113 protein-coding genes, 4 tRNA genes and 2 pseudogenes (2 of these 119 only partly in view) are annotated in these 110,702 nt (G+C 56.1%); 48 read left to right on the plus strand and 71 right to left on the minus strand.

Annotated features, from left to right (window positions below):
* From yagF to ACMGGX_RS12290, 3 genes are all read left to right on the plus strand, one after another.
* A protein-coding gene (yagF, locus tag ACMGGX_RS12280) for a xylonate dehydratase YagF (protein ID WP_420298417.1) crosses the window boundary here: on the plus strand, window positions 1-870 show its final stretch. It extends 1,098 nt beyond the left edge of the window; only the last 870 of its 1,968 coding nucleotides appear in the window; its start codon lies off the left edge, out of view; the stop codon is at window positions 868-870.
* A gap of 226 nt (window positions 871-1,096) precedes the next feature.
* Window positions 1,097-2,479 carry an MFS transporter gene (locus ACMGGX_RS12285; RefSeq protein ID WP_252047068.1) on the plus strand — a complete coding sequence of 461 codons (1,383 nt, stop codon included), beginning with the start codon at window positions 1,097-1,099 and terminating at the stop codon, window positions 2,477-2,479.
* Window positions 2,480-2,490: 11 nt separating this feature from the next.
* Window positions 2,491-4,101, plus strand: coding sequence for a glycoside hydrolase family 43 protein (locus ACMGGX_RS12290; RefSeq protein WP_420298418.1), 1,611 nt, complete (start codon window positions 2,491-2,493; stop codon window positions 4,099-4,101).
* Window positions 4,102-4,105: 4 nt separating this feature from the next.
* On the opposite strand, the gene xynR is transcribed toward ACMGGX_RS12290, so the two are convergent.
* The 5 genes from xynR to argL all read right to left on the minus strand — a co-directional run bounded on the left by xynR (window position 4,106) and on the right by argL (window position 7,210).
* Window positions 4,106-4,864 carry a DNA-binding transcriptional repressor XynR gene (gene xynR, locus ACMGGX_RS12295; protein WP_420298419.1) on the minus strand — a complete coding sequence of 253 codons (759 nt, stop codon included), beginning with the start codon at window positions 4,862-4,864 and terminating at the stop codon, window positions 4,106-4,108.
* Window positions 4,865-5,058: 194 nt separating this feature from the next.
* Window positions 5,059-5,511, minus strand: coding sequence for a hypothetical protein (locus ACMGGX_RS12300; RefSeq protein ID WP_368743865.1), 453 nt, complete (start codon window positions 5,509-5,511; stop codon window positions 5,059-5,061).
* A gap of 1 nt (window position 5,512) precedes the next feature.
* Window positions 5,513-5,875, minus strand: coding sequence for a CHAP domain-containing protein (locus tag ACMGGX_RS12305; protein ID WP_193138808.1), 363 nt, complete (start codon window positions 5,873-5,875; stop codon window positions 5,513-5,515).
* 265 nt (window positions 5,876-6,140) lie between these two features.
* Entirely contained in the window at window positions 6,141-7,145 is a 1,005-nt protein-coding gene (argF, locus tag ACMGGX_RS12310) for an ornithine carbamoyltransferase (RefSeq protein WP_420298420.1), read from the minus strand.
* Window positions 7,115-7,210 (minus strand): putative translational regulatory protein ArgL, encoded by a 96-nt coding sequence (gene argL / locus ACMGGX_RS12315; protein ID WP_248238489.1) that lies wholly within the window; start codon window positions 7,208-7,210, stop codon window positions 7,115-7,117. The genes argF and argL overlap by 31 nt, the downstream gene beginning before the upstream one ends.
* Window positions 7,211-7,309: 99 nt before the next feature.
* Between argL and rraB the strand changes: the two genes are divergently transcribed.
* The 6 genes and pseudogenes from rraB (at window position 7,310) to ACMGGX_RS12345 (ending at window position 11,304) form a co-directional block, all read left to right on the plus strand.
* Window positions 7,310-7,735, plus strand: coding sequence for a ribonuclease E inhibitor RraB (gene rraB / locus ACMGGX_RS12320; RefSeq protein WP_029739283.1), 426 nt, complete (start codon window positions 7,310-7,312; stop codon window positions 7,733-7,735).
* A 46-nt stretch (window positions 7,736-7,781) separates the two neighbouring features.
* Window positions 7,782-8,540, plus strand: a complete 759-nt coding sequence (gene miaE / locus ACMGGX_RS12325; RefSeq protein ID WP_420298421.1) for a tRNA isopentenyl-2-thiomethyl-A-37 hydroxylase MiaE — start codon at window positions 7,782-7,784, stop codon at window positions 8,538-8,540.
* 30 nt (window positions 8,541-8,570) lie between these two features.
* Window positions 8,571-9,293 carry a topoisomerase II gene (locus ACMGGX_RS12330; RefSeq protein ID WP_420298422.1) on the plus strand — a complete coding sequence of 241 codons (723 nt, stop codon included), beginning with the start codon at window positions 8,571-8,573 and terminating at the stop codon, window positions 9,291-9,293.
* A gap of 106 nt (window positions 9,294-9,399) precedes the next feature.
* Window positions 9,400-9,484 (plus strand) — tRNA-Leu (locus ACMGGX_RS12335).
* Between the two features lie 222 nt (window positions 9,485-9,706).
* Window positions 9,707-9,895: pseudogene (locus ACMGGX_RS12340) on the plus strand (integrase); the annotation flags it as partial.
* 254 nt (window positions 9,896-10,149) lie between these two features.
* On the plus strand, window positions 10,150-11,304 hold the full coding sequence (locus ACMGGX_RS12345) for a DUF6035 family protein (RefSeq protein ID WP_420298423.1): 1,155 nt from the start codon (window positions 10,150-10,152) through the stop codon (window positions 11,302-11,304).
* A gap of 78 nt (window positions 11,305-11,382) precedes the next feature.
* Here ACMGGX_RS12345 and ACMGGX_RS12350 read toward each other — a convergent pair whose 3' ends face one another.
* The 6 genes from ACMGGX_RS12350 to ACMGGX_RS12375 form a co-directional block, all read right to left on the minus strand.
* Window positions 11,383-13,419 (minus strand): hypothetical protein, encoded by a 2,037-nt coding sequence (locus tag ACMGGX_RS12350; protein ID WP_420298424.1) that lies wholly within the window; start codon window positions 13,417-13,419, stop codon window positions 11,383-11,385.
* A gap of 4 nt (window positions 13,420-13,423) precedes the next feature.
* Window positions 13,424-13,855 (minus strand): hypothetical protein, encoded by a 432-nt coding sequence (locus ACMGGX_RS12355; RefSeq protein ID WP_420298425.1) that lies wholly within the window; start codon window positions 13,853-13,855, stop codon window positions 13,424-13,426.
* Window positions 13,852-14,991: a hypothetical protein gene (locus ACMGGX_RS12360; RefSeq protein WP_420298426.1), complete on the minus strand. Its 1,140-nt coding sequence runs from the start codon at window positions 14,989-14,991 to the stop codon at window positions 13,852-13,854. The genes ACMGGX_RS12355 and ACMGGX_RS12360 overlap by 4 nt, the downstream gene beginning before the upstream one ends.
* Complete coding sequence (locus ACMGGX_RS12365) at window positions 14,988-16,025, minus strand: ComEC/Rec2 family competence protein (protein WP_420298427.1); 1,038 nt, start codon at window positions 16,023-16,025, stop codon at window positions 14,988-14,990. The genes ACMGGX_RS12360 and ACMGGX_RS12365 overlap by 4 nt, the downstream gene beginning before the upstream one ends.
* 556 nt (window positions 16,026-16,581) lie before the next feature.
* On the minus strand, window positions 16,582-17,166 hold the full coding sequence (locus tag ACMGGX_RS12370) for a class I SAM-dependent methyltransferase (protein WP_420298428.1): 585 nt from the start codon (window positions 17,164-17,166) through the stop codon (window positions 16,582-16,584).
* Window positions 17,166-18,179 (minus strand): HNH endonuclease, encoded by a 1,014-nt coding sequence (locus ACMGGX_RS12375; protein ID WP_420298429.1) that lies wholly within the window; start codon window positions 18,177-18,179, stop codon window positions 17,166-17,168. Before ACMGGX_RS12375 ends, ACMGGX_RS12370 begins: the two co-directional genes overlap by 1 nt.
* Before the next feature lie 459 nt (window positions 18,180-18,638).
* Between ACMGGX_RS12375 and ACMGGX_RS12380 the strand changes: the two genes are divergently transcribed.
* Window positions 18,639-19,106, plus strand: a complete 468-nt coding sequence (locus tag ACMGGX_RS12380; protein WP_420298430.1) for a SymE family type I addiction module toxin — start codon at window positions 18,639-18,641, stop codon at window positions 19,104-19,106.
* A gap of 58 nt (window positions 19,107-19,164) precedes the next feature.
* On the opposite strand, the gene ACMGGX_RS12385 is transcribed toward ACMGGX_RS12380, so the two are convergent.
* Both ACMGGX_RS12385 and trpS read right to left on the minus strand, forming a co-directional pair.
* Window positions 19,165-19,536 carry a hypothetical protein gene (locus ACMGGX_RS12385; RefSeq protein WP_420298431.1) on the minus strand — a complete coding sequence of 124 codons (372 nt, stop codon included), beginning with the start codon at window positions 19,534-19,536 and terminating at the stop codon, window positions 19,165-19,167.
* Window positions 19,537-20,112: 576 nt separating this feature from the next.
* Entirely contained in the window at window positions 20,113-21,117 is a 1,005-nt protein-coding gene (gene trpS, locus ACMGGX_RS12390) for a tryptophan--tRNA ligase (protein ID WP_420298432.1), read from the minus strand.
* 199 nt (window positions 21,118-21,316) lie between these two features.
* On the opposite strand from trpS, the gene fosA reads away from it, so the two are divergent.
* A complete protein-coding gene (gene fosA, locus ACMGGX_RS12395) occupies window positions 21,317-21,742 on the plus strand; it encodes a FosA/FosA2 family fosfomycin resistance glutathione transferase (protein WP_420298433.1) in 426 nt (141 codons plus the stop codon).
* Here the strand turns inward: fosA and ACMGGX_RS12400 are convergent.
* Window positions 21,728-22,735, minus strand: a complete 1,008-nt coding sequence (locus ACMGGX_RS12400; RefSeq protein WP_181594306.1) for a LacI family DNA-binding transcriptional regulator — start codon at window positions 22,733-22,735, stop codon at window positions 21,728-21,730. The two genes, fosA and ACMGGX_RS12400, sit on opposite strands and share 15 nt — an antisense overlap.
* A 185-nt stretch (window positions 22,736-22,920) precedes the next feature.
* Between ACMGGX_RS12400 and ACMGGX_RS12405 the strand changes: the two genes are divergently transcribed.
* Both ACMGGX_RS12405 and ACMGGX_RS12410 read left to right on the plus strand, forming a co-directional pair.
* Window positions 22,921-24,009 carry a cellulase family glycosylhydrolase gene (locus ACMGGX_RS12405; protein WP_420298434.1) on the plus strand — a complete coding sequence of 363 codons (1,089 nt, stop codon included), beginning with the start codon at window positions 22,921-22,923 and terminating at the stop codon, window positions 24,007-24,009.
* A gap of 50 nt (window positions 24,010-24,059) precedes the next feature.
* The gene (locus ACMGGX_RS12410; RefSeq protein WP_420298435.1) at window positions 24,060-25,457 is read left to right on the plus strand and encodes an MFS transporter; all 1,398 of its coding nucleotides are present in this window, start codon (window positions 24,060-24,062) and stop codon (window positions 25,455-25,457) included.
* Window positions 25,458-25,551: 94 nt separating this feature from the next.
* Here ACMGGX_RS12410 and ACMGGX_RS12415 read toward each other — a convergent pair.
* The 6 genes and pseudogenes from ACMGGX_RS12415 to ACMGGX_RS12440 all read right to left on the minus strand — a co-directional run.
* Window positions 25,552-25,764: pseudogene (locus ACMGGX_RS12415) on the minus strand (alpha/beta fold hydrolase); the annotation flags it as partial.
* Window positions 25,765-25,839: 75 nt separating this feature from the next.
* Entirely contained in the window at window positions 25,840-27,081 is a 1,242-nt protein-coding gene (locus ACMGGX_RS12420) for a hypothetical protein (RefSeq protein WP_420298436.1), read from the minus strand.
* A 125-nt stretch (window positions 27,082-27,206) separates the two neighbouring features.
* Window positions 27,207-28,028: an alpha/beta fold hydrolase gene (locus ACMGGX_RS12425; protein WP_033144516.1), complete on the minus strand. Its 822-nt coding sequence runs from the start codon at window positions 28,026-28,028 to the stop codon at window positions 27,207-27,209.
* Between the two features lie 30 nt (window positions 28,029-28,058).
* Window positions 28,059-29,678: an MFS transporter gene (locus ACMGGX_RS12430; RefSeq protein WP_181594308.1), complete on the minus strand. Its 1,620-nt coding sequence runs from the start codon at window positions 29,676-29,678 to the stop codon at window positions 28,059-28,061.
* A complete protein-coding gene (locus tag ACMGGX_RS12435; protein ID WP_202770948.1) occupies window positions 29,675-30,082 on the minus strand; it encodes a DoxX family protein in 408 nt (135 codons plus the stop codon). The genes ACMGGX_RS12430 and ACMGGX_RS12435 overlap by 4 nt, the downstream gene beginning before the upstream one ends.
* Window positions 30,082-31,953, minus strand: coding sequence for an amidohydrolase (locus ACMGGX_RS12440; protein ID WP_059347234.1), 1,872 nt, complete (start codon window positions 31,951-31,953; stop codon window positions 30,082-30,084). Before ACMGGX_RS12440 ends, ACMGGX_RS12435 begins: the two co-directional genes overlap by 1 nt.
* A 218-nt stretch (window positions 31,954-32,171) precedes the next feature.
* On the opposite strand from ACMGGX_RS12440, the gene ACMGGX_RS12445 reads away from it, so the two are divergent.
* The 5 genes from ACMGGX_RS12445 (at window position 32,172) to ACMGGX_RS12465 (ending at window position 39,394) form a co-directional block, all read left to right on the plus strand.
* Window positions 32,172-32,858 (plus strand): hydrolase, encoded by a 687-nt coding sequence (locus ACMGGX_RS12445; protein WP_047742952.1) that lies wholly within the window; start codon window positions 32,172-32,174, stop codon window positions 32,856-32,858.
* A gap of 61 nt (window positions 32,859-32,919) precedes the next feature.
* Window positions 32,920-33,141, plus strand: a complete 222-nt coding sequence (locus ACMGGX_RS12450) for a DUF1427 family protein (RefSeq protein ID WP_126796773.1) — start codon at window positions 32,920-32,922, stop codon at window positions 33,139-33,141.
* Complete coding sequence (locus ACMGGX_RS12455) at window positions 33,138-33,398, plus strand: XapX domain-containing protein (RefSeq protein ID WP_420298437.1); 261 nt, start codon at window positions 33,138-33,140, stop codon at window positions 33,396-33,398. The genes ACMGGX_RS12450 and ACMGGX_RS12455 overlap by 4 nt, the downstream gene beginning before the upstream one ends.
* 23 nt (window positions 33,399-33,421) lie before the next feature.
* The gene (locus tag ACMGGX_RS12460) at window positions 33,422-33,802 is read left to right on the plus strand and encodes a response regulator transcription factor (RefSeq protein ID WP_248194184.1); all 381 of its coding nucleotides are present in this window, start codon (window positions 33,422-33,424) and stop codon (window positions 33,800-33,802) included.
* Window positions 33,803-33,811: 9 nt separating this feature from the next.
* Window positions 33,812-39,394, plus strand: coding sequence for a trifunctional serine/threonine-protein kinase/ATP-binding protein/sensor histidine kinase (locus ACMGGX_RS12465; RefSeq protein WP_420298438.1), 5,583 nt, complete (start codon window positions 33,812-33,814; stop codon window positions 39,392-39,394).
* A 3-nt stretch (window positions 39,395-39,397) separates the two neighbouring features.
* On the opposite strand, the gene ACMGGX_RS12470 is transcribed toward ACMGGX_RS12465, so the two are convergent.
* Window positions 39,398-40,015, minus strand: coding sequence for a response regulator transcription factor (locus tag ACMGGX_RS12470; RefSeq protein ID WP_223605137.1), 618 nt, complete (start codon window positions 40,013-40,015; stop codon window positions 39,398-39,400).
* A 185-nt stretch (window positions 40,016-40,200) separates the two neighbouring features.
* Window positions 40,201-40,587, minus strand: a complete 387-nt coding sequence (locus tag ACMGGX_RS12475; RefSeq protein WP_023310242.1) for a VOC family protein — start codon at window positions 40,585-40,587, stop codon at window positions 40,201-40,203.
* Window positions 40,588-40,675: 88 nt separating this feature from the next.
* On the opposite strand from ACMGGX_RS12475, the gene ACMGGX_RS12480 reads away from it, so the two are divergent.
* Both ACMGGX_RS12480 and ACMGGX_RS12485 read left to right on the plus strand, forming a co-directional pair.
* Entirely contained in the window at window positions 40,676-41,278 is a 603-nt protein-coding gene (locus ACMGGX_RS12480) for an ATP-dependent Clp protease proteolytic subunit (RefSeq protein WP_023310243.1), read from the plus strand.
* 135 nt (window positions 41,279-41,413) lie between these two features.
* Entirely contained in the window at window positions 41,414-42,535 is a 1,122-nt protein-coding gene (locus tag ACMGGX_RS12485; RefSeq protein WP_420298439.1) for a JmjC domain-containing protein, read from the plus strand.
* Between the two features lie 99 nt (window positions 42,536-42,634).
* Here ACMGGX_RS12485 and ACMGGX_RS12490 read toward each other — a convergent pair whose 3' ends face one another.
* Window positions 42,635-44,050 carry a PLP-dependent aminotransferase family protein gene (locus ACMGGX_RS12490; RefSeq protein ID WP_033144539.1) on the minus strand — a complete coding sequence of 472 codons (1,416 nt, stop codon included), beginning with the start codon at window positions 44,048-44,050 and terminating at the stop codon, window positions 42,635-42,637.
* A 176-nt stretch (window positions 44,051-44,226) separates the two neighbouring features.
* Between ACMGGX_RS12490 and ACMGGX_RS12495 the strand changes: the two genes are divergently transcribed.
* Window positions 44,227-44,388 carry a DUF1127 domain-containing protein gene (locus ACMGGX_RS12495; protein ID WP_045357378.1) on the plus strand — a complete coding sequence of 54 codons (162 nt, stop codon included), beginning with the start codon at window positions 44,227-44,229 and terminating at the stop codon, window positions 44,386-44,388.
* Window positions 44,389-44,427: 39 nt separating this feature from the next.
* Here ACMGGX_RS12495 and ACMGGX_RS12500 read toward each other — a convergent pair whose 3' ends face one another.
* A complete protein-coding gene (locus ACMGGX_RS12500) occupies window positions 44,428-45,816 on the minus strand; it encodes a PLP-dependent aminotransferase family protein (RefSeq protein WP_420298440.1) in 1,389 nt (462 codons plus the stop codon).
* Window positions 45,817-45,917: 101 nt separating this feature from the next.
* Here ACMGGX_RS12500 and ACMGGX_RS12505 point away from each other — a divergent pair, with 101 nt between their 5' ends.
* Window positions 45,918-46,397 (plus strand): carboxymuconolactone decarboxylase family protein, encoded by a 480-nt coding sequence (locus tag ACMGGX_RS12505; protein ID WP_014882392.1) that lies wholly within the window; start codon window positions 45,918-45,920, stop codon window positions 46,395-46,397.
* Here ACMGGX_RS12505 and ACMGGX_RS12510 read toward each other — a convergent pair.
* The gene (locus ACMGGX_RS12510; protein ID WP_045404537.1) at window positions 46,384-47,286 is read right to left on the minus strand and encodes a LysR family transcriptional regulator; all 903 of its coding nucleotides are present in this window, start codon (window positions 47,284-47,286) and stop codon (window positions 46,384-46,386) included. The genes ACMGGX_RS12505 and ACMGGX_RS12510 overlap by 14 nt on opposite strands.
* 100 nt (window positions 47,287-47,386) lie before the next feature.
* Between ACMGGX_RS12510 and ACMGGX_RS12515 the strand changes: the two genes are divergently transcribed.
* From ACMGGX_RS12515 to ACMGGX_RS12545, 7 genes are all read left to right on the plus strand, one after another.
* Entirely contained in the window at window positions 47,387-48,802 is a 1,416-nt protein-coding gene (locus ACMGGX_RS12515; RefSeq protein WP_420298441.1) for an aldehyde dehydrogenase family protein, read from the plus strand.
* 152 nt (window positions 48,803-48,954) lie between these two features.
* Window positions 48,955-49,278: an antibiotic biosynthesis monooxygenase gene (locus ACMGGX_RS12520; RefSeq protein ID WP_348561974.1), complete on the plus strand. Its 324-nt coding sequence runs from the start codon at window positions 48,955-48,957 to the stop codon at window positions 49,276-49,278.
* Window positions 49,271-49,666, plus strand: coding sequence for an amino acid-binding protein (locus tag ACMGGX_RS12525; RefSeq protein ID WP_181594316.1), 396 nt, complete (start codon window positions 49,271-49,273; stop codon window positions 49,664-49,666). Before ACMGGX_RS12520 ends, ACMGGX_RS12525 begins: the two co-directional genes overlap by 8 nt.
* Window positions 49,641-50,336 (plus strand): ArsR/SmtB family transcription factor, encoded by a 696-nt coding sequence (locus ACMGGX_RS12530; RefSeq protein WP_420298442.1) that lies wholly within the window; start codon window positions 49,641-49,643, stop codon window positions 50,334-50,336. Before ACMGGX_RS12525 ends, ACMGGX_RS12530 begins: the two co-directional genes overlap by 26 nt.
* A gap of 148 nt (window positions 50,337-50,484) precedes the next feature.
* Window positions 50,485-50,955, plus strand: a complete 471-nt coding sequence (locus ACMGGX_RS12535; RefSeq protein WP_033144545.1) for a MarR family winged helix-turn-helix transcriptional regulator — start codon at window positions 50,485-50,487, stop codon at window positions 50,953-50,955.
* Complete coding sequence (locus tag ACMGGX_RS12540; RefSeq protein ID WP_123244547.1) at window positions 50,952-52,019, plus strand: HlyD family secretion protein; 1,068 nt, start codon at window positions 50,952-50,954, stop codon at window positions 52,017-52,019. Before ACMGGX_RS12535 ends, ACMGGX_RS12540 begins: the two co-directional genes overlap by 4 nt.
* On the plus strand, window positions 52,009-53,085 hold the full coding sequence (locus tag ACMGGX_RS12545) for a DUF2955 domain-containing protein (protein WP_420298443.1): 1,077 nt from the start codon (window positions 52,009-52,011) through the stop codon (window positions 53,083-53,085). The genes ACMGGX_RS12540 and ACMGGX_RS12545 overlap by 11 nt, the downstream gene beginning before the upstream one ends.
* On the opposite strand, the gene ACMGGX_RS12550 is transcribed toward ACMGGX_RS12545, so the two are convergent.
* Window positions 53,082-54,353, minus strand: a complete 1,272-nt coding sequence (locus ACMGGX_RS12550) for a DUF445 domain-containing protein (RefSeq protein ID WP_420298444.1) — start codon at window positions 54,351-54,353, stop codon at window positions 53,082-53,084. The genes ACMGGX_RS12545 and ACMGGX_RS12550 overlap by 4 nt on opposite strands.
* Window positions 54,354-54,596: 243 nt before the next feature.
* Between ACMGGX_RS12550 and ACMGGX_RS12555 the strand changes: the two genes are divergently transcribed.
* From ACMGGX_RS12555 to tssD, 3 genes are read left to right on the plus strand one after another with little or no spacing between them, the layout of a single operon-like run.
* Window positions 54,597-54,959: a tlde1 domain-containing protein gene (locus tag ACMGGX_RS12555; RefSeq protein WP_023310258.1), complete on the plus strand. Its 363-nt coding sequence runs from the start codon at window positions 54,597-54,599 to the stop codon at window positions 54,957-54,959.
* Window positions 54,959-55,468 carry a hypothetical protein gene (locus tag ACMGGX_RS12560; RefSeq protein ID WP_023310259.1) on the plus strand — a complete coding sequence of 170 codons (510 nt, stop codon included), beginning with the start codon at window positions 54,959-54,961 and terminating at the stop codon, window positions 55,466-55,468. Before ACMGGX_RS12555 ends, ACMGGX_RS12560 begins: the two co-directional genes overlap by 1 nt.
* A complete protein-coding gene (gene tssD / locus ACMGGX_RS12565; protein ID WP_063439881.1) occupies window positions 55,469-55,960 on the plus strand; it encodes a type VI secretion system tube protein TssD in 492 nt (163 codons plus the stop codon).
* Window positions 55,961-55,981: 21 nt separating this feature from the next.
* Here the strand turns inward: tssD and ACMGGX_RS12570 are convergent, their stop codons facing one another.
* Together ACMGGX_RS12570 and ACMGGX_RS12575 are read right to left on the minus strand one after the other, a co-directional pair.
* A complete protein-coding gene (locus ACMGGX_RS12570) occupies window positions 55,982-56,608 on the minus strand; it encodes a LysE family translocator (protein ID WP_348561977.1) in 627 nt (208 codons plus the stop codon).
* A 47-nt stretch (window positions 56,609-56,655) separates the two neighbouring features.
* On the minus strand, window positions 56,656-57,399 hold the full coding sequence (locus ACMGGX_RS12575; protein ID WP_420298445.1) for an AraC family transcriptional regulator: 744 nt from the start codon (window positions 57,397-57,399) through the stop codon (window positions 56,656-56,658).
* 151 nt (window positions 57,400-57,550) lie between these two features.
* On the opposite strand from ACMGGX_RS12575, the gene ACMGGX_RS12580 reads away from it, so the two are divergent.
* A complete protein-coding gene (locus ACMGGX_RS12580) occupies window positions 57,551-58,921 on the plus strand; it encodes an NAD-dependent succinate-semialdehyde dehydrogenase (RefSeq protein ID WP_181594323.1) in 1,371 nt (456 codons plus the stop codon).
* 43 nt (window positions 58,922-58,964) lie between these two features.
* Here ACMGGX_RS12580 and ACMGGX_RS12585 read toward each other — a convergent pair whose 3' ends face one another.
* Complete coding sequence (locus ACMGGX_RS12585) at window positions 58,965-59,285, minus strand: hypothetical protein (RefSeq protein ID WP_028015390.1); 321 nt, start codon at window positions 59,283-59,285, stop codon at window positions 58,965-58,967.
* Complete coding sequence (locus tag ACMGGX_RS12590) at window positions 59,285-59,830, minus strand: YfaZ family outer membrane protein (protein WP_420298446.1); 546 nt, start codon at window positions 59,828-59,830, stop codon at window positions 59,285-59,287. The genes ACMGGX_RS12585 and ACMGGX_RS12590 overlap by 1 nt, the downstream gene beginning before the upstream one ends.
* Window positions 59,831-60,241: 411 nt before the next feature.
* On the opposite strand from ACMGGX_RS12590, the gene ACMGGX_RS12595 reads away from it, so the two are divergent.
* Window positions 60,242-61,600, plus strand: a complete 1,359-nt coding sequence (locus tag ACMGGX_RS12595; protein WP_420298447.1) for an esterase-like activity of phytase family protein — start codon at window positions 60,242-60,244, stop codon at window positions 61,598-61,600.
* A gap of 429 nt (window positions 61,601-62,029) precedes the next feature.
* On the opposite strand, the gene yjiA is transcribed toward ACMGGX_RS12595, so the two are convergent.
* From yjiA to hpaG, 14 genes are all read right to left on the minus strand, one after another.
* Window positions 62,030-62,983, minus strand: coding sequence for a GTPase (gene yjiA / locus ACMGGX_RS12600; RefSeq protein ID WP_348561982.1), 954 nt, complete (start codon window positions 62,981-62,983; stop codon window positions 62,030-62,032).
* 10 nt (window positions 62,984-62,993) lie between these two features.
* The gene (locus ACMGGX_RS12605) at window positions 62,994-63,197 is read right to left on the minus strand and encodes a YbdD/YjiX family protein (protein ID WP_003856610.1); all 204 of its coding nucleotides are present in this window, start codon (window positions 63,195-63,197) and stop codon (window positions 62,994-62,996) included.
* Window positions 63,198-63,297: 100 nt separating this feature from the next.
* A complete protein-coding gene (locus ACMGGX_RS12610) occupies window positions 63,298-65,451 on the minus strand; it encodes a carbon starvation CstA family protein (RefSeq protein ID WP_023334384.1) in 2,154 nt (717 codons plus the stop codon).
* A gap of 191 nt (window positions 65,452-65,642) precedes the next feature.
* On the minus strand, window positions 65,643-66,560 hold the full coding sequence (locus tag ACMGGX_RS12615) for a helix-turn-helix transcriptional regulator (RefSeq protein ID WP_420298448.1): 918 nt from the start codon (window positions 66,558-66,560) through the stop codon (window positions 65,643-65,645).
* 179 nt (window positions 66,561-66,739) lie between these two features.
* Window positions 66,740-67,252: a 4-hydroxyphenylacetate 3-monooxygenase reductase subunit gene (locus tag ACMGGX_RS12620; RefSeq protein WP_420298449.1), complete on the minus strand. Its 513-nt coding sequence runs from the start codon at window positions 67,250-67,252 to the stop codon at window positions 66,740-66,742.
* Window positions 67,253-67,269: 17 nt separating this feature from the next.
* Window positions 67,270-68,832 carry a 4-hydroxyphenylacetate 3-monooxygenase, oxygenase component gene (gene hpaB / locus ACMGGX_RS12625; RefSeq protein ID WP_063439872.1) on the minus strand — a complete coding sequence of 521 codons (1,563 nt, stop codon included), beginning with the start codon at window positions 68,830-68,832 and terminating at the stop codon, window positions 67,270-67,272.
* 177 nt (window positions 68,833-69,009) lie between these two features.
* A complete protein-coding gene (hpaA, locus tag ACMGGX_RS12630) occupies window positions 69,010-69,942 on the minus strand; it encodes a 4-hydroxyphenylacetate catabolism regulatory protein HpaA (protein ID WP_063439871.1) in 933 nt (310 codons plus the stop codon).
* A 9-nt stretch (window positions 69,943-69,951) separates the two neighbouring features.
* On the minus strand, window positions 69,952-71,304 hold the full coding sequence (gene hpaX / locus ACMGGX_RS12635) for a 4-hydroxyphenylacetate permease (protein ID WP_181594331.1): 1,353 nt from the start codon (window positions 71,302-71,304) through the stop codon (window positions 69,952-69,954).
* A gap of 21 nt (window positions 71,305-71,325) precedes the next feature.
* Entirely contained in the window at window positions 71,326-72,123 is a 798-nt protein-coding gene (gene hpaI / locus ACMGGX_RS12640) for a 4-hydroxy-2-oxoheptanedioate aldolase (RefSeq protein WP_420298450.1), read from the minus strand.
* Between the two features lie 9 nt (window positions 72,124-72,132).
* Window positions 72,133-72,936 (minus strand): 2-oxo-hept-4-ene-1,7-dioate hydratase, encoded by an 804-nt coding sequence (hpaH, locus tag ACMGGX_RS12645; protein ID WP_045355040.1) that lies wholly within the window; start codon window positions 72,934-72,936, stop codon window positions 72,133-72,135.
* Window positions 72,937-73,056: 120 nt separating this feature from the next.
* Window positions 73,057-73,437 carry a 5-carboxymethyl-2-hydroxymuconate Delta-isomerase gene (locus ACMGGX_RS12650; RefSeq protein WP_143347564.1) on the minus strand — a complete coding sequence of 127 codons (381 nt, stop codon included), beginning with the start codon at window positions 73,435-73,437 and terminating at the stop codon, window positions 73,057-73,059.
* Window positions 73,438-73,446: 9 nt separating this feature from the next.
* Window positions 73,447-74,298 (minus strand): 3,4-dihydroxyphenylacetate 2,3-dioxygenase, encoded by an 852-nt coding sequence (gene hpaD / locus ACMGGX_RS12655; protein ID WP_045355043.1) that lies wholly within the window; start codon window positions 74,296-74,298, stop codon window positions 73,447-73,449.
* A gap of 2 nt (window positions 74,299-74,300) precedes the next feature.
* Window positions 74,301-75,767 carry a 5-carboxymethyl-2-hydroxymuconate semialdehyde dehydrogenase gene (gene hpaE, locus ACMGGX_RS12660; protein ID WP_045400869.1) on the minus strand — a complete coding sequence of 489 codons (1,467 nt, stop codon included), beginning with the start codon at window positions 75,765-75,767 and terminating at the stop codon, window positions 74,301-74,303.
* Entirely contained in the window at window positions 75,764-77,041 is a 1,278-nt protein-coding gene (gene hpaG, locus ACMGGX_RS12665) for a 4-hydroxyphenylacetate degradation bifunctional isomerase/decarboxylase (RefSeq protein ID WP_420298451.1), read from the minus strand. The genes hpaE and hpaG overlap by 4 nt, the downstream gene beginning before the upstream one ends.
* Window positions 77,042-77,312: 271 nt before the next feature.
* Between hpaG and hpaR the strand changes: the two genes are divergently transcribed.
* A complete protein-coding gene (gene hpaR, locus ACMGGX_RS12670; RefSeq protein WP_023334396.1) occupies window positions 77,313-77,753 on the plus strand; it encodes a homoprotocatechuate degradation operon regulator HpaR in 441 nt (146 codons plus the stop codon).
* Between the two features lie 83 nt (window positions 77,754-77,836).
* A complete protein-coding gene (gene tsr, locus ACMGGX_RS12675) occupies window positions 77,837-79,501 on the plus strand; it encodes a methyl-accepting chemotaxis protein (protein WP_420298452.1) in 1,665 nt (554 codons plus the stop codon).
* A gap of 92 nt (window positions 79,502-79,593) precedes the next feature.
* On the opposite strand, the gene ACMGGX_RS12680 is transcribed toward tsr, so the two are convergent.
* The 18 genes from ACMGGX_RS12680 to ACMGGX_RS12765 form a co-directional block, all read right to left on the minus strand.
* Window positions 79,594-80,100: a GNAT family N-acetyltransferase gene (locus ACMGGX_RS12680; RefSeq protein WP_420298759.1), complete on the minus strand. Its 507-nt coding sequence runs from the start codon at window positions 80,098-80,100 to the stop codon at window positions 79,594-79,596.
* Window positions 80,101-80,129: 29 nt separating this feature from the next.
* Window positions 80,130-80,603 (minus strand): hypothetical protein, encoded by a 474-nt coding sequence (locus ACMGGX_RS12685; RefSeq protein ID WP_023334399.1) that lies wholly within the window; start codon window positions 80,601-80,603, stop codon window positions 80,130-80,132.
* A gap of 1 nt (window position 80,604) precedes the next feature.
* On the minus strand, window positions 80,605-81,345 hold the full coding sequence (locus ACMGGX_RS12690; protein ID WP_420298453.1) for a winged helix-turn-helix domain-containing protein: 741 nt from the start codon (window positions 81,343-81,345) through the stop codon (window positions 80,605-80,607).
* 126 nt (window positions 81,346-81,471) lie between these two features.
* Window positions 81,472-82,428 (minus strand): spore coat protein U domain-containing protein, encoded by a 957-nt coding sequence (locus tag ACMGGX_RS12695; protein WP_194400857.1) that lies wholly within the window; start codon window positions 82,426-82,428, stop codon window positions 81,472-81,474.
* Window positions 82,419-84,707 carry a fimbria/pilus outer membrane usher protein gene (locus ACMGGX_RS12700; RefSeq protein ID WP_420298454.1) on the minus strand — a complete coding sequence of 763 codons (2,289 nt, stop codon included), beginning with the start codon at window positions 84,705-84,707 and terminating at the stop codon, window positions 82,419-82,421. Before ACMGGX_RS12700 ends, ACMGGX_RS12695 begins: the two co-directional genes overlap by 10 nt.
* On the minus strand, window positions 84,628-85,404 hold the full coding sequence (locus ACMGGX_RS12705) for a molecular chaperone (RefSeq protein ID WP_063439859.1): 777 nt from the start codon (window positions 85,402-85,404) through the stop codon (window positions 84,628-84,630). The genes ACMGGX_RS12700 and ACMGGX_RS12705 overlap by 80 nt, the downstream gene beginning before the upstream one ends.
* 2 nt (window positions 85,405-85,406) lie before the next feature.
* A complete protein-coding gene (locus ACMGGX_RS12710) occupies window positions 85,407-85,901 on the minus strand; it encodes a spore coat U domain-containing protein (RefSeq protein WP_029741339.1) in 495 nt (164 codons plus the stop codon).
* 32 nt (window positions 85,902-85,933) lie between these two features.
* Window positions 85,934-86,476 (minus strand): helix-turn-helix transcriptional regulator, encoded by a 543-nt coding sequence (locus ACMGGX_RS12715; protein WP_047173292.1) that lies wholly within the window; start codon window positions 86,474-86,476, stop codon window positions 85,934-85,936.
* Window positions 86,473-87,111: an EAL domain-containing protein gene (locus tag ACMGGX_RS12720; protein WP_029741337.1), complete on the minus strand. Its 639-nt coding sequence runs from the start codon at window positions 87,109-87,111 to the stop codon at window positions 86,473-86,475. Before ACMGGX_RS12720 ends, ACMGGX_RS12715 begins: the two co-directional genes overlap by 4 nt.
* A 180-nt stretch (window positions 87,112-87,291) precedes the next feature.
* Window positions 87,292-89,583, minus strand: a complete 2,292-nt coding sequence (gene opgB / locus ACMGGX_RS12725; protein ID WP_420298455.1) for a phosphatidylglycerol--membrane-oligosaccharide glycerophosphotransferase — start codon at window positions 89,581-89,583, stop codon at window positions 87,292-87,294.
* Window positions 89,584-89,853: 270 nt separating this feature from the next.
* Window positions 89,854-90,336: a DUF2501 domain-containing protein gene (locus ACMGGX_RS12730; RefSeq protein ID WP_073001066.1), complete on the minus strand. Its 483-nt coding sequence runs from the start codon at window positions 90,334-90,336 to the stop codon at window positions 89,854-89,856.
* 83 nt (window positions 90,337-90,419) lie between these two features.
* Window positions 90,420-91,157 carry a DNA replication protein DnaC gene (dnaC, locus tag ACMGGX_RS12735; protein ID WP_023310297.1) on the minus strand — a complete coding sequence of 246 codons (738 nt, stop codon included), beginning with the start codon at window positions 91,155-91,157 and terminating at the stop codon, window positions 90,420-90,422.
* A complete protein-coding gene (dnaT, locus tag ACMGGX_RS12740; protein ID WP_029742210.1) occupies window positions 91,154-91,699 on the minus strand; it encodes a primosomal protein DnaT in 546 nt (181 codons plus the stop codon). The genes dnaC and dnaT overlap by 4 nt, the downstream gene beginning before the upstream one ends.
* 148 nt (window positions 91,700-91,847) lie before the next feature.
* Window positions 91,848-92,276: an organic hydroperoxide resistance protein gene (locus ACMGGX_RS12745; protein WP_023310299.1), complete on the minus strand. Its 429-nt coding sequence runs from the start codon at window positions 92,274-92,276 to the stop codon at window positions 91,848-91,850.
* Between the two features lie 83 nt (window positions 92,277-92,359).
* On the minus strand, window positions 92,360-92,812 hold the full coding sequence (locus ACMGGX_RS12750; RefSeq protein WP_033146484.1) for a MarR family winged helix-turn-helix transcriptional regulator: 453 nt from the start codon (window positions 92,810-92,812) through the stop codon (window positions 92,360-92,362).
* A 41-nt stretch (window positions 92,813-92,853) separates the two neighbouring features.
* Entirely contained in the window at window positions 92,854-93,495 is a 642-nt protein-coding gene (locus tag ACMGGX_RS12755) for a TetR family transcriptional regulator (protein WP_248227289.1), read from the minus strand.
* A gap of 67 nt (window positions 93,496-93,562) precedes the next feature.
* Window positions 93,563-94,036 (minus strand): threonine/serine exporter, encoded by a 474-nt coding sequence (locus tag ACMGGX_RS12760; RefSeq protein ID WP_023310302.1) that lies wholly within the window; start codon window positions 94,034-94,036, stop codon window positions 93,563-93,565.
* Complete coding sequence (locus ACMGGX_RS12765; RefSeq protein ID WP_023310303.1) at window positions 94,027-94,803, minus strand: threonine/serine ThrE exporter family protein; 777 nt, start codon at window positions 94,801-94,803, stop codon at window positions 94,027-94,029. The genes ACMGGX_RS12760 and ACMGGX_RS12765 overlap by 10 nt, the downstream gene beginning before the upstream one ends.
* 410 nt (window positions 94,804-95,213) lie before the next feature.
* Between ACMGGX_RS12765 and ACMGGX_RS12770 the strand changes: the two genes are divergently transcribed.
* Both ACMGGX_RS12770 and bglJ read left to right on the plus strand, forming a co-directional pair.
* Window positions 95,214-95,951, plus strand: a complete 738-nt coding sequence (locus ACMGGX_RS12770; protein ID WP_348561992.1) for a response regulator transcription factor — start codon at window positions 95,214-95,216, stop codon at window positions 95,949-95,951.
* Window positions 95,948-96,583: a DNA-binding transcriptional activator BglJ gene (gene bglJ / locus ACMGGX_RS12775; RefSeq protein WP_205916211.1), complete on the plus strand. Its 636-nt coding sequence runs from the start codon at window positions 95,948-95,950 to the stop codon at window positions 96,581-96,583. Before ACMGGX_RS12770 ends, bglJ begins: the two co-directional genes overlap by 4 nt.
* Window positions 96,584-96,621: 38 nt before the next feature.
* Here bglJ and ACMGGX_RS12780 read toward each other — a convergent pair whose 3' ends face one another.
* Window positions 96,622-97,080 (minus strand): YbaK/EbsC family protein, encoded by a 459-nt coding sequence (locus ACMGGX_RS12780; RefSeq protein WP_008502085.1) that lies wholly within the window; start codon window positions 97,078-97,080, stop codon window positions 96,622-96,624.
* A gap of 328 nt (window positions 97,081-97,408) precedes the next feature.
* On the opposite strand from ACMGGX_RS12780, the gene ACMGGX_RS12785 reads away from it, so the two are divergent.
* Window positions 97,409-98,755 (plus strand): PTS sugar transporter subunit IIC, encoded by a 1,347-nt coding sequence (locus ACMGGX_RS12785; protein ID WP_094935759.1) that lies wholly within the window; start codon window positions 97,409-97,411, stop codon window positions 98,753-98,755.
* Between the two features lie 83 nt (window positions 98,756-98,838).
* Here the strand turns inward: ACMGGX_RS12785 and fhuF are convergent, their stop codons facing one another.
* Both fhuF and ACMGGX_RS12795 read right to left on the minus strand, forming a co-directional pair.
* Window positions 98,839-99,627, minus strand: coding sequence for a siderophore-iron reductase FhuF (fhuF, locus tag ACMGGX_RS12790; RefSeq protein WP_420298456.1), 789 nt, complete (start codon window positions 99,625-99,627; stop codon window positions 98,839-98,841).
* Between the two features lie 95 nt (window positions 99,628-99,722).
* Window positions 99,723-100,787: a GGDEF domain-containing protein gene (locus ACMGGX_RS12795; protein WP_029740020.1), complete on the minus strand. Its 1,065-nt coding sequence runs from the start codon at window positions 100,785-100,787 to the stop codon at window positions 99,723-99,725.
* A gap of 215 nt (window positions 100,788-101,002) precedes the next feature.
* Here ACMGGX_RS12795 and ACMGGX_RS12800 point away from each other — a divergent pair, with 215 nt between their 5' ends.
* The gene (locus ACMGGX_RS12800) at window positions 101,003-101,272 is read left to right on the plus strand and encodes a DUF1435 domain-containing protein (RefSeq protein ID WP_032660829.1); all 270 of its coding nucleotides are present in this window, start codon (window positions 101,003-101,005) and stop codon (window positions 101,270-101,272) included.
* A gap of 41 nt (window positions 101,273-101,313) precedes the next feature.
* Here the strand turns inward: ACMGGX_RS12800 and ACMGGX_RS12805 are convergent.
* The 4 genes from ACMGGX_RS12805 to rsmC all read right to left on the minus strand — a co-directional run bounded on the left by ACMGGX_RS12805 (window position 101,314) and on the right by rsmC (window position 102,832).
* Window positions 101,314-101,398 (minus strand) — tRNA-Leu (locus ACMGGX_RS12805).
* Between the two features lie 33 nt (window positions 101,399-101,431).
* Window positions 101,432-101,517: transfer RNA gene (locus ACMGGX_RS12810), tRNA-Leu, on the minus strand.
* A gap of 28 nt (window positions 101,518-101,545) precedes the next feature.
* Window positions 101,546-101,631: transfer RNA gene (locus tag ACMGGX_RS12815), tRNA-Leu, on the minus strand.
* Between the two features lie 172 nt (window positions 101,632-101,803).
* Window positions 101,804-102,832: a 16S rRNA (guanine(1207)-N(2))-methyltransferase RsmC gene (rsmC, locus tag ACMGGX_RS12820; RefSeq protein ID WP_420298457.1), complete on the minus strand. Its 1,029-nt coding sequence runs from the start codon at window positions 102,830-102,832 to the stop codon at window positions 101,804-101,806.
* Between the two features lie 102 nt (window positions 102,833-102,934).
* On the opposite strand from rsmC, the gene ACMGGX_RS12825 reads away from it, so the two are divergent.
* The 8 genes from ACMGGX_RS12825 (at window position 102,935) to ACMGGX_RS12860 (ending at window position 109,296) form a co-directional block, all read left to right on the plus strand.
* Window positions 102,935-103,348, plus strand: a complete 414-nt coding sequence (locus ACMGGX_RS12825; RefSeq protein ID WP_420298458.1) for a DNA polymerase III subunit psi — start codon at window positions 102,935-102,937, stop codon at window positions 103,346-103,348.
* Window positions 103,317-103,760: a ribosomal protein S18-alanine N-acetyltransferase gene (gene rimI, locus ACMGGX_RS12830; RefSeq protein ID WP_047742882.1), complete on the plus strand. Its 444-nt coding sequence runs from the start codon at window positions 103,317-103,319 to the stop codon at window positions 103,758-103,760. The genes ACMGGX_RS12825 and rimI overlap by 32 nt, the downstream gene beginning before the upstream one ends.
* Before the next feature lie 19 nt (window positions 103,761-103,779).
* The gene (yjjG, locus tag ACMGGX_RS12835; protein ID WP_039260913.1) at window positions 103,780-104,457 is read left to right on the plus strand and encodes a pyrimidine 5'-nucleotidase; all 678 of its coding nucleotides are present in this window, start codon (window positions 103,780-103,782) and stop codon (window positions 104,455-104,457) included.
* A gap of 91 nt (window positions 104,458-104,548) precedes the next feature.
* A complete protein-coding gene (gene prfC / locus ACMGGX_RS12840; RefSeq protein ID WP_023310314.1) occupies window positions 104,549-106,138 on the plus strand; it encodes a peptide chain release factor 3 in 1,590 nt (529 codons plus the stop codon).
* Between the two features lie 299 nt (window positions 106,139-106,437).
* Window positions 106,438-107,055 carry a molecular chaperone OsmY gene (gene osmY, locus ACMGGX_RS12845; RefSeq protein ID WP_063441026.1) on the plus strand — a complete coding sequence of 206 codons (618 nt, stop codon included), beginning with the start codon at window positions 106,438-106,440 and terminating at the stop codon, window positions 107,053-107,055.
* 127 nt (window positions 107,056-107,182) lie between these two features.
* Entirely contained in the window at window positions 107,183-107,344 is a 162-nt protein-coding gene (locus ACMGGX_RS12850; RefSeq protein ID WP_003856556.1) for a DUF1328 domain-containing protein, read from the plus strand.
* A gap of 120 nt (window positions 107,345-107,464) precedes the next feature.
* Window positions 107,465-108,517 (plus strand): patatin-like phospholipase family protein, encoded by a 1,053-nt coding sequence (locus ACMGGX_RS12855; RefSeq protein ID WP_023310316.1) that lies wholly within the window; start codon window positions 107,465-107,467, stop codon window positions 108,515-108,517.
* A complete protein-coding gene (locus tag ACMGGX_RS12860; RefSeq protein ID WP_420298459.1) occupies window positions 108,514-109,296 on the plus strand; it encodes a TatD family hydrolase in 783 nt (260 codons plus the stop codon). The genes ACMGGX_RS12855 and ACMGGX_RS12860 overlap by 4 nt, the downstream gene beginning before the upstream one ends.
* Here the strand turns inward: ACMGGX_RS12860 and ACMGGX_RS12865 are convergent.
* Window positions 109,291-110,151: a YjjW family glycine radical enzyme activase gene (locus tag ACMGGX_RS12865; RefSeq protein ID WP_420298460.1), complete on the minus strand. Its 861-nt coding sequence runs from the start codon at window positions 110,149-110,151 to the stop codon at window positions 109,291-109,293. The two genes, ACMGGX_RS12860 and ACMGGX_RS12865, sit on opposite strands and share 6 nt — an antisense overlap.
* Window positions 110,126-110,702: the final stretch of a YjjI family glycine radical enzyme gene (locus tag ACMGGX_RS12870; protein WP_420298461.1), read on the minus strand. 971 nt of this gene lie beyond the right edge of the window; 577 of the gene's 1,548 nt are visible here — the last part of the coding sequence; its start codon lies beyond the right edge, outside the window — the gene reads right to left on this strand; it ends in the stop codon at window positions 110,126-110,128. The genes ACMGGX_RS12865 and ACMGGX_RS12870 overlap by 26 nt, the downstream gene beginning before the upstream one ends.

Consider the following 110,702-nt stretch of genomic DNA (forward strand, 5'->3'; position numbering starts at 1 on the left):
GAAGTCATGCTCCACCTGCGCGATCTCGGCCTGCTGCATCTGGACGCCATGACCGTGACCGGCCAGACGGTGGGCGAGAACCTCGACTGGTGGCAGGCATCCGAGCGCCGGGCGCGCTTCCGCCAGTGCCTGCGCGAGCAGGACGGCGTGGATCCGGATGATGTGATCCTGCCGCCGAAGAAGGCAAAAGCGAAGGGACTGACCTCGACGGTCTGCTTCCCGACGGGCAACATCGCGCCGGAAGGTTCGGTGATCAAGGCCACGGCGATCGACCCGTCGGTGGTGGACGAAGATGGCGTGTACCGCCACACTGGCCGGGTGCGGGTGTTTGTTTCGGAAGCGCAGGCGATCGGGGCCATCAAGCGGGAAGAGATTGCGCAGGGCGATATCATGGTGGTGATCGGCGGCGGGCCTTCCGGCACCGGCATGGAAGAGACCTATCAGCTCACCTCCGCGCTGAAGCATATTTCGTGGGGCAAGACGGTGTCGTTAATCACCGATGCGCGCTTCTCCGGCGTGTCGACGGGCGCCTGCTTCGGCCACGTGTCGCCGGAGGCGCTGGCGGGCGGGCCGATAGGCAAGCTGCGCGATAACGACATCATCGAGATTGCGGTGGACCGCCTGACCCTCACGGGCAGCGTGAACTTCATCGGCACGGCGGACAACCCGCTGACGCCGGAGGAGGGCGCGCGCGAGCTGGCACGGCGGCAGGTGCATCCGGACCTGCACGCCCACGACTTTTTGCCGGACGACACCCGGCTGTGGGCAGCCCTACAGTCGGTGAGCGGCGGCACCTGGAAAGGCTGTATTTATGACACCGATAAAATCATTGAGGTAATTAACGCCGGTAAAAAAGCGCTCGGCATCTAATTATTTTCAGAGATAAAACCGTCTGCGGGAAATATTCCGCGGATGGCTTTTCTGTTTCTGTTATTTAATAATATAAACAATAAGTTGAGATATATCGTAGGCGTCACAAAAGCAAAATAACGTAATTCGGAAATAAGATATGACCATTGCTGGTTAATTGAACAGCTCATTACACTCCATTAACACGATGTTGTAATTCAGCACACTACATAAGGGTGTAATTCTGATGACGCAATTAACCATGAAAGACAAAATTGGCTACGGGCTGGGTGACACCGCCTGCGGCTTCGTCTGGCAGGCCACGATGTTCCTGCTGGCCTACTTCTACACCGACGTCTTCGGCCTGTCGGCGGGGATTATGGGCACGCTGTTTTTGGTCTCCCGCGTGCTCGACGCCGTCACCGACCCGCTGATGGGGCTGCTGGTAGACCGCACCCGCACGCGGCACGGCCAGTTCCGCCCGTTCCTGCTGTGGGGCGCCATCCCGTTCGGCATCGTCTGCGTGCTGACCTTCTACACGCCGGACTTCTCCGCGCAGGGCAAGATCATCTACGCCTGCGTGACCTACATTCTCCTGACTCTGGTCTACACCTTCGTTAACGTGCCGTACTGCGCCATGCCGGGCGTCATCACCGCCGACCCGAAAGAGCGTCACGCCCTGCAGTCGTGGCGCTTCTTCCTGGCGGCGGCGGGCTCGCTCGCCATCAGCGGCATCGCGCTGCCGCTGGTCAGTATCATCGGCAAAGGAAACGAGCAGGTAGGCTATTTTGGCGCCATGTGCGTGCTCGGGCTGAGCGGCGTGGTGCTGCTCTACGTCTGCTTCTTCACCACCAAAGAGCGCTACACCTTTGAGGTGCAGCCGGGCTCGTCGGTGGCGAAAGATCTTAAGCTGCTGCTGGGCAACGGCCAGTGGCGCATCATGTGCGCGTTCAAGATGATGGCGACCTGTTCCAACGTGGTGCGCGGCGGGGCGACGCTCTACTTCGTGAAATACGTGATGGATCACCCGGAGATGGCGACCCAGTTCTTACTCTACGGCAGCCTCGCCACCATGTTCGGCTCGCTCTGCTCTTCCCGCCTGCTGGGCCGCTTCGACCGCGTCACCGCCTTCAAGTGGATCATCGTCGCCTACTCTCTGATTAGTCTGCTGATTTTCGTCACCCCGGCCGAGCACATCGCGCTGATTTTTGCCCTCAACATTCTGTTCCTGTTCGTCTTCAACACCACCACGCCGCTGCAGTGGCTGATGGCCTCTGACGTGGTGGACTACGAGGAGAGCCGCAGCGGTCGCCGCCTCGACGGGCTGGTGTTCTCTACCTACCTGTTCAGCCTGAAGATTGGCCTGGCGATTGGCGGGGCGGTGGTGGGCTGGATCCTGGCGTATGTGAACTACTCCGCCAGCAGCAGCGTGCAGCCGGTCGAGGTGCTCACCACCATCAAGATTCTGTTCTGCGTAGTGCCGGTGGTGCTCTACGCGGGCATGTTCATCATGCTGTCGTTCTACAAGCTCACCGACGCCCGCGTGGAGGCTATCAGCCAGCAGCTGATCAAGCACCGCGCGGCGCAGGGCGAGGGCGTTCCCGACGCCGCGACAGCCGCATCCCATTAACCGGAGGCAATATGGAAATCACTAACCCAATCCTGACCGGCTTCAACCCGGACCCGTCCCTGTGCCGCCAGGGCGAGGACTACTACATCGCCACCTCGACCTTCGAGTGGTTCCCGGGCGTGCGCATCTACCACTCCCGCGACCTGAAAAACTGGTCGCTGGTCAGCACGCCGCTGGACCGCGTGTCGATGCTGGACATGAAGGGCAACCCGGACTCCGGCGGCATCTGGGCGCCGTGCCTGAGCTACGCCGACGGCAAATTCTGGCTGCTTTACACCGACGTGAAGATTGTCGACTCACCGTGGAAAAATGGCCGCAACTTCCTCGTTACCGCGCCCTCCATCGAGGGGCCGTGGAGCGAGCCGATCCCGATGGGTAACGGCGGGTTCGACCCGTCCCTGTTTCACGACGACGATGGCCGCAAATACTATATCTACCGCCCGTGGGGGCCGCGCCACCACAGCAACCCGCACAACACCATCGTGATGCAGGAGTTTGACCCGCAGACCGGCACCCTCTCGCCCGAGCGCAAAACGCTGTTTACCGGCACGCCGCTCTGCTACACCGAAGGCGCGCACCTGTATCGCCACGCGGGATGGTATTACCTGATGGTCGCCGAGGGCGGCACCAGCTACGAGCACGCCGTCGTGGTGCTGCGTTCCAAAAATATCGATGGGCCGTACGAGCTGCACCCGGACGTAACGATGATGACCAGCTGGCACCTGCCTGAGAACCCGCTGCAGAAGAGCGGCCACGGCTCGCTGCTGAAGACCCACACCGGAGAGTGGTACATGGCCTACCTCACCAGCCGCCCGCTGCGCCTGCCCGGCGTGCCGCTGCTGGCCTCCGGCGGGCGCGGTTACTGTCCGCTGGGGCGCGAGACCGGTATCGCCCGCATTGAGTGGCGCGACGGCTGGCCGTACGTGGAAGGCGGCAAGCACGCGCAGCTGACCGTGCCCGGCCCGCAGATGGCCGAGCAGCCCGCTACCGTTCAGACGACCTGGCGGGACGATTTTGACGCCAGTTCGCTCGACCCGGAACTGCAGACCCTGCGCATTCCGTTTGACGACACCCTCGGCTCGCTCACCGCCCGCCCTGGCTACTTACGGCTCTACGGCAACGACTCGCTCAACTCGACCTTTACCCAGTCGACCGTGGCGCGCCGCTGGCAGCACTTCACCTTCCGGGCGGAGACGCGGATGCAGTTCTCGCCGGTTCACTTCCAGCAGAGCGCGGGGCTGACCTGCTACTACAACAGCAAAAACTGGAGCTACTGCTTTGTGGACTACGAGGAGGGGCAGGGCAGAACGATCAAGGTGATCCAGCTCGACCACAACGTGCCGTCATGGCCGCTGCATGAGCAGCCCATTCCGGTGCCGGAACATGCGGAGAGCGTCTGGCTGCGGGTGGACGTGGATACGCTGGTCTACCGCTACAGCTACTCGTTCGACGGCGAGACGTGGTACGCCGTGCCGGTCACCTATGAGGCGTGGAAGCTGTCGGACGACTACATCGGCGGGCGCGGCTTCTTCACCGGCGCGTTTGTGGGGCTGCACTGCGAAGACATCAGCGGCGACGGCTGCTACGCGGACTTCGACTACTTCACCTACGAGCCGGTCTAACTGCTCAGGCCGGGTAGCCCAGTGCGCGTGACAGCTCGAGCCCGGCCTGCTGAAGCTGCTCGCGGAAATTAGCCAGCTCCGCATCGTCCACGCGGGAGGTCAGCGTCGACAGGCTCAGGGCGGCGATGACGCGAGATTCATGGTTCCACACCGGCACCGCCACGCAGCGCACGCCCTGCTCGTTCTCTTCGCTATCCAGGGCGTAGCCCTGCTTGCGGGTCTGCGCCAGGGCGCTCATTAAGGCTTCGCGAGACGCGAGGGTGGCGGGCGTAAAGGTAGTGTACTGATAGCCCTCCAGCAGGGCGTTCAGCTCGGCCTCGCCCAGCCAGGCAATCAACACCTTGCCGATAGCGGTGGCGTGAACCGGCAGGCGGCGGCCGATGCGCGAATAGGCGATGGCGGCCAGCTTGCCTTCAATCTTCTCGATATAGACACCTTCACGCCCGTCCAGGATCCCCAGATGGGTGGTCTGCCCGGTCCGCTGGGACAGCTCCGTCAGCCAGCCTTTCGCCTTCTGCCGAATATCGATGGAGCCCACGACAAAATGACCGCGCTCGACCAGCTTCATGCCGAGGCGATACTTGCCGTTTTCCGGGTTCTGATCGATATAGCCATGAAGCTGCAGAGTTTTCAGCAGCGAGTGGAGGGTACTCTTGCTCAGCCCCATCAGTTTGCTGATGTCGGTGATCTTAAGCTCGGTGGCCTGCTCGTTGAACAGGTCGAGGATCTGCAACGCACGTTCAACAGACTGAATAATCGGCATAATGCTGGCATGTCCACGCTGGAATTAAGGCGAAAACGTACCTTTTTCGGGGTGAAAAATCAATGAAATGGAGCCGGTTTGCCCGGCGGCGCTTCGCTTGCACGGGCCTACGGGTTTTGTAGGCCGGGTAAGCGGAGCGACACCCGGCAAGAAGAGCGCACCGATTCATTATCATTGTCAGTACGTTGTTTGACTCAGTTCGGTATAGTCAGGTTTCTTGAAAATTCAACGGCAGAAACCGACTGTACCTTCCATAAGTTGTTTTCTTTAACCATGCAGTCTATGACTACGTGGTCCTGCTTTTTACCGAATGCAATGTATACGTTGACACAGACTGGATCGGTATCCCCGGCTATGGCAGTTACGTTCTGCGGCCAGTCATCGCCGATGTATTGCGCTTTTAAAAATATATCGGCCTCGTAAAACTCTTCGTCTGCATAGCGGGGATCCTGCGCGTGTCGGAGTTTTTTTATTGTTGATGCTGTGACATATTTATCTATTTCGTTTCCATCAGTAATGGGAAATGCATCTTTGTTAATTTGATTAACGTACCAGCTGTTAAATTTTACAGCACGCTCAATCGGGTCAGAGTGGCCCGCCATTGAAGAGGAAGAAAATATGAAGAGAAGCAGTAAGATATTTTTCATATCAGTAGTGCCTGTAAAGGATGATTTTTGGCTGTATCTTCCGATATGTCTGGCCGGGATAAAGGCTGTTCTGTTTAAAATCTGAATACCAGGTACCCGATCCGTCGTAGATACATGCATGCCCATTCTGATGCGCACCTGGTAATGCGTCAATAACTGCGACATCGCCCTCAATGGGTGTGCCATACACCTTGCTGAATCCTGCCTTCTCAAGAGAGCGCCAGAAGTTTTTTGCATCAGCACCATCAATTTTCAAACCTCCGGCACGAATAGCTGCAGCGACGGCGCGAGCGCAGTAACCCGTACTGTTATGATGTGCGTGGCTGCGGGCATATGACACAGCTTCATGCTTATTCCATGACATAAAATAATCCTTATTTTATTAACGAAACGTAGTAATAAGGAAACATTACACCGAATATTTACAATGGTTTGTAATTGATAATGATCTAATATTAACCATCATCAATCTAATAAATAATGGTTAATAAAATCATAACTACATATCATGGTTGATGCTTATCTGAGGATGCGTCAGTAAAATGATCTTTTCTGCGCGTAAACTGGAAATGATTATCTGCTGAAAAATAATTCAGCAGATAGTCACCATCTCAAGGTAAGAGAGAGGCTCACTCCCCAAGCGTCGCCACCATCACCGCCTTAATCGTATGCATCCGGTTTTCCGCCTGGTCGAACACGATGCTCGCCGCCGACTCAAACACCTCGTCCGTCACTTCCATCCCGCCGTGCAGGTCGAACTCCTTCGCCATCTGCTTGCCGAGCGTGGTCTGGTCGTCATGGAACGCCGGCAGACAGTGCAGGAACTTCACGTTCGGGTTGCCGGTCAGGGCCATCATCTGCGCGTTCACCTGATACCCGCGCAGCAGCGCAATCCGCTCCGCCCACTTCTCTTTGGCTTCGCCCATCGACACCCAGACGTCGGTATAGATAAAGTCCGCGCCCTTCACGCCCGCCGCCACGTCTTCCGTCAGGATGATTTTCCCGCCGTGCTTCTCCGCCAGCGCGCTGCACTCCGCCACCAGGCTCTCTTCCGGCCAGCAGGCTTTTGGAGCCACCAGACGCAGATCCAGGCCGGTCAGCGCCGCCGCTTCCAGCATCGAGTTGCCCATGTTGTTGCGCGCGTCGCCCGCGTAGACCAGCGTCATCTCGCTAAACGCCTTGCCCGGCAGGTGCTCCTGCATGGTCAGCAGGTCCGCCAGCAGCTGCGTTGGGTGGAACTCGTTGGTCAGCCCGTTCCACACCGGCACGCCCGCATACTGCGCCAGCGTTTCAACTACTTCCTGGCCGTGGCCGCGATACTGAATGCCGTCGTACATCCGCCCGAGAACCCGTGCGGTGTCCTTAATTGACTCTTTATGCCCAATCTGGCTGCCGCTCGGCCCTAAATAGGTAACGCGCGCGCCCTGGTCAAATGCGGCAACTTCGAAAGAGCAACGGGTACGGGTCGAGTCTTTTTCGAAGATGAGCGCGATGTTTTTACCGGTAAGCTTCTGTACTTCCTTGCCATTTTTTTTATCGGCTTTGAGCTGTGCGGCAAGGGTCAGCAGAGAGGTGAACTGAGCAGGGGTAAAGTCGAGCAATTTCAGAAAGTGTTTCTTGTATAAATCGGACATTTTATCCTCGCATGGCCAATGCCACTTATTGAATTAAAATTCACTTTATATGTGTAATTATTCATTTGCAACCCCGTTTCACAATTCTTTCTTACAAAGGTGGAGGCAAACCCGTCCGTGTGTGAAAATAGAAGTATCTGCCGCACTTTAAAGAGGATTGAGCCATGGCAAACCCGGAACACCTGGAAGAGCAACGCGAAGAGACGCGTCTGATTATTGAAGAACTGCTGGAAGACGGTAGCGATCCGGACGCGCTGTACACCATCGAGCACCATTTCTCTGCGGATGATTTCGACGCGCTGGAAAAACTGGCCGTGGAAGCCTTCAAGCTGGGTTACGAAGTGACCGAGCCGGAAGAGCTGGAAGTGGAAGAGGGCGACACTGTCATCTGCTGCGACATCCTGAGCGAAGGCGCGCTGAAGGCGGAGCTGATCGACGCGCAGGTAGAACAGCTGATGAACCTGGCCGAGAAGTTTGAAGTGGAATACGACGGCTGGGGAACCTACTTCGAAGATCCGAACGGTGAAGACGGCGAAGAAGGCGACGACGAAGATTACGTCGACGAAGACGACGACGGCGTGCGTCACTAAGCGTTTCAGGCGGTGGCGCACGCCACCGCTTTTTCAAGGCAGAACCATGGATTACCCGCAGATACTCGCCCCCGTACTCAACTTTCTCCAGTGCCCGACCCCGCAAGCATGGATTGATAAAGCCCGCGACCCGGCGAACCTGCCGCTGCTGCTCACCGACCACATGGTGTGCGAGCTCAAGGCCGCCCAGACCGCGCTGCTGCTGGTGCGTAAATACGTCGCCGACGAAAGCGGTGCCGACGCGCTGCTCGACTGGCTCAAACCCTACGAACAGTTCACCTTCCGCGACGGCCCGGAGCCGGACTTCATCGCCCTGCATAAGCAGATCGGCAAAAGCGTGATGCCCAAAACCGACGACCCGTGGGGCCAGGCGCTTATCGACAGCATGGTGCTGCTGATTAAAGAGGAGCTGCACCACTTCTGGCAGGTGCGCGAGGCGATGCAGACCCGCGATATTCCGTACGTCAAAATCACCGCCAGCCGCTACGCCAAAGGGATGCTGAAGGAAGTGCGCACCCACGAACCGCTGACGCTGATCGACAAGCTCATCTGCGGTGCCTACATCGAAGCCCGCTCCTGCGAACGCTTCGCCGCGCTGGCCCCGTTCCTCGACGACGACCTGCAGAAGTTCTATCTCTCGCTGCTGCGCTCGGAAGCGCGCCACTATCAGGACTACCTGACGCTGGCCCAGCAGGTGAGCGACGACGATATCTCACCGCGTATACAGCTTTTTGGCGAAATTGAAGCCACACTTATCTCGACACCGGACAACGAGTTTCGCTTCCACAGCGGCGTGCCGGTGTAAACCGGCATAACTCAAGGATAAGGATGCGAGATGAATAAAACGTGGATCCGTACCGTGATGGTTGTTGTGGTGGCCGCTGCCGTGGCGTTCTGGGTGTTCTTCGACAGGCAGCGCGCCCCGGAACGGCAGATGGATAACGCCCTCAACGCGATGCCCGCCTGGCAGGTGATTAAGGAGCAGGAGCCCGCGCTGCATCAGCGCATCCTCGACCAGATGGCCGCCCTGCAAAAAGCGGGCGAGCCGGAGCAGCAGATTATCGACACCATCCAGCCGCAGATCCTGCATCTGCAGATGTCGCGCCTGCAGAACGCCCCGGACGCCAACGTGGTGAACTACATGACCATCAACATGGAGCAGACCGCCGCCATCCAGAAGGTGAGCGACGACGCCTGCTTCCGCTTCCTCTACCCGACGGTGAAGGGCGGCGTGAACCCGATGCGCATTCTGGATAAAGACCTGATGGCGCGGCGCATGCAGGCCGACGCCGACATGATGCGCGCGGCCTACGGCAAAAACCGCCACACCGTGACCCCGGCCGAACGCGAGGCGGCTGTCGAAGACGTGCGGCCGATTATGAAGGAACTTGCCGATAAGTACGGCGAGGACATCCAGCTGCTGCAGATGCCGGAGAAGGCGGCGGGTAAAGAGAAGCTCTCCTGCGATATGGTGCAGGAGATGTGGGCGAAGGTGCTGGCGCTGCCGGAGCAGAAGGCGGCGGGGGTGATTCGGCTGGCGGTGTCTGAGCTGGAGTGACGAAGGACGCTGGTTTTTTGGGCACTTAGCGCGGGTTTAGCGCGTCGTCGCTTGCATGGCGGCGCGCGACAGGTATAATCCACAACGTTTCCGCATCCCCTTCAGTGCCGAAGTGGCGAAATCGGTAGACGCAGTTGATTCAAAATCAACCGTAGAAATACGTGCCGGTTCGAGTCCGGCCTTCGGCACCAAAAGATGCAAATCAAAGTCGCTTAAGGGCGGCTTTTTTTGTGTCTGAAATCTGCACCACACAAGACTTGCCGTAATTTTCTTTTCAACAGAAGTCAATCTACATCAAGTCGCTTGTGAGTGTAGAAACGAGTATATATGCTGGTTCAATAATAGTTTTATACTCACGGCGGCACATGGAAGGAGAGCTTTTATGGCTTTGACAGATATCAAAGTGCGTTCTGCATTTGATGGTATCTGGTGTTTATCCAGAAACATCATTAGCTGATGTTCTTCAAAAGATAGAAGAAGCTGGAAAGCATGTTGCTAATATCGATCCTCGCGAGTATAAGCGCGCTGTAAAAGAGGAGCGAGCGAAAGAGGACATTACCTTTGAGTCAGTTACAAAAGAGTAGCATACAACAAATAATAAATAGTCTGAGGAACACAGTTGACGGTTGCTAAAAAAACAGGAAGATAATTTGTCCCATGTTATCCTTGTTCGGAAATATATTAATATTGCAGTGGTAAGTGGAATTTCTGGATGCCAATAGGGAGAAGGAAATTAGTCCATTTGATTAAGGGAATAGATATTATAGATAGATAGATAAACTTTATATATGCTTTGGAAATAATCTGTGAAAAGTATTGAAAGCTAATAAAGCCAAACTATAGGATGAATTAAATAATGAAGTTAAGAAATATGTCATCTGTTTTCCTAACTATGCATGACTTGCATTTAGATGCAAACGAATTTTTGGACAACTGTAGTGATGAGGAGTTTTTCAAGCTTAGGAGGAAAATTGAAGAAGCTCGAAATACACACCCTATTGCACTATGTAGTGTATGTTATCAAACAGTAGTTTTAAGAGGTAATGCACATAGAACAAAGTTTTTTGTGCATACAAGAAATTCAGCCGATTGTCCTATAAAGACTACAACAAACTTAACTGAAGATGAGTTGCGTGCGCTAAAATACAATGGCCAAAAAGAGGGAGTGGCACATAAAACAAACAAAGAAAAGATAGCACAACTATTATTACTTGATGATTTATTTGAAGATGATGTTAAAGTAGAAGCAACGTTTCGCCAAGAGAATCATGTTGGGATTGCAACGGAATGGCGTAGGCCAGATATAAGTTGCGTATTAAAAAAATCGAATATCCAATTGGTTATTGAACTACAAGTATCTACTACTTTTTTAGATGTAATTATAAATCGCGAGTCATTTTACAGAAGAAATGGAGTATATATATTATGGGTTTTCATAGCATTTGAGCCAGATAAATTCTCAACTTTAGATATAGCATATGGAAATTTTGAAAATGTTTTTGTATTTGATTACGAGGCTAAAGTAGAGGCTGAAAAATTACAGAAACTCATATTGAAATGTTATTATAGAAAGCCGTTCGTTACTGAGTTCAATACAATTTCTTATATATGGGAATGTGAACTAATTGATTTTAATAGTTTGAAATTCAAGGAAGATGCTAAAAAAGTTTATTATAAAGATACAGAATATTTGAAGGAAAAAGCAATGAACGAAATATATAATAGAGAGCAAAAAGTCAAAATAATGCGAGAGCAAGCGGAGTTAGTGCGACAAAATATGAATTGCTTAAATAGAGAGCAGACTATTGAGAAAAATAATGAAATTACAAATAAAAGGGTTGTGAATCCTCAGTATAAAAATAAACAACATAGAGTAAAAGTTTCTTCATTGAATTCATCACAAAATAGAAAAAATAATGAACTGACTCAATGTAGTAGTTGTGGGTTTATTGGGAAAGTAAGAAAAATTGGAATGTCAGAATTATGTGCAAAGTGTTTTCAACCCATTTAGATGTTTATTATTTTGAGGGGGAAGCCATAATTATTATTAATTATGGCTTCATATTATTTTCTAGTGTACGTGCAGTTTTTATCGAGAACCAACACATTTTTGTTCATTTGGATCAATATCAATAAGTTTATATTTTTGATGCTCCTCTAATTGCGTAAATATTTTATTTAAATTTGCAGTGCTTGACTTATCTTTTGTGTCTTTTGATATACACATTATTATCTGTTTATTAGATGATGCAGCATATTTAAGCAAAGCAACCATACTTTCTACATTCATGGCGTGTTGACCTGGTTCATCTAGTATTAAAAAGCCAGGGTGGTTAGCGGAAATATCTAAAAGAGTTAGGTAGAATGCCCATTGGGCCCGAATGAAATCACTTGCAGAAGAACTGAGTCGTATTGTTTGAGTATCGCGACCAGTAATAACTACAGGAAGTAGTCTTGATGGAGGTTTATTTTGAATTGCTATATGATAAATATGATTGCTAGTATAGTTAAAATGTTCAGAACCCAATAATACTTTAAATTTATTTAAAAATAAGGCTATCTTAATATTATCTCTTTCATCTGATGATCTAAGTGAAGATTTATCTTCTTTCAATTTCGTAAACTCTACTACTAGATCTTTTAGATCGGCCTTAATTGCTTTAAATGATACGAGTAGTTTTTTATATTGTTCTATTTTTTGAGATAAAGTTAGTTCGTTTAATATATCAATTCGCAGGGTCGTGTTCTCAAAAGACGAAATATCTTTTCTCAGATTTTTTATTTCATTTTTCTTTAAGGAAATTTCATTGACCAAATAATTACTAATATTGTCGAACTTAGAATCTAGCTCATTATGTTTATTGATATAAGACATATAGAGATTTCTCTGGCTTTTAAGAAAAGCTATGGAATCTCTAAAATTCAATTTTGAATTTGTAACATTTAGCCTCGATTCAATATCAAGTTTATGATCGCAAAGTGGGCATAAGGAGGATGTTTTATCTTCGGGTAGAAACGCATCTAACTTTAGAGCACTATCTAGTCTATCGATCTCAATATCTAATTTATTTATTGATTCTTTGTATTCATCTATTTTTTGTTTCTCTGCAATTCTCTCGATATTCAACGTCCTAAGTTGTCGATTTATTAAAGATATTTCTGATTGCAACTTCCCCTGTGTGTTTTTAATTAACTCTGGTGTCAAAGATGATTTTTTTTCTTTGATTTTTTTTATAGTTAGTGTCAGTTCATTATCTAGTTCAGTTAATTCCCTTTCAAGCGAGACCCATTCTTTTTTATCAGCCGATATCTTACTCAATGATGACATAGAAATATTTTTTAAATCATTGCTTTGGATGTCATTATTGATCCCTTTTAATATGAAGCCTTTTTCGGAGGCTAATTCATCTATTTTTTCATATTTTTTACCCCATAATAATTTAATATTTTTTTCTTCTTGAGTAAGAATATCCTTTTTAAATTCATTCTCTAAACTTTCTAAGTTTAAAAGAAATTCTATTAATTTTTGTTTGGAATCTTTTATTCCAAAATTAGGCATTTGAGCAAAGAAATCAGACCAACCTTTAGTTTGTTCAATTAAAGCGCAAGGAAAGATATTTTGTAGATATAAATGTTTTACCTGATCGGTATTTTCACTATACGTTTTAGGCAATTCAATCCCTAAAAAAATAGTTAGCCATTTATAAAAACCTGAGGCTCTATCATGATCTCCAGGTGTGTGCACTAAATATGAATTAGTAGCTCCATTTTCAGTAATTATAATTTTGTTTTTATTTTCATCAATATTATTTTTTATATATCTTTTTAAAGTTGCGATTCTATTCTTGTGACTAATTTCTAACTCTGCTTTGGATTCAGTAATGATATAAGTTTTTCCTTCATAATCGAATTCTCTAGTTATGCTTTTATCTAGTATTAAGTTACGATTTCCTCCAAGCAGTTGTTCCATACCTAAGCAATAATATATACAAGAAATGATTGTCGATTTACCACTAGAGTTATGTCCAGTAATGATATTCAATCCAGAATCAAAATTATATGAAAAACCATATTCTTCTACTGAACTAAAAACTCTAGCATGAAAGTTTATACTATTTATTTTCATAAGATTACCAAAGCAGTTTGTTGTTTTGTAATTTTTTAATTGTCAGTTTCTTGGTTATTTCTCTGGCTGATAAATTAATATCATTAAATAATTCTTCATTAATCATTTCTTCAACATATGCATTTCCATTATCAGTAATTTTGATCGTCATTTTTCTATTTTTATAATCAATATCAAGTAACTCGTAAGAGTGTAATAGCAATATTATCGGCTTGATTAATATATTTACATTCCAAAGTTGAACATATTCATAATCTAGGTTTTTGGTCTTGTTCATGATATTGTCGAAGGCAAAGCTTATGTATTCTAAATCGACGGATTTACATTTTCCCTTTAAGGCATAATAGATAGTAAATAATACTATTGTAGAATATATCTCGTTTGTATTAGAGCTACTAGCTAAAATTCTTCGCTTATTTAATTTAATTTCTATCATGATTCATCTTCCAAAAAATCCAAATCACAATTAGCGAGCCAAAAAGCAATATCTTTGTTTCTCAATAAGAGTATTTCATCTTTTTGTAAGCCGTGAGGTGATAGGGTCTCGGATAAAATATTCAAGTAATTAAGCTTAATATCTTTATAACCTTTATTTGCCTCAGAGCGGTTATTAAAATATAAAGTCATGTCCTCACCATCAAATACTTGATGTGCGGTAGAGTAGCTAGTTTCAATATTTGGATAGTTAATCATTCTCGCTCTGGCAAAATTATTTCCAGAAAGCAAATTAAGGATGATTTTTTTCTTTTCTTGCTCAACTTTACTTGCAATATGTAATATATTGATCTTTCTATCTATATTGTTTTTATATTTTTTATTCTCTTCTGCACTTTCCCAGTCACGGATGACTGCGTCTATATTTTCTTCTTTTAGCATAAGCAAAGATTCTTTTAATATTGAGCTTCCAAAATCATAATCATTATTATTTTTTGTTTTTAATGAATTATGAATTTCAATAAAACAAGAGGCATTGCTACATCTAATTTTCCCAAACAAACCTTCATCAGGAATGGAAGATATTATACCTACTAATACTAATTGTTGATCAAACTTAATGAAAATACCCGCTCCCGATATTCCTTGTAGAGCGCTAGCCCCCCAGCGACCTGAAGAGTCTTCCATTATACTTTTGTCAATATTTATATAATAATAAAAATCATCAAGTTTTTCTATTTGTTCTTTAGAATATAATGAAGTGGGTTCCTTATTAAGATGGCTTCGGCATCTGGATATTAATTCTAAGTTTGGTGAGGGTAATGGGTTAAAAAAACAGATTTCCTCAAGGTTGTTAATTTCCCCATCCAGAACGAGAAGTGCAATATCACGCTTCTTGCTTTCATTAATATCACCTCTTAATTCATTAACTTTATATATTCGTTTATTTTCATCCTTTATTTGTATTAAATGCTTATTCTTGGAAAGATTATGAATCAACGGTTCAAGAACATGAAATGCTGTTACTAGCATGATTTCATTATTATTTTTAAATATAACAGCACATCCGATAAAATCATCAGATATATAAACAAATGCTGTTACTTTGCATAGATTATTGATCTGGTAGCAAGTCATAAAATGATCTCATTGGTGACAATTTTGAAAATTTCAATATCAAGTTCTGTTTCGTTTATGATTTCGAATTCTGATGCAAACTGATAATTAAAATAAAAATAAATCTTAGAAAATCCATCATTAATAGCATTAATAATTATCTTGATTATTGTTTCTATATCAGGATGATTATAAGGACGACTACCATCGGTAGAAATAATAAATCTATTGCAATTAATTAAACTTAATAATTCCGATGTTGTATTATGTTTACTTCCATGATGAGAAATTTTCACAACATCAATTTTTAATTTTTCAATATTTTGATTTTTAAGTATGGTTTTTAATTCTTTTGAGATTATTTTAGGGTGCGCATCCCCTAACATCAATGCTTTTTTATTTTTATACTCGATAAGACATGCTATAGATGTTGAGTTTAATAAGTCATTAACTGGATTTTTTACAAAATCATGTGGTGCAACTCTAGTGTCAATATTGATTTTCTTTTTATGCACTGATACAAACTCATTGCCGTTATCTTTTTTATTTAATTCTTTCTCTATTTTAATCCATTTTTCTTTTAATAAATTGATATGTTCTAATGTTGGCGATAAAACTGTAAGTTTAATATTACTTAAAGATAACACGTCTCCTGAATATAGTGGTTTGCTATTTAATTTAAGTTTAGATATAAGAACGGATAGTGCAGAGCCGTGATTAAAACCAACTTCATCGTTGTCTTTATATTTTATAAGATCTAATGTATTTCCAAAAAACAAAAAATTTGGATGTAGATCTTCTCTTTGGGCTTTAGATAAAAAATTTAAAAATCCACCGATATGATCATAGTCGATATGCGTAAGTAAATAAAACTCGATATCTTTGATTGGGGGGAGAGAAGGATTACGATTCTTCCTTAAAGTAGATGGAGTACCACTATCAATGAGCATGTGATTCCCCTCCCATGACAACAGAAGTGAGTCGCCCTTACAAGCTTTTAAAATCCCTATTCGCATACCATCCATTGCCCTATGCCCAAGGAGTAAAATTATCATTAAATTTTCTTAATGCTAACATCTTTTGTTCTTTTTTTGAACTGTATGTATTTACACTGGTTTTATATTCAGTTATTAATGTGATGTATTTGGAAGTATTTTAATTATGAGGTTTTTCTCTATTTGTGATTTTATTGTGATAAATTTTCATGTTATTTTTCATGCTAATTTAAGATGTTATTTTTTCATTAATGCAGAAAACATAACAAATTAATTATCGTTTACCACTCGCTGAATGACAAGGATATTGGAAACGCCCCGCGTATCTCGGAGGACTACTATTTCGAGGAGCATCCCGACGATGGTTATGCCCCTTCAAATAACATCTTTTTAAAAGGGGCTACCTGGGCTGCACCGTTGCGCGCTTATCTCGAAACGCTGGGATACACAAAGGAAAAGCGTCGCCTGGGGGATAAGGAAATCTGGTCAAAACCCGATCAGGTAAAAGGGGATATTTTTTATCTGTACTTTAATGCCGCCACGGGTGAAGTTGAGCTGACTAAAGTGATGAATTACTGAACTCACTTACTCCATGTCGATTAGCACCGCCTGATGATCAAGCGGCGTTTTTTCGTAATATCCCATTCAGCCATGTCTCATCCCTGTCTGGGCGGTTATCCTGAGTCGCCCACAGCGAAGCTATCTCTATCCCCCGAACCGCCTTCAGCAACGCCCGCAATCCCTCTTCATCCAAATCCGTAAACCGTCGTTCACCCTGCACCCGTTCACCGTTGCCATACTTAAAGGACACATACCAGACGCCGCCAGGTTTAAGCGTATCCGCAAGCTTCTGCATCACCGCAGGCAGCTCGGAAGAGGGGACATGCAGCAAAGAGGCACAGCACCAGATCCCATCGTACTGCGCTTTACCGTCGATCTCTGAAAATGTCATCAGCTGCACGGGTAGCCCGGTATGTTGCTTTGCCAGCTCCACCATCGCAGAAGAGGCATCAAAAGCATCCACCTGATAACCCATCTCATGAAAGGCTTTTGCGTCCCGGCCTGAACCGCAGCCAGCATCCAGAACCCGGGCACCGTGAGGCAGATGTTGGGTGAAGGCCTCATATAGCGGAGTCATATCGACATTGACCGTGCCATCGAAGAAATCCTGCGCGTGGTTCTGATAGTAGTGAAGTGTCATTAAAACGTTGCCTCGGCTTCCGCGTTGGGTTTCCAGGTATGGATAAGTTTGTCCAGCGCGGCCTGCCAGTTACGCTGAAGAAAGCTTTTTCGTGCTTCAGGACGTTGCCCTGTCTGTAGAACAATCGTCTCATGTAACGGCAGTTTGCTCTGAATAAAATACTCATTGCGTGTGTGTAACCGCTGCAGGAGCCTGAGCTCGGGAATTCGTGCAGATTTACCTTCAACGCCACGGTTACAGCACCGGCAGGCCAGCACTAAGTTCCATACGCCATTAATATTGCTCACTTCATGGCGGGCAGCCCAGGGAATAAAGTGATCGACGTCCGCCAGTTCTGCGTCTCCCGTTACCAGACTGATGGGTTTGAAGCAGTAAAAGCATCGTCCTTTCTGGTATCCATTCAGACTGTCGCGGCAGCTGGTGATGTCTACGCGACGCGCATTTACCCTCGTGAACAACAGCTGATTATCTTCATCAAACTCCACGCCCACAAGGTTACGCGATATTCCCATCGACCATGCCTGTTCCACCAGGTTCCAGCGAGCATTGGTTTCAAAGGCGAGGTTTTTATACTGCAGGCGTTCGCCCAGTAAAAAGAAGTTATCCGTCAGGCGGATCCCATTGTTGGTTTTGCGCTCATCGAGGAAAAAACGTTTATCGATCTCGCCCTGGTTCACGTAGTGAAAGGCATCAATCACGTTGTTAAAGCCAAGGCGCACCGTCGCTTCAATGAGTTGGGCGTGGGTGATTTCACCTCGGTTGAACTTCAGACAGGTTTCCAGGAATTGGCTGCTGCGAGAGGTGATCTGTTTTGGCGCATGCTTCAGGTGCTCGCAAAGATAGCGGCTAAACGGCACGGCAAGCTGGTCGAGCGTAATCAAATCGCTGCCCGTCTTATCCACTTCATACAACGCTGACGCCAGCGCAAATTTGTAAGATGCGACGTTCCTTCCAAAGAGGATCACACCACGCCAGTAGTTCTCAAGCGTCGGATCGGCCTGATAAAATTCCATCGATGAAGTCCTGTTACGGTTGGCTGGGCAGGGCGTTACTAAAGCCTGTAACAGGATCACATAACAAAATCAGGGTGATGTAAATCGTTAATCTATAGATTTGATGAATTTTTGAGAGGGCTGAGAGAAGGGTGTTGAGGCAACCGATGCGGCAATAGTGCCAGGTTCGCAAACGAACAGATATCTGGAGGAGACGAGTTGAAATGATTTTCAGGCCGAAGCGTTGTTGTTTCTCGAATTAAAAAATACCTACCGTTATTTCCTGAATCCCCCTCGCAAATTCCAAATTTACCCCACACCAAACCGCTGTATTTATATTCAGCTCTGTATAATGAACACCAGAAATTACGCCGAACGGCGAAAGGAAGTATCAAAGAATATTTAAAGAAGAATTCGCGATATGAAGGTGCTGCAACACCCCCATACCGCTAACCACAACCAACTTGACAGGAGTTGTATATGGCTGCGACGAATTTTAAGCCAGAGTTTACTGTTTGCAAAACAGAATCAGACGCTTTCACCGGCATGATTGAAAACCGCGAGCTGGTACGCAAAAACAGCGCCCGCCGTCTTCACGGCAACCAGCCCAACGCGGCGCCCGTCCATCCCCGCGCTGAGACGCCGCAGGACAGTGCCGCTTGCTGCGAACTTTATTCCCGCATAGATATGAAATACCTTCTGCTGGGCGGCGAGTGGTTAACCCGTGCAGGCTTTATCAACGGCATGCCCGTGAAAATCCGCGCCATGAAAGACTGTATTGTGATTACGCCGCAACATACAAGAGAATTATGGGGATGCCTGGAGGGTATGAGCGTGGTGAATATCAATAAACAGAAAGTCGCGCAGTGGTTGAAGACGTTTCCGGGAGCGCTGAATGATACAGGTGATGTTCCGGTGATTAAGCGTGGGAGTGGGAAGGCCGTTTAAACTTAAGACTAACTAGTGCGGGCATATGAGCACATGCCCGCACTATGCTAAAAATAACTCAATCATGATCTACCTGTTCTTTAACTGCCTTAACCAGCACAGCATGAAGCTCGCCAACGGTTAAATCGCGTATCACCTGTTCCGAAATGCCTCGTAGCCTGCGAATCAAACGGCAGATACCAAAGTAATCTATGCCCTCGGTACTAAAAAGAAACTCGTTGTCAGTGAGAGAAAAAGTTTTCTCATAGCCATCTTCTTCAGTGACGAGCGTAACGCCAAACGCCTCCTCGCAGTCTTCAATCAGGGCATCGCCATCCATGCCGCAGATATCGAGGTCGGCTTCGATTAGAGTATTCTCATCAATGCGCTTGCGATGATGTCCTGAGGACTGACGTACAACCTCAATGACCTGCGAAAGAGTGGGGTACATTATGTTGGATTCCGTGGGTGAAGAAATGACGTAGACATTGATTAATAGACCGAGTTAACGCCTGGGACTTATTATTGAAGGTACAAAGAAAATCAAAACAATCCACACAAACATCCCAATGATTTTTAGCGGCCAGGGTTCGAATACATCAAGGCACACAATTGCGCCTGTAACTAATAGTGGTCCTCCCAATACTTCCAGTATTCCTTCTAAGATAGATAACTTATGAGGCAATACACGACTCAGTAAAACACAAGTAAGGTGTATGCCTCCTAAAATAATGATTATAGCTAGAGTGCATTCTTTCCAGTTATCAGAGATACCTAAGCAAATGAGGCACAGTGCAATCACAAAAACACACAGTAACGTATTCAGCATGGAAATAATTAACTTACTCATATCATTTTACGCCGCGCATTAAAAATATAAAGAAGCCATGAATATAGCATTCTTGAAAGAATGATAAACGACATTAGCTAATAATGGATTTAATACTTTATTGCGCCTCGCTGATTTCCGTAATAATCAAGTTAGCGGCTTCATGCCTATCCCACGCACTCCACCGCTAAACCTACTTTAACTAAACACCGGCACCCCCAGCCCAACCTTCACCTCCCTCAACGTCGCCTGCGTCACTCCCTGCGCCCGTTCTGTTCCGCGCTTCAGCATCGCCATCAACTCGCCCCTGTCACGCATATACATCGCCCTCCGCTCCCGCATCGGCGCAATCAGCTCCTGCAGGCACGCCTCCAGCTCGTTCTTACACGCCCGGTCACCCAGCCCGCCCGCCTGATAGTGCGCCTTCATCGCCGCCACCTTGTCCTTGTCCGGATGAAACGCGTCGAGATACGTAAACACCACGTTCCCCTCAATCTGCCCCGGGTCGCTCACCTTCAGGTGGTTCGGGTCGGTGTACATGGCGCTGACCGCGCGATGAATAGTCTCTTCGCTGGCCGAAAGGTGCAGCGTGTTGCCCAGCGATTTCGACATCTTGGCGCTGCCGTCGATGCCGGGCAGGCGGCTGGTGTCGCTCAGCATCGCCTTGCAGTGGCGCAGCACTGGTGCAGACAGCAGGCTGTTCATCTTGTGCACAATCTCGTTGGTCTGCTCAATCATCGGCAGCTGGTCGTCGCCGACGGGCACGCATTCGGCCTTAAATGCGGTGATGTCCGCCGCCTGACTGATGGGGTAGGCCATAAACCCGACCGGCAGCGAGCGGGCGAAGCCCTTCTGCGCAATCTCGTTTTTGACCGTCGGGTTACGCTCCACGCGGGCGACGGTGACGATGTTCATATACAGCATCGTCAGCTCGGCGAGGGCGGGCAGGGCGGACTGCAGGCAGATCGTGGTCAGGTTCGGGTCGATGCCGGCGGCGAGGTAGTCGGCCAGCACTTCGGGGATGTTGTCGCGGATCTTCTGCGGGTTGCTGCCGTTGTCGGTGAGCCCCTGAAGGTCGGCAATCAGCACAAACTGGCTGTGCGTCTGCTGCAGCGCCACGCGCTGGCGCAGCGATCCGACGAAGTGGCCAAGGTGCAGCGGGCCGGTTGGGCGGTCGCCGGTGAGGATGGTTTGCGTGTTCATAAAGACTCCTTAATGGGCAGTTGCCGAAAGGGGTCTTAGATGTGAGAAAGCCGCCTTTCGGCGGCTATCTGAAAATGGGGAAAACTACTCCGTGCCGCCTTTAAGAAGGCAGCCACCAGCGGTTTACGGTGAGCACGGCGTGGTTTATGTTCATCTCTTTACCGTACCACGTCCGGCGCGAAAAACAAAAGGGCACGTCATGCTGCAATCTCTCAACCACCTGACCCTCGCGGTCAGCGACCTGCAAAAAAGCGTCACCTTCTGGCACGAGCTGCTGGGGCTGAACCTGCACGCTCGCTGGAATACCGGGGCTTATCTTACCTGCGGCGATCTGTGGGTCTGCCTGTCGTACGACGAGGCGCGCCAGTACGTGCCGCCGCAGGAGAGCGACTACACCCACTACGCGTTTACCGTGGCGGAAGCGGATTTTGAACCATTCTCGCAAAGGCTGGAGCAGGCGGGCGTCACCGTCTGGAAGCAGAACAAAAGCGAGGGGGCGTCGTTCTATTTTCTCGACCCGGACGGGCACAAGCTGGAGCTGCACGTGGGCAGCCTCGCCGCGCGGCTGGCGGCGTGTCGCGAGAAGCCCTATGCGGGCATGGTGTTTACCTCAGACGAGGCTTGAGGCACGCACCTTCAGCCTGCCCGCCAGCGTCACGTGCGTGGCGGCATCTTCCTGATTGCACAGGTACTCCACCGCCAGCCGTCCCAGCTCGCTGTAGGGCAGCTGGATGCTGGTCAGCGGCGGGGTGAGCTGCTCGGAAATCTTCTGGTCGTCGTAGCCCGCCAGCAGCATGTCCTGCGGAATGCGCACGCCGTTCACCGCCAGCGCCTGATAGCAACCGATGGCCAGCCAGTCGCTGGCGCAGAAGATGGCGTCCGGGCGCTCGGCCAGATCCAGCAGGGACGATGTCGCGGTAAAGGACTCGCTGAACTGCCAGTTGGTCTGGCGTACCAGGCCGTCGTCGCACGCTAATCCGGCCTGCTGTAATGCCGCCTGGTAGCCCGCCAGACGCTGGCGCGAGGCCTCCATCCAGCTCTCGCCGGTGATGTGGGCGATGCGCGTGGCCCCGCAGGCGATGAGGTGTTTAGTCACCTGGAAGGCGTTGGCGTAGTCGTCCGGGATAAACGACGGCAGCAGCGGCGAGCCGGGGTCGCGCTGGTTGAGCAGCACCAGCGGGATGCGGGTGCAGTCCTGGAACGCCGTCATGTCCACCAGCGTGGTGACCGGAGACGCGAGAATAATCCCGATGCAGTTGCGCTTCTCCAGCTGGCGGATGATGTTCAGCGCCAGCTCGATGTCGTCGCCGTAGTCGTAGACGGTGAGCAGGGTCTCGTTGCGCCACGCGGCTTCCCGCGCCTGGCTGATGGCGTCGATAAACGGGTCGAAGCTCTGCATAGAGCTGACCAGCAGGGCGATCTCTTCCTGGTTGCGCGGGGCGTGAACGGCGGGGAGGCGGTCGTAGCCGAGCTCGGTAGCGACGCCAATGACCCGCTGGCGGGTGTCGTCGCTGAGCTTGATGTTGCGGGACTGGTTAAGCACCAGCGATACCGTCGCCTGCGACACCCCTGCCGCCCGCGCAATATCGTTCATCGTCACTTTCGTTTTTCGCTTCATCCGTCCTCTCCCTTTCGCGAATTCGCATCATACCCTAACCGCACGCTTACGCGCCGTCGATCACGTTTCTCATTCATCGAAGCGTGAACTTTGTGAGGGGCGTCGCTTTTCTAAACGCCGTGATTTGCGCATTTATCCTGCAGTTAATATTTATTAGCTAAATATTATCAGTAAGAGGACGCGTAATGAAAGAGCAGTGGAGCAGGGAGCAGGCACAGGCGTGGTATGAGCAAAAAGGCTGGCTGTGCGGGTTTAACTATCTGCCGTCGACGGCGGTGAACTGGACCGATATCTGGCAGGAAGAGACCTTTGATGCCGCCACCATCGAGCGCGAGCTGGGCTGGGCGGCGGAGGCGGGCTACAACACCCTGCGCATCAACCTGCCGTTTATCGTCTGGGAGCATGACCGCGACGGGCTCATGGCGCGCATCGACCGGTTTTTGACGATTGCCGACGGTCGCGGCTTCAGCACCATGCTGACCCTGATGGACGACTGCGGCTTCTCCGGCGACGAGCCGTACCTCGGCCCGCAAAAGCCGCCCGTGCCGGGCAAGCACAACAGCCAGGCGGCGGCGAGCCCGGGGCGCGACAAGGTGTGCGATCCCGACTGCTGGGCAGACATTGAATGCTATATCCGCGACGTTGTCCGCCAGTTCCGCGAGGATAGGCGCGTGCTGCTGTGGGATCTGTATAACGAGCCGGGCAACCGCGGCATTTTTGCGACCGGCACGCAGGAGGTGCAGTACGACGCGAAGCTGGAGACCTGCGCCCACGAATTGATGAAGCTGGCTTTCCAGTGGGTGCGTGAAGAAGATCCGACCCAGCCGCTCACCGTCTGCGCGTGGCGTCTGCCGCCGGAGGAGGAGGGCGAGACGTTCTTCCAGCATCCGCTGGACCAGACCGCGCTGGCGCTCTCGGACGTGGTGAGCTTCCACGCCTACACCCACACGGGGCGGATGACGGCGATTATCCAGCAGCTGCAAAAGCTCGGTCGCCCGCTGTTCTGCACCGAATGGCTGGCGCGCCACGTGGGCAGCACCATCGAAGAGCAGCTCCCGCTGATGTACGCGGCGAAGGTCGCGCCGTACCAGTGGGGGCTGGTGCGCGGCAAAACGCAGACGTGGCTGCCGTGGCCGGTGGTGATGAAGGAGTCCACGGACTACTGCCGCCTCTGGTTCCACGACGTGTTCGAGGAGAACGGCATTCCGTTCTCGCGCCGTGAAATCGCATTAATGCAGCAGCTGCGCAAGATCGCCCCGAAAGTTCAGGGCTAATAATATCGACCCGGCGGACCACCGCCGGGCAACCAGGCAGGCATATAACAATGGCAACGACAATGAAAATACCGTCTCGCGAGTTGTGGTCTTATTTTGGCTATGGTTTAGGTCAGTGTTTTAGCTTTGGTTTAGTGGGTTCGTTTATTAACTATTTTTACACCGACGTGCTGGGGATCTCGGCGCTGGCGGCGAGCACCATCTTCCTGATTGCCCGCGCGTGGGACGCGGTTCACGATCCGCTGTTTGCCAGCATCATGGACACCATTAACAGCCGGTTCGGCAAGTTTCGCCACTTTTTGCTGATCGCGCCGCTGCTGATCACCGGCGTCACGCTGCTGTCGTTCTATAAAATCGAAGCGGACATGACCACCAAAATCCTCTACGCCGGGGTGACCTACATCCTGTGGGGGACGCTGTACGCCATCTCCGATATCCCGTTCTGGTCGATGTCGTCGGTGATGACCAACGACTCCGCCCAGCGCACCCGCGCGGTGACGGCGGCGATGCTCGGGGTGAACGCGGGGATTGCCTGCGCCAACATCTTCTTCCCGAAGCTGGCGGCGTTCTTCGCCCAGTACAGCAACGATAAAGGCTACTTTATGGCGGCGCTGGTGATGATGCTGGTGGGTCTGCCGCTGATGCTCAACGGCTTTATGCAGATCAAAGAGCGCGTGCCGCCGAGCCCGGAGAAGGTGACCATCCGCGACACCTTCCACAACCTGCGCCAGAACAAGCCGCTGTTTATCGTCCTGCTGTCGTTCTTTTTCTGCGTGTTTCATAACGTGGCGGGCGGGCTGTATATCTACTTCTTTATCAACAACCTGGGCGACGGCAGCCTGCAGATGGCGATTGGCGTGATGGGGATCGTGGCGGCGGTGCTGTGCCTGGTCGCCCCGATGCTGACGCGCCGGATGCAGAAGCGGAAGCTGTTTATGATCCTCTGCGGGCTGGACGTGGCGGTGCGCGTGGTGATGTGGTTTGTCGGGTATCAGCAGGTGACGATGCTGTTTATTCTGCTCGGCCTGAGCACGCTGTTCGTGATGATGACCAACATCCTCACCTCGTCGATGATTGCCGACACCATCGAGTACGCGGAGTACCACACCCACAAGCGCTGCGCGGCTATCACCTTCTCCGGCCAGACCTTTACCGGCAAGATGTCGGTGGCGGTGGGCGGCGGGTTAATCGGCGTGTTCCTGACGATGATTGGCTACGTGCCGCAGGCGCAAATTCAGAGCGAAGGCGTGCTGTCGGGGCTGTTCTTCGGGATTTGCCTGCTGCCGGCGATAGGGTCGCTGATCCGAATCGTGTTTATGTCGCGCTTTACCTTTACCGAGGAGAAGCATGCGGAGATTTGTCGGCTGCTGGCGGAGCGGAATGCGTCTGCGAAAGCGCCGGGTGGCGGCTGCGCCTTACCCGGCCTACAGGACCCCGTGAGGCAATAAATCGCACAGGCCGACAAAACCCCAAGGATCCACAAATCGCACGGGACATGTAGGCCTGATAAGCGAAGCGCCATCAGGCTTCGCTTTTAAAGACTTACAGCGACTTCACAAACGCCAGCAGATCTTCGTTGAGCTGGTCCTGGTGGGTCAGCGCGAAGCCGTGCGGCGCGTTGTCGTACACCTTCAGCGTGGCGTTTTTGATCATCTCTGCCGCCAGCTTGCCGGTGCTTTCAAACGGCACGATCTGGTCGTTGCTGCCGTGGATCACCAGCGTTGGTACGTCGAATTTGGCCATAACGCGGTGAGCCCGGGCAGAAGCATGATCCTTCGCTTACGGTGAATTGATTAAGTAGCGCCCGCGCTGCGGGCGTTTCTTAAAAAGCTACTTGATATCATGAAGCAACTTTAATAAAAGGCTATCACCGGTAGATTTAATTTTCTGAAAATAAACAGGCTCAGCTATAGGCGAATCCCATTGGTGTATCTCATCCTTCTTAAACGGGATACATTTCATAGCGGTGTTTTTTAACCGTTTTACGCGAAAGTCATATTCGTCAAAGTTGTCTGGCGTAGTTTTCAGGCTCAGCGATCTGGCATGATTGATTTGCATAGGGCAAATAAGCTGAATGTTTCCAAGCGAGAAAATGTTTACGCCGGTGATAAAGAATCTCGAAGGGATATCTTTATAGTAGCGTGTGTTCCATGTTAAACCATCAAACATCGCTGGCGGGTGAGTATGAGTATCTATGTAATATTGATGTGTACGCCAGTCGCTAATACCGGAAAGGTTCATGGTCATGTTAATGATCATATTGGGGGTGGGGCGGAAAATCATTGTCAGGACAAGCATGCTGACAGGAATAATGATTAGTGTATAAATGATTATTTGCAATAAACTTTTATTTTTCTTTTCGTTTATCAGGATCATTCCTGGGAAAATACCCACAATAATCATCGCGACCGAGAGTGCAAGGAAAATGATAACCTGTAAGAACGTATTACTTTCTTCGTTAAAATCTAGCTGACCCGCGATAAAAATGAGTGGAAAGATTTGTGTAAAAGCAGGGGCAATCAATAACAGAGGCAGCCAGTTCCTGACGGCGTTTTTCTGCAAATATTTTACATCACGCGTATCATCAACATCCTTATATGACTGAACGTTGAACATAAGCTTGTAGCATAAGCCATACGATGCGGCCAGTATTATGACTATTGCTAAGGCAAGAACGATAAAACCATTTATATGCAGAAAAAATTGTAAGCAGAACGCTCCGATAAGCACAACGCACATCACAACGCTATTACCAAAACAGACTGAGGTAAAGCTATGTGTCAAACCTTCATATTTAACAAACTCTTTCTCATGGGCGGTGTAAATTAAGTAAGCAAGAAAAGATGAGATAAAAATGACAAGGCTGAAGCCAAGTAGTGAGACAAGGGTAAACCCAAATATTATTCCTACTGCGCTACTCACGCTCAACGCATCATATAAAATATCAAGCCGGTCAATATTCGCTAGATAGAACCATATAACGCTAAATGTACAGGCTGTGACAAATGAAGAGGATGTTAAAATAGCGATGATAAACTTTCGGGTTAGCCGCTTATGAAACTGGATATTCATCTTATGTAGTCTCCCTTTGAAATAAAGGAATACTAGTCATAAGGGAGAGGGAGTTCTACGCTCAAATTTAGTATGCCCGGAAGTGCATATTCAGGCTGACGCCTTCTGGCGTCAGCCCCGGGATCTTACAGCGACTTCACAAACGCCAGCAGATCTTCGTTGAGCTGGTCCTGGTGGGTGAGCGCGAAGCCGTGCGGCGCGTTGTCGTACACCTTCAGCGTGGCGTTTTTGATCATCTCCGCCGCCAGCTTGCCGGTGCTTTCAAACGGCACGATCTGGTCGTTGCTGCCGTGGATCACCAGCGTCGGCACGTCGATTTTCGCCATATCCGGGCGGAAGTCGGTTTCGCCGAAGGCGGTCACGCAGTCGATGGTGCCCTTCAGCGACGCCAGCAGTGCGATATTCAGCGTCTGGGTCAGGGCACCGGCGGAAACGGTCTGCCCGGCGTTGATGCCATAGAACGGCGTCGCGAAGTCGCTGATGAACTGGGCGCGATCTTTACGCAGTCCGTCGCGAATGCCGTCGAACACGCTCTGATCCACACCCTGCGGGAAGGAGTCGGATTTACCGAAGATTGGCGTCACCGCGCCCAGCAGCGCCAGACCAGCCACGCGCGCGCTGCCGTAGTTGTTGATGTAGCGGGTTACGTCGCCGCCGCCCATGGAGAAGCCCACCAACGTCACGTCCTGCAGGTCCAGGGTGGTGATCAGGTCGTTGATGTCGGACGCAAAGGTGTCGTAGTCGTAGCCGTTCCACGGCTGATCCGAGCGGCCAAAGCCGCGACGGTCAAAGGCGATGGCGCGGAAGCCGCGTTCCGCCAGGTAGTTCAGCTGGCTGTCCCACATGTCGCCGTCCAGCGGCCAGCCGTGGCTGAAGAGAACCGGTTTGCCCGCGCCGCCGTCTTTGTAGTAAATCTGCGTGCCGTCTTTTGCCTTAAACGTTGCCATAGTGTGTTCCTGTGCAGGTGATGGTTATGGTTATACCGGCGCGACCAGATAGCGAATTGCCGGTGATGTTGTGCCCTGATGAAAAGCCAGAACGCGGCTCTGCAGCAGGAGGTCATTCATGGTGTGGCGCTCCTGCTGGCGCAGATGCTCAATCCAGGAGCCCATCAGGAAGGTCTCGATAAACAGGCCGGGACGCTCGATATCCTCGTACACCGCCCAGCTCATCGCCCCGGCGCGGCGGCGCACCCGGCGCAGCTCGTGAACCGCCTCCAGGAAGGCCTTCGTATTCTGCGGGTCGATGATGTACTCGTGCGACACCAGCACCGGGCCGCGCTCGTTCGGCAGGTCAATCTCCACGCCGTCCAGCGGCTGGCCGCTCAGGTCGAGGTTCAGATCCGGATCTTTGCCCAGCTTCCAGCGGAACACCGTCGCGCTCGCCAACACCATTCCCAGCGTGGCGACCACCAGCGATGTCGGGGTGCCGAAACGGGAAGCGATCTGCCCCCAGATGGCGCTGCCTGCGGTCATCGAGCCGAAGAACACCGTCAGGTAGACTGCCAGCGCGCGGGCCTTCACCCAGCGTGCGGCGCTGCGCTGCGCGCCGAGGTTCAGCGTTGAAAGCACCGCAATCCACGCGAAGCCGGTGAAGAACTCAAACAGGTTGAGCAGCCAGACGTGGCGCACGAACGCCAGCGCCAGCATAGTCAGAGCAAAGGTCAGGCTGGCGGCCACCATCAGGCGGTCGGCGTCTAGCCGCTGGCGCAGGCGCGGCAGCAGGATCGCCCCGGCAATCGCCCCCAGGCCAATGCATGCCAGCATCACGCCGTAGCCCGCCGGGCCTAAGCCCAGCTCGCGGCGCGCCACCAGCGGCAGTAGGGCCCAGCCCGCGCTGCCGAAAACGAAGAAGGCCACGGTGCGCACCAGCACGTTGCGCAGCACCGGCGCGGCGTGCACGTAGCGAATCCCGGAGCGCACCGCCGAGAAGAAGTGCTCCGGCGGCAGACGCTGTATGGACGGCGCCGGACGCCAGCGCCACAGCACCCACGCCACGCCGACCACGGAAAGCGCGTTGAGGGCAAACACCATCCACGGCCCGGCGAGCGACAGCAGGAAACCGCCCAGCGCCGGGCCAATTGCCCGGCTGATGTTTACCCCGAGCGAGTTGAGGGCCACGGCGGCGCCCAGCTCCGGCTTGCTCACCAGATCGGGCACCACGGCCTGGAACGGCGGCGAACTCATCGCTGCGCCGACGCTCAGCAGAAACGTCGCCACCAGCAGAACGGCGGGGGTGACGTGTCCGGTGAAGGAGAGCACCGTCAGCCCGGCGGCGGCGATGAACACCCACAGCTGGGAGAAGAGCAGGTATTTACGTCGGTCGACGATGTCCGCCATCACCCCGGACGGCAGGGCGAAGAGGAACATCGGCAGGCTGCTGGCCGCCTGCACCAGCGCGATATCCAGCGGGTCGGCGCTCAGGGTCAGCATGCTCCAGTTGATGCCGACGTCGCTCATCCATGAGCCGACGTTAGAGACCACCGTGGCGATCCACAGCATGCGGAACACCGGCTGGCTCAGCGGCTGCCAGGGCGAAACCGTTGATGCGGGCGTCGTCTCGACGTGTGCGTCGCGAACGTCGTTAACCTGGGTCATGCGAACCTCTCCGCTGTCTTACGCTGCAGCCGCCACTGGCCCGGCCCGGTGAGGGCGAGGGTGGTGAAGATAATCAGCAGCAGCCAGCCAAACTGCCCTTCGGCAATCGACCAGTTCGGGTGGACCACCAGCATTGCCACCAGCAGCACGGCAATAATCGGCAGGCACGCCAGGCGGGTGTACACGCCCGCAATGATAAACAGCGGGCAAATCACCTCGGCGACAATCGCCGGGATCAGGCTGGCCCAGGGCCCGAAGCCGAACGGATCTTCAATGCGCGTCAGCTCGTCGCTGAAGTGCAGCACCTTCGGCAGGCCATGCACGTAGAGCAGCAGCAGGCTGCCGGTCAGGCGCAGGAAGAACAGCCCCAGGTCGACCCGGGGCAGAGCAAAGGTGTTTTTCATCAGAATGCAAAGCAGCTGCAGCCCAGCGCCCCCCAGAAAGCGTTATCGTCGGACACCGGCATCTCTGACGTACGGGCGAAATCATGCTGGTGGCTGTGAACCCCGCACGGGCCGCTGCAGTGGTGGACGGCGCTCATCCCGACGCGGGCGGCCTGCGGCGGCGCGCTGCGGTAGTGGCCCGGCACCTTCACCACCGGGGACCACTCGGGCAGAACCGGAATGGCCGGCGGCGCGAGCGGGCCAAAGCTGCCTGCGGCGTAAACGATATCGCCGTTGACCACCGTCAGGACGGACTCGATGCCCTTGATCTCCTCTTCCGGCACGCGGAAGTAGTCTTTGCTCAGCACGGCCAGGTCGGCGAGCTGGCCGACCTTGATCTGCCCCTTCTGGTTCTGCTCGCTGGAGAACCACGCGCTGCCCTGGGTCCAGAGCATCAGGGCGGTATCGCGGTCCAGACGGGCGCTGTGGTCGTACATCTGCATCCCGCCGACGGTGCGGCCGGAGACCAGCCAGTAGAGCGCGGTCCACGGGTTGTAGCTCGCCACGCGGGTGGCGTCCGTCCCTAAGCCCACCGGCACGCCGGTCTCGAGCATTTTCGCCACCGGCGGCGTGTGGCGGGTAGCTTCGATGCCGTAGCGCTCGGCAAAGTATTCCCCCTGGAAGGCCATGCGGTGCTGCACGGCAATGCCGCCGCCGAGCGCTTTGATGCGGTCGATGTTGGCCTGGGTAACGGTTTCCGCATGGTCGAAGAACCAGTGCAGGCCGTTGAACGGAATGTCGCGGTTCACCTTCTCGAAGACGTCCAGCATGCGGCTGATGGATTCGTTATAGGTGGCGTGCAGGCGGAACGGCCAGCGGTGCTCCACCAGATGGCGCACCACGCGCTCCAGCTCGTCCTCCATGCCCGGCGCGAGGTCCGGGCGTGGCTCGAGGAAGTCTTCAAAATCGGCGGCGGAGAAGACCAGCATCTCACCCGCGCCGTTGTGGCGGAAGAAGTCGCTGCCCTGGCCCGGCGTGAGCATGTCGGTCCATTTTTCAAAGTCTTCCAGCTCGTGGCCCGGACGCTGGGTAAACAGGTTGTAGGCGATGCGGATGGTCATCTGCTTTTTCTCGTGCAGCTCGGCAATCACCTCGTAATCTTCCGGGTAGTTCTGGAAGCCGCCGCCCGCGTCGATGGCGCTGGTCAGCCCCAGACGGTTCAGCTCGCGCATGAACTGGCGGGTGGAGTTGACCTGCTGCTCCAGCGGCAGCTTCGGCCCTTTGGCCAGCGTGGCGTAGAGGATCATGGCGTTCGGACGGGCAATCAGCATCCCGGTCGGGTTGCCGTTGGCGTCGCGCTGGATCTCGCCCCCCGGCGGGTTCGGCGTGTCCTTGGTGTAGCCGACCACCTTCAGCGCGGCGCGGTTGAGCAGGGCGCGGTCGTACAGGTGCAGGATGAAGACCGGGGTATCCGGCGCGGCGTCGTTGATCTCGTCCAGGGTCGGCATGCGGCGCTCGGCAAACTGGAACTCGGTCCAGCCGCCCACCACGCGCACCCACTGGGGCGACGGCGTGCGCAGGGCCTGCTCTTTCAGCATCCGCAGGGCGTCGGCCAGCGACGGCACGCCTTCCCAGCGCAGCTCGAGGTTGTAGTTCAGCCCGCCGCGAATGAGGTGCAGGTGCGAGTCGTTCAGGCCGGGGATGGCGGTGTGGCCTTTTAAGTCGACCACTTTGGTGCCTTCGCAGTGGTGTTGCATCACCTCGGCGACGGTACCCACTTCCAGAAATTTTCCGTCGCGCACGGCAACGGCTTCCGCGACGGGGTTCTCGCGATCGACGGTGTGAAACTGGCCGTTAACCAGAATGAGATCGGCTTTACCGAGGGTAACCATAAACTGCTCCTGACTGAGAGGGGAATGGTCAGGATTATGGGAACCGGTTTCGGCAAAGATCCAGTTATACAATAGGATAGGTATACCAAAGTATAACTATACCTAAGGTTAACTATACGAAGAGATAATTACGCGCAGGGACGGAAAACCGCAGGATGAGGGTGACTTTATCGTCGCGGCGCTCGCGGCGATTTCACCCTTAACCACTGGAAAATGCTATGACCTCTTCAAAGCTCGAAGTGTTAACCCCTGCGAACTGTCAGATCATCTTTATCGATCACCAGCCTCAGATGGCGTTTGGCGTGCAGTCTATTGACCGCCAGGTGCTGAAAAACAACACCGTGGCGCTGGCGAAAGCGGCTAAGGTGTTCAACATTCCAACCATCATCACCACCGTTGAGACCGAAAGCTTCTCCGGTAACACCTATCCGGAGCTGCTGGACGTATTCCCGGGCCAGGACATCCTGGAGCGTACCTCCATGAACTCCTGGGACGACCAGAAGGTGCGCGACGCGCTGCAGGCAAACGGCAAGAAGAAGGTGGTAGTTGCCGGCCTGTGGACCGAAGTGTGCAACAACAGCTTCGCCCTGTGCGCGATGCTGGAAGGCGATTACGAAATTTATATGGTGGCGGACGCGTCCGGCGGCACCTCCAAAGAAGCCCACGACTACGCGATGCAGCGCATGATCCAGGCGGGCGTGATCCCGGTCACCTGGCAGCAGGTGATGCTGGAGTGGCAGCGCGACTGGGCGCGTAAAGAGACCTACACCGCGGTGATGGATATCGTGCGCGAGCACTCCGGCGCGTACGGCATGGGCGTCGATTACGCCTACACCATGGTGCACAAAGCGCCGTCTCGCCAGAAGAGCGAGCACCGCACCTTAGCGCCGGTCCCGGCTCGCTAAGTTCCGCTGGCGGGCTGGTCCCTCATCCGGCTCGCCGCTGCCTCTTTCTCTGGAGTTCACAATGAGTACTGGGCTGATATCCCTTGCGGCAGGCGTGTTGATTGGCCTGATGTATGCCGTGCTGAAGGTGCGTTCCCCCGCGCCGCCCGCGCTGGCGCTGATTGGCCTGCTGGGGATGCTGGCGGGTGAACAGGCGACACGCCATCTGTTATCCCGCGACGGAGCGCCGCCGCCTCCGGTGACCGTTCCGCAGGCCAACTCGCAGACGGGAGCGTCGTCATGAAAGCATGGATAATTTCGCTGGTGTGCGGCGTGGTTGCTGGGGTAACTTACGCTCTGCTCGACGTCCATTCCCCGGCGCCGCCGGTTGTCGCCCTGCTTGGCCTGTTTGGCATGCTGGTGGGCGAACAGCTCATCCCGGTGGGACGGCGTTTACTGAGTCGCGAACCGCTTACCCTCGCCTGGTTTCGTCACGAATGCGTGCCGAAAATCAGCGGCACGGCGTCCCCTGCGCCCGCGAAGGACGATCGCGACGTTTAATGATTTACCAGAGGAAAGACAGCATGACGCTGCCGTGGCGCATTGCCATCATTGATGACGAACGATCCGTCCGCAGCGGGCTGAGTAATCTCCTCGAGTCGGAAGGCTATGCCGCCGATACGTTTGATTCGGCAGAGGTATTTCTGAGCCATCCGCTCGCCCTGTCCGGCGCGGCGCTGGTGATCACCGACATCAAGCTGCGGGGCATGAGCGGCCTGGAGCTGTTTGAAAAGCTGCGGCTGCTGGCCGTACCGCCTCCGCCCGTGCTCTTTATCTCCGGTCATGCTGATGAAAATATGCAGCGGTACGCTCTTAATCTGGGCGCCGCTGCATTTTTGCGTAAGCCTATTAACATCGATATTCTGCTGGATCATATTCAGCGGGAGCTGGCCCGCCGACAATAAGGATCGCGGATGAACGAACACGAGCAGCCTGCATTCTGGCCCGCCCAGGGGAATCTTCACCAGGGGCGGGTTTTTGTCCTTAAAGAGGATGTGATTTTTACCGTGCTGGCGCAGGAGGGCGGAATCGCCTGGATGCACGCGCGACATCCTCACTCCGGCGGCTCGTTCATTATCGCCACCGCGGTGAGCGACGAAGAGGAAGAGCGGGCCACCCGGCTGCTCAAAAACGAGTTTGCGCTGCGCGACGCGCTGCAGGACAGCTGGGCCATTCGCGCCGTCGCGTCCACCCAGTACCGGGGGCGCTTCGCGCTGGTGTACGCCCCGTTTTCGTTTGAGCTGCTGGCGCGGCGCGCGGGCAGGGCGATCTCGGGCATCACGCGCTTTCTTGAGATGGCGATCCAGATCTGCGTTCCCCTGCGCCAGATGCATCTGCAAAACCTGATCCACGGCGATATCAAGCCCGGCAGTATTTTTGTTCATCACGACGCTACCTGCCGCCTGGGCAGCTTTGGCCTTTCCAGCAGTCTCTCCGATGCCATCACCCAGACCCGGCTTGCCGTTTCAGGGGGCACGCCTGCGTATATGTCGCCGGAGCACACCACCCGCACCCAGCGCCCCGTCGACGGCCGGAGCGATCTCTACAGCCTCGGCATGGTGCTGTATGAACTCCTGACCGGACGTCTGCCGTTTGAGCTGGGGGAGGACGAGCAGACCAACTGGGCGCACTATCATATTGCCTCGGCGCCGCTGGCCCCGGACGCGATCCGCCCGGACGTGCCGGGAATGCTGTCGACCATCGTCCTGAAGCTGCTGGAAAAGCACCCCGATAACCGCTACCAGACGGTCGACGGATTGATTGCCGACCTTCGCCGCTGCCAGGCGACGCTGACCTGCGAGGGCGAGCTCGTCGCCTTTACGCCCGGCCAGCAGGACCGCACCCCGGCGATCCATCTGGCGGACTCCCTCTTCGCGACGCACCCGCAGGCGAACGACGTTATTGCGGCGTTTGAGCGGGTGGGGCAGAGCCTGGTGCCGGAGCTGGTGACGATCGGCGGGCCGTCGGGGATCGGCAAATCTTCGATCATCGCGACGGCGCTTAAAACGCTGCAGCAGCGTACGGTGCTGCTGGCGGTGGGCAAAGTCGATCAGTTTTCGCCGTCGCTGCCCTACGGCGTATTAAGCTCCGCGTTCCGCACCCTGACACTGCACCTGCTGGGACTGCCCGCAGAGGACGTGGCGAAGTGGAAAATCCGCCTGTCTCGCGCCCTGGAGGGGCACGAGGCACTGGCCGTCAGCCTCGTGCCCGAGCTGGGCCTGCTGCTTGAGAGCAAGCCGCGCTTCTCGGCGGATACGTTTTCCATTGATGCCCGGGCGCGTTTCAGCCATATGGTACTGGCGCTGGTAAAAACCTTTGCCTCGCAGGGCTGCCCGCTGGTGCTGGTGCTCGACGATCTCCAGTGGAGCGACGCCGCCAGCCTGCATACGCTTAAATACCTGCTGATGAACTGCGGCGCTGTTCCGCTGCTGGTGGTTGCGGCCCACCGGGATATCAGCGCCGTGTCCGACGCCGCCCTGCAGGCGCTGCTGGCAGGCCTGCCGGAAGCGGCGCAAAACGCGAGCGAGATTGTCCCGCAGGCGCTTTCCGTGAAAGCAGTGGCGCGCTGGCTGGCGACGGTATTTCGCACCCGCAGCGCGGCGACGGCCGACCTCGCCACGCTGATCCACGAGAAGACGGGCGGCAACCCGCTCTTTGTGCACGAGTTTTTCCGCCGCATCGTCGATGACGGCCTGGTGGTGCACAACAAATATCAGGACAAGTGGCACTACGATCTGCAGGCGATCCGCGCCAGGCATTACACCGAAAACGTCGTCACACTGGTGCTGGAGCAGCTCGAAGAGCTGCCCGACGAGACGCGCCGCCTGCTGGGCAGCATCGCCTGCCTCGGCGGCACGGGCGAGATGGAGATGATCTGCCGCGTGGTCGGGATGTCGATGGCGGAAATGCGCTATGCGCTGCACCCGGCGGTGATGGCCCAGCTCATCGTGCTGGCGGAAAAAAAGTACGCCTTCACCCATGACCGGGTGCAGGAGGCGGCCTTTGCGCTGCTGGATCGGCATGAGAGAAGCCATATTCACCTGACCACCGCCAGCCTGCTGGCCGACGCCGCGCGTCAGGCGGCGGGGAACGAGCTGCTGTTCCGCGCCGTTCACCACGTGACGGCCGCGCTGGACAGCATCCAGCCCGCCCCGCAGCGGGAGATGTTCCGCGAGCTGAGCCTGCTGGCCGCACGGCGCGCGAAGCGTTCGGGAGATTACCTTTCGGCGCTCGGCTATATCCAGACCGCCAGAGCGCTGGGCAACGCCGGGACGGTGTCGGACTTTATGCTCGACATCGAAGAGGCGGGCTGCGAGTTTGCGCTGGGGCATCTGGAGCGCACCCGCGAGCTGTGTGACGCCATTCTCGGCTCCCCCGGCGGGCTGACCGAAAAGGCGCTGGCGGCCAACCTGCTGGTGGAGGTGTACATTCGCCAGTCGGACAGCCGTCTGGCGCTGGAGGCGGCGCTCTGCTGGCTGGGGATTTTCGGGATCCAGATTAGCCGCTATCCGGAAGATGCCGACTGCGACGAGGCCTGGGCGCTCTTTTGCAACCGCACGGCCGACGCGCCGCAAAACCTGTTTGCCCAGCTGTCGCGGTTGGATAACCCGGAAACCGAAGCGGTGATGAACCTGCTCTACAGCGCCAGCATTTGCGCCAGCTTCATCTGCCCGCGCCTGCACTTTTTGCTGCTCTGCCGCATGATGCACCTGACCCTCGACCACGGCATTACCGGCGCCTCCACCACGGCGATGGCCTGGTTTGGCGTGCTGATTGGCCACCGCTACGCCGAGTATCGCCTCGGGTTCCAGTACGGCACCCTGGCCCGCGAGCTGGTCAATCGCCACGGCTACGACGCCTTTGAAGCCAAAACCCTGCTGCCGCTCGACCAGCTCAGCGTCTGGACCCAGCCTTTATCGTTTACCATCGAGTGCGCGAAAGCCTGCTTTACCTCGGCGGTGACCCACGGGGATATGACGATGGCCTGCTTTGCGGCCTGCCACCAGGTGATTAACTTCCTCTCGCGGGGCGATCACCTGGACGGGGTGTTGACCAGCATCGAGCGCGGCCTGGCGTTCGTGCGTAAAACCCACTTCCAGGACGTGGAGACCATACTGATGGTCCAGCGCGGCTACGTTGAGTTCCTGCGCACGCCTGTCATGGGCACCTGGACCGCGTCGCAGGTGCTGCCGGAGGCGCTGCTTCCCGCGTCGCCGGAGCAGGCGCCGGAGAAGAACTCCACCATGCTGTTCTGGTACTGGCTGTATCGCGGCATGGCGCACTTTACCTGCGGCGAATATGCCGACGCGCAGGCGGATCTCGAGATGGCGGGCTGGTACGCGTGGTCTGCGCCGGGGCACATCCATCTGCTGGATTACCATCTCTACAGCGCCCTGGCGCTGTCACGTCAGCTGACGCCGGAGATCTTCTCGGCGAACCACCGCCGCAGCATCCACGCCCACTACGACAAAATCGCCCTCTGGGCGCGCGTTAATCCCGGCACGTTCGCGGATAAAGAGGCGCTGATCTACGCCGAAATCGTGCGTCTGGACGGGATGAACAGCATTGCGCTCGAGCAGTATGAGAAGGCGGTCCGGCTCTCCCGCGAGGGCGGGTTTAACCCTATCAACGCTCTGGCCCACGAGCTGGCGGGCCGGTTCGCGCTGGCCTGCGGTTACCCGACCGCGTCGGACGCCCACTTCCGCGGCTCGATTGCCGCCTGGGGACGCGCGGGCGCGCAGGCCAAGGTGCGCCAGCTGGAGCAGGATTTCCCGCACCTGCTGGCCTCCGGGCAGGCCAGCGCCTACGACACGGTGGCCTTCGCCCAGAATGAGACCATCCGCGATCTCCAGAGCGTCATCAAAGCCTCCCGCGCGCTGTCGGAAGAGATCAACCTGGAGCGCTTAATCGAAAACCTGATGACCATCCTGCTCGAACGCGCCGGGGCGCAGCGCGGCCTGCTGCTGCGCGTGAGTGAGAGCCTGATTCCGGAGATCGAGGCCAGCGCCTGGACCAGCACCGAGGGCGTGCGGGTGCGGATCCTGAAAGACGTGCCGACGGTGACCGACCTGCCGCTGTCGGTGCTGGCTGCGGTGATCCGCACCGGGCAGGAGATCCGCACCGGCAGGCCGGAGGAGTTCCATCCCTTCAGCCAGGATCCCTATCTGGTGACCTCGGGAGCGGCGGTTATGTGCGTCCCGATGTTCAAGCAGGCGCGGCTGGTGGGCGTGCTCTACCTGGAAAACCGCCTGATGCCGGAGGTCTTCACCGCCGAGCACTCGCGCGTGGTGAGCCTGCTGGGCGCGCAGGCCGCGGTATCCCTGGAGACGGCGCGGCTGTACGCCGAGCTGCTGGCGGAGAACATCCAGCGCCGCCGGGTGGAGAAAGAGCTGCGATCCAGCCAGACCTCGCTGATGCTCGGCGAGCAGATCAGCCACACCGGCAGCTGGCGCTGGGAGCTGGAGCAGGATCTGATGTTTGTCTCGGAAGAGTACGCCCGCATTCTCGGCCTGCCCGAGCGGCAAAAGACGATCTCCATGGCGGAGTTTTTGACCTTCGTCCATGAGGACGATTACGCCCGCATCAGCGCCATCGTCACCCAAAGCGTGCGCGACGGGCTCTCCATGCGCGCGGAGTTTCGCGTTAAGCGTACCGACGGCTCAACGCGCTACATCCTCGGGATTGGCGATCCGGTTGGGGTGGGCAGCGAGGTGAACGAGTATTACGGCATCATCACCGATATCACCAGCCAGCGCGCCGCGGAGGATGCCATGCGGGTCGCGCAGGCGGATCTGGCGCGGGTGTCCCGAGCCACCACCGTCGGACAGCTGACCTCCTCCATCGCCCACGAGATCAACCAGCCGCTGATGTCGATCGTCTCGAACGCCGGGGCGAGCCTGCGCTGGCTCAACCGCGAGCCTGCCCGGCTGGATAAAGTGCGCGAAGGGCTGGAGGAGATCGCCGCAGAAGGCGCGCGGGCGGGGGAGATCATTCGCAGCATTCAGTCCCTGACCCGCAAGCAGGATCCCACCTTCTCGCGCATCGACATGCACTACCTGATCCACCATATCATCACGCTTTCGCGCAGCGAGCTGGAGCAGAGACACATTAGCGTTGATTATCTGTTAAGGGCGCAGGACAGCTTTATCACCGGCGATAGCGTGCAGATCCAGCAGGTGCTGTTGAACCTGGTGATGAATGCGGTAGAGGCGATGGCCGAGGTGAAGGATCGCGCCAGCACCATTACCCTCAGCACCGCCAACGCGGACGGGAAAGTGATCGTTGAGATCGCCGATACCGGGAGCGGCATAGAGCCCGAGCGGCTGGAGCAGATTTTTGACTCGTTCTACTCCACCAAAGCGCAGGGGATGGGGATGGGGCTGACTATCAGCGCCAGCATCATCGAGCGCCACTGCGGGAAGCTGAGCGCGCGCCGCCGGGAGCCGTACGGCACGGTGTTTGCGTTTGCGCTGCCGCTGGCGGCGCAGGAAGGGTAAAGGTTACTCCGCAGGCTGGCTATTGGTCAGGCGCTCAACGGCCCTGACCAGCTCCGCCACGGAGCGCACCTGCATTTTCTCCATCACGCGGCGACGGTGCACCTTAACCGTGATCTCGCTGACGCCCAGCTCGGCGGCAATCTGCTTGTTCAGCATGCCGCTTATCGCCAGCGTCAGCACCTCGTGCTCGCGCGGGGTGAGGGACATGTGGCGCTGCTTCAGGGCGTAGTGCTCTTTATTGCGCTCGGCGTTGTGTTCCGCCAGCTGAAGCGCGGACTCGATGGCGTCGATAAGCGCGGTGGATTCGACGGGCTTGGTGAGAAATTCGTACGCGCCGCCTTTAATGGCACGCACCGACATCGGGATAGTGCCGTGGCCGGTAAGAAAAATAATCGGGATCTCGCGCCCGCTGTCCTTAAGGGCATCAGCCACCTCAAAGCCCGAGATGGCGGGCATTTGCATATCGAGGACCACGCACGACGGGAGCTCTTCAAAGCGGTGTTGAAGAAACGCTTCTGCCGATGAAAAGCCGACGGCGTTCAGGTCCGCCGAATCCAGCAGCCCGATCACGGACTGCCTGACCGCGTCATCGTCATCAACCACATACACAATGTGTTCCATTCACCGCCCCGGTGCTGATTTACATGTCGAGGATGCAAACAATCCCGCTGGTTACGTAAGGGACTGTTTATGCTGACTTTCATCTTAACACATTAACTATCATTATCATTTAACAATATGATAACCGTATGAAGATGAAGTATAGCGATACGTGACCGGGGCGGCTAAGCAACGAAACGCTGATTTTATGCACCCACAAGCTCAATGCGGTTGCCGTCCGGATCCGCAATTACCGCTTCATAGAAGCCGTCCCCGGTCATGCGCGGGGCGCTGAGCAGCGTGCCGTTGGCCTGTGCCCGCCCGGCCATGCTGTCGACCTGCGCTTTGCTGCCGACGTTGATGGCGATATGCGCCCAGCCGATAAACTCCGGGTGCGCAGGGGCGTCGGGCAGATCCGGCAGCGTCATCAGCTCGATGGTCGGCCCGTTATCCAGCGTAATAAAGTGTGATTCGAAACCGGGACGATTTTTACTGACGTAGCGTTCGTTACTGCGGCCACCAAACACCGTTTCCCAGAACTGAACCTGCGCGTTCAGGCTGCGGGTCCAGAGTGCGACATGGGCAATATTCATAAGCTCCCTCGTTATTTGTCTGTGAGGACTTTCACCGGTAAAACAGGCTACACTCTGGTTTTGAGCGCGACAAGCTGAGGAAATAACAATGCACTACACACTGAAAGATAGCGACAAGGAAAAAGCGGAAGGGTCAAACGGCGCGGGCGCTCTGCAGCAAAAACTGCTGGAGTCTCGTTCGATTGTGATCTCCGGTGAGATCAACCAGGAGCTGGCGCAGAAGGTCATCACCCAGATGATCCTGCTGCAAAGCGTCAGCAACGATCCGATCAAGCTGTACATCAACAGCCAGGGCGGCCACGTGGAAGCGGGCGATACCATCCACGACTTCATCAAATTCATCCGCCCGGAAGTGCACGTCATCGGCACCGGCTGGGTGGCGAGCGCCGGGATCACCATCTTCCTGGCGGCGAAGAAAGAGCACCGCTACTCGCTGCCAAACACCCGCTTTATGATCCACCAGCCGCTGGGCGGCGTGCGCGGTCAGGCAACGGATATTGAGATCGAAGCGCGCGAGATCATCCGCATGCTGGATCGCGTGAACAAGCTGATCGCCGACGCCACCGGACAGCCGCTGGAAAAAGTGAAAAAAGACACCGATCGCAACTTCTGGATGTCTCCGGCAGAAGCGCTGGACTACGGCATCGTGGGCAAGCTGATTACCCATTATGACGAGCTGAAGCTGGATTAAGTTTTATCGCCGTGTACGCGTCGGGTGGCGGCTTCGCCTTACCCGACCTACACGCCCTCGTTTGACCCATGACAAGTTCCCCCTCTGTCTTCTTGCCTATAATCGCGCCTGTTTCCCCTCTCACTGGTGCTACCCATGGCGTATCAACTGAACCTGAACTGGCCGGAATTTCTTGAGAAATACTGGCAAAAACAACCCGTAGTGCTGAAAAATGCCTTCCCGAATTTTGTCGACCCGATTACCCCGGACGAGCTGGCAGGGCTGGCGATGGAGCCGGAAGTCGATAGCCGTCTGGTGAGCCATTTCAACGGCAAATGGCAGGCCAGCAATGGTCCGTTTGAGCACTTTGACGATCTGGGCGAAACCGGCTGGTCGCTGCTGGCTCAGGCGGTGAACCACTGGCATATGCCTGCCGCGGAGCTGGTGCGTCCGTTCCGCGTCCTGCCGGACTGGCGTCTGGATGACCTGATGATCTCCTTCTCCGTACCGGGCGGCGGCGTGGGTCCGCATATCGATCAGTACGACGTATTTATCATTCAGGGGATGGGCAGCCGCCGCTGGCGCGTGGGGGACAAGCTGCCGATGCGTCAGTTCTGTCCGCATCCGGCGCTGCTGCATGTCGATCCGTTCGAGCCGATCATTGACGAAGATCTGGCCCCGGGCGATATCCTCTACATCCCGCCAGGATTCCCGCACGACGGCTTTACCCATGAGACGGCGCTTAACTACTCCGTCGGCTTCCGCGGGCCGAACGGTCGCGATCTGATCAGCAGCTTCGCCGATTACGCGCTGGAAAACGATCTGGGCGGCGAGCACTACAGCGATCCGGAGCTGACCTGTCGCGAACATCCGGGCCGCGTGGAGCAGTACGAACTCGATCGCATTCGCCAGATGATGTTCGACATGATTAGCAAGCCGGATGATTTCACAAAATGGTTCGGCAGCTTTGTCTCCACGCCGCGCCACGAGCTGGATATCGCCGCCGCCGAGCCGCCGTACGCGCCGGAAGAGGTGCTGGACGCGCTGCAGGGCGGCGAAACGCTGTCCCGCCTGAGCGGCCTGCGCGTGCTGAACGTCAACGGCAGCTTCTTTATCAACAGCGAACAGCTGGAGACGGTAGACGCGAAAGCGGCGGATGCGCTGTGCCGCTACACCGAACTCGGTCAGGCCGAGCTGGGCGATGCGCTGAATAACCCGGCGTTTGTTGAAGAGCTTACCGGGCTGATTAACCAGGGGTACTGGTACTTCGACGAATAACCTACCTGTTGCCCGGTGGCGCTGCGCTTACCGGGCCTACAGGATCGGTTTTCTCCCTCTCCCTGTGGGAGAGGGGCGGGGTGAGGGCATCAGGCCGCACTACTCCTCCATCGCAATCACAATCGCCTCACCCATCTTCTTCAACGCCTCGCGATTCTTCTCCGTCGGCGGCAGCGCCACGTTGATCCGAAGACAGTTGCGGTACTTCCCGGAGGCGGAAAACAGCGACCCGGCCGCGGCCTGGATCTTCAGCCGACACAGTTGCTTGCTGACGCACACCATGTCGACCTTCTCCGGCAGTTCAATCCACAGCAGGAAGCTTCCCTGCGGGCGCGTGACGCAAATCTCTGCCGGAAAATACTGCCGCACCCAGCAGGTGTAGGTTTCCATATTCTGCTGATAAATCTGGCGCATACGGCGCACGTGGCGATGGTAATGGCCGTCGCGAATAAACGCCGCCACCGCCATCTGCGTACCCGGCACGTTAAACCCGCCCGCGGCGTATTTCATGTGCATCACCCGGTCGTAATAGCGCCCCGGCACAATCCAGCCGACGCGCAGGCCCGGCGCCACGGTTTTGGTAAACGAGCTGCAGAGGATCACGCGGCCGTCGATATCCATCGAGTGAATGGTGCGCGGGCGCGGGTACTCCGCCGCCAGCTCGCCGTAAATGTCATCCTCCACGATCACGATATCGTGCCGCTGGGCGAGCGCCAGCACCTGCTTTTTCCGCGCTTCCGGCATGATAAACCCGAGCGGGTTATTGCAGTTGGGCACCAGAATCACGGCCTTGATCGGCCACTGTTCCAGCGCCAGCTCTAATGCCTCGATGCTGATCCCGGTCTCGGGATCGGTAGGAATTTCAATCGCCTTGATGTCAAACCCGCGCAGCATCTGCATGGTGCCGTGAAACGACGGCGACTCCACCGCCACGATATCCCCCGGCTTGCACACCGAGAGCAGGGCAATCGACAGCGCGCCGTGGCAGCCATTGGTGATGACAATCTCGTTCGCTGCCACGGTGGAGCCGCCGTCCAGCATCAGGCGGGCGATCTGCTCGCGCAGCTCCAGGCGGCCGTCGAGCACGTCATAGCTCAGCATCTCGGCAGGGTTGTGCTGCGCGATGCGGCTCATCTCGCGCCACAGGGGCTTCAGGCTCGGCTGGTTAATATCCGGCGAGCCGCCGCCAAAGGAGATCATCTCTTTGTCGGCGCGGGCGTCCAGCAGCATCATCACCTCATCCCACTGGGTGACGTCCACGGGGCGCTGCACCGGGCGCGTCATGGCCGGAACCGGCGGCTGGGCCTTGCGCTGCGAGACAAAATAGCCGGAGCGCGGCTGAGGGGTGATCAGCTGGAGGTTTTCGAGGATCTGATAGGCCTGCTGTATGGTGCTGATGCTCACGCCGTGCTCCTGGCTCAGCGTGCGCACCGACGGCAGACGTTCGCCGCTGCGATACAGCCCTTGTTCAATGCGTTCTGCCAGAAGGTTGGCCAGATGTTGATAGCGCGTCATGCTGTATCCTTTGTTTTCACCATACAGATTGTAAAACCAGTACAGATTGCCGTAAAAATTGGCATGCAGATACTGTTTTAGCGGATCTGTATGTTAAACAAAAGGTGTTTTTGCATCTGTATTGCACAGGCCGATTTCCAGGATGATAACCCTACTGGTACAGTGAGGAGAGCATCATGGAATTCTATGAGAATCGTTCAAAACGTCCGTTTGTTGTGTTTGTCTGGATCGGCAAAACGATCTGCAACTGGTATCGCATCAACCGCACCCGCCGCATCCTGAGCCAGATGAGCGACGAGCAGCTCAAGGACGTTGGTTTATCCCGCAATGATATTTAAACCTTAGGCCGGGTAAGGCGCAGCCGCCACCCGGCGATTTCAGCTCAACAGCGCAAGCGTCTGCCGCTTCGGCCTTTCCAGCAAATCCAGCGCCTCCTGATACGACCGCACGTTGTTATAGCCCATCACCAGCCCGTAGCGTTTGCCCGACCCGCGATACCACTCCGAAAGCGCATTCACCTGCAGCTGCTGTTCCTGCCAGCAGCGCGCCACTTCCCGGTCACCGCTTCCTCTGGTCAGGAACGCCACGATATGCATCCCGCCGTCATTTTGCTCGGTGAAAAACAGATCGCCATACACCTCGCGCAGGGCGGCAATCATCCAGTCGCGGCGGGTTTGATACAGCGCGCGCATCTTTTTCAGGTGACGGAAAAAATGCCCTTCGTTGAGAAACGCGGTGAGGATCTTTTGCGTCAACACCGGCTGGCCGCTGGTAGTAATGTCCGCGCAATCGGTAAAGGCCCCGACGGTGCTGGCGGGCATCACCACGTAGCCCATGCGCAGCGACGGCATGATGGTTTTACTGAAGGTGCCCATAAAAATCACCCGATCGTGCCGATCGAGACTTTTCAGCGACGGCAGCACCTTGCGGGTGTAGTGAAATTCCCCGTCGTAATCGTCTTCGATAATCCACGCCTCGTTCTGGCTGGCCCAGTCGAGCAGCTGCTGCTTGCGCGGCAGCGAGAGCGTGACCGCCAGCGGGCTCTGGTGCGACGGGGTGACGATGGCAAAACGCGCATCGCGATGGTGACGGAGCAGGTATTCCGTGTCGATGCCGCAGCGATCGACCGGCACCGTGTGCAGGCGCGGCACGATCCGCTTGAGCAGCTGCTGGCCCATAAAATAGCCCGGATCTTCAAACACCACCTTGTCGCTGCGGCTGGCAAGGGTGTCGAGGATCAGCCGCAGGCTGCCGCTATAGCCGCTGGTGATCAGCACCTGTTCGGCGCTGCAGGACAGCCCGCGTGAAATATTAAGATAGCTGGCGATGGCCTGGCGCAGCGGATACCAGCCCAGAACGGGCGGGTTGAGCATCTCCTCCTGGCGCATGGCGCGCGTTGCCTGGCCCGCCAGTAGCAGCCATTTTTTATACGGAAAGCTGTCGAGGGCAGGGATGCCGGGACGCAGAAAACCAGCTCGTTCCCGCTGGCTGATGAGCGATGCCGGAAGCGTGCCGGTGGGCTGTTCCGCTGGGGCACTCTTATCCGGCAACAGCAGGTCCGGGTTGACCCGCGTGCCGCGCGCGCCCTGGCTCACCAGATACCCTTCCCCCGTCAGAATGGCATACGCCGTTTCGACGGTTTTACGCGCCACCTTCAGCTCTTCCGCCAGCACGCGGATGGCAGGCACCTTATCGCCCGGCTTCAGCACGCCGCGCGTGATGTTGTCGCGATAGCGGGAATAAATCTCGTGATAGCCCGGCTTCATGTCCTACCTCGTTTCATGCTTTTTGTATCTTTTTACTATGTCATGAACGGCGTAGATTTGCCTCATCGCATGACATATGCCGCACAAAAAGAGGAAAGACAATGAGCACTCGCGTTAACCACCATAAAGTTACACCCGCCCTCGCCAACGCCCTGTCTGCCCTGAGCATGGAGGTGGCAAAAACCTCCATCGACCCGGCGCTGAAGCACCTGATCGACATTCGCGTATCGCAGCTGAACGGCTGCACCTTCTGCCTGGATATGCACTCGAAAGAGGCCAAAATCGCCGGCGAGCGCGAGCTGCGCCTGTACCATCTGGCGGCCTGGCGCGAGTCCCCGCTGTTCAGCGCCCGCGAGAAAGCCGCGCTGGCCTTCACCGAAGCGCTGACCCAGATTGGCGTTCACGGCGTGAGCGACGCGTTGTACCGCAGCGTGGCGGAGCACTTCTCGGACGTGGAGATTTCAGAGCTGAACTTCGCCATCGTGGCGATCAACGCCTGGAACCGTCTGGGGATCACCTCCCGCATGGCGCCGGGATCGCTGGACGCGGCTTACGGGCTGAACAAGGCTAACCTGGAATAATCCCGCGCTCGCGGATCGTCGCCACCAGCGCCCGCAGGCCTGGCGGGACGTGGCGATGGCCGGGGTAGTACAGGCGCAGTCCGGCAAAGGGCTGCGCCCAGTCGTTTAGGACGCTCACCAGTTCTCCCCGCTCAAGCTCTTCCCGGATATACAGCTCCGGCAAAAATCCCACCCCTAATCCCGCTTTTACGGCGCGGATCGAGGCAAAAAGATCGGACGTCGCAAAGCGCGGCGGGACGGCAAGGGCGTACGTTTCCCCCCGACGCGCCAGCTCCCAGCGGTAGATCCCGCCGTGGGCCATGCGCATGCCGATCCCCTGATGCGAAAGCAGATCGTCCGGCGTCTGCGGAATGCCGTGGCGTGCAAAATAGTCCGGCGTGGCGGTGACCAGCTGGCGGATCTCGCCGGTCAGCGGCACGGCGATCATGTCCTGCGGCACGGACTCCTCAAGGCGGATCCCCGCGTCGTAGCCTTCCGCGACGATGTCGATCATTCGCGCTTCGCTGACGGTCTCTACGCGCATCTTCGGGTAGCGGATCATAAAGTCGATCAGCAGCTGGTCCAGAAACAGGGCGCCGATATGGTTCGGCACGTTCAGACGCAGCGTGCCGGCGGGTTCCCCGGTGTCGCTGTGGATCTCCTCGCTGGCGAGACGGATCTCCTGCAGGGCCGGGCCGATACGCGCCACGTAGCGCTGTCCGGCGTCGGTGAGCGCCACGCTGCGGGTGGTGCGGTTAAAGAGGCGGGTATCAAGACGGCTCTCCAGCCCGGCGATGGCGTTGCTGACCGCCGTGGCGGACATGCCCAGCTCCTGCGCCGCGGCGCGAAAGCTGCCGCGCCGCACGACCGCCATCACCACTTCCAGCTCTGTCAGACCTGAACGATGCATAGATTATCCTGAAAATCGAAACAACCCTTGCAGCATAGCGTGGATTATCGCAACGGAGAAGCCGTGACAGACTGTGCTCACACAGCCTGAGGAGGTTTATATGCACACCATCGAACAGATCTTTATTAACGGCGAATTTGTTACCCCGCACGGCACCGAGTGGTTTGATTTGTACAACCCGGCGACGGCGCAGGTCATCGGCCAGGTTCGTCTGGCGGATGAGGTTGACGCGGAGCGCGCCGTTGCGGCGGCGAAAGCGGCGTTCCCGGCGTGGTCACGGACCACAAAGCCGGAACGCATCGCGGCGCTAAAACGTATGCACGCCGCCGTGGCCGCACGCCACGACGATCTGCTGGAAGCGGTCATTGAAGAGTACGGCGCGCCCGCCTCGCGCTCGGCGTGGATGGCCAGCTATCCGGCGGAGGTGATTGCTCAGGCCATTGAGGCGCTGGAGGCGTTTGAATTTGTCATCCCCGCAGGCGCAGCGACGGTGCAGATGACGCCGCTTGGCGTGGCCGGGCTTATCACACCGTGGAACAGCGACGCCGGGTTTATCTGCGGCAAGCTGGCGGCCGCGCTGGCGGCGGGCTGTACGGCAGTCATCAAGCCGAGCGAAATGAGCGCCCTGCAAACCCGGATTGTCACCGAAGCGCTGCGCGATGCCGCGCTGCCTCCGGGCGTGTTTAACATCGTCACCGGGCGCGGCGAGACGGTAGGTGAGACCATCAGCCGCCATCCCGACGTGGCAAAAATCTCGTTTACCGGCTCGACGAATACCGGCAAGGCGATCCTGCGCAACGCGGCGGAGAGCTTTAAGCGCGTGACCCTGGAGTTAGGCGGTAAATCGCCGACGATCCTGCTGGATGATGTGGATCTGGCGCAGGCGATCCCGCTGGTGATTCAGGCCGGGTTTATGAACAGCGGGCAGGCGTGCGTCGCCGGAACGCGCATTCTGGTGCCGCAGGCGCGCAAGGCGGAGATCGAAACCGCGCTGGCGCAGGCCGTGGCGGCGGTGAAATCGGGCGATCCGCGCGATAGCGCGACGGACGTCGGCCCGATGGTCAGCGAAAAGCAGTGGCAGCGGGTGCAGGGCTATATCCGTAAAGGTATTGAAGAGGGGGCGCGTCTGCTGGCGGGTGGTGAAGGGAGACCGGACGGCACGCGAGACGGCTGGTTTGTGCGCCCGACGCTATTTGCCGACGTGAACAACCAGATGACGGTCGCCCGTGACGAGATTTTCGGCCCGGTGCTGTGCGTAATCCCTTATCAGGACGAGGCGGAGGCTATCGGCATTGCCAACGACACAGAATACGGCCTGAGCGCGATGGTGCTGGGCGGCGATGTGAACCGCGCGCGACGCGTGGCGCAGCAGATTGTTTCCGGTCGCGTGCTGGTGAACACCCTGGCCCATGAGCCGAAAGCGCCGTTCGGCGGGTTTAAGCACTCCGGCGTGGGGCGCGAGATGGGCGAGTGGGGAATTCGGGCGTTTATGGAGCCGAAGTCGATTCTGAGCTAAAACCTGCCCTGTGGCGCTGCGCTTGCCGGGCCTACGTCATCCCACAGGCCGGATAAGCGCAGCGCCATCCGGCACAACGCTTCGCTCTTTGCCGAAGCATCGTTCCTCTCTACCCTGCATTCTCTCCCCAACATCACTACGGAGAGACCATCATGATTGCAGTCATTTTCGAAGCCAAAGCCGCGCCCGCCCATCAGGCGCGCTATCTTCAGCTCGCCGCCGAACTCAAACCTTTGCTGGCGGACATCGACGGCTTTATTGATATCGAACGTTTCCAGAGCTTGACGACCGACGGCAAAATCCTGTCGCTTTCCTGGTGGCGGGATGAAGAGGCCGTCCGCCGCTGGAAGCAGAACGTCTTTCATCAGGCCGCGCAGGCCGAAGGGCGGGAGTCGATTTTCGAGTACTACCGCATTCGGGTGGCGCAGCTGGTGCGGGAGTACAGTTCCGAAACCGGAGGGCACGCGGATGTATGACGTTCATGTAATTTTTAGCGACAGGCCCGGCGAGCTGGCGCGCTTTGGACAGCTGCTGGGGCGCAACGGCGTGGGGCTGGAGGGCGGCGGCGTATTTGGTACCGATGCCCATTTTCTGGTGGAAGACGGGGAAAAAGCGCGATGCGTGCTGCTCGACGCCGGGTTTACCGTGCAGGCGTTGCGTAAGCCGGTGATCCGGAAACTCAGGCAGGAGCGCCCCGGCGAGCTGGGTGAAATTGCGGCGGCGCTGGCGGCACGCGGCGTGTCTATCCTTACCCAGTACAGCGACCACGCGAATCACCTTATTCTGCTGACGGATGATGATAAGCTGGCCGCAGAGATCACCGAACCTTGGGCAACACATGTTAAAAACGAGCCTACCTCCTGATAACGGCGCGGCGCTGGAACAGGCCGTTGCGGCGGTAGCGGCTGCAATGGCCGATCCGTCGCGCGTAAAGATGCTGTGCGCGCTGATGGACGGGCGGGCGTGGACTGCCACCGAGCTGAGCGCGGCGGCAGACGTTGCGCCGTCGACCGCCAGCGGGCATCTCGCCCGGCTGGTGGAAGGGCAACTGATCGCCTGTCTGTCGCAGGGGCGGCACCGCTATTATCGTCTGGCGGGGCACGACGTGGCGGCGCTGGTCGAGCATATGATGGGGCTCTCCTGGAGCCGCATTACCCCACCGGAAACGACCGCACCGAAGGCCATGCGCGAGGCCCGAACCTGCTACGACCATCTTGCCGGAAGGGTTGCGGTGCAAATCTACGATTTTATGCAGGCGGAAGGCTGGCTGGAGGCTGACGGTTCAGCGCTCACGCCGTATGGCCGGGAGCAGTTTCTGAAGCTTGGCGTTTCGTTAAGCGCTCACCCGCGCCGCAAAGCCTGCTGCGCCTGCCTGGACTGGAGCGAGCGGCGGTTTCATCTGGGCGGTGAGGCGGGCGCAGCGCTGCTCATTTATCTGGAAAGCAAAGGGTGGATCCAGCGGGTGGCGGGATACAGGGAGGTGGTGGTGACGGCTTCAGGTAGGGCTGCTGTTAAGAGACTTTTTAGCCGCTAAACTTCGCTGCGGGCTGGTGCCCTCACTCCGACTCTCTCCCACGGGGAGAGGGAGACGTCGTTTCGCAATTCCTGCTCTTTCGCCTCTCGTTCCTTGATACTTATCCTGATAACTATTATCGTGGCCGCGTGTGACGAGAGGTTTCCCCATGAGCGAAGAAGAACTGTTTAGCCGCAGGCCGATGGGCATGCGGATGGCGATGATCGTGCGCCAGTGGCGTGCGGTAATCGACGACGCCATTCTCGATACCGGGTTAACCCAGTCGAGCTGGACGGTGATGATGCAGCTTCATCAGCTCGGGGATAACGTCTCCGTGAGCGAGCTGGCGGAGGTGCAGGGCATTGAACTGCCGCCGCTGATGCGCACCCTGACACAGCTGGAAAAGCAGGGTTACCTGCTGCGCTCCGTATCGCCTTATGACAAGCGCATCCGGCTTCTGACGCTGACGCCTGAGGGAAAAGCCATATTAAAAAGGCTCACTCAGGTGATTGAGACCTATCAGGCGCGCGTATCGCAAAACATCGCGCCGGAACATATCGACATTTTCAGCGCCACCCTGAATCAATTCGCCTGCAATTTGCGGACAATCCGCGAAGAAGATAACAAGACCGAAAAATAATGACCCCTGAACAAAAGTTTGCCCGCTGGGTAAGGGTGAGTATTGCCTCTTTCCTGCTGATGTTTGTCTACTTTATCGTCGCGGATATCTGGATCCCGCTGACGCCGGACTCCACCGTGATGCGCGTGGTGACGCCGGTTTCTCCGCGCGTCTCCGGCTACGTGGCGGCGGTACATGTCCACAACAACAGCCAGGTGAAGAAAGGCGATCTGCTGTTTGAGCTCGACGACACGCCGTTTCGCAATAAAGTGGAAGCGGCGCAAATCGCGCTTGAGCAGGCACGCCTTTCCAACGACCAGCTGGATGCGCAGATCGCCGCCGCGCAGGCCAGCCTGAAAACCGCCGTTCTGACCGCGCGTAACGATAAAGTGACCTTCGATCGCTACCAGAAGCTGAGCACCCTGCAGAACGTCTCGCAGGCGGATCTGGATAAGGTTCGCACCACCTGGCAGAGCAGCGAGCAGTCCGTAAGCTCCATCCAGGCCAATATCCATAACCTGCGTATTCAGCGCGGCGAGCGGGACGAGCATCGCAACGTGACGCTGCAAAAATACCGCAACGCGCTGGATGAAGCGGAACTCAACCTCGGCTGGACGAAGGTCTACGCCCAGGCGGACGGCACGGTCAGTAACCTGCAGTTAAGTCCGGGCTTTTACGCCTCCTCGGGTTCAGCCGCACTGGCGCTGGTGAACAACCAGACCGATATCGTGGCCGATTTTCGCGAAAAAAGCCTGCGCCATACCCATCAGGGCACCGACGCCGCCGTGGTGTTCGACGCCTTCCCGGGGCACGTTTTCCGCGCCCACGTGACCAGCAGCGACGCGGGTATACTGGCGGGTCAGGAGGCCGTGAACGGCCAGCTGTCCGAGCCGGAAACCTCCAACCGCTGGGTGCGTGACGCCCAGCGCATGCGCATTCACGTTGCGCTGGACGAGGCGCTGCCGAAGCATCTGCCGACCGGCGCGCGCGCGACCGTGCAGCTCTATAACAGCGAGGGGCCGTTTGCGCGCTTTTTCTCCGGGATGCAGATCCACCTGGTGAGCCTGCTTCACTATGTCTATTAGCACCCTGGCGCGGGTGTTTACCCCGCACGGCAACATCGTCTATACGGCAAACGACTTTCGCCAGACCCTGCGCATCGTCTTTGCCGGGATGATTGCGCTGAGCATCTCCAGCTTCTACAACACCAGCTACGGCGTATTTTTCGTGGTCTATCCGATCATGCTGCTGTCGTTGGTGCCGGTGTTTAACCGCCACGTGGCGAAGCAGTTTATCTTCAGCGCCGCGCTAAACTGCGTCGAAATGATCTTCATCATCGGCTATCTGTCGCAATGGCCGGTCATCATGACGCTGGTGGTGTTTGCCCTGTACGTGATGCGCTTTCGCTTTATGAGCAAGGGACCGCTGTTCCTGTTTGGCTCAATGGGCGTGGTGTGCCAGAGCGTGATGCTCAACTTTATGAGCTACCCCACGACCAGCTGGCACACGCTGCTGTTTTCCAACATCGAAGCGAGTGTGATGGCGGTGTGCCTGAGCGCGCTGATGAACTATCTCCTGCCTGACGTGGAGCCCCGCAGGCCGCCGCCGCTGATTGAGAAAGACGATGCGCGCGTGCGCCACGAGTCGCTGCTCTCCGGTACCGTCGCGACGCTGATATTCTTGGTGTTTCAGATTAGCGACTTAAGCGATTCGCTTTCGGCGCTGATGGCGGGGATTTTGATCCTGTTCCCGATGCACTATCGCGGTTCGGTGATGAGCTCTATCTGGCGCGTGGTCGGCGTGGTGCTGGGCTGCCTCTATATTCTGGTGGTGCAGCTGATCCTATACGATCACAGCAGCCATATGCTGTTGATGATGCCCCTGATCGGCCTCGGGCTGGCGTTTGGCGCGCGCCTGCACGTGATGGAAAAGGTGGGCGCGGGCGTGGGGTTTTCCAGCATCACCACCATCGGCATTATGTTCGGGCAGAACATGCACCCGGACACTGACCTGGTGTTCAGCGATCTCTATCGCATCACTTCCGTCACCTTTTCGCTGGTCGCAACGCTGACGATGGTCTTCCTGGTGCACCTGATCCTCAATCGCTTCAAAGCGACGCGCTACGTCATCGCGCCGCCCAAGGTAGATTAATGTCCCAGCACGGCAGGCAGCTGCGAGAGTAAAAACAGGATCAGGCCAATCGTCCCGCCGACCAGCGTGCCGTTGACGCGGATGAACTGCAGATCTTTACCGATGTTCAGCTCAATCTGGCGTGACATGTCTTTGGCGTCCCAGCTTTTGACCGTGTCGCTGATGTGGCGCGTCAGGAAGGCGGCAAAATCCGGCGCGAGGCGGTGCGCGGCCTGCTCCAGATGCTCGTTCAGCGACGCCCGCAGGCTGGCGTCGTTAGACAGCGTTTCGCCAAACCACAGCCCGGCGTTGGCGATGCGGTGCTTCACCCGCGAATCCTCGCTTTGCATATCCGCCTTCAGCCACTGGCGCAGGTCAGCCCACATCTCTCCCAGATAGCGGTTAAACGCCTCATCGTTTTTCAGGTAGTGCTTAATGTTGTCGGCTTTCGCCGCCATTTCCGGATCGTTTTTCAGGTTGTCTATAAGCTTCAGCGTGGCGCGGTCGAACGCCTGGCGGATCTGGTGCGTGCGGTCGTGGCTGATATCGTCCAGCAGCGTGTTCACCGCGTTCGACACCATCTCCGCGCTTTGATCGCCCAGCCACTCGGTGGGCAGCACCATCGCTTTGCGCGGATGCTCGGTCTTCAGCCAGTGGACAATCTGATCGGCAATAAAGTCCCGCGTGCTCTCCCGCTGAATCAGGGTAATCAGACGGTTGATGATCGCATCCAGCAGCACCTGGTGGCGGTTGTTTTTGGTCATGCTCTCCAGCATCACGGCGCTGGTTTCGGTGAAATCAACCTTGTCGATGGCCTTATGCACCGCCCGTTTGAGCAGGCGCTGAATGCGCCCGTCGTCGGTCAGTTCGAGAAAACCGCTCATCACCTGCATTAAATGCAGCCCGACGCGCTGGGCGTTGTCGGGCTTGCTGAACCAGGCGCCGATCATCTGCGCAGGTTCATAGCGGCGAATCAATGCGACCAGCGACTGGGTATCAAGAAACTTCTCCTGCACAAACTGGCCGAGATTGTCGCCGATCCGGTCTTTATTGCGCGGGATAATCGCCGTATGGCGCGAGATAAACGGAATAGGCACCCGGCGGAACAGCGCAACTACGGCAAACCAGTCTGCCAGCGCACCGACCATCGCCGCCTCGGCAATGGCCTTCACGCCGCGCACCCAGAAGGTCTGCGGCAGGAACAGGGTGGTGATAAACGCTGCGGCGGCAACCAGCAGCAGCGACAGCGCCAGCAGCTTGGCGCGTTTGAGTTCAGCTATTTTTTCCATGGGTTAAGGATAGAGGGAAGTTCACCAAAAATGCAAAGCTGGTGTAAAGGGGAGACGCATTCTCAGTGTGAACAAATGGCGTCTATATAAAAAATATATACATCTAAATTATCTATTATTAATTTTTCTATATTTTTTTGTGCTTATTTATTTTTGGACGTAATTTTTTGTGACCGTCGTAGTCATTTTAACGCTCTCATTAGCCATAAGATAAAGGACTATTTATGAAAGGAGACGGTATTGATGACATGGGAGTATAAAGTTTCGACAGGGGTGTTGAGTCATAATGGTGTGTTTGTCGCTAACTGCTACAGCGGAGCGGGTGAATCGAAAGATAAGCCAGAGTGTGAAGGTCAACGAAACAGAGGCCCCATTCCCAGAGGTATTTATTTTATTGCCGGGTGGAATAATCATAAAAGTGCAGAGGCTATTATTCTTGAACCTATAGCGGGGACCAATACCTTTGGTAGAGATCATTTTCAAATTCATGGGGATAAAAAAGGTCAACCGCCAGGCTCAGCATCAGCTGGTTGCATCATTATGAACGGTCAGGACAAGCGCCATATGATTTATGATTCGGGTGACACAATTCTGGTGGTGCGATAATGAAATATATCATTGTGCTCTTATTGTACTTCCCGTTGGCTTTATTTGCCAAAAGTCACACTCCAGAGCAACTTTTGCAGATGATAAACGAGAAAGGTGCCTGGCATGTTGTTGCACAATTATATGCTAATGATAGCGATGAGTCGGAATGGTGGAATCATGTTATCCCAGAGATTAGTAAAGGAAACCAGAAATGGTTAGCTGTCGCGAGTGCTCTTGAGCCGGGCGTGGACGCCAGTACGGCTGAAGACTTAAAAGCAGCGCTTTCTGAAGCTATCCCTCATAATCCTGCAGGCGTTTTAGCCATTTTAAAAGACGATAAACCGTTGCTCACTATTGAACAAGTCTGCGCTTTTGCTAATTTCCCTGAGACGGAAGCAGAGAGTAATAAGCTTTATGTAGATTCAATCAGGGAGATGTTTAAGGTTAACAGTCCGAAGGGGAAAAAATGTCTCGCCGTTATGATCGCCACCGTTGAACACTCTGTTCCATTCGATAAGGATATTTAAATGGCCATTCCGGGATATATGTCATTAACTGACGATGCGGGTAATATTATAAAAGGGAGCGTGAAAGTTACAGACCGTGAAAACCAAATTGAGGTTTTAGGGCTCTATCATAACGTAAGCTATAATTCTGACCTGCATAATGGCAGAGTGTTGAGCAAACCCCAGCATCGCCCTTTTCTCATTGAAAAGGAAATTGATGCCTCCAGCGTTTATCTCTATAAAGCGCTTAGCACGGGCGGTACGCTCAGGAAAGCAACTATCGACCTTTACAGAATCAATGATGCCGGTCAGGAGGAAATCTATTTCACGATAACGCTGGAATCGGTAAAAGTCGTCACGCTGTTTTCATTAATGCATGACGTGAAAGAGACTTATCATGAAAAACAGGGGCATCTTGAGCTTGTTCTGCTTCGTTATGAAAAGATTGCCTGGCATTACCGTGACGGTAATGTTATTCATTCGGATGACTGGGATTATCGGTTAGGTGCATAGAAAACGGCTGATAAGATTCTTTCATATCACCCGCCACAGCACCCACCCGCCAAACCCCATCAGCACCACCCCCGCCGTGCGCTCAATCCACCACAGCGAACGGCTGAGCTTCTGTTGAACCACGGTCAACCCCATCAGCGATACCAGCGCCAGATCCCACACCAGCACTACCATCACCATCCAGACGCCGCAGATCGATTGCTGAAGCAGCGTGACGTCCGGCCCCAGCAAGGCCGTCATCAGCGCCAGATAGAACAGCGCGTTCTTCGGGTTTAACAGCGCCGAACCGAGCCCCAGCAGGATCTGCTTTTGCAGCGATGGAAAGCGCTGGTGGGTTTCATTCAGCGCCAGCGACTGCTGACGGCTGCGAATCAGATGCGATCCGATCCACAGCAGATACAGCGCCCCGCAAAACTCGATCAGCGTAAACAGCCACGCAAACTGGCGCAGCGCGCTCCAGCCGATAATCACCAGCAGGATGTAAAGCCCGTTACCCGCGGCGATGCCGAGGCACAGTCCGGCGCTACCCCGTAGCCGATAGCGCGCGGCGTAGCCCACCAGCAGGAAGAAATCCGGGCCCGGGCTTAGCAGGGCAACAAAATGCGCCAGCGCCAGGGCGAGAAAAGCGGAAGGGAATAACAGTTCCATAGCGACCTCATTTAACAATCCGAGGTCAGAGTACGGCGCTGCAGAACCTATTTATTGTCTGATATTGATCGGCCGGTGGCGTACTGGCGCGGCGTGGCGGCGGTATAGCTGACGAAGGTCTTATGAAAGTGGCTCTGGTCGGCAAAGCCGCTCTGGTAGCCGACGTCGGCAATATCATCCCCGGCGCGCAGCCGCGCCTTGGCGTACTCCACGCGGGAGATGTTGAGAAAGTTGCCCGGCGTCAGGCCGGTGTCCTGTCTGAAGGTGCGGATCAGCGTCTCCTTGCGCAGCGAGAAGCGTTGGGCAAGCTCGTCGAGGGAAGGCGGGCAGGTGAGATCGGAAAGAAACGCCTGCTGAATCTGCTGGCTGGTTGCGCGAAGCGCGTCAGCGTTATCCACGGCGCGGGGAAGGGCAGAAAGCAGCGTTTCCAGTGATGCCGGAGACAGGGTCTCGACAACGTCCAGGTAATGGGCAAACAGGGTTGGGCTACGAATCACCTGTAGCGCCAGCGGAAGCCCGGTGTCGATATAGAGCATATGGTAGCTGCGCGGATTCCCGGCGACGGGGTTGCAGCTGTGCGGCGCACAGGCCGGGATCACGATGAGGTCCCCGGGGTTAAGGATGTACTCTCTGTCATGGCACACGCAGCAGGTCTGGCCCTCCACAATCGCGCCGATGGAGAGCTGAGGGTGACTGTGGCGTTTGTACGCCTGCGTACTCTGCCAGGTGCTGCGCAGCTCAAGGCCTGAGGCGCGGTGAAAAGTCTGGCGGATATGTCGGGTATCGGTCATGGGCGCTCCTTCTGAAGATTTTTTATACCACGTCAGCGAACCGTCCGGCAGCGCTTCATTAAGAACCTTCCGGATATACCCAACTTTACGTCCATAGCCAGTCATGTTGACTACCCTTAATACCCTAAGCGGTAAAACAAGGAGATTCGACATGGCTTATCAGACAGTAAATCCTGCCACTAACCAGCTCATCAAAGAATACCCCTCACATACCGACGCGGATATCGAAGCGGCGCTGAAGGCGGCCGATGCGCTTTATCATTCGGACTGGGCGAAAGGCGACATCAGCCAGCGCCTGCCGGTGCTGCATAAGCTTGCCGATCTGATCGACGAGCGCGTGGAGGATCTGGCTAAAATCGCCAGCCAGGAGATGGGTAAGCTCATCGAACAGAGCCGCGGCGAGGTGAAGCTGTGCGCGCAGATCGCCCGCTACTACGCCGACAACGCGAAGCGGTTCCTGGCCCCGGTGAAGTACGACTCTGAGCTCGGTGAAGCCTGGGTGGAGCATCACCCGATTGGCGTGCTGATGGCCGTTGAGCCGTGGAACTTCCCGTACTACCAGCTGATGCGCGTGCTGGCGCCAAACCTGGCGGCGGGTAACCCGGTGATCGCCAAGCATGCCAGCATCGTGCCGCACTGCGCCGAGACCTTTGCCCATCTGGTGCGCGAGGCGGGCGCGCCGGAAGGGGCGTGGACCAACCTGTTTATCTCGTCCGAGCAGGTGGCGAACATCATTGCTGACGATCGCGTGCAGGGCGCCGCATTAACCGGCTCCGAAAAGGCCGGCAGCGTGGTGGCCGCGCAGGCGGCGAAGCACATCAAGAAATCCACGCTGGAGCTGGGCGGTAACGACGTGTTCGTGGTGCTGGATGACGCAGACCTTGAGAAGGCCGTGAAAATTGGCGTTAACGCGCGGCTCAACAACGCCGGGCAGGTCTGCACCGCGGCGAAGCGCTTTATCCTGCATGAAAAGATTGCGGATGCCTTCCTGAGCAAATTCACCGAGGCGTTTAAGCAGGTGAAGATTGGCGATCCGCTGGACGAAAGCACCACGCTTGGGCCGCTGTCGTCTAAAGATGCGCTCGAAACGCTGACCAGACAGGTTAACGAGGCGGTGAAAAACGGTGCGACGCTGCACTATGGCGGCAAACCGTTACAGCGCGACGGGAGTTTCTTCGAACCGACGATCCTGACGAACATCTCCCGCGATAACCCGGCGTATTTCGAAGAGTTCTTCGGCCCGGTGGCGCAGATGTACGTGGTGAAAAACGACGACGAGGCGGTCGCGCTGGCGAACGACTCCCACTACGGCCTGGGCGGGGCGGTATTCAGCCAGAATATCGAGCGCGCGAAGAAAATGGCGTCGCGCATTGAGACCGGGATGGTGTACATCAACTGGCTCACCGATACCGCGCCAGAGCTGCCGTTCGGCGGCGTGAAGCGCTCCGGCTACGGGCGCGAGCTGTCGGATCTGGGGATCAAAGAGTTTGTGAACCAGAAGCTGGTGGTGGTGCGTAAGTAAGAGATAATAAAAAACCTGCCAGCCGGCAGGTTTTTTTAAGGGATTATTGCACTTCGATCTTGTCCCAGCCGCTTTTGAACATGCAGCTGTCGACTAGCGTATCCCGGCGATATTCGTTCGCGTCTTCAACCGTGTAGCTCGTGGAAATATCCTTTTTCTTGTTCTTTTTGTCCGTTTTTTCCGAGCTGGATCCGGTCACGACGTTATCCGGGGGCAGATCGATCAGCGCCTGCGCTTCGCATTCCGTGAGCTTCTTATTCATTTCCGCATCGCTGACGCCCGGTTTCACCCATTTGTACTGGACGCAGCCGGTGAGCATCAGCGTGAGGCTCAGAACGCAAAGCGCGGTAATGCGGTGTTTCATCAGAAGGTGACTCCACCGCCTACATATGCGCCGTCAATCAGCGTGTGGCCAGGACGACCGTCTTTGCCGTCCACGCTCACGTGGCGGTAGCCCACTTTCAGGGTCACTGGCGTAATTGGCGTCCAGCTTACGCCGCCGTTGGCTTCAACGTAGTTTTTCACGCTGTTGTTCAGGCCTTCTGGCGCCACATAGCCTTCACCGTACACGTGGATGCTGTCGGTCAGAGCAACGTTTACGCCGCCGCCAATCGGGAACGCCACGCCGTTATCGCCTTTTTTCGGGCCGAGGTAGATGGCTTTTGCACCCGCATTCAGCATCACCGGGCCAAGACCCAGGTTGTAGCCTGCGCCCACGCCGCCGGTTTGGGTACCGTCGTCGGTGTTTTTGAGCCAGTTGCTTTCGAGATAAACACCGGATGAGGATTTCCCCATTTCCAGATTGAGGTTGGTAAAGTTTTTACCCTGCTCAACGGTGCCGCCCACCGCCAGTGCGGAACCCGATACGGCAGCAAGAGCAGAAAGAAGAAGGATATTCAGTTTTTTCATGTTTTTTGCCTCGTCATTAAATTCATCTGGGCGCACCTTAACAAGCGATGTTAATGACTGCAAATGTGATATAAATCGCGGTTTTATACTGATATTGTTAACTTTTTTATTGAAGTTGTTGCGATGATGTTTGATTGTCGGGGTGTCAACAGGGGATGTTTTTAGCGTTTAGGAACCGTTTAGTTTTTTGACTAAACATAAACTGAACGAGGTGGGGATAGTGATTTGAGATGAATTAATTGGGTTTCTAATAATTTCCAAAAATGTTTCGCCTGTCACACAAAACAACAAAGCCTTACATTTCGAGCGATGAATATACGTTCAATCGCGCAGGCCGGTTTCCCTTCCATGTCATTTTTCTGACACGTTTATTCTTTACGTTGTTGGCTTCACTAACTGGATGCTAACAATATGAAAAGAAAAATTATTCCTGTACTAATCGGCTGTGCGCTCTCTTTCTCTGGCCTGGCGGCGCAGCCCACTGCTGAGCGCTATGTCGTCAGCTTCCCTGAAGGCTCCCACGTGAGCTACAGCGGCGCGTTTGCCAGCGCGTTTCCGAACGGACTGCCCGTGGGCATTGGCTCCGGCCTGCTGTTTACGGGCAAGCAGGGCGACGCCCTGACCTTTGCGACCGTGACCGATCGCGGTCCAAACGCCGATGCGCCAAAAATGGGTAAAAACGAAGCCAAAATATTTGTCACGCCAGATTTTGCGCCGCTGCTGATGACCATCCGCGTTCAGAACGGCAAAGCGGAGGCTGTCGATGCCCGCCCGCTGCATGATGATAAAGGCGAGATCAACGGTCTGCCGCTGCAAAGCGGCGTGATTGGCTCCACCAATGAAGTGGCGTTCAGCGATACCCTCAAGATCCTGAAGGGTGACAACCGCGGGCTGGACACGGAAGGCATCACGCCGGACGGGAAAGGCGGCTACTGGCTGTGCGACGAATATGGTCCGTTCCTGATTAACGTCGACAGTAAAGGGAAGATCCTGGCGATCCACGGGCCGCAGGCCGCGGAAGGGGAGAAATCCATCGCGGGCGGCCTGCCAAACATTATCAAATGGCGCCAGGCGAACCGGGGCTTTGAAGGCCTGACCCGGATGCCGGACGGGCGTATTATCGCCGCTGTGCAAAGCACGCTGGATATCGATGGTAAGAGCAAAAAGCAGGCGCTGTTTACGCGTCTGGTGAGCTTCGACCCGGCAACCGGGAAAACGGCGATGTACGGTTACCCTATCGACAGCGCGGCCTACAGCAAAAACAGCGACGCCAAAATCGGCGACATCGTGGCGCTCGATGACCAGCACATCCTGCTGATTGAGCAGGGAAGCGATAAAAACGACGGCATGCGTAACCTGGTTTACAAGGTGGATCTCAGCAAGGCGAGCGACCTGACCGCCTTCGACAAGCCGGGCGAGTACCCGGAGTTTGATGATGAGAAAACCCTGGCGCAGCGCGGCATTACCCTTGCGGCTAAAACGCAGGTCGTCGATCTCCGCGCACTGGGCTGGCAGCAGGAGAAGGCCGAAGGGCTGGCGCTGATCGACAGCAAAACGCTTGCGGTGGCGAACGATAACGACTTTGGCGTAAAGGTGGCGATGCAAAACCCGGTCGAGGGCAAGAAGCTCAAGGATTATCGGGTGAACGCGGAAGGCAAGCTGACGCTGGATGATAAACCGGTGGAAACCACGCTCAGCGTGAAGCCGCTGAAAAAGCCGGAGTCGGACAGCGAGCTGTGGATTGTGACGCTGCCGGAAGCGGTGAAATAAGTATCCCCACAAAATAATGCCTGCACAGACGCCCCCTCTCCCTTGAGGGAGAGGGCTGGGGTGAGGGGGAACATACGGCTGTGGTGGTCATTCCGTTTACTTCATGTTCCTTGCTACTCTGTAACGGCATGACCGGTGAACGTGCCAGGGTGGCTCAATCGCCACCACCCTGGCGACCCGGGCTCCCGGCGGTAAATCGCCGCTTCGCGGTGCCCTCAGCTTATTCCTTCAGGCTATCGGGTCGGGCATGAGCCTGCATCCCTGCAGGCCACGCCCTCTCGGTGCATCCCTGCGCCTCGCCCCGGCCTTACGGAAACGCTTCGGCGATTTACAGCCGGACCAGGGCGTCGCTGTAAGTCATTAATTAACCTGAAGCAACGTTCATCGCTTCAGGTTAATAAATTACTGGGCAGAGGGGATGCATGGCTGTTATTTCTTCAGCCCCGCAAACGCCGCCCGTATTTCTTCTTCAGGCAGCTGTATGCCTATAAACACCATCACGCTGTGCGGTACTTCCTCGCCCCAGGGTCTGTCCCAGTCGGCGCTGTACAGGCGCTGCACGCCCTGGAACAGCAGGCGGTTCGGCTCGCCGTCAATCCACAGCATCCCTTTGTAGCGCAGCAGCTTGTCGGCAAACGACAGCAGCAGGTTTTCCATCACCCGCGAAACCTCGCTGATGTCCACCGGGTAGTCCAGCTCGACCACAATCGACGCCACATCGTTTTGCTTATCTCCCATAAAGTGGAAGCGCGGTTTTGCGGTGACGTTCTCTTCCAGCATAAAGCCGTTGGTGTTGAACAGCTGAGACAGATCGATGTCGCCGTGCGTCACCGTGTAAACCGGCGCGCGGGAGTTAATACGCGTCAGGCGCTCGCGCAGTTTTTCGCTTTCGCCCGCCACGTCGGTTTTGGTCAGCAGGATGCGGTCGGCGTAGCCCACCTGAGACTGGGCGATGGTGAACTGGTTCATCTGCTCGTCGGCGTGAACCGCGTCGACCAGGGCAATCACGCCGTCCAGCAGGTAGCGCTGGCAGAGGATCTCGTGAGAGAAAAAGGTCTGAATAATCGGGCCGGGGTCGGCCATGCCGGTGCACTCGATCACCAGGCGGTCAAAGTCGATCTCGCCGCGATCGCGGCTGTCGAGCAGGTCCAGCAGGGCGTCTTCTAATTCGTTGGAGCGGGTGCAGCAGATGCAGCCGTTGGTCAGGGTTTTGATCTGGGTGGCGCGATCGCCGATCAATTGATCGTCAACGGAGACCTCACCGAATTCGTTTTCGATGACGGCGATTTTGAAGCCGTGCTGTTCGTTCAGGATGTGGCGCAGCAGGGTGGTTTTACCGGCGCCGAGAAAACCGGTCAGCAGGGTAACGGCAATCGGGGTCATGGTCTCTCCTTTAGCAGCAGCGGACGCCGCCTTCTCCACTTCCGCCGTAGCGCGCTTCCTGACGCTCGCGGAAGAATTCGGTGTAGGTCATGTACGGCTTATCCGGATGGTTGGTCTTCATGTGCTCAACGTAGTTGTCATAGTCCGGAATGCCAATCAGCATTTTCGCCGCCTGACCGAGGTATTTTTTTGCTTCGCCTAAGTTACCAAACATTGTGGGTTCCAGACAGAAAAAGCCCGGCGATGTGAGTCCGCTGGGCTTATGTTTCCCTCACCCCAGCCCTCTCCCAAAGGGAGAGGGGGAGGATTGCGGATTAATGGTGTGAAGAGGTCTTCACGCCGCCTTCCGGCACCGGCACGTACGGGGTTTCTTTATCCGTACGGCCGTCGGCGTTGCGCACGTTCAGCCAGGTTTTGATGCCGTAGAAGATGATGCTGTACACCACCACCAGGAACAGAATGCTCAGACCCGCGTTGGTGTAGTTGTTCACTACGATATGGTTCATGTTGGCAATCTGCTGCGCGGTCAGGTCCGCGCCGCCTGCGGCAATCTTCTCTTTGTACTGGTTAGCCATGAAGAAGAAGCCTTCCAGCTGCGGGTTGGCGCTGAACAGCTTCAGGCCAAGCGCCCAGGTAGTGCAGAGCAGCAGCCACAGCGCAGGAACAACCGTTACCCAGATGTATTTGGTGCGCTTCATCTTCACGAGGACCACGGTACCCAGCACCAGAGCAACGGCTGCGAGCATCTGGTTAGAGATACCGAACAGCGGCCACAGGCTCTTCACGCCGCCGAGCGGGTCGACAACGCCCTGATACAGCAGGTAGCCCCACAGTCCGACGCAGCCCGCAGTACCCAGAATGCCCGCTACCAGAGAGTCGGTTTTCTTCAGGAACGGCACGAAGTTACCGAGCAGGTCCTGCAGCATGAAGCGGCCCGCACGGGTACCGGCGTCCAGGGCGGTCAGGATGAACAGCGCTTCGAACAAAATACCGAAGTGGTACCAGAAGCCCATGTCCGCCCACGGCAGCACCTTGTGGAACACGTGTGCGATACCGACGGCCAGCGTTGGTGCACCGCCTGCGCGGTTCAGCACGGACGGTTCGCCGATGTCCTTCGCGGTTTGCATAATCTGCTCAGGCGAAATCACGAAGCCCCAGGAGCTGACGGTCGCCGCCGCGTGTGCGCTCGCGTCCTTCAGCTGCGCCATAATCAGCGCCGCGTTGTCACCGCCCATTTCGTGCAGGTTTGGCATGGTGATGCCGAGGCCCGCAGGCGGGGTATTCATCGCGAAGTAGAGACCCGGTTCGATAATGGAGGCTGCAACCAGCGCCATGATCGCCACGAAGGACTCCATCAGCATTGCGCCGTAGCCGATCAGACGCGCATCTTTCTCGTTCGCCAGCAGCTTAGGCGTGGTACCGGACGCAATCAGGGCGTGGAAGCCGGAGACCGCACCGCAGGCGATGGTGATGAACAGGAACGGGAACAGGGCGCCTTTCCACAGCGGGCCGGTGCCGTCGATGTACTGGGTCACTGCCGGCATTTTCAGATCCGGGTTAATCACCAGGATACCGATCGCCAGACCGACGATAACGCCGATTTTGAGGAAGGTCGCGAGGTAGTCACGCGGGGCCAGAATCAGCCAGACCGGCAGCAGCGCGGAGATAAACGCATAGCCAATCAGCGCGAAGGTAATGGTGGTGTCCTTGAAGGTCAGCGCCGGGCCCCAGTACGGGTCGTGCGCAATCACGCCGCCGAAGTAGATGGAGGCCACCAGCAGCACGATGCCAATCACCGACACTTCGCCCACGCGTCCCGGACGCAGGAAGCGCATGTAGATACCCATGAACAGCGCAATCGGCACGGTTGAGCAGACGGTGAAGACACCCCACGGGCTTTCGGCCAGCGCTTTCACCACGATCAGGGCCAGCACCGCGAGGATGATGATCATAATCAGGAAGCAGCCGAACAGGGCGATCGTCCCCGGCACGCGGCCCATCTCTTCTTTGACCATCTCACCCAGAGAGGCGCCGTTACGGCGAGAAGAGATAAACAGCACCATAAAGTCCTGCACCGCACCCGCCAGCACTACGCCGGCGAGCAGCCACAGGGTACCCGGCAGGTAGCCCATCTGCGCGGCCAGCACCGGGCCCACCAGCGGGCCTGCGCCAGCGATAGCGGCAAAGTGGTGACCAAACAGCACGTAGCGGTTGGTTGGCACGTAGTTCAGGCCGTCATTGTTAATGACCGCCGGGGTGGCGCGCGTCGGGTCGAGCTTCATGACCTTCTGCGCGATGTACAAGCTGTAGTAGCGATAAGCAACAAGATAGACGGAAACCGACGCGACCACGATCCACAGGGCGCTTACGTGTTCGCCCCGGCGTAATGCGACAACCGCCAGACAGAAAGCGCCGAGGATCCCGAGTAAGGCCCAGGGCACGTGCTTCAGTAGTTTTTTAGTATCCATAGTAAGACCTGGTTTTTTATGTAAAGAAAAAAGGGTCAGGGTTCGTTGTGAGGAGGTATTGATTAATGCTGGAGCGATCGTGCCAGATCCTCGCGCGTGTAAAGGACGGTAAATGAATGAGTGGTTGAAAGTGCCGGGTGAGCGGTCAAAGGGGGCGACGAGCGGTTCCGGCTCGCCGCCAGGGGGCGAAATTATGTGATTGAGATCACTTGATTATTCGGGTTACGTTCTACCGCCAGATAGTTCTCCAGCGTTCTAATCAGTTTTTCCTTCAGCCAGTTCGGTTCCAGAATCTGAATGTGGGGCAGCCAGTAGAACAGCAGCGGCAGGATCTGGTTTTCGTGCGCCGCCTGGCAGCGCAGCGTGACGCCGCCCTGTTGCTCCTCAAGTACCTCCTGTTCCGGCAGAAGATCGCGGCGCAGGAAGTAATGTGAAATATTATCTTTGATAAATATTTTCACTGCGAAAGTATTTTCTGACACCCAGGGATCGAGGCTTTTCTCCAGCAGCTCAAGGACATTTTCTTCGGGCGTAAAGGTCGTTTTCTGAATATCAAACCAGCTAATCTGGCTCAATGAGAAGGATTTCAGGCGGCTATTTTCGGTGGCTTGTAAATACCATATATTTTTTTTGTTAATGAGTTTGTAGGGATTAATCAGACGGGTTTTCCCCTTATAAACGATCTGACAAACATTATGGTTTTTAATCGATTTCTCGATTTTCGTTAAATGACGGCGAATATCACGTTCTACCGTGTGTTCTGCCTCATTGCCAAGAATAAGAATATGGTTTTCGTCAACGCGCGTTTCGAGCTTCTGCCAGAATTCCGTATTTCTTTCAGGGAAAAAGCTGTCAGCATTCAGGAAGTTAGCAAGGGTGTGATGTAAGCCTTGTCCGCCGGGCGATTGCGCAGAATGGATCAGTCGATATAGCCCGTTACCGGTATGTTCAACAATAGGAGATAGGGCATTTAAATCCCGGTAGACGGTACGCTCGGTAATTTTAAATTTTTCCATTAGCGCACTGCGGTTTACCACACCGTTTAAATGTAGCTCAACCAGAATATCGACCAGACGTTCAGCCGAGCGGCTCCGCGTCGTTTTAGCCATAAGGTCATCCTGTATATTTAGGTATGCGCTGAATGATGCGGATGCACTGACAAAGGGTGTCAGTATTCAGTCACAGAAAATTTCTCTTATGGTTATATAACGGCGTGATTTAGCGGAAACCTTAGGAGTTTTTGTAGAAAGCGGCGCTGGCCGAAGAAAAAGGCCAGCGCGAAGGGGGATCACACGGCGGCTTCCGCCTCCAGCATGACCGGGTGGAAACGGCGCTTGAAGTAGATCAGGCCGTGTCCCGCGTCACTCAGAATGATGTTCTTAACTTCAACAAGGTAGACAAGATGTGTGCCGATGGTTTGCACCTGGCTAATCTCGCCTTCAAGGCTGGCCAGCGCGCCCTTGAGCACCGGCTGCGCCAGCGGCCCTTTATGCCAGCAGGAGAGGGCAAAGCGCTCCTCCATCGTCATACCGGTCATCCCGGCGAAATGGCGAGCCATGATCTCCTGCTCGTGGTTCAGTACGTTAACGCACAGCCTGCCGTTGCCCTGAAATACCGGGTTCATGGCGCTGTTGGCGTTGATGCACACCATAACCGACGGCGGGGTGTCCGTGACCGAACAGACGGCGGTGGCGGTAATGCCGCAGCGGCCCGCCTCGCCCTCGGTGGTGACCACATTAACCGCAGCCGACAGGCTGCTCATTGCGTCGCGAAAACGCAGGCGTTGTTCATCTGAATGCATTGCAACCTCCCGCTGCGCTATTTCAGCAGCTTGTCGAGCATGTTGATATCGCTGTTGTTGTGCAGGTGCGGCACCGTCCAGCCGTGCTGGTCGTACTCGGACATGCAGCGGTCGACCATCGCCATCATCTTGTCCATGTTGCCGGAGCTTTGCGCCTGGCGCAGACACTGCAGGCGGATCTCATCCTGGCTGCCGGAGTAGTTGATTTCGTACAGCTCGTGACGACCGCCAAACTCGCTGCCGATGGCGTCCCACATCAGCTTCAAAATCTTGATGCGTTCGACGTGATCCATACCGTTGGAGCCGCGCACGTATTTCGCCAGATACTGGTCGATCTGCGGGTTGTTCAGATCCCGGGCGCTGGACGGGAGGTAGATCAGACCGGACGTCACGTTACGCTCGATGATGTTCTTGATCTTGGCGTAGGCCATCGGGGCCATCACGCGGTAGGTTTGCAGCGCGGCGTGATCCGGCAGATAAGCACCGTTGACCCACGGGGTGGCTTCGGAGCACATGGAGTCGCTCAGCGCCCAGAACATGTTGCGCCAGGCCACCACTTCGCCGAGATCCGCCTGCACGCCGCGGAACTCCAGGGTACCGGTGCACTCCAGGGATTTCTTCAGCAGGGCGGTGATGAAGTCGAGCTTCACCGCCAGACGCACGCATGCCTGCAGCGGGTACATTCGCGCAAAGCCGCCCTCCATCGTCCAGCGACGGCAGCGGTCGAAATCGCGGTAGATCAGCACGTTTTCCCACGGGATCAGCACGTGATCCATCACCAGGATCGCGTCGTTCTCGTCGAAGCGGCTGGAGAGCGGGTAGTCGTAAGGGGATCCGGTTGCGCCAGCCACCATCTCGTAAGAGGCGCGGGAGATCAGCTTCACGCCTTCGGCATCCATCGGCGCGACGAACATCAGCGCGAAGTCCGGGTTTTCGCCCATCACCTGCGCGGAGCCGAAGCCGATCATGTTGTAGTGGGTCAGCGCCGAGTTGGTTGCCACCACCTTCGCGCCGCTGACGATAATCCCGGCGTCGGTCTCTTTCTCCAGCTTGATGTAGACGTCTTTCACCTCGTCCGCCGGCTTGTGGCGGTCGATCGGCGGGTTAACGATGGCGTGGTTGAAGTACAGGCCGGTTTCCTGAATGCGCGTGTACCAGCTGCGGGCGTTCTGTTCGAACTGGCCGTAGAAGGCCGGGTTGGCGCCGAGCGCGCAGCCGAACGCGGCTTTGTAGTCCGGCGTGCGGCCCATCCAGCCGTAGCTCAGGCGCGACCACTCGGCGATGGCGTCGCGCTGCTGGCGCAGGTCGTCGGCGCTTTTCGCCACGCGGAAGAACTTGTGGGTATAGCCGCCGCTGCCGGTGTCGGTGCCCCAGCAAAGCGTGTCCTGCATCTCCGGCTTGTGCAGCGCGTCGTACATCTGCGCGATGGAGGCCGCCGCGTTGCGAAATGCCGGATGGGTGGTGACGTCTTTGACGCGCTCGCCGTAGATGTAAATCTCGCGGCCGTCCTGCAGGCTCTTTAAATACTCTTCGCCGGTTAACGGACGTTTGGCATCAGCGCGGAAATCTTCAGGCTTCATAGGGACCTCGTATCGGAATAGGGTTGTTAAATTTATGTTTTGCTTTTGTTGTTTAATTGAAGCCTGAGAGGGGCGTAACGTGAAGGGACGATTGGGACAACGGCGGGTACTTTTCGCGAGAGATCGCAGAGTGTGATTTCCCTCACCCTAACCCTCTCCCAAAGGGAGAGGGGACGGTTACTCCCTCTCCCTTTGGGAGAGGGCCGGGGTGAGGGGAACAGGCGATACCGGTACTTTCTGCGCCCGATACGCGCTCGGCGAGCACCCCACTAAGCGGTTAAAAAACCGGGCAAAATAGGCCGGATCCTTAAACCCCAGCTGCCAGGCAATGTCGCTGACCGCGCTGTCGGAGAAGAGCAGCAAGCGTCTGGCCTCCCGCAGCTGGCGGTCGAAGATCAGCCGCTTCGGCGGGCGGTTGGCGAAGCGGCGGCAGATATCGGTCAGGCGGGATTCGGTCAGGTGCAGCTCGCTGGCGTATTCCGGCACCGTCCAGTGCTGGTGGTAGTGGGCATCTATTAGCTGGGTAAAGCGCTGGAACAGCTTCAGCTCGCCGCGCATGCCGCCCGAAGCGTGGTCGTCGAGCTTCGCGTTGCGCAGCAGCAGGGTAAACACCGCCTGCGCCAGCAGGACCAGAGTATGTTCGCGCCCCGGCAGCTGTTCCGTGGATTCCCGGGCAATGAGCTGCCAGTAGTGCTTCAGCGCCGCCAGCTCGTCCGGCCTGTCGGCCAGCGAGAGGCAGATCCCCGGCAGGCCAAACGCTTCACGCGTGCCGGGGTAGAGCACTTCCAGCAGCGGCCAGATGAGATCCTCGCGCACCGTCAGCACGTGTCCGTCGCTGTCGGATTCGGTGATAAACGCGTGCGGCACCGACGGCGGCGTGAGGACGAACAGCGGGGCCTGCACCGAGTAGCGGTGATCGTCGAGCTGGAGCTCAATCTGCCCGGTATCGAGAAAGTGCATCTGAAAATACTGGTCGTGACGGTGCGCCTGCATGTCGCGGCCAAAAAAGGCCGCCATGCGCGCGAACGACTGGTAGTGCACGTCGTCGGTGCCCAGACTTTCGTCGTACTCCTTGCTGATGTCGATGTTGGTAATGGGGCTCTGGCACATGGCGGCTCCCTAGTGGATCTTCTGCGCCGCGACGCCCGGCTCGCGCTCAAGGCTTTCGCGCTGCGTCATCGGGATGCGCGTCAACACCAGCGCGCCGACCACCAGCAGCCCGGCCACGAACCACAGCCCGGAGCTGAAGCTGCCGGTTGCATCACGCAGAATGCCGATCAGCAGCGGGCTAACGGCGGATCCGACGTTGCCGATGGCGTTGATCACCGCCAGCGCCACCGCGCGGGACTGCAGGCTAATCACCCGATCCGGCGTGGTCCAGAATATGGCCATGGCGGTAAAGGATCCGGTTGAGGCCATAATGATGCCAAGCAGCTGGATCAGGCTGTGATCGGTGGCCGAGGCCAGCATCCATCCCGCCGCGGCGAACAGGTACGGCAGGATGGTGTGCTTTTTTCGCTCTTTCAGCCTGTCGGAGCGTCGGCTCCACCAGATCATCCCGAGGATGGTGCAAAACTGCGGGATCGCCGCCAGCAGGCCGATGACGATATTGCTGCTTCCCGTGTTGAAGCTTTGCAGGATCTGCGGCGTCCAGATGTTGATGGCGCTGAGCGTGTTGGTCAGGCAGAAGTAGGCCAGCGTGTAGAGCAGCACCGCCGGGGTCAGCACTTCGCGCAGCGTCGAGCGCGGCGTGACGGATTGGGCAATGGCGACCTCCTGCTCGCGGGCGATCATCGTTTTCAGCGCCTGCTTTTCGTCGTCGTCCAGCCAGGTGGCCTGATCCGGCGTGTCGTTGAGGTAAAACCAGGTCACCACGCCGAGCACCACCGACGGCAGCCCCTCCAGCAGGAACAGCCACTGCCAGCCCTTCAGGTTCCACAGCCCGTCCATCGCCAGAATGTAGCCGGAGAGGATCGAGCCGAGCATCATGGTCACCGGCATGGCGATCATAAACAACGCGTTGGCGCGGGCGCGGTGATAGGCCGGGAACCACCAGGTGAGGTAGACCAAAATTCCCGGCAGGAAGCCCGCTTCGGCAATGCCCACCAGCATGCGCAGGACGTAGAGCGTTTCAGGGCTGGTGGCGAACATGGTGCAGGTGGAGGCGATGCCCCACACCACCATGATCCCGGCGATCCAGCGGCGCGCGCCGATTTTCGCCAGCATGATGTTGCTCGGGATCCCGCACAGCACGTAGGTGACGTAAAACAGCGTCGCGGCCAGGCCAAACATGGTCGACGTAAGGCCCAGATCTTTGCCCATCGTCAGCCCGGCAAAGCCGATGTTGATGCGATCGAGAAACGAAAAGACAAACAGGATAAAGAGAAAGACGATCAGGCGTCGGAACAGCTTGTTAATGGCGCGATGTTCAACAGCTTTATTATCATGGGTTTGCAGGGTAGAGGTCGTCATGGTGCGCTCCAGATCTTACGTTTAGTAGACGGATTTATTGTTATTAACTGACGTAACCGGTTGTTCGATAAAGCGTGCCGCCAGCGCTTCGGCGCTGCGGGCGAGCAGGGTGGTGTCGACGCCGACGGCGACAAACCGCGCGCCAAGCTCGAGGTAGCGTTTCGCCAGCGGCTCGTTCGCCATCAGGATGCCGGGCGCTTTGCCCGCGCTGAGGATCTGCGCGATCGCCTGCTCGATGGCGGCCTGCACCTCCGGGTGCTGCGGATTGCCGGCAAAGCCCATGTCGGCGCTCAGATCCGCCGGGCCGATAAACACGCCGTCGACGCCTTCCACGTCCAGGATCTGCGGCAGGTTTTTCAGCGCCTCGAGGGTTTCAATCTGCACCAGCACGCACATGGCGTCATTGGCCTGCTGCAGGTAATCCGGGATGCGGTTCCAGCGCGAGGCGCGCGCCAGGGCGCTTCCGACGCCGCGAATGCCCGCGGGCGGGTAGCGGGTGGCACGTACCGCCAGCCGCGCTTCGTCGGCGTTTTGCACCATCGGCACCAGCAGGGTTTGTGCGCCCACGTCCAGCAGCTGCTTGATCTGCACCGGGTCGTTCCACGACGGGCGCACTACCGGCTGGCTGGGATAGGGCGCGATGGCCTGTAATTGGGTTAACACGGTCTGCACGCTGTTCGGCGCGTGCTCGCCGTCGATCAGCAGCCAGTCGAAGCCTGCCCCCGCCAGCAGCTCGGCGCTGTAGCTGCTGGTCAGCCCCAGCCATAACCCGATTTGCGGGCGGCCCGCCTCCAGCGCCGTTTTGAATGCGTTTTGCATGGTCCTCTCCTAAACAAAGCGGCAGCTGATGGAGCCCATGTTGCCGTAGTCGACGTGGAAGGTGTCGCCTCTGCTGGCGGGCACCGGGCGGGTAAACGAGCCGCCGAGGATGATTTGCCCCGGCTCAAGCTGCACGTCGTACGGCGCCAGCTTGTTCGCCAGCCACGCCACGCCGTTCGCCGGGTGGTTAAGCACGCCTGCGGCAACGCCGGTCTCTTCGATCACGCCGTTGCGGTAGAGCAGGGCGGAGATCCAGCGCAGATCCAGTTCGTCGGGCTTAATCGGGCGGCCGCCGAGGATCACCCCCGCGTTGGCGGCGTTATCGGAGATGGTGTCGAACACCTTGCGCGGGCGCTGGGTTTCCGGATCAACGTTGTGACAGCGGGCGTCGATCAGCTCCAGCGCGGGGATGACGTAGTCCGTAGCGTTGTAGACGTCGAAGATGGTGCAGTTCGGGCCGCGCAGCGGTTTCGCCAGCACGAAGGCCAGCTCCACTTCGATGCGCGGGACGATGAAGCGATCGACGGGAATGTCGCTGCCGTCGTGGAAGAACATGTCGTCCAGCAGCGCGCCATAGTCCGGCTCGCTAATCTGCGAGCTTGCCTGCATCGCTTTGGAGGTGAGGCCGATCTTGTGGCCCTTCAGCACGCGGCCTTCGGCGATTTTCAGGCTGACCCATTCGCGCTGAACGGCGTAGGCGTCTTCAATGGTGATCTCCGGGTAGTCCAGCGAGATCGCGCGGATCTGCTCCCGGGTTTGTTCCGCCTGATGCAGGCGGTGGGCGATCAGGGTATGGGTGTGTTTGTCGAGCATGGCGATATCCTGTTTTATGTTTTTTTCTCCCTCTCCCCGTGGGAGAGGGACGGGTGAGGGCATCGGGCCGCAGAGATTTCCCCTCACCCTAACCCTCTCCCAAAGGGAGAGGGGACGGTATTACTTAAACAACGCGTGCACGTTGTTTTGTTTGTAATTGAGCGTCGGGTGCAGCTCGTCGAGCTCGAACGACAGCGCCAGATAGCGGTCGGCCATCAGCTCCGCGAAATGTGCCTTGATCAGCGCAAACAGCATCTCCCCGACGGCTTCCCGGCTCTCCAGGCTACGCCCGGAACCAATCTTCAGCGTCATATGCACAAAGGCGTAATCGTGCCTGCCGTCGGCCATCTGCCAGGTGTCCAGCCAGTGGGCGCGGCTGCGGATGCCGCCGATGGGGAAGATGCCCGTGGCGGCGAGCGCCTCGTTGACTTTGGCGAACAGCCCCGGCAGGTCGGCCTGCTCGCGGATGTTGTCGGTACATTCAGCAATAAAGTGCGGCATGGTGGCTCCTTACGCGGGCAGCGGGAAAACGGCGTTAACCTGGCCGGTACCGGAGCTGGCGAACAGCTCGGTGAGGAACTCCACCTTGCCGTCGTACTGGTCCCAGCCGAGCATCCCCAGCAGCATCACCGTGTCGTGCATGTTGCCCTCGCCGTAGCAGTAGTCGGCGTACTCCGGCAGCATGCTGCAAAACTCTTTGAACTGCCCCTCGCGCCACAGCTTCACCACGCGCTCGTCCATCTGACGGTCAAACTCGCGGGTGTAGCTGTTCATCCCTTCCTCCGCGCGCTGGTCGTCGATAAAGCGGTGCGACAGCGAGCCGCTGGCGAGCACCGCCACGGTGCCGTCGTATTTTTCGATGGCGCTGACGATGGCCTCTCCCAGCCTGCGGCTGTCGGCGAAGTCGTGAACCGTGCAGAACGCCGAGATGGAGACTACTTTGAAGTGTTTATCCGCATTCATGTAGCGCATCGGCACCAGCGTGCCGTACTCCAGCTTGAGGCTCGGGATGTTGTGCGCTTTGGCGCGCACGCCGAGCTTCACCGCCTCGTCGGCGATCAGCTGGCCGAGTTCCGGGTTGCCGTCGTAGTCGTAGGTCATGTCGCGGATAAAGTGCGGCAGCTCGTTGCTGGTGTAGACGCCCGCAAAATGGTCCGCACAGTTGATGTGGTACGCGCTGTTCACCAGCCAGTGGGTGTCGAACACGATGATGGTGTCCACGCCCAGCTCGCGGCAGCGCTTGCTGATTTCTTTATGCCCGTCGATGGCCGACTGGCGGCAGCCGTGGTTTTTCCCCGGCAGCTCGGAGAGGTACATCGACGGAACGTGAGTGATTTTTGCCGCTAACGCTAATTTACCCATGGTCAGATCCCCCACTTTGGAATCGGATGGTCGCCCATGGAGATGCAGACGTTCTTCATCTCCGCGAACACCTCGAAGCTGTACTCGCCGCCCTCGCGGCCGGTGCCGGAGGCCTTCACGCCGCCAAACGGCTGGCGCAGGTCGCGCACGTTCTGGGTGTTGACGAACACCATCCCCGCTTCGATATTGCGCGCCAGGCGCAGCACCTTGCTGACGTCCTGGGTCCAGATGTATGACGCCAGGCCGTACTCCACGTCGTTCGCCAGGCGCAGCCCTTCCGCTTCGTCCTTAAACGGCAGCAGGCAGGCCACCGGCCCGAAGATCTCCTCCTGCGCCACGCGCATGCGGTTGTCGACGTCCGCCAGCACGGTCGGGCGCAGGAAGTTGCCGCCCTTCAGGTGCGCAGGCAGATCGGTCGGTTTGTCCGGGCCGCCCGCCAGCAGGGTTGCGCCTTCTTCAATGCCGAGGCGGATGTAGCCGGAAACCTTCTCCCAGTGCTGTTGGCTGATGAGTGCACCGATCTGGGTATTCGGATCGGTCGGATCGCCCACGCGCAGGCGGTTGGCACGCTCGGCAAAGCGCTTCACGAATTCCGGGTAGATGCTCTGCTGGATGAAGATGCGCGAGCCCGCGGTGCAGCGCTCGCCGTTGATCGAGAAGATGGTGAACAGGGCGGCGTCCAGCGCGCGCTCGATGTCGGCGTCTTCAAAAATCAGCACCGGGGATTTGCCGCCCAGCTCCATGGAGTATTTCTTCAGCCCGGCGTTTTTCATGATGTTGCGCCCGGTGGCGGTGCCGCCGGTGAAGGAGACGGCGCGCACGTCGTGATGGCGCACCAGCGCGTCGCCCGCCGTCGCGCCGTAGCCCTGCACCACGTTGAGCACGCCCGCCGGAATGCCAGCCTCCAGCGCCAGCTCGCCCAGACGGTCGGCGGTCAGCGGGGAGAGTTCAGACATTTTCAGCACCGCGGTATTTCCGAGTGCCAGGCACGGCGCAACCTTCCAGGTGGCGGTCATAAAAGGCACGTTCCACGGCGACACCAGCGCGCAGACGCCCACCGGCTGCACCAGGGTGTAGTTGAGCATCTTGTCGTCGACCGGGTAGGTTTTGCCGTTCATCTGCTGGCACACCTCGGCGAAGAACTCGAAGTTGTGCGAGGCGCGCGGAATGAGCACGTTTTTGGTCTGGTGGATCGGCAGGCCGGTGTCGGCGGTTTCCATGGCGGCGATCTCGGGCACGTTCTGGTCGATCAGGTCGCCCAGACGACGCATCAGGCGCGCGCGCTCCTTCATCGGCAGGTTAGCCCATTTCGGGAACGCCTCTTTGGCGGCAGCGACGGCCTGGTGAATTTCAGCTTCACCGCCGGAGGCGACCTCTGCCAGCACCTCGCCGGAAGCCGGGTTGGTGGTGTGGAAGTACTCGCTTCCGGCAACGTTTTTACCGTTGATCCAGTGGTTAATCTTTTTCATTTTGCAGTCTCCTCGCTGACAATTCGGTTCCCCAGGCGTCCCACGCCCTCCACTTCCACTACCACCTCATCGCCCGGCACCACGTCGGACAGCCCCTTCGGCGTGCCGGTGGCGATCATGTCGCCCGGCTGCAGGGTCATAAAATCGCTCAGGTACGCAATCAGGTACGGGATGCTGAAGATCAGATCCGCCGTGGTGCCTTCCTGGCGCAGCTCGCCGTTGACGAAGGTGCGCAGGGCGAGGTTGTGCGGGTCGGGAATCGCCGCTTTCGGCACGATGTGGGGGGAAATGGGCGTTAGCCCGTCGCGGCTTTTTACCCGCAGGTTCGGGCGGTAGTAGTTTTCCAGGTAGTCGCGGATGGCGTAGTCGTTGCAGACCGTATAGCCCGCAACATAGTCCATCGCCTCGGCTTCGCTGACCTTACGCGCGGTTTTACCGATGACCACCACCAGCTCCGCTTCGTAATGCATGTATTCGATATTGTTCGGGCGCACCGACGTCTGGCCGTCACCGTTGAAGGTGTTTGGCGCTTTGATAAATACCAGCGGCTCGGTTGGCGGCTTGAAGTCCAGCTCGCTGGCGTGGTCGGCATAGTTCAGACCGAGGGCAAACAGCGTGGCGTGCGGCGGCGTGCTGTGCGCAATAGTGACGCTACGCTCATCCACCACCGGGTTTTCCAGCGGCGGAAAGCCTTCCGCCAGAATACGCACGCGATCGCCCGGGCGGATCTCAACGCGGCTTTGCGGGGTGCCGAGCAGGATCGCATCGCCGGGATTGAGGGTGGCGAACTCGCTCAGGGCGCTCAGCAGTTCGGCGGCGTTACGCTGAAGATCGGCCGTGCTCCAGTGGTCCGCTTCGCGGCCGTTGATCTCGGTGATGATGGTCAGGTTATCCACGTTATCAACGGCGATCAGCTCGCCGAGCGGGCAAAATCCGTCCCGGCATTTGGCCTTGATGGCCGGGCGGTAGAAGCTCTCTTCCGGCAGGCTCACCTCGTTGGCGAGCGCATATCCCGCGATGTACTCCGCGGCGTCCTCCGCACGCACCCTGCTGGCGGTTTTGCCCACGACCAGCGCCACCGTCGCACCGCTTAATACCGTTTCCCCGTGCGGGAAGGGGATCGGCTCGCCCGCGCGAATCACCGTGTTATGCGGCTTGATAAACCACACCGCCGTTTTCGGCGGCGTGTTGTAGGGCGCTTTTTCAAAGGCCTCACGCCAGGCTTCACGCTGGCTTTGATGGTTGAGGGCGACGGCAAAAACGGTACCTTTCATTCATATACTCCTCACCCCGGCGGTCCGGGTTGTGATTTCATTAATATGTTAATGATCTGGTTTTATGCTTTTGCTGTTTATTTCGCAATCAGAAGTGAAAGATTTGTGATGGGAGTAACAATAAATTTACATTATGTAATTTGTTTATAGTAAAATCAAACAGTTAATAAAATTATTGGGTTTCTGTTAGACTTTTTGACGGAAAACGTGTTGTTTATAAAAACATCTTTTAGTGATTGTTTACTTGTTAATGATGTTAAGGGGAAAGGCTATGCATGATTCATTAACCATCGCGCTGCTGCAGGCGCGGGAAGCGGCGATGTCGTACTTCCGCCCGATCGTGAAGCGCCATAACCTGACCGAGCAGCAGTGGCGCATCGTGCGCGTGCTGGCTGAACATCCGTCGATGGATTTTCACGATCTGGCGTTTCGCACCTGCATCCTGCGCCCGAGCCTGACCGGCATTCTGACGCGGATGGAGCGCGACGGCCTGGTGCTGCGCTTAAAGCCGGTGAACGACCAGCGCAAGCTGTACGTGTCGCTGACCAAAGAGGGGAATGCGCTGTATGAACACGCCCAGGCACAGGTCGAAGAGGCGTATCAGCAGATCGAGGCGGAATACACGCCGGAGAAGATGAAACAGCTGACGGCGCTGCTGGAAGAGTTTATTGAACTCGGAAACCGGCATAACGCAGCGCGGGAAGAAGAGTAAAAACCACAAATTCCAGGATGATTTTCGTAAAGTTTTCCCTTTCCAGGCCGAAAATTCTGTATCTGTCTGAGGAAAGAGAAAACATGTTAAACCGTATCAAGATTGTCACCAGCTTAATGCTGGTTTTAGCGATATTTGGCCTTTTACAACTCACGTCCGGTGGTCTTTTCTTTAATGCCCTTAAGAATGACAAAGAGAATTTCACCGTCCTGCAAACCATTCGCCAGCAACAGTCCACGCTGAACGCCAGCTGGGTAGCGTTGCTGCAAACCCGTAATACCCTGAACCGTGCGGGTATCCGCTACATGATGGATCAGAGCAATATCGGCAGCGGCGCGACCGTTAACGATTTGATGCAAATCGCGTCTACGTCTCTGAAACAGGCGGAAAAAAACTGGGCTGCCTACGAAGCCCTGCCGCGCGATCCGCGTCAAAGCGATGCGGATGCCATGGAGATCAAGCGTAACTATGATATTTACCACGGCGCGCTGGCGGAGCTGATTCAGCTTCTGGGTGCCGGCAAAATCAACGCCTTCTTCGACCAGCCGACCCAGAGTTATCAGGACGGTTTTGAGAAGCAGTACGTGAGCTACCTGCAGCAGAACGACAAGCTGTACCAGACGGCGGTCGAAGACAGCAACAGCTCCTTCAGCCAGGCTATCTGGGTGCTGATCAGCGTCCTGATTGCCGTGCTGGTGGTGATCGTGGCCGTCTGGCTCAACATCAAGCAGACGCTGATCTCTCCGCTGAATCGTCTGATCGACAACATTCGCCATATCGCCAGCGGTGACCTGGTGAAGCGCATTGAGGTTCAGGGCACAAACGAGATGGGTGAACTGGCCGACTCGCTGCGCCATATGCAGGGTGAGCTGGTGCGTACCGTCGGCGACGTGCGTAACGGCGCGAACGCTATCTACAGCGGCGCGAGCGAAATTGCGATGGGCAATAACGACCTCTCTTCCCGTACTGAACAGCAGGCCGCTTCCCTGGAAGAGACCGCTGCCAGCATGGAGCAGCTGACGGCGACCGTTAAGCAGAACGCCGAAAACGCCCGTCAGGCGAGCCATCTTGCGCTGAGCGCCTCTGAAACCGCGCAGAAAGGCGGCAAAGTGGTGGATAACGTGGTGCAGACCATGCGTGATATCGCGGGCAGTTCGCAGAAAATTGCCGACATTATCAGCGTGATCGACGGCATTGCCTTCCAGACCAACATTCTGGCACTGAACGCGGCGGTAGAAGCGGCGCGTGCGGGCGAGCAGGGGCGTGGTTTTGCGGTGGTGGCAGGTGAAGTACGTAACCTGGCCCAGCGCAGCGCCCAGGCGGCTCGCGAGATTAAGAGCCTGATTGAAGACTCCGTGGGCCGCGTGGAAGTAGGTTCAACGCTTGTCGAAAGCGCCGGTGAAACCATGGGTGAGATTGTGAACGCGGTGACCCGCGTAACGGACATCATGGGTGAAATCGCCTCTGCGTCTGACGAGCAGAGCCGCGGTATCGACCAGGTGGGTCTGGCGGTCGCTGAGATGGATCGCGTGACCCAGCAGAACGCCTCGCTGGTTGAGGAATCTGCCGCAGCGGCGGCCGCTCTTGAAGAGCAGGCGAGCCGTCTGACTCAGGCCGTGGCGGTGTTCCGCATTCAGCAGGAGCAGATGAAAGCGCGCGAGTTCGCTGCGGCTAAAGCGGTTTCCACGCCGATGATGGCGCGTAAAACCGCGACGGCCGATTCAGGCGATAACTGGGAAACGTTCTAACCCGGTGCGTTGTGCCGGGTGGCGGCTGCGCCTTACCCGGCCTACGGTTCAGGGTTTTGTAGGCCCGGTAAGCGCAGCGCCACCGGGCGATATTACAGAGGCAGGCGCATGGCGCAGCGCGTTTCAAAGGCGAAACCGTGCGCTGTCTCTTCTTCCCTTTTCTGACGCATTTCAGGCGTCAGCGTCGTCATTTTTTCAAACCCCAGCCGCGCATAGAACGGCGCGTTCCACGGTACGTCTCTGAACGTCGTCAACGTCAGCGCTGTCAGCCCTCTTTTACGGGCATGGTCTGCCACGCAGGCGATGAGCTGCCTGCCGATCCCTTTTCCCTGCCAGTCCAGATCAACCGAGAGTTCGACAATAAACAGTGATGAAGGATGGGCCTCGGCAAGGATAAACCCGACGGGCTGGTCGTTAGCCAGCGCCAGCCAGCTTAGCCCACGTTCGACATACTCAAGGTGCTGCTCAGCGGAAATGACCTCGCCGTCGGCAAGCCAGGCGAGATCCGGGCTTTCACGAAAGCGCTCGCCCGCCGCGCGTTCAATGGCGGGCAGGGCGATAATGTCGTTAGGGGTAGTGGGGCGAATATGAATGTGCATGGCGGGAAGTATAGCCTGACCCGTCGACATTATTCCGAGCAGATCAGCACCGGCGAGTAAAAATTGCTGATCACCAGCGCGTCTTCCGGCGTGCGCTCTATCGTCAGGAGCCTTTTATTGCCCAGCGTCAGGCCTGCGACGTACTTTTCAAAGACCCCGGGCGGCATGGCATCGTGGCTAAAACGCTCCACTTTTTGAATGACAATTTCATACAGTTCGCCCTCCACGTGACGCCATTTAAACATCTCCTGGCGGGAAACCTCCCAGCTGCGCGGGGCATTCACCACGCTGCCGTTTAGCGTGATGTACCCCGTTTTGTCAGGGTGAAAACGCATAATGATCTCGCCGTCAAAGGTGAAATCGTGGCTGTCGCGCCGGTCGGAGAAGGTCAGGTTTCCATCGCAGGCTACCGAGAGCGGGGGCGTGTGGAAGTACCAGGCCAGCGCGGCGCCCAGCAGCAGCAGGTTCAGGATCAGAATTAGCCAAACTTTTTTGTGTCTCATATCACCACTCGTAATAGTAAAGCGTACGACAGGCGCTGGCTTTACCCCGCGTGAGGGAACACTGGGAGAGCACCAGCCGCCCTTCGTGGCCGTAGAAAAGCGTTCTCTGAATGTGCATGTAGAAAATCGAATTTTTCAGGCACGGAAGATGGCCGTCCTGCTGAAGAGTCTGCGCCAGCCCAATCGCCTTCTCATGGAACACGTCCGCCAGCGGCGTAAAGGTGTAGACCGGACAGGTGCCGATATGCGTCAGCAGATGGATCTCCCGCTGCGAGTTTTCTGGCTTGATGAGTGCGATCCAGATGCATAGCGCAACGACGACCAGCGTGAGCGCGCCGCAGAACAGCCATTCCGGGCGAATGCGCCTTGCCGGTTTCGCCGTTTCGGCGGTCGGTGGGGCCTCCTCAAGCGGGGTGACCGTGACGTCTGCGCTGAGCATAAAGCCTGTTTTCGGTACGGTAACGATAAACAGCTCGTCAGGTAGCAGGGTCGCCAGCATCTTGCGCAGAATGCTGATGTACTGGTTTAAGGAGTTGTTAGACCCCTGGAGCCCTCGCCGATCCCAGACTTCCTGAAGAAAGGTTTCCCGTTCGACCACGTTCCCATGATGCTGAACCAGCAGCCTCAGGATGGTATTCGCCGTACAGGTGAGGAGCTGCGCATCTTCATCCGGCGCATTGATAAGAGAAACAGAACCGTCCTCGTCGTTATAGACGATGGCGTCAGCAAGCAGGTATTTCATAAGTTCTTGTAATAAAAACAGAGATAACGAATAAAAAGAGAAGGCTTACGCCTTCCGGGCAGCACTGCTGGCTATTTTAACGCCACTGTTACCGATAACATTGATCCAGACAGGATTTTGGGTGGTTTAATAAGTCAGCGTGATAATCACGTCATCAATAAATTCCCCGGTACCGGTTAGCGGCTGTGCCGGGACTTCGCCGAAAACGGTGTAGTTCTGGGTGCCGCCTGCAGGGTTGGTGACCTGCAGCGCATCGCCGCTGCTTTGATCCCCCCAGCGTTGCGTGGCCGCCTCATCCTGCCAGAGCCCGTAGCGCAGGCACTGGCCCTCGCTGTTACAGAGCTGCCGCTGACTACCGCTGGCATGGTTGCCTTTGCCCATGGCAAGGGTGAACGCGATCCCGGCCGGACAGCGCGTGGTGACGGTGGCGGTGGATCGCGTCGGGCGTAGGGTAGCGGTGCTGGTCAGGGTGCCGAAGTTAAGCGGAGTTACGCGCTCGATGTAGCATCCCTGGCTGATTTCGGCCTGCGCGTTGGTGCCGCCCTGCACCTGCTCCCCCTCTGCTGAACCGTCCGAGCAGTTTTGCAGCGCATCCTGACGCATGGCGCTGTGCCAGGCGATGCGCAGATTCATGTTGTAGTTGTAATAGTGGTAGGCCGGAAGCTGGCTTTGCCCTGCCGGAATGGTGGCGATAAGCGGAAAGGTACCGCTGACGTTGGCATTGCTTTCCGCGGCCAGGGTCTGCTGAATCAGGTTCCCACTGCTGGCAGGCCCCAGCTCCTGAGAGCGTGCTGCGCCATTAAGCAGGCGGAAGAGGAGAGTATACTGTTTCCCCTCCTGGTCCCCCGGCGAGATCATCTCAAAGGGCGGGGCGTCTACGCTGCTCAGGCAGACATTGATATATTCCGTTCTGCCCTCGTTGTCGGCCTGGCAGCTAAATTTTACCTCGGTGTTGACGGAGGTTGTGTTGCCCGCCACGACGTTGCCAAAGTTAATGGCGGGCGTTGAGGTTATCCAGCAGGCTGCCGCCATCGCCTTCACGGACAGGACGAGCAGCAATAATAACGGCGCTCTTAATGACACAGTTGTTCTCCGATATTCTGTATTGATGACGCAGTACGCGGCGCCGGAAGCGTGACCCGGCACTCCCCCTCACCGGTCTTCACCACCAGTTCACCCGGCAGGGGCGGATCTTCAAGCCAGATAAAGCCGTCGCGTCCTACGATGGTCGCACCCTGCGGCGTTGACACGACGCTGCCCAGCGGGAGCGGCCTGCGGCGGCTGTCGACCAGTCGGGCCTGAACCGTGACGGCGTGATGGACGTTAAAATCGACTTTTACCGCGCTGCTGTTGCCCGGTCTGGCATGCATATCGGTGACGGGAGCGATCACATCGGCGGGCAGATCGAGCGGGTTAATGCTGATTTTGCTGTTGTGGTAACGCGGCAGGTCGGTCAGCAGGAGATAACCGTCCTCATCCGTTTCACCGGCCGGGCGGTTTTCCAGCATCACCGGTACGTGCCCAATGCCGTGCGTTGACACCAGCGCCATGCCCTGCTGGATATAGCGCAGCGCATGCAGGCTGCCGTCCAGCAGCGTCAGGCTGCCTTCGGCTGAGGCGTACTGGTTGCCCTGGTTAGCACCTTGCTGCAGCCCAACGTGCCATTCGCCCGCCCGGCCCAGATAGCCTACGTCCGCATATCTTTCACGTCGTTCGCCAAAGCCCTGGCCCAGCTCCCAGGACCAGCCGCCGGCCTCATCGTCCGGCTGGTGGCGGTAATCCATGCGCGGTTTATCCCGGCTGGCCTGAACGGAGAGCGTGTCCTCGCGACCCAATGGGACGGAAAGCAGCAGCTGAACGTGACTCGATGAATCCGTAAACGAGCGGGTATAGCTCAGCGTGGTGGAGATATGTGCTGGCAGCGACAGCGACCAGGAGGCGTTGAGGTAACGCTGTGTATTGCCCTGAATGTTCTGCTGTACCCAGCCCGCGCCCACGGTTCCGAAGTGGGGGACGGACTGGCTTACCCAAACGCTGTCGCTGCGTCTGACGGGCGCGGCACCGCTCATTCGGGCGTTGTCGGCGAATCCCGCCCCGGTACGGACGGTGCTGGCAGAAATGCCCGTTCCTCTCCCGTTCCACTGCCAGCCGAGGCCCCACTGAACGCCCTTTCCGTAAGGGCTGTCGCTCACGGCAACGTGCTGGCTGACCACCCCTACGGCGGGAGAGACCAGCCAGTCTGCGCCCGTGCCAACGTTGCGCAGCCTGCGCTGCTGTTCCGTATGCAGCGCCAGCGTCAGGTGATTATTCACCCCATAGCGCCAGCCCGCGTCCAGCAGGGGCGAGGCGGCATAGTCGTTGGAGTGCCGGGCGTAGTTTTCCCGCATCCAGCCGATGTCCAGCGAGCCGCTGCTGAGCCCTTCCGCCAGCATGCCCGGCGCGCCGTAGAGATCGAGCTGTACGGCGCGACGCTGACCGTTGATATCGGTAATGACCACCTCCGCCTGCCCGCTGCCGGTGAAGGAGGGCAGGGTATCCAGCAGAAAGTCTCCCGGCGTGACGCGCTGGCTGCTCTGCTTAAGGCCGTCGATATACAGATCGACCGTGGAAGGCAGCACGGCCGTGTCGCTGTAGCGGCTGCGCGGTTCGGTATTGAGCTGGGGATTGAGCTCAAAATTACGTGCCCAGTGCAGACCGCCAAAGCGTACCTGCCGGCTCCAGCGGGTGCCGGTGGTGATGTTGTCGCCCAGCGCCAGCGTGGTCAGCGAGTCGGTATTATCCCACTGCCAGCGGGTTTCGAGACGGGTGTGGGTAGGCCGACCGGCGCTGTTTTCCTCCCCGGCATGGCTTGAAAAACTGCTGCTGAACGTTCCGGGTAACCCTCCGGACGCGGTCAGCATGGTCTGGGCGTTAAGCTGGCGCTTCCCCTGCGCATCGCTGGCGTAGAGCGCGTATCCGAGCGTATACGCGCTGACGGGCTGCGCATCAGGATAACGGTAAAGCGGTGTGGGCTTTGAGACGGTCAGATGCTGCTGGCCCTCGAACGCCTCTGCCTCTGCGGTAATCGACACCTGCTGGGACAGCACGTCGACATTGACCTTCAGGCCCGGCAGGGACGTCAGCTCAACCCACCCGGCGCGATCGTCCGGGGCGTGAAGCCCCAGCTTTTTCATGTCGCTGCGGCTTATCCATAGCGCATTATCCACCACCCGGCAGGCCCAGAGCTCGCCTCGCGGGGCGTGGTTCACGGTAATGGCCAGCCATTGTACGGTGTCGTTGGGTTCAGCCCGGGCTGACAGCATGAGCGGTAGCCAAAACAGGAGCGCGAGAAGCGAGCGGGCGCAGGGGTATCTGGCTGGCATGGTGGTCATCATTGAGATAGACGCGCAGCGTGCTGAGCGCGTGTCGTGAAGCCTGCTTAAGCGGTAAAAGGGCGGTTTGTCCCGGGAGCACATAGCCCGCCAGGCCTTTAATCGACCCTACAACCTGCCCATCGGCCGTCAGGGCCTCAAGGTGGCTCAGGCGGATGTGGCGGTTTCCGGCGTTAAAGCAGCGGAGGGTGGCCGGCATTTCTGCCTGCTCACAGCTCAGGGCATCGTGGCTGGCTGGCGCGTCCTGGTTCCCGGCAATAAACACCGGAATCGAGTAGCGCAGCAGGAAGTGCACCGCGTTGGGATTGGCGGCACGGGACGTGGCGTCCGGCAGCTCGTCAATGACCAGCCGGTAACTTTGCTCCTGTGCACGGACGCCAGGCTGCATGACGATAATACGCACCAGCTGCTGCTGGCCCGGCGCCAGTGATGTCATCGCCGGGCTGCTGACCACCTCCCCGGTGGCCACCAGAACATCTTTACCGTTTTTTTGCGTCCATTCGTACACCCGAATCTGCGCATGGATGGCCGCTTTCCCACTGTTAGTGAGATAGACCGCCGCTGCCCGCTGATTGCTCTGCAGGTCGAGCGTTACCGGGGCCACCTGAAGCGTGGCGGCCAGCGCGTAGCGCGACAGCAGCGCCAGCATCATGAGCCACAGAATGAAGCAGGGAAGGTAGCGACGCACGATCAGTACTCCAGTTTTAACGTGATATCGTCGCTGTAGGTACCTGCCTGGGCGGTTGTCAGCGCCCCGGCGTCAATCACGCCATACAGCGTTTCCTCCTGTTCCGCACCGTTGCCGGTATCGTCCAGGCCATTCGTGCCGGTGATTTGCGTCTGTTTGCCTTCGTCGGCAAAGAGTTTCCACGCAATCTTCTGCGCGCCCGTTTCGCCGTTTTCCGGCTTCAGCCAGAAGGTACCGTTTTCGCCGTCGTTGCTGGTGGCCGTGAGGGTGAAAGGCGTGCCGTTGGTACAGACGATATCGACCTGCGTTTTGGCCTGGATTTCGCTCGACTCATCGGAGCCGTGACGCGAGAAGTTGAGGTCGTTGGCTTTAAGGGTGCACGACTTCACGACCTCAAGTGATACGTGCATCGTCGCGCTTGCGGTACTGTCTGCGGCGATCGCAGCAGCAGGAAGCAGGAGAACGGAACAACATACAAGGGTGGGAATAATTTTCATGATCTTATTTCCTGACGTGAGTAACAGTGCAATTACAAAGCGAATGACTGAGCGTCCAGCAGGCAGAGTTTTCGATGGAATTCCGCCAGGCTGTGACAACAAAATTTGTTCATCGCGTTACGCTTGTGGGTGTAGATCGTTTTAGGGGACTTATTCATGATTTTTGCGATGCGAACCGGACTGAATCCTTTATGGAGCAACATGCAAACCCGCCTCTCCTGATGCGAGAGCGTGGCGGCGTTTTCGATGGCGAATGTCGTGTCGCTAAAACAGTGGCTTAGCTGCGCAAACGAGAGGTTGTCCGCGACCACTCGGACCCGCTCGTTGCGCAGGCAGGCGTGAACGTCGCAGACCCGCGCGGCATCCGTAAATACCAGCCAGTTCTCTCCAGCGTGTGTATTAAGCAGCCGTTCCTGCAGGTGCAAAAGCCCTTCAGGATTAACGTCATGGATCCAATACATCTCCGGGCGCGGGGTAACGGCCGTCGAGATCATCGAAGTGAGGCCAAGCCATAAAAACGTATTCCCGCTCAGAACGATAACCTGATAACCAGCATTCGGAATGAAAGGGGTCATTTTCTACCCCACAGATAGCCCTGGCCGTAATCGGCCGCGCTGGCGCGGGCCAGCGCGAAATCACCCGCGGTTTCGATGCCTTCGATCAGCACCTTGCTGGCGACGCGCTTGCACTGGCGGGTGAGATGCAGAAACTTTGCCTGCTCGATCCGCCCGTTCCAGAAGGTATGTTTGTCAATTTTGATGCCGCAAAAGCGGATCTGGCTGGTCAGAAGATCGGGAAGAAGGTCTTCGCAGACATCGTCTGCCCACACTTCTATCCCCCACTGATGGAGCGTCGCGATGCATTTCCGCAGCGCCTGGCTTTGCGTATCCTCGAGCTGGACCATCGTATGGAGATCGGTGACCTCGATAGCAAGTCTCTCCGGGCAGGGTGTCTCTTCTTTTAGCCTGTCGAGGAAGTCCGTTTCCAGCAGTAAATCCGATGTCGCATTGAGATAATACTTGTCGCCATCCTTGCAAAACATGGCGTGACGAAGCTGCGCAAAGAAGTGCGCTTTACGCTGCGTCGCGGGCATCGAGCCAAAGTAATCTTCAAGATTGACGTGGGGCTTTGCCGTAGACAATACCTCCCAGGCAATCACATTTTCACTGCGCAGTGCCCGGATGGATTCGAACTTATAGCCGGTTAGCATGATAAAAGTGCGTAACGCTCCGTTGTGATTTCAGGAGTCGCACATTTTATGGATTTGTATTTTGGCGGGATATTTATAGATAAAAATGGCTTATATAAAGTGTTTTTATCTAATTTATAAGCCTGATATAGGATTATTTATTTTCATAAGCGCCCGGCAGTACGCCGGGCGCGACGCGTATTAACCCGCTTTGCTGACGATTTTGATTTCAACCATGCCGATCCCGAGCTCGCGCGGTGAGTGCCCAAGGATATTCCCCTCGTTCGTGGACTGCGGGTCCGGCGGCACGATCACCAGGGTATTGCTGCGCGAAGGATTCTCAAAATGCAGCGTCTGCGTGCTCACGTCGTTCCCGAGCGTCAGCGTCTGCTCCCGATCGCCCACGCGCACGGGGACGGGCTTGTTAGCGTTGGGGCCATACGCTCTGGCGGTTATCACCAGGTCGAACTGTTCCGGCAGCGGGTGGGCGTACTCAATTTTCACCTCGTTGCCCAGCTGCGCGTTGGACCAGCGCCCCCAGGACTCCGGACGCGAGATGCCGCTAAACTGCTTCACTTCCTCGGGTGCGCCGGCCACGTTAAAGATAAAGCTGTCCGCTTTGTAGCGAATATCGTTATCGCTGACTTTAAGCATGTCGATGTTGTGCTGATAGCGCGCGGTATCAATCACCGTATCGTTGAACGCGGTTTTGCCTTTCCACTGGGCTTTATCCACGTGCTGCACGGTTTGCTCCCCGCCAAGCTGACCCTGAGAGACGCACCAGTCGGTAGAAAGCGCCAGCGGCAGCGACCAGAGCTGGCCCATTTTGTAGCACCGGTCGACCCAGACGAAATTATCGCGCGGAGCAAAATCGGCCAGCTGATAGCGCAGCGGCGCGGAATATTCGCTTTCCGGCAGCGGCTCGACGCGCCCCGCCGACACGCGCACCAGCAGCGGCAGATGGAAGCTGCTGCCCGAGAAGGCAATCGTGTTTTTATCCCGATCGACGGTGAAGTCCTTCATCTCTTTCGGGAAGTTCCACAGGCGGATAATGTCTGGCTTCCAGGCGAGGATTTTATCCTTCATGTTGAGGAACACTTCCGACAGGGATTGCCCCGACAGCGTGCTGCGGCCCAGGCCAATAAAGTTGTCGCCGCCCAGAATGTCCAGCACGGTTGCGCCGTTATCCATGGAGTTGCGTTTGGTGGCAATTACCTCCTGCTGCGGCTGGTCGCCGCGCAGGACGAAGAACAGGTTGCTGCGATCCTGCTTGTTGAGCCGATCCCAGGCGCTGTTTTTCATCGCCAGATGGTCAGACGAAACGACGATGACGGTGTTTTTAAACCAGGGCGAGGCTTTGATTTTCTCGACCAGCGCGGCAATGTGCTCCTGACTGCAGGTCACGGCGCTGAAAGACGTGTTGTTTTTGCCGTCGACGTCATAGCTTTTGCGTTTGCAGCTGCGCGAGACGAACCCGTCCGGATGGTGGGTATCCACCGTCAGCGCAAAGAGGGAGAAACGCTTGCCCGCGCGGGAAAGCTCCTCGAATTTCTTCCAGGTTTCGTCGAGTACCGTATCGTCATAGAAGCCCCAGTCGTTGCGGTAGCTCGGATCGGCAACCGTCGTTTTTAACTCTTCTGAGCCATACAGGTGGTCAAAACCGTGGGATTTCAGGAACACGTCTTTTCCGGCAAAGCGCAGGTTTGCCCCCTGCACAAAATAGTTTTCGTAGCCGGAGTTTTTCAGGATATCACCGAGGCAAATATTCTGGGGGAAGAACGTCGACATCGAGGCTGAGGCGTTACCTTCAAAAGGCGCGAACAGCGGGATACCGCACTGGGAGGCAACCATACCGGCAATCGTATAATCCGTGCCGGGAAGCTGCATGGTGTGGCTGAAATCGAGCCCTTCATTTTTCAGCGCACCCAGGTCCGGCGTCAGGTTGGGGAAGGCATCGTTATCAAAGTACGTGCGCTCCAGGCTTTCGCCGTAGATGTAGACCAGATTGAGCTTCGGGTTGGCGATCGTTTTGGACGGTTCTTTGTAGTAAGCCGCGAAATCCGGATCGCCGTCGCGCGACTGGGATTTTACCAGCTCGGTGATCTGATGGAACGCCGGGCTGGCGTCGACGGAGGCCAGCGCCAGGAACAACGCCAGCAGGCTGTAGCCATGATGGTGCGGGTGATGGCGACGTCGGCGCAGCACCCAGGCCAGCGCGCCAAAAATCGTCACCAGCGCGACGATAAGGCCGAGCCCCGGAAGAATGTATTTGCCCACGCCCGCGCCCGTCAGGCTGTTCGTCAGCGTGTAGAGCACCGCATCGTTAATACCGTCACCGGTAAAGTAGTCGCTGGCGTATAAGGTAATGTTTAAAATAATAAAAATGCCGAGTACTACCAGCGTGGCGATAAACCACCAGGTGTGACGGCCGGCTTTCCAGGCGTAAACGCCGACAGAAGCCAGAAAAAGGATAAGAGACATGAATTCTGACAACAGCATATCCTCATGACGCCAGGTGCTTCACTGGCTAACTGTTTATTTTTTGGGTCATACAATGTAATTGCGATGTCGTTAAGCTGCAATTTTAGTGTCACGAAAGTGTGCTGTTGTTAGGATTTGGTTTAGAAAATCGTTTTTATGAAGAAGGTCGCATCCTGACAAACGGACGCTGAGACGGTGGCAACCAGGAAAAACGCTCGTTTAGCGCCGCGTTGCAAGACTATCGCATTAAACGCGGCGTGTTGTGGCAGAAAATGGGGTGGATCAGGAGATGAAATTAACGCCTTGTTTCAGCACCAGATCGCAGGCTTTGGTTTTCACCTGTTTTGCCAGAGAAGAGTTGCCGAGGGTGCTCAGGTTTAGCTGCTGCCCGTTTTGCGCGTTAAGCAGGCCCTGAATGCCGTCCATATAGTTGGTGTCCGCTTTCTGCTCCTGGGTATCCAGACCCAGTTTACCCAGCACCTGGTTTTTCACGTTTTGCGCGTCGGTCACGGAGGCCAGCTTTTGCTTTGCGCAATATTCCAGAATCCCCGCCGCGTTGTTCATCGTGCCCGCGCTAAGGCTCTGAGAGCTGTTGCCCAGCAGGCTGGTGAGGGAAGAGGCGGAGAGTCCACCCTGAGAGCTGCTGCTCTCTTTGGTCAGCTCATTTGCCGCGCTTGACAGGGACTCCTGCCAGGATGCCGCTTGCGCTGCGCCGGTCACCAGCAGGGCGCCTAAAAAGGTGCTGATTAGAATCTGTTTTTTCATCATGGCTCTCTCAAAAAGGTCCGTTTTGGGCCGAAGGGGTTCCAGTATATACCTATGCCCTGGCGGCGATTCCTGGAACTGTCTTAATACTCTTTGCCGGTAACGCGGCTGCGGTAACTTTCCCAGTCGAAGATGACATAAAGACTGTTACCCAGCTTCATGCGGTCCATGACGCGTTCACCCAGCAGGCGGGTCATCTCGTCGATATTGTGGTTCGTCAGCATGCCGGTGGGGCGTTTGGACGAGGAGCGGCGGTCGACAATCTGGTTGATGATCACTTTTTCATAGCGGGATTCTGTCTGAACGCCAATCTCGTCGATGACCAGTAAATCGACATTGCTCAGATCGTTAAGCAGCTGTTCTTCGCTGGTTTCGCGGTTGCTGAAGGTATCTTTCATCGCGGACATGATATCGGCCACGGTGATGATGAGAACCGATTTACCCCGCAGAAGCAGCTCGTTGCAGATGGCGGCTGCAAGGTGGTTTTTTCCGGTACCCGGCTTGCCGCTAAAGATGAAGCTGGCGATATTGCCGTCGAATTCATCCACGTACTGACGGGCGGCGGCAAGGGCGTTCATCTGCCCGCTGGTCTCGATTTTATAGTTATCGAACGAGCAGTTCTGGTGCAGGGGACGTATACCGGAGCGGTTAAAGGTGCGCTGCATTTTCATCGCCCGGTTTTCCCGGGCGAGCGCGGCGGCGCGGATCTCACCTTGCTCTTTTTGCCACGCCAGAAGCTCTTCACCCGTGGTAAACGCGGGCTTCACGTTGGCAGGCATCATTTTTTGCAGACGTTTCATCAGGTCGCCGACGTTCTTCATTTCGCACCTCGGAATCCGCTGGGGATCTGTTTATCCGGTTCGGAAAACGCGTTGATATCGCGTTTGGGCTGGCCGTTGTTGCCGGCGCGGGTAATTTGAAGATGACGCGCGAGCTTTTGCTGCCACTGAATATGGGTGAAGACTTTCCCTTCCGCCTGCCACCAGGCGGTAAACGCGGCGAGCTCTTCCGCGGTGGCCGGCTGGGTTAGCGCAATGCCCCACAGCGCGGCCTGCCGCTGAAAATCCGCATCCGGCTGCCAGCCCGCGTACAGGGCAAATTTTCCCATCGGAACGGTCACGGGGACGTTAACCGGTTCATCAAAGAACTGGTTGTCCAGCGTGATATCGCTCGCCGGGCGTGACAGTTGCGCTTCAATCTCCAGAAGCTGCGCCAGGCGTTCCGGCGTGATTGCGTAGAACGCCGGCGCGTTGTCGGCAAAAACCGCAACCGTGCCGCCTTCGGCATGGGTCAACACACCGCGTGGGTCGCGCATAAAGGCATCAATGCCAGCAATGCTGGTGGTCAGAATTCTGGAGGACATAACGCTTACTCTACTGATTACTACGGGCGTGATATGGGCTTATGGTAGCACAGAGAGAGGAAAGGGAAGGAGGGGATTTCCCCGGTGGCGCTGCGCTTACCGGGGCTACAGTCATAGACCTGATAAGCGCAGCACCATCAGGCATTTATCACGCGATGATATTCAGGGTCACGTCGATGTTGCCGCGGGTCGCGTTAGAGTACGGGCAAACAATGTGCGCCGCATCGACCAGCTTTTTAGCTTCCGCAGGATCCATTCCCTCAACGTGGATGTTCAGTTTTGCCTCGATACCAAAACCGGTTGGCAGCGGTCCAATACCCACTTCGCCTTCAATAAAGGCATCTTTTGGCAGGGTGAATTTGTCGCGTGCGGCCACGAACTTCATCGCGCCCAGGAAGCAGGCAGAGTAGCCCGCAGCAAACAGCTGCTCAGGGTTAGTTACTTCTCCGCCCATGCCGCCCATCTCTTTTGGCACGCCCAGTTTTACGTCCAGTACGCCATCGGAAGATGTCGCGCGGCCGTCACGGCCACCGGTTGCTTTTGCTTTGGCGGTATAAACAACTTTTTCTAAAGACATGGCAGGTTCCTCATCTTGCTTTAATGTGTGCTATTAAATAGCGTGCGATATATACGGGTGATAATCACGCGTAAAGTATAGCTTTACGCGCGGTGTAGCTGTTGTCGCAAAAGTTCGAGCTGCTGTTTGAGCGCTAGCAAAGTGTCGGTATCACACTGCGCCGCGCAGCCCACCGCATGGGGAATACCCAATGCCTGCTGCTGCAGTTCACGTCCCGCTTCACTCAGGGTGACGGCGACCTGACGTTCGTCTTTGCGTGAACGGTGACGGTTGATTAACCCACCGCTTTCCAGCCGTTTTAACAGCGGCGTAAGGGTCGCAGAGTCCAGAAACAGGCGTTCGCCGATGTCCGACACCGTGACGTCATCCTGCTCCCACAGCACCAGCATTACCAGATATTGCGGGTAAGTCAGGTTCAGCGGTGCCAGCAGTTGCCGGTACAGCTTGTTAAGCGCCAGATTTGCCGAATAGAGGGCAAAGCAGAGCTGGTTATCCAGCTTGAGCGCAGCGGTTGCGTCGTTCGTTTTCGCGTTCATGAAATGAATATAGGTAGTGTGCGATTTAATTGCAAGCAATTTTATGGGCAGGTGTAGCGGAGCGCCACCTGAACGGCCATTTTGCGGTAGTGCTGGCGCTGAGCCTGTTCGTCCGCCCCGTCTTCAAACAGGAGCGTGAAGGTGTAACTGTTGGCAACGTAGTGAAAGCTGAAGCTGCTTATCAGGCGGTGAAGATCGCGGGCGTCAACCGTCTGGCTGAAGAGCTGTTTTTCTTTGCCCCGGTGCAGGATGCCCTCCAGCAGGTCGAGCGCGCTACGGTTAACCTGGCGAAGATAGCTCGACTGCTGCATAAAGCGGCCGCGCTGCATGTTTTCCATGCAGATAATCCGGATGTAGTCCGGGTGGTCGGCATGATAGTCAAAGGTGGCTTCAACCAGGTTGACCAGCGCTTCGACGGGGGGCATTCCCGCCAGGCTTAGCGCTTTTTCACTGGCGCGAATCTGGGTGTAAACATGTTCCAGAACCAGGAGATAGAGATTCTCTTTATTCTTAAAATGGTAAACCACCATGCGTTTGGTGGTACCCGCTTTTTCCGCGATCTGCTCCATGCGGGCACCGTTCAATCCATACTCGGCAAAAAGCGCGATGGCGCTCTGAAAAATTTTCTCTTTCAGGCTGGATTCTTCGCCGTGCTCGGGGTGTTCGCTGCCAGGGTTAGCCACATCCTTTCCTTATTTTCACCAAACGGACCTGAAGGATTATCTCCATGGCAGCGAAATAACACAAATATCAAACGCGTGGGCGTTTGCGGTACAGCCACAGCCCGGGGATCGAGAGCCCGATGGAGAGCGCGCCGACGATGGACGAGGCCTTAAGAAAGTTGCTCAGGAGGAGGATCATCTGCGGCTCGGTGTAGCCAAAATGGCTGATTTTCACCGCGGAAATCATCGCCGTATATGCAGATATGCCCGGAAACATTGGGATCACGGCGGCGACGGTGAACACCTTGGGATGCGCCAGATACCAGCGCGACCACTGGATGCCGATACTGCCAACCAGCATGGAGGCCATAAATGTCGACCATTCGATGTTAAATCCTGCGGTCATCATCACCATTCGCGAGCCATGACCAATCGCGCCCAGCAGCGCACACCACCGCAGAGCGCGTTGCGGAACGTTGAACACCATCGCAAAGCCGACGGCAGGAATGGCGGCCAGAAGCATGTCCTGTGCCAGCGCCAGCAGAAAATCTATCACGCCCATCCGCGTAACCCCCAGAGTGTCATGGCCATTACTACGCCGATGCAGGTCGCCAACGTCAGCAGGCTGGCAATAGCCCAGCGTGCCAGACCGGTATTGATGTGTCCTTTAAACATGTCGGCAACGGCGTTGATCAACGGAAAGCCCGGAACAAGCAGAAGCACGCTGGCGGCCATGGCAATCGTCGGGGTAGTGGCAAACTGCGGCAGGCGCAGCAGCAGGCCGGAAACCGTGGTGGCGACAAACGCGGTAATGCAGAAGTTAATTTGCGGATGCAGCTGCCGGTGCGTCAGCAGCTGGCGAACATACATGGCGATACTGCTGGCGAAAAAGGTGACGATCGCGCCGTCCCAGCCGCCTTTATTGAGCTTACAAAAGCAGGCGCAAGACAGCCCTACCATCACCACGACAAGCCATCGCGGATAACGTAATGGCTTAATTTGGCTGAACCGTTTTTCAATCTCCCGAAGATCGAGAAGCTTATGTTCAGCAAGGATGACGATGTGCTGCACTTCGGTCACGACGTGCATGTTAATGCCGCGGTCATGGTTTTTGCGGGTGGAGGTCAGGCACTGACCGTCTTTGATCGTGGTCAGCACGATGGCGTTGGATGAAATAGCGCTTTCAACGCTATCCATACCCAGCGCCAGTCCCAGCCGGGTGGAAAGCTCCTCAACCAGCGCGCTTTCCGCGCCGTGCTGGAGCAGAAAAAGACCGCACTGAATACATAGCCGCGTGATTGCACGCTGCGTTGACCGATCTGCCTGCATGTATTGTCCTGAAGAAGGTGGAAAGTTGCCGGTTGGCCCATAGCGATTACTTTTAGCACAAAGTGCCGTGCCTCTTGCTGTGGGTCAGATCAAGGTTTGTGCAAACAGTTACTGCCCTTAAGTGCGGAAGGGGTGGGGATTAATTCATCATTTTGGTGAATTATTAATATTAAAATATAAGTTATTTATATTTAGTTATTCTAATTTTATATTGTAGTTATTTTAATGACACTGCAATTAAATTTAATTTCGCTTTGTGAGATATTACTACTGTTTAGGCATTTCTTAAACTAAGAATACATCTCATCTTCTGCTTGTATTAACCTGCTTTACACTCAGGGACGAAAAATACTCATACGTTGATGCATTTTAACGTTACTCATCACATGAAGAATGGACACGGAGGGTCTATGTTGTCTGTGCACGGTAAGCATAGCGTTATCATTAGCCGGATACCGGTCATGCAAAACGGGTTAGGGGGCGTGATGACTCGCCATTTCCCCGATTTTGAATTGACCTATTGCAGCTCATTGCAGGAGTTAACACTACTCCAGCTACGCCGCGCTGACGTCATCATTGCCGATATTTCAGGCGAATACTGGAACCCTCGGGGCGCGCTCGAGGAGTATTTCAGTTTATTGAATCAATACCGGAACATTCACTGGATCTTTTTAGTTTCGCGGCCGCTTAACCCTATTGCCGTTGAGCTACTTGTGCGCCCGGAAAGTACGTTGCTTTCTGATATTGAACCCATTGAAGGGCTGGTTAACGCTATTCGGGCAGGTAGCGAACGCGCAGAGCGGGTAAGCCAGGCGTTGTTAACCCCGGAACCTCAAAGTACGGGGGAAGAAGACGAACAGGTTATCGCGCTCACGCACTCCGAACGCAAAGTATTGCGGCTGTTAGGTAAAGGATGGGGGATTAACCAAATCGCCACATTGCTCAAGAAGAGCAATAAAACCGTCAGTGCGCAGAAAAACAGTGCGATGCGACGGCTGTCATTACGCAGTAATGCCGATATGTACGCCTGGATAAACAGTACACAGGGAATGCGAGAGCTGAGTTTGATGTCAGCCTATGGAGAGTTCGAAGAATGGAAAAAACCGATTCAACAAGACATATCGCCGTCGTCGAAAATTGCACGATGAGTGCTGTTGGGCTACAGCATCTTTTTGCGATGCCCGGCCTGAATCATTATCAGCTGCATCTGTTTAGTGAATTTGATAGCTTTAAGGAAGCACTTCAGCACGTCAACTTTTTCTCGCTGATCTATTCATATTCCGATGCGCGAGACGACCGTCGTAGCTGCCTGGCGCACCTGCGGGATTTTGCGTTTACGCATGGTCATATCCAGCGCATTATCCTGGTCGCTGATGAGATGGAAGCAAGATTAATTAGCCATCTTTCCCCATCACGCCTTCACGGTGTGGTCAGTAAATCGCTGACGCTTGAGCGCCTGCAGAAGGAACTCATGGTGTTGCTGAGCGAAACCCTGCGCATCAATGACAATATGATGAATCACTGGTACCAGAGCCAAAGCAGAATGTTAAGCCCAACGGAACGGGCAATATTGCGTTATATGTCTTGCGGCTATTCCATTCCTCAAATCGCGGCACAGCTTGAACGCAATATTAAGACCATCCGGGCGCATAAGTTTAATGCGATGGTGAAGCTGGGGGTGAACTCTGACGTAGGGTTACTCGATGCGGCGGATATTATTACCCACCTTCCGGCAAGCGAACCGCAAAGTTTGGCACTCAGTAAGCCGACCTTTTTATAACCTGCCTGTTACGCGCCAGACAGGCTCTGGCGCAACAATCAGATGCAAACATCAACCCATTTTGCGGAAGTCAGCTCTGCCATTCTGTCAGGTGAAATACGCACGGCACTATGAATTGCGCCTGCTGCGGGCAGGACTTCGGCGTACTGCTTTAGCGAGATATCGCAGTAAACCGCGAGCGGGTTTTCCAGGCCGAACGGGCAGACGCCGCCAACGGGGTGACCGGTGATGGTTACCACTTCATCACTGCTGAGCATGCGCGCTTTTGCACCAAACGTGTCTTTCAGCTTTTTGTTATCCAGGCGCGCATCGCCTTTCGCTACCACCAGTATCACCTCATTTTTCACCTTTAATGACAAGGTTTTGGCGATCTGTCCCGGTTCAACGCGATGGGCGGCAGCAGCCAACGCAACGGTAGCGGTACTCTGACTAAGTTCTATGACGTCTATATCCGGAGCGTTGTCGGCAAAAAACTGCTGTACAGACTGCAAACTCATTGTTTCCTCCTGACAAATATCCTGCGTAATCTGTCATAAGAATTTATGCTCTGTAAATATCTCTTCGGTAACAAATATCCCGAACGGCTGATTTCTGGATCCTCTTCACAATCACGGAAACCGGTTACAGTAACCGGTTGCAGAGCGTGATGCGTCGATTAATACTGAGTACGTAACGTCCCCTGTACCCAATAATAAGAGCAAATTATGAAACCATTCCGTCTGAGCAGTACCCCTGGTCCACAAGCCAGCAAGGTTGTGAAGGTGATTTATGGAACAACGTGCGGCGCAAATGTGCCCGTAACAAACGTCTGACAGGAGATCTGCCATGTCTGCCAACCATGCTGCGTTTAACCTGATATTCCGTTTTGTTGAAAATTACGTGAGCCCGATTGCCGGGCGGATCTCTTCCCAGCGTCATGTGATGGCTATCCGTGATGGGTTTATCTCCGCGATGCCATTTATGATTGTGGGTTCATTTTTGTTAGTGTTCGCATACCCGCCGTTTTCGCCGGATACCACCTGGGGTTTCGCACGAGCCTGGCTGGATATGGCGAAGCAGTTTGAAGGTCAGATTCTGACGCCGTTTGATATGACGATGGGCATTATGTCCATTTATATCTGTGCCGCCATTGCCTACAACCTTGGCAAACACTATGTCAAATCGCACCAGTTAGACCCGTTTATGTGCGCCATGCTGTCGCTGATGGCGTTTCTGCTGGTCGCGGCACCGAAAACCAAAGGCACGCTGCCAGTCGACAGCCTGGGTGGGACGGGCATTTTTACCGCGATTCTGGTGGCGATCTACTGCGTTGAGATGATGCGTTTCCTCAAGGCGCATAACATCGGGATTCGCCTGCCAGACCAGGTACCTCCGATGATCAAAAACTCTTTTGATCTGCTCATCCCGGTGCTGGTAGTGGTGTTGACGCTTTATCCTCTGAGCCTGTTCATTCAGTCTCAGTTCGGCATGCTGATCCCGCAGGCCATTATGTCGGTCTTTAAACCTCTGGTTTCCGCAGCGGATTCCCTGCCTGCGATCCTGCTGGCCGTGTTGATTGGCCATCTGCTGTGGTTTGCCGGGATCCACGGCGCCGCCATCGTTTCCGGGATGCTGCAGATGTTCTGGCTGACCAACCTGGGTGCGAACCAGACCGCGCTGGCCGCCAGCCAGCCTCTGCCGCATATTTTTATGGAGGCGTTCTGGACGTTCTTTATCGTGATTGGCGGGTCGGGCGCCACGATGGGGCTGGTGATTTGCTATCTGCGTAGCCGTTCAGCGCATTTACGCTCTATCGGGCGTTTGAGCGTGGTACCCAGCTTCTTTAACATCAACGAACCCGTCATTTTTGGTACGCCAATTGTGATGAACCCGGTGTTCTTTATTCCGTTCCTGCTGGCACCGATGGTAAATGCGGTGCTGGCCTGGGCGGCGATGACGTTTGACCTGATTGGCCGCGTCATCTCAGTGGTCCCCTGGACGGCACCGGCGCCAATAGGCGCAGCGTGGGCTCTGGGCTGGGATTTCCGCGCGGCTATTCTGGTTGTGGTTCTGGCCTGCGTATCGGCAATCATCTACTTCCCGTTCTTCAAAGTGTACGAGAAACAGCTGCTGGAGCAGGAAGCGGAAGAGGCACAGCGTAACGCGGAAGAGGACAATCAGCAGGTGGCTTAGGTAAAAGCAAAACGGCAACTCAGGTTGCCGTTTTTAGTGTTTGTTCCCTGTCCCTGTGGGTGAGGGCATCAGGCCGGGGCCGACTACTTCAGCGTGCAATCCCCGCACTGCTTAACGTCCGGCAGGCGGTAGCGCTGGCAGCAGGTGCGGCGAACCAGAAGCCCATCACGGAGCACGACAGTACGGAATAACGGGTTGTCGCGACCATCGGAAAGCTGTTTTGCAAAGAAACAGGACTGACGCAGGGCATCAACGTTCTCATCACCAAGCAGAGGCTTCATTTCCGTTAAATACCAGTGGATTAAATAGCCCGTATTGCTCCAGATAAGCTTCGCGTTAATCTCTCCCGTCGCTTCAAGCGCTTCCACCACCGGGATCAGGGCCTGGGTGAGCAGCTGCTCCATGCGCTCCTGAGCCGTCAGGCGTTCCGCGTTCTGGTCTTCGTGCAGATCAATCCAGAAACAGGCCGCACGCCCGGTTTCGTGAAACTCGACGTGGAAATTATCCGGCGAGAGTTCCAGCATGCTCTTCTGGGTTAACAGCGCCAGCATGAGGGGAGGCACCATCAGCCCGATATACCACTGCGCCCAGAGAGAGAGCAGCGGTTTATTCTCCCGCGTAAGGGTGGGCTGATTGCGATAGATATGGTCGGAATAGGTGGCCAACAGCGACTGCAGTTTTGTCGGTTGACGCCACTCTGAGAGCGTCATGGCGTGGTTCGGGTGCGCTTCATCAAGCCGGATAAAGTCCAGCAGGTGGGCGCGCGTCTCCGCAATTTTATCCCGTATTGCATCCGCAAGCGAAGCATTCCCGCTGGTGAGGGGCGCTCGCCAGAGGAGGGGTTCGACGATGTGTGCGGTATGCGTGGCCATAGTATAGATAGAAATCTAAATGATAATGATTGCCAATCCTAACTATTGCTCATACCAATGGCAAGACTTTTGTCCGTGTGACACCGCCGTGATGTTTACGCCGTCTGCAGCTCTTCACTCAACAGAATGTTATTACGCCCCATATGCTTTGCTTCGTAGAGGGCTTTGTCTGCTTTTTCCAGCGCGCCTTCCACGTCTTCATCCTCGAAAATAGCAATACCAATGCTGATGGTGACGTTTGTCGCGACACTCTCGTTAAACAGATGCGGGATTTTCAAATCGTAGACTTTCTGACGGATCCGCTCGGCCGTCTGGCGAGCATGCTCGAGCGAAATATTGGTCAGCAGCACCATAAACTCTTCTCCGCCAAAACGCGCCACAATATCGCGAGAACGCACGGCGTCGCGGATTGCCGCAGAGACGCGCTTCAGCGCCTGGTCGCCCATCATATGGCCATAATGATCGTTATAGGCTTTAAAGTGGTCGATATCCATCAGCAGAACAAAGTGCTCGCCATTTTCTACCGTCGGCAGGTTCTCCAGACGGCTTTGCAGACCGCGACGATTATAGAGTCCGGTAAGCGGGTCCATCATGCTGAGATCGGTAAGGGTTTCTCGCTCTTCCAACAGGCGAGAGAGCAATTCCTGAGCGAAACGATCGTTACGCGTTTGCAAAATGTTATGAATAGCTATTGCCACCACAGGAAGTGCGAAAGAATAGGTCATTCTCAGCCATATATCGTGATCGCTTAGCCACAGGCAGACAATAAAGGTGGGCAATGAGTGCAGCGTAAATGCTTTGATATTACTGGCGAATGCCAGCGTTCCGATAAAAAGTACCGTTAATAGGGCGATTAACAAATACGTTGCATGGTCGTGGGTAATTAAGGCGAATTTAGACACAATTTGCCAGGCCCACAAAATACCGAAGATCCCTGAAACAACGGGAATATTTATCTTCCGCGCGCGCTTTCTCCAGTGCCAGACGAACAGGCCGGTGCTGATGGAGAAAATAGCAATAAGTGGGGCAGATAACAGGCGTACAGAATTGAGCGGATTTGTTACCGAGAACACTGCCGAGGTTGCGTTCAGAAATAAAAATAAACGTAACGACAATTGATATTTTCTGTGAACCAAAGACCGCCAGGATTGTGATGTCATAGTCGTGCGTTTTTATTAAAATTTAATTAAAACAAATAAGTAGATGCTGTTTCGCAATAAAACATGCAAAAAACTCAAAGAGTAATTATCAGAAAATCTTTAGATGTTGTTAACAGGTGTGCAATTTATCACCTTAGGCAATTCCTGTCATTACGGGAAAGGTAAAGGTCGATGGATTTTGATTCATTCAGCTGACAAATGATAATGTGTATCATATGATATTGGTTATCATTATCGTTGTGAGAGGGCAGATCATGTTGAACAGGGCGCTTGGCAGTGGTTGGGGGGTATTGCTACCGGGAGCCATTCTCGGCGGGTTGATGTTTGCCGATCTCTCCCTTGATACCTGGAAAGCGATCATTGTGTCAGGACTGTTAGTCACGTCAGGCATGATCTGGCATAAGCAGCTGCGCCACTTTGTTTTACTTCCATCATGCGTAGCACTGGTCAGTGGAATTCTGGTGATACTGATGAGTTTGAAATAACAGGGAAGACAAGAGGAACTTCAGAAGGGATGTAAGATTATTGGTGCGAGGGGGGGACTCGAACCCCCACATCCTAAGGACACTAACACCTGAAGCTAGCGCGTCTACCAATTCCGCCACCTTCGCACAGTCATCTTACTATTGTTGATATCGCCTCGTTGGTGCGAGGGGGGGACTCGAACCCCCACATCCGTAAGGACACTAACACCTGAAGCTAGCGCGTCTACCAATTCCGCCACCTTCGCCCAGTGCGAGCAATATCATTGTGATTTATGGTGCGAGGGGGGGACTCGAACCCCCACATCCGTAAGGACACTAACACCTGAAGCTAGCGCGTCTACCAATTCCGCCACCTTCGCATACCATCGATACTGTAAAAGTATCGTAACCACGGAGGCGCATTCTAGATGTTTTCAGCTTTACGTCAACAGAAAAGTGCGCGCGACGCCTTGATTGCTGCAAAAATGGCCGATGCGGGCGCCATGCGGAGCCGGATGGCGCTTGCGCCTATCCGGCCTGCTGGAGTGGAGATTACTTTTTGGCCTGGCGCGTCATGACGGTACGGTAGACCTTAAAGCGGCCAGTCTGCGCGATCACTTCGTGGAAGCCGAAGGTTTCGTCCAGCACTTTCGGGTACGCCAGGAAGGCGTTCGCGACAATACGCAGCTCGCCGCCGCTGTTGAGGTGACGGGTTGCGCCGCGGATCAGCGTTTGCGCGGCTTCCAGGCTGGTCTCCATACCGTCGTGGAACGGTGGGTTGGAGATGATCATGTCGAAGCGACCGGTGACGTCGGAGAAGACGTTGCTGGCAATCACCTCGCCTTCAATGCCGTTTGCGGCAAGCGTTGCGCGGCTGGCTTCTACCGCCGGGGCGCTCACGTCACACAGGGTTAAGCGGACTTTTGGTGAATGGCTGGCGAGCACGGTAGAGAGCACGCCCGCGCCGCAGCCCACGTCCAGCACTTTGCCTTTGGTGTGCGGCGTCAGGGTGGAGAGCAGCAGCTTGCTGCCCGTATCCAGCGCGTCGCGGCTGAAGACGCCCGGCAGGGTTTTGATGGTCAGGCCGTCGAGCTGGTACTCGTCCCAGTAAGCCTGTGGATCGAACGTTGTCTGTTTTTCCAGACGGCCATGGTACAGACCGCAGCGGCGTGCGCTGTCGACTTTATTCAGCGGCGCGTAGCCTTCCAGCATCTGTTCAGCGCTACGCACGCCGCTGCGGTTCTCACCCACCACGAAAATATCGCAGCCGACCGGCAGTAGGGAGAGCAGGTTCATCAGCTGGAACTGGGCTTCCTGCTTGTTCTTCGGCCAGTAGTAAATCAGCGTATCGCAGTCGGCGATATCGCTCTGCTCCGCCACCAGGCTAAAGCGCGCGCGCTCGCCCATCTGGCGGCTCAGCACCTGCCAGTGGTGGTAGTATTGGGTGTGGGCACGGCTTTCAGCACAGTCGAAACGCGCAGGCAGGTCATCCTGCATATCTCCGGCAAACAGAATACGGCTTTCTTCGAAATCATCACTGTGACGCAGCAAGACTTCACTTGCCGGGGTAAATGCAGACATGAATTGTTCCTCAATAAACTCAGGCGGGGATTATAGTAGGTAGATGGCGCACTTTCGACACATTTGCTATATTTGCGCGCCTGAGAGACAGGAGTTTTCCCTATGACATCCCGACGAGACCGGCAGTTGCAGCAGCTGGGCATTACCCAGTGGGCTTTGCGTCGCCCGACGGCGTTGCAGGGCGAAATCGCCATTTCCATCCCTGCGCACGTACGCCTGGTGATGGTGGCGGAAGAACTGCCTGCCCTGAGTGAACCCCTGATCGATGATGTCCTTCGCAGCCTGAAGATGACGGCCGACCAGGTTTTACAGCTGACGCCAGAGCGTGTCGCGATGCTTCCTCCTGATAGCCGCTGTAACAGCTGGCGTATCGGAGAGACAAACGAGTTCCCTCTCCTGGGGAGCCAGATCTGCACGCCAGCGCTGGACGAACTGAAAGCCAACCCAAAAGCGCGCAGCGCGCTATGGCAACAAATCTGCGAATATGAACACGATTTCTTCCCTCACGACGCCTGACCTGACCACAGCGTTTGCGATTGAAACACGCGCCCACGCCTTTCCGTGGAGCGAAAAAACCTTCGCCAGCAATCAGGGCGAACGGTATCTGAACTTCCGTCTGGACGTTGACGGCACCATGGCCGCCTTCGCGATCACGCAGGTTGTTCTTGATGAAGCGACGCTGTTTAATATTGCGGTTGATCCCGCGTTCCAGCGCCGTGGGCTGGGAAGAGAACTGCTCGAACACCTCATTCGCGAGCTCGAAACCCGTGACGTTTTCACCCTGTGGCTGGAGGTGCGCGCGTCGAATGTCGCCGCCATCGCGCTCTATGAAAGCTTAGGCTTTAACGAGGCGACAATCCGCCGTAACTACTACCCCACCGCAGAGGGACGTGAAGACGCCATCATAATGGCTCTGCCGATTGGATAACGAATATAAGGTTGTAACGATGAAATGGGACTGGATTTTCTTTGATGCCGACGAAACGCTGTTTACGTTCGATTCGTTTGGCGGCCTGCAGCGGATGTTTCTCGACTATAGCGTGACCTTCACCGCTGAAGATTTTCAGGACTATCAGGCGGTAAACAAGCCGCTGTGGGTGGATTACCAGAACGGTGCCATCACCGCGTTACAACTTCAGCACCAGCGCTTTGACGTCTGGGCGGAACGCTTAAAGGTCAGTCCGGGGACGCTGAACGATGCGTTTCTGAACGCGATGGCCGATATCTGTGCGCCACTGCCGGGTGCGGTTTCCCTGCTGAACGCGTTGAAAGGCAAGGTCAAACTGGGGATCATCACCAACGGTTTTACCGCCCTGCAGCAGATCCGCCTCGAGCGCACCGGCCTGCGCGATCATTTCGACGCGCTGGTGATCTCGGAAGAGGTGGGCGTACCTAAACCGGATCCGCGTATTTTCGACTACGCGCTGGCGCAGGCCGGTCATCCCGACCGCGATCGCGTCCTGATGGTGGGTGATACGGCAGAGTCAGATATCCTGGGCGGCATGAAGTCAGGTTTGTCGACCGTCTGGCTCAACGCGCATGGCCGCGTGAAGCCTGAAGGCATCGAGCCGACCTGGACCGTGACGTCGTTGAACGAACTGGAGCAACTCCTGTGTAAACAATGATTGCCTGCCCCCCATTGATGGGTAAAATAGCCGCAATTTTGTATTCCATGATGCGTGGCATGCTGCCGCGCTTATAAAAGAAGATTTAATTATGACGTTGTCTCCTTATCTGCAAGAGGTGGCCAAGCGCCGCACTTTTGCCATTATCTCCCACCCGGATGCCGGTAAAACGACCATCACTGAGAAGGTGTTGCTGTTTGGACAGGCAATCCAGACTGCCGGTACCGTGAAGGGCCGTGGCTCCAGCCAGCACGCAAAATCTGACTGGATGGAGATGGAAAAGCAGCGTGGTATTTCGATTACCACCTCCGTGATGCAGTTCCCGTATCACGACTGCCTCGTGAACCTGCTGGATACCCCGGGCCACGAAGACTTCTCCGAAGATACCTACCGTACCCTGACGGCGGTGGACTGCTGTCTGATGGTGATCGACGCCGCGAAAGGTGTAGAAGACAGGACCCGCAAGCTGATGGAAGTCACCCGTCTGCGCGATACGCCGATCCTCACCTTCATGAACAAACTCGACCGCGACATCCGTGACCCGATGGAAGTGATGGACGAAGTGGAAAGCGAGCTGAAAATCGCCTGTGCGCCCATCACCTGGCCAATTGGCTGCGGTAAGCTGTTCAAAGGGGTGTATCACCTCTATAAAGACGAAACCTACCTGTATCAGACCGGTAAAGGCCACACCATTCAGGAAGTTCGCGTGGTGAAAGGTCTGGATAACCCTGAGCTGGACGTGGCAGTCGGCGAAGAGCTGGCCGCGCAGCTGCGCGACGAGCTGGAGCTGGTCAAAGGCGCGTCTCACGAATTCGACAAAGAGCTGTTCCTGAGCGGTGAAATCACCCCGGTCTTCTTCGGTACCGCGCTGGGTAACTTCGGCGTTGACCATATGCTGGACGGTCTGGTGGAGTGGGCGCCGCGCCCGATGCCGCGTAACACCGACACCCGTGAAGTGGAAGCGCAGGAAGAGAAATTCACCGGCTTCGTGTTCAAAATTCAGGCCAACATGGACCCGAAACACCGCGACCGCGTGGCCTTTATGCGCGTGGTGTCCGGTAAGTATGAAAAGGGCATGAAGCTGCGCCAGGTGCGTACCGGTAAAGACGTGGTGATTTCCGACGCGTTGACCTTTATGGCGGGTGACCGTTCGCACGTTGAAGAGGCGTATCCGGGCGACATCATCGGTCTGCACAACCACGGCACTATTCAGATCGGCGATACGTTCACCCAGGGTGAAATGATGAAGTTCACCGGTATTCCGAACTTCGCACCGGAGCTGTTCCGTCGTATCCGTCTGCGCGATCCGCTGAAGCAGAAACAGCTGCTGAAAGGCCTGGTTCAGCTCTCCGAAGAGGGCGCCGTGCAGGTGTTCCGCCCAATCGCGAACAACGACCTGATCGTTGGTGCGGTCGGCGTGCTGCAGTTCGACGTGGTTGTCGCGCGTCTGAAGAGCGAGTACAACGTGGAAGCGATTTACGAGTCTGTGAACGTCGCGACCGCGCGCTGGGTTGAGTGTTCTGACGTGAAGAAATTCGAAGAATTTAAGCGTAAGAACGAAATTCAGCTGGCGCTGGATGGCGGCGATAACCTGACCTATATCGCGCCAACCATGGTGAACCTGAACCTGACGCAGGAACGTTATCCTGACGTTCAGTTCCGTAAAACCCGCGAGCACTAATCCCCTCTCAGAGCACGGCTCCCGCCGTGCTCTTCTTTAATTCCTGTCTTATTAATCCCTTGCGGAATGTTCTTAATTCAACGCAATTTCACGCTATTCGCGCGTTTTTTACCCAATTCTGAAAGCGGCTCTGTGAGAGTGATCTATATTTAACTCAGTGTTTAACACCGGGTGTGGATAAATTAACTGTTCAATGCATGACTTTAGGTTATCCATTTTGCCCGTGTGTTTATTCGCAATATATAAAACTACTAAGGAAGTATGTAGCCCGAATAACGGGTAAACACAGGAATAGATCGATGAATATGACAAGACTGAAGATTTCGAAAACTCTGCTGGCTGTAACCCTGGGTAGCGTTCTGGTGAGCGGTTCCGCTCTGGCGGAAAGCAGCACAATGGATAAAGCCCAGTCCACGGCCGATAACGCAGGGCAAAAAATCGATAGCTCTATGAATAAAGTCGGCAACTTCATGGACGACAGCTCAATCACAGCAAAAGTGAAAGCCGCACTGGTGGATGATGAATCCATCAAAAGTACCGATATTTCCGTTAAGACCGACAAGAAAGTGGTCACGCTGAGCGGCTTCGTGGAAAGCCAGGCTCAGGCCGAACAGGCGGTGAAAGTCGCGAAGGGCGTTGAAGGCGTTGCGTCCGTCAGCGATAAGCTGCACGTACGTGACGGTAAAAACGCGTCGGTGAAAGGTTATGCCGGTGATGCCGCTACTACCAGCGAAATCAAAGCTAAACTTTTAGCAGATGACATCGTGCCGTCCCGTAAGGTGAAAGTGGAAACCACCGATGGTGTGGTTCAGCTTTCCGGTACGGTAGATTCGCAGGCGCAAAGTGAACGCGCCGAGTCCATCGCGAAAGCGATTGACGGTGTGAAAAGCGTTAAAAACGATCTGAAAACGAAGTAAATCTGGACCATTCGCCCGTCTGGTTAAAACCTGCGGGCGAAATAAGAACGACTCTGGAAAAACGCCGGTGAGTGACCTGAGCGCTCACGTTTAGCGGCCGACATTAACTATGGTAAAGGAGAAGCTTATGTTTCGTTGGGGCATTATATTTCTGGTTATCGCGTTAATTGCCGCCGCATTGGGCTTTGGTGGACTGGCAGGTACAGCGGCATGGGCAGCTAAGATTGTGTTCGTTGTAGGTATTATTCTGTTCCTGGTCAGCCTGTTTACGGGTCGTAGACGTCCGTAGCAAACGCAATATTCCTTCAACAAAATAAAGCCAGTCACTGCGACTGGCTTTTTCTTATTTGCGTAACAGGTCGGGTGCGTTACTGTGGTGTTATAAAATAATCAAAACAGGAAAGCAGAGGTGGGGCAACGAATTCCCGTTACGCTCGGCAATATTGCGCCGCTGACGTTAAAGCCGTTTCGCGCAGGACAACTCGCGCTGGTTTGCGAGGGGGGAGGACAGCGCGGCATTTTCACCGCCGGCGTGTTGGATGAATTTATGCGCGCGCAGTTCAACCCTTTTGACCTTTACTTCGGCACCTCTGCCGGGGCGCAGAACCTCTCTGCCTATGTCTGTAACCAGCCCGGCTACGCGCGAAAGGTCATCATGCGCTACACCACGGCGAAAGAATTTTTTAATCCGGTGCGCTTTGTGCGCGGCGGCAACCTGATCGATCTCGACTGGCTGCTGGAGTCGACCTCCAGCCAGATGCCGCTGGCCATGGATACCGCTGCCCGTCTGTTTGATAGCGGCAAAGAGTTCTGGATGTGCGCCAGCCGGGGCGATGACTATTCGCCGGGCTATTTTTCTCCTCAGAAGGAGAACTGGCTGGACATCATCCGCGCCTCCAGCGCGATCCCCGGCTTTTATCGTACGGGAGCCCTGCTGGACGGCATTAGCTATCTGGACGGGGGGATCAGTGACGCGGTGCCGGTGCAGGAAGCCGCCCGGCGCGGGGCGAAAACCATTGTGGTGATCCGTACCGTACCGTCGCAAATGTATTACACGCCGCAGTGGTTCAAACGGATGGAGCGTTGGTTGGGCGACAGCAGCCTGCAGCCGCTGGTGAACATCGCGAAGCAGCATGAAACCACCTACGGCGCGATGCAGCGCTTCATTGAAAAACCGCCGGGTAAGCTGCGTATTTTCGAAATCTATCCGCCTAAGCCGCTGCTGAGCATGGCCCTGGGCAGCCGCGTCCCTGCGCTGCGCATGGATTACAAAACGGGGCGGCTGTGCGGGCGTTACTTCCTGGCGACGGTGGGGAAAATGCTGGCGGAGCAACCGCCGCTTCATCGCCATAAACGCATTATTTTGCCGCCTGCGATTGTCGCCAACGACGCCCTGACGACGCCGCTGGTGGATATTCCGCAGGCGAATGACGCTTTACTGGATAACGAGGATCTGGCGTGACGCTCCGCTTTATCGATACCCACTGCCACTTTGATTTCCCGCCGTTTACGGGGGATGAAGCGCAAAGCATTGCGAAAGCGGCAGAGGCAGGCGTTCAGGCCATCATTGTGCCATCAGTGGAAGCGGCCTATTTTTCCCGGGTGCTGGATCTTTCCACGCGGCACTCCGCGCTCTATGCCGCGCTCGGCCTGCATCCGATTGTGATTGAGCGGCATCTTGATGAGCACATTGAGAGGCTTGATGAGGTCGTGCAAACCGCAGGAGACAAACTTGTCGCCATCGGTGAGATCGGCCTCGATCTTTATCGCGAGGATCCGCAGTTTGAGCGCCAGCAGACGATCCTCGACGCGCAGCTCAGGCTGGCGAAGCACCACGATCTGCCGGTGATCCTTCACTCAAGACGCACGCACGATAAGCTGGCGATGCACCTGAAACGCATCGATCTGCCGCGCAGGGGCGTCGTGCACGGTTTCTCCGGCAGCCTGCAGCAGGCGCAGCGTTTTATTGAACTGGGCTATAAAATCGGCGTCGGTGGCACCATCACCTATCCGCGCGCCAGTAAAACCCGGGACGTGATGGCACAGCTGCCGCTGTCGGCGCTTCTGCTGGAAACCGACGCGCCGGATATGCCGCTGAATGGTTTTCAGGGCCAGCCGAATCGCCCGGAACAGGCGGCGCGCGTGTTTACCACCCTGTGTGAACTGCGAAAAGAGCCTGAAGAGGTGATTGCCGATGCGCTGCTGGAAAATACCCGTTCGGTATTTGGCATCACGCTATAGGTAAAGCGCCGGACGGATCACCCTTATCTTCTGTTTTTCCAGCGCCAGCGCCAGCGGTTCAACGTCCTCGGGCGTGGCGCTGCGCCATGAGGCCGCCTCACCGTAAACGCCATGCGCATGAAATGCGTTGATGCGCACCGGCACATTTCCAAGCCCGTGGATAAAGGTCGTTAGCGGTTTGAGGTGTTCCAGAAAATCACACTGCTCCGGAATCACCAGCAGGCGGAGTTCCGTCAAACGGTGACGATCTGCCAGCCAGCGGATGCTCTGCTTAATCTGCGGGTTTTCGCGCCCGGTCAGGAAGCGGTGATGCTCGTTCCCCCACGCCTTCAGATCCAGCATTGCGCCATCCAGTACCGGCAGCAGCTTTTGCCAGCCGGTTTCGCTTAACAGACCGTTGCTGTCTACCAGGCAGGTGAGGTGGCGCAGGGCGGGATCGGCTTTGATCGCGGTGAACAGGGCGATCAAAAACGGCAATTGCGTTGTGGCTTCACCGCCGCTCACGGTGATCCCTTCGATAAAGGGGGAGGATTTGCGGACCTGGGTGAGGATCTCTTCCACGCTGAAGCGGTGCGCCATAGGCGTTGCCTGCTGCTGGCACAGGTGCAGGCAGGTGTCGCACTGCTGGCAGTCACTCTCCTGCCACCAGACGCGTCCGGCCTGAATAGTCAGCGCGTCGTGCGGGCAGTGGGGCACACAGTCCCCGCAGTCGTTGCAGCGGCCGATCGTCCACGGGTTGTGGCAGGTTTTACAGCGCAGGTTGCAGCCCTGCAGGAACAGCGCCAGGCGGCTGCCCGGCCCGTCCACGCAGGAAAAAGGAATAACCTGACTAACTAAAGCGCATCTGCTGTTCATGGCTAACCACGCGCGGCTGACGTTCCAGAATTCGGGTATTGCGTGCAGCTTCTTCCCCCAGCCAGGTAGTATTGGTGCGCGATCCGGCTTCCCGGTATTTCTCCAGATCCGACAAACGAACCATGTAGCCGGTCACGCGTACCAGATCGTTACCCGCTACGTTGGCGGTAAATTCACGCATACCGGCCCTGAACGCGCCCAGGCTAAGCTGAACCACCGCCTGCGGATTGCGTTTGACCGTCTCCTCCAGGGTGAGAATATCGCTGATTCCGGAGTGATAGTGTTTGTGATGCGGCGCAACGGCCAGCAGATGGCTGACAGGATCCGGCTCATCGCCGTAGGGCAGGCGCGCGCCCGGCGTGGTGCCCGAATCGGAGCTGATCCCCGACTGCGCGTGCAGCATCGCGCGATGCTTCCAGCCGTGCTTCACCGGCGTGTTTTCAACAAATGCCGCAAGCTGTTCGCTGATGCGATAGCCCAGCGCGTTGGCCTGCTCGTCTTTTCCGTAACGGCCTTTAATGCCCTCCTTTTCACAGAGCGTATTCACCGCT

The sequence above is a fragment of the Enterobacter sp. BNK-29 genome, from assembly GCF_048684785.1.
Taxonomy (GTDB): Bacteria; Pseudomonadota; Gammaproteobacteria; order Enterobacterales; family Enterobacteriaceae; genus Enterobacter; species Enterobacter cloacae_M.

Bases quoted from the DNA above. Each gene is read 5' to 3' on its own strand.
- ACMGGX_RS12590 (WP_420298446.1), bottom strand. From the start codon at position 59,830: ATGAAAAAACTGAATATCCTTCTTCTTTCTGCTCTTGCTGCCGTATCG.
- ACMGGX_RS12800 (WP_032660829.1), top strand. From the start codon at position 101,003: ATGATATTGGTTATCATTATCGTTGTGAGAGGGCAGATCATGTTGAAC.
- ACMGGX_RS12300 (WP_368743865.1), bottom strand. From the start codon at position 5,511: ATGAAAAATATCTTACTGCTTCTCTTCATATTTTCTTCCTCTTCAATG.
- xynR (WP_420298419.1), bottom strand. From the start codon at position 4,864: ATGCCGATTATTCAGTCTGTTGAACGTGCGTTGCAGATCCTCGACCTG.
- ACMGGX_RS12750 (WP_033146484.1), bottom strand. From the start codon at position 92,812: ATGAACGCGAAAACGAACGACGCAACCGCTGCGCTCAAGCTGGATAAC.
- ACMGGX_RS12385 (WP_420298431.1), bottom strand. From the start codon at position 19,536: ATGTACCCCACTCTTTCGCAGGTCATTGAGGTTGTACGTCAGTCCTCA.
- ACMGGX_RS12535 (WP_033144545.1), top strand. From the start codon at position 50,485: ATGAGCGAAGAAGAACTGTTTAGCCGCAGGCCGATGGGCATGCGGATG.
- rimI (WP_047742882.1), top strand. From the start codon at position 103,317: ATGAACACGATTTCTTCCCTCACGACGCCTGACCTGACCACAGCGTTT.
- ACMGGX_RS12450 (WP_126796773.1), top strand. From the start codon at position 32,920: ATGAGTACTGGGCTGATATCCCTTGCGGCAGGCGTGTTGATTGGCCTG.
- ACMGGX_RS12480 (WP_023310243.1), top strand. From the start codon at position 40,676: ATGCACTACACACTGAAAGATAGCGACAAGGAAAAAGCGGAAGGGTCA.
- ACMGGX_RS12745 (WP_023310299.1), bottom strand. From the start codon at position 92,276: ATGTCTTTAGAAAAAGTTGTTTATACCGCCAAAGCAAAAGCAACCGGT.
- ACMGGX_RS12505 (WP_014882392.1), top strand. From the start codon at position 45,918: ATGAGCACTCGCGTTAACCACCATAAAGTTACACCCGCCCTCGCCAAC.
- ACMGGX_RS12465 (WP_420298438.1), top strand. From the start codon at position 33,812: ATGAACGAACACGAGCAGCCTGCATTCTGGCCCGCCCAGGGGAATCTT.
- ACMGGX_RS12770 (WP_348561992.1), top strand. From the start codon at position 95,214: ATGTTGTCTGTGCACGGTAAGCATAGCGTTATCATTAGCCGGATACCG.
- ACMGGX_RS12430 (WP_181594308.1), bottom strand. From the start codon at position 29,678: ATGACCCAGGTTAACGACGTTCGCGACGCACACGTCGAGACGACGCCC.
- ACMGGX_RS12345 (WP_420298423.1), top strand. From the start codon at position 10,150: ATGAAGTTAAGAAATATGTCATCTGTTTTCCTAACTATGCATGACTTG.
- ACMGGX_RS12650 (WP_143347564.1), bottom strand. From the start codon at position 73,437: ATGCCGCACTTTATTGCTGAATGTACCGACAACATCCGCGAGCAGGCC.
- ACMGGX_RS12285 (WP_252047068.1), top strand. From the start codon at position 1,097: ATGACGCAATTAACCATGAAAGACAAAATTGGCTACGGGCTGGGTGAC.
- ACMGGX_RS12425 (WP_033144516.1), bottom strand. From the start codon at position 28,028: ATGGCAACGTTTAAGGCAAAAGACGGCACGCAGATTTACTACAAAGAC.
- ACMGGX_RS12680 (WP_420298759.1), bottom strand. From the start codon at position 80,100: ATGCACATTCATATTCGCCCCACTACCCCTAACGACATTATCGCCCTG.
- ACMGGX_RS12520 (WP_348561974.1), top strand. From the start codon at position 48,955: ATGATTGCAGTCATTTTCGAAGCCAAAGCCGCGCCCGCCCATCAGGCG.
- ACMGGX_RS12550 (WP_420298444.1), bottom strand. From the start codon at position 54,353: ATGGAAAAAATAGCTGAACTCAAACGCGCCAAGCTGCTGGCGCTGTCG.
- ACMGGX_RS12585 (WP_028015390.1), bottom strand. From the start codon at position 59,285: ATGAAACACCGCATTACCGCGCTTTGCGTTCTGAGCCTCACGCTGATG.
- trpS (WP_420298432.1), bottom strand. From the start codon at position 21,117: ATGAACACGCAAACCATCCTCACCGGCGACCGCCCAACCGGCCCGCTG.
- ACMGGX_RS12555 (WP_023310258.1), top strand. From the start codon at position 54,597: ATGACATGGGAGTATAAAGTTTCGACAGGGGTGTTGAGTCATAATGGT.
- ACMGGX_RS12560 (WP_023310259.1), top strand. From the start codon at position 54,959: ATGAAATATATCATTGTGCTCTTATTGTACTTCCCGTTGGCTTTATTT.
- ACMGGX_RS12455 (WP_420298437.1), top strand. From the start codon at position 33,138: ATGAAAGCATGGATAATTTCGCTGGTGTGCGGCGTGGTTGCTGGGGTA.
- ACMGGX_RS12785 (WP_094935759.1), top strand. From the start codon at position 97,409: ATGTCTGCCAACCATGCTGCGTTTAACCTGATATTCCGTTTTGTTGAA.
- tssD (WP_063439881.1), top strand. From the start codon at position 55,469: ATGGCCATTCCGGGATATATGTCATTAACTGACGATGCGGGTAATATT.
- ACMGGX_RS12760 (WP_023310302.1), bottom strand. From the start codon at position 94,036: ATGGGCGTGATAGATTTTCTGCTGGCGCTGGCACAGGACATGCTTCTG.
- ACMGGX_RS12400 (WP_181594306.1), bottom strand. From the start codon at position 22,735: ATGAAGCGAAAAACGAAAGTGACGATGAACGATATTGCGCGGGCGGCA.
- ACMGGX_RS12765 (WP_023310303.1), bottom strand. From the start codon at position 94,803: ATGCAGGCAGATCGGTCAACGCAGCGTGCAATCACGCGGCTATGTATT.
- ACMGGX_RS12445 (WP_047742952.1), top strand. From the start codon at position 32,172: ATGACCTCTTCAAAGCTCGAAGTGTTAACCCCTGCGAACTGTCAGATC.
- ACMGGX_RS12710 (WP_029741339.1), bottom strand. From the start codon at position 85,901: ATGAAAATTATTCCCACCCTTGTATGTTGTTCCGTTCTCCTGCTTCCT.
- ACMGGX_RS12525 (WP_181594316.1), top strand. From the start codon at position 49,271: ATGTATGACGTTCATGTAATTTTTAGCGACAGGCCCGGCGAGCTGGCG.
- hpaR (WP_023334396.1), top strand. From the start codon at position 77,313: ATGCATGATTCATTAACCATCGCGCTGCTGCAGGCGCGGGAAGCGGCG.
- fhuF (WP_420298456.1), bottom strand. From the start codon at position 99,627: ATGGCCACGCATACCGCACACATCGTCGAACCCCTCCTCTGGCGAGCG.
- ACMGGX_RS12420 (WP_420298436.1), bottom strand. From the start codon at position 27,081: ATGAATATCCAGTTTCATAAGCGGCTAACCCGAAAGTTTATCATCGCT.
- hpaB (WP_063439872.1), bottom strand. From the start codon at position 68,832: ATGAAGCCTGAAGATTTCCGCGCTGATGCCAAACGTCCGTTAACCGGC.
- ACMGGX_RS12690 (WP_420298453.1), bottom strand. From the start codon at position 81,345: ATGAAATACCTGCTTGCTGACGCCATCGTCTATAACGACGAGGACGGT.
- ACMGGX_RS12720 (WP_029741337.1), bottom strand. From the start codon at position 87,111: ATGCTAACCGGCTATAAGTTCGAATCCATCCGGGCACTGCGCAGTGAA.
- yjjG (WP_039260913.1), top strand. From the start codon at position 103,780: ATGAAATGGGACTGGATTTTCTTTGATGCCGACGAAACGCTGTTTACG.
- ACMGGX_RS12435 (WP_202770948.1), bottom strand. From the start codon at position 30,082: ATGAAAAACACCTTTGCTCTGCCCCGGGTCGACCTGGGGCTGTTCTTC.
- bglJ (WP_205916211.1), top strand. From the start codon at position 95,948: ATGAGTGCTGTTGGGCTACAGCATCTTTTTGCGATGCCCGGCCTGAAT.
- ACMGGX_RS12460 (WP_248194184.1), top strand. From the start codon at position 33,422: ATGACGCTGCCGTGGCGCATTGCCATCATTGATGACGAACGATCCGTC.
- ACMGGX_RS12715 (WP_047173292.1), bottom strand. From the start codon at position 86,476: ATGACCCCTTTCATTCCGAATGCTGGTTATCAGGTTATCGTTCTGAGC.
- ACMGGX_RS12440 (WP_059347234.1), bottom strand. From the start codon at position 31,953: ATGGTTACCCTCGGTAAAGCCGATCTCATTCTGGTTAACGGCCAGTTT.
- ACMGGX_RS12700 (WP_420298454.1), bottom strand. From the start codon at position 84,707: ATGCCAGCCAGATACCCCTGCGCCCGCTCGCTTCTCGCGCTCCTGTTT.
- hpaH (WP_045355040.1), bottom strand. From the start codon at position 72,936: ATGCTCGACAAACACACCCATACCCTGATCGCCCACCGCCTGCATCAG.
- hpaA (WP_063439871.1), bottom strand. From the start codon at position 69,942: ATGTGCCAGAGCCCCATTACCAACATCGACATCAGCAAGGAGTACGAC.
- ACMGGX_RS12865 (WP_420298460.1), bottom strand. From the start codon at position 110,151: ATGAACAGCAGATGCGCTTTAGTTAGTCAGGTTATTCCTTTTTCCTGC.
- fosA (WP_420298433.1), top strand. From the start codon at position 21,317: ATGCTGCAATCTCTCAACCACCTGACCCTCGCGGTCAGCGACCTGCAA.
- argF (WP_420298420.1), bottom strand. From the start codon at position 7,145: ATGTCCGATTTATACAAGAAACACTTTCTGAAATTGCTCGACTTTACC.
- rraB (WP_029739283.1), top strand. From the start codon at position 7,310: ATGGCAAACCCGGAACACCTGGAAGAGCAACGCGAAGAGACGCGTCTG.
- dnaC (WP_023310297.1), bottom strand. From the start codon at position 91,157: ATGAAGAACGTCGGCGACCTGATGAAACGTCTGCAAAAAATGATGCCT.
- hpaD (WP_045355043.1), bottom strand. From the start codon at position 74,298: ATGGGTAAATTAGCGTTAGCGGCAAAAATCACTCACGTTCCGTCGATG.
- ACMGGX_RS12580 (WP_181594323.1), top strand. From the start codon at position 57,551: ATGGCTTATCAGACAGTAAATCCTGCCACTAACCAGCTCATCAAAGAA.
- ACMGGX_RS12330 (WP_420298422.1), top strand. From the start codon at position 8,571: ATGAATAAAACGTGGATCCGTACCGTGATGGTTGTTGTGGTGGCCGCT.
- ACMGGX_RS12595 (WP_420298447.1), top strand. From the start codon at position 60,242: ATGAAAAGAAAAATTATTCCTGTACTAATCGGCTGTGCGCTCTCTTTC.
- ACMGGX_RS12490 (WP_033144539.1), bottom strand. From the start codon at position 44,050: ATGACGCGCTATCAACATCTGGCCAACCTTCTGGCAGAACGCATTGAA.
- ACMGGX_RS12470 (WP_223605137.1), bottom strand. From the start codon at position 40,015: ATGGAACACATTGTGTATGTGGTTGATGACGATGACGCGGTCAGGCAG.
- hpaG (WP_420298451.1), bottom strand. From the start codon at position 77,041: ATGAAAGGTACCGTTTTTGCCGTCGCCCTCAACCATCAAAGCCAGCGT.
- ACMGGX_RS12380 (WP_420298430.1), top strand. From the start codon at position 18,639: ATGGCTGCGACGAATTTTAAGCCAGAGTTTACTGTTTGCAAAACAGAA.
- rsmC (WP_420298457.1), bottom strand. From the start codon at position 102,832: ATGTCTGCATTTACCCCGGCAAGTGAAGTCTTGCTGCGTCACAGTGAT.
- yjiA (WP_348561982.1), bottom strand. From the start codon at position 62,983: ATGACCCCGATTGCCGTTACCCTGCTGACCGGTTTTCTCGGCGCCGGT.
- osmY (WP_063441026.1), top strand. From the start codon at position 106,438: ATGAATATGACAAGACTGAAGATTTCGAAAACTCTGCTGGCTGTAACC.
- ACMGGX_RS12530 (WP_420298442.1), top strand. From the start codon at position 49,641: ATGTTAAAAACGAGCCTACCTCCTGATAACGGCGCGGCGCTGGAACAG.
- argL (WP_248238489.1), bottom strand. From the start codon at position 7,210: ATGAATAATTACACATATAAAGTGAATTTTAATTCAATAAGTGGCATT.
- ACMGGX_RS12305 (WP_193138808.1), bottom strand. From the start codon at position 5,875: ATGTCATGGAATAAGCATGAAGCTGTGTCATATGCCCGCAGCCACGCA.
- miaE (WP_420298421.1), top strand. From the start codon at position 7,782: ATGGATTACCCGCAGATACTCGCCCCCGTACTCAACTTTCTCCAGTGC.
- ACMGGX_RS12375 (WP_420298429.1), bottom strand. From the start codon at position 18,179: ATGGAATTTTATCAGGCCGATCCGACGCTTGAGAACTACTGGCGTGGT.
- ACMGGX_RS12290 (WP_420298418.1), top strand. From the start codon at position 2,491: ATGGAAATCACTAACCCAATCCTGACCGGCTTCAACCCGGACCCGTCC.
- dnaT (WP_029742210.1), bottom strand. From the start codon at position 91,699: ATGTCCTCCAGAATTCTGACCACCAGCATTGCTGGCATTGATGCCTTT.
- ACMGGX_RS12350 (WP_420298424.1), bottom strand. From the start codon at position 13,419: ATGAAAATAAATAGTATAAACTTTCATGCTAGAGTTTTTAGTTCAGTA.
- ACMGGX_RS12620 (WP_420298449.1), bottom strand. From the start codon at position 67,252: ATGCATTCAGATGAACAACGCCTGCGTTTTCGCGACGCAATGAGCAGC.
- ACMGGX_RS12615 (WP_420298448.1), bottom strand. From the start codon at position 66,560: ATGGCTAAAACGACGCGGAGCCGCTCGGCTGAACGTCTGGTCGATATT.
- ACMGGX_RS12610 (WP_023334384.1), bottom strand. From the start codon at position 65,451: ATGGATACTAAAAAACTACTGAAGCACGTGCCCTGGGCCTTACTCGGG.
- ACMGGX_RS12605 (WP_003856610.1), bottom strand. From the start codon at position 63,197: ATGTTTGGTAACTTAGGCGAAGCAAAAAAATACCTCGGTCAGGCGGCG.
- hpaX (WP_181594331.1), bottom strand. From the start codon at position 71,304: ATGACGACCTCTACCCTGCAAACCCATGATAATAAAGCTGTTGAACAT.
- ACMGGX_RS12795 (WP_029740020.1), bottom strand. From the start codon at position 100,787: ATGACATCACAATCCTGGCGGTCTTTGGTTCACAGAAAATATCAATTG.
- ACMGGX_RS12515 (WP_420298441.1), top strand. From the start codon at position 47,387: ATGCACACCATCGAACAGATCTTTATTAACGGCGAATTTGTTACCCCG.
- ACMGGX_RS12360 (WP_420298426.1), bottom strand. From the start codon at position 14,991: ATGACTTGCTACCAGATCAATAATCTATGCAAAGTAACAGCATTTGTT.
- tsr (WP_420298452.1), top strand. From the start codon at position 77,837: ATGTTAAACCGTATCAAGATTGTCACCAGCTTAATGCTGGTTTTAGCG.
- ACMGGX_RS12545 (WP_420298443.1), top strand. From the start codon at position 52,009: ATGTCTATTAGCACCCTGGCGCGGGTGTTTACCCCGCACGGCAACATC.
- ACMGGX_RS12570 (WP_348561977.1), bottom strand. From the start codon at position 56,608: ATGGAACTGTTATTCCCTTCCGCTTTTCTCGCCCTGGCGCTGGCGCAT.
- ACMGGX_RS12780 (WP_008502085.1), bottom strand. From the start codon at position 97,080: ATGAGTTTGCAGTCTGTACAGCAGTTTTTTGCCGACAACGCTCCGGAT.
- ACMGGX_RS12850 (WP_003856556.1), top strand. From the start codon at position 107,183: ATGTTTCGTTGGGGCATTATATTTCTGGTTATCGCGTTAATTGCCGCC.
- ACMGGX_RS12495 (WP_045357378.1), top strand. From the start codon at position 44,227: ATGGAATTCTATGAGAATCGTTCAAAACGTCCGTTTGTTGTGTTTGTC.
- ACMGGX_RS12510 (WP_045404537.1), bottom strand. From the start codon at position 47,286: ATGCATCGTTCAGGTCTGACAGAGCTGGAAGTGGTGATGGCGGTCGTG.
- ACMGGX_RS12685 (WP_023334399.1), bottom strand. From the start codon at position 80,603: ATGAGACACAAAAAAGTTTGGCTAATTCTGATCCTGAACCTGCTGCTG.
- ACMGGX_RS12485 (WP_420298439.1), top strand. From the start codon at position 41,414: ATGGCGTATCAACTGAACCTGAACTGGCCGGAATTTCTTGAGAAATAC.
- ACMGGX_RS12410 (WP_420298435.1), top strand. From the start codon at position 24,060: ATGGCAACGACAATGAAAATACCGTCTCGCGAGTTGTGGTCTTATTTT.
- ACMGGX_RS12405 (WP_420298434.1), top strand. From the start codon at position 22,921: ATGAAAGAGCAGTGGAGCAGGGAGCAGGCACAGGCGTGGTATGAGCAA.
- ACMGGX_RS12575 (WP_420298445.1), bottom strand. From the start codon at position 57,399: ATGACCGATACCCGACATATCCGCCAGACTTTTCACCGCGCCTCAGGC.
- ACMGGX_RS12370 (WP_420298428.1), bottom strand. From the start codon at position 17,166: ATGACACTTCACTACTATCAGAACCACGCGCAGGATTTCTTCGATGGC.
- ACMGGX_RS12730 (WP_073001066.1), bottom strand. From the start codon at position 90,336: ATGAAAAAACAGATTCTAATCAGCACCTTTTTAGGCGCCCTGCTGGTG.
- ACMGGX_RS12365 (WP_420298427.1), bottom strand. From the start codon at position 16,025: ATGATAATTTTACTCCTTGGGCATAGGGCAATGGATGGTATGCGAATA.
- ACMGGX_RS12825 (WP_420298458.1), top strand. From the start codon at position 102,935: ATGACATCCCGACGAGACCGGCAGTTGCAGCAGCTGGGCATTACCCAG.
- ACMGGX_RS12475 (WP_023310242.1), bottom strand. From the start codon at position 40,587: ATGAATATTGCCCATGTCGCACTCTGGACCCGCAGCCTGAACGCGCAG.
- hpaE (WP_045400869.1), bottom strand. From the start codon at position 75,767: ATGAAAAAGATTAACCACTGGATCAACGGTAAAAACGTTGCCGGAAGC.
- hpaI (WP_420298450.1), bottom strand. From the start codon at position 72,123: ATGCAAAACGCATTCAAAACGGCGCTGGAGGCGGGCCGCCCGCAAATC.
- ACMGGX_RS12355 (WP_420298425.1), bottom strand. From the start codon at position 13,855: ATGATAGAAATTAAATTAAATAAGCGAAGAATTTTAGCTAGTAGCTCT.
- prfC (WP_023310314.1), top strand. From the start codon at position 104,549: ATGACGTTGTCTCCTTATCTGCAAGAGGTGGCCAAGCGCCGCACTTTT.
- ACMGGX_RS12500 (WP_420298440.1), bottom strand. From the start codon at position 45,816: ATGAAGCCGGGCTATCACGAGATTTATTCCCGCTATCGCGACAACATC.